The sequence below is a fragment of the Pseudoxanthomonas sp. genome (assembly GCF_002863005.1).
Taxonomy (GTDB): Bacteria; Pseudomonadota; Gammaproteobacteria; order Xanthomonadales; family Xanthomonadaceae; genus Pseudoxanthomonas_A.
In genome coordinates this window covers 1-102,517 of sequence record NZ_PKDG01000021.1, presented here as the reverse complement: position 1 = coordinate 102,517, position 102,517 = coordinate 1, and the positions used below count along the sequence as shown (strand labels likewise).

The 102,517-nt window shown below is 67.5% G+C and carries 112 protein-coding genes, 4 pseudogenes and 1 riboswitch; of the genes and pseudogenes, 58 read left to right on the top strand and 58 right to left on the bottom strand.

The genetic code is table 11. The features are described from left to right. From CYU89_RS10965 to CYU89_RS10950, 4 genes are all read left to right on the top strand, one after another. The coding region (locus CYU89_RS10965) for a serine hydrolase (protein WP_296280948.1) at positions 1-1,079 on the top strand (1,079 nt) is incomplete at its 5' end. 160 nt (positions 1,080-1,239) lie between these two features. Beyond that, a complete protein-coding gene (locus tag CYU89_RS10960; protein ID WP_296280947.1) occupies positions 1,240-2,025 on the top strand; it encodes a hypothetical protein in 786 nt (261 codons plus the stop codon). 170 nt (positions 2,026-2,195) lie between these two features. After that, entirely contained in the window at positions 2,196-2,564 is a 369-nt protein-coding gene (locus CYU89_RS10955; RefSeq protein ID WP_296280945.1) for a response regulator, read from the top strand. A gap of 43 nt (positions 2,565-2,607) precedes the next feature. Beyond that, positions 2,608-3,453: a chemotaxis protein CheX gene (locus CYU89_RS10950; protein ID WP_296280943.1), complete on the top strand. Its 846-nt coding sequence runs from the start codon at positions 2,608-2,610 to the stop codon at positions 3,451-3,453. A 9-nt stretch (positions 3,454-3,462) separates the two neighbouring features. On the opposite strand, the gene rlmKL is transcribed toward CYU89_RS10950, so the two are convergent. From rlmKL to CYU89_RS10935, 3 genes are read right to left on the bottom strand one after another with little or no spacing between them, the layout of a single operon-like run. After that, on the bottom strand, positions 3,463-5,598 hold the full coding sequence (gene rlmKL / locus CYU89_RS10945) for a bifunctional 23S rRNA (guanine(2069)-N(7))-methyltransferase RlmK/23S rRNA (guanine(2445)-N(2))-methyltransferase RlmL (RefSeq protein ID WP_296280941.1): 2,136 nt from the start codon (positions 5,596-5,598) through the stop codon (positions 3,463-3,465). Positions 5,599-5,614: 16 nt separating this feature from the next. Then, positions 5,615-6,142 carry a YqiA/YcfP family alpha/beta fold hydrolase gene (locus tag CYU89_RS10940; protein WP_296280960.1) on the bottom strand — a complete coding sequence of 176 codons (528 nt, stop codon included), beginning with the start codon at positions 6,140-6,142 and terminating at the stop codon, positions 5,615-5,617. Next, entirely contained in the window at positions 6,139-6,630 is a 492-nt protein-coding gene (locus CYU89_RS10935) for an MOSC domain-containing protein (RefSeq protein ID WP_296280940.1), read from the bottom strand. Before CYU89_RS10935 ends, CYU89_RS10940 begins: the two co-directional genes overlap by 4 nt. An 86-nt stretch (positions 6,631-6,716) precedes the next feature. Between CYU89_RS10935 and CYU89_RS10930 the strand changes: the two genes are divergently transcribed. The 5 genes from CYU89_RS10930 to CYU89_RS10910 all read left to right on the top strand — a co-directional run bounded on the left by CYU89_RS10930 (position 6,717) and on the right by CYU89_RS10910 (position 11,277). Beyond that, entirely contained in the window at positions 6,717-7,286 is a 570-nt protein-coding gene (locus tag CYU89_RS10930; protein ID WP_296280937.1) for an N-acetylmuramoyl-L-alanine amidase, read from the top strand. A 57-nt stretch (positions 7,287-7,343) separates the two neighbouring features. Then, a complete protein-coding gene (gene tesB / locus CYU89_RS10925) occupies positions 7,344-8,258 on the top strand; it encodes an acyl-CoA thioesterase II (RefSeq protein ID WP_296280935.1) in 915 nt (304 codons plus the stop codon). 10 nt (positions 8,259-8,268) lie between these two features. Further along, positions 8,269-8,772: a DUF2007 domain-containing protein gene (locus CYU89_RS10920; protein ID WP_296280933.1), complete on the top strand. Its 504-nt coding sequence runs from the start codon at positions 8,269-8,271 to the stop codon at positions 8,770-8,772. 67 nt (positions 8,773-8,839) lie between these two features. Continuing rightward, positions 8,840-10,054 (top strand): sigma-70 family RNA polymerase sigma factor, encoded by a 1,215-nt coding sequence (locus CYU89_RS10915; RefSeq protein WP_296280932.1) that lies wholly within the window; start codon positions 8,840-8,842, stop codon positions 10,052-10,054. Positions 10,055-10,131: 77 nt separating this feature from the next. Further along, positions 10,132-11,277, top strand: coding sequence for a sigma-70 family RNA polymerase sigma factor (locus CYU89_RS10910; RefSeq protein ID WP_296280930.1), 1,146 nt, complete (start codon positions 10,132-10,134; stop codon positions 11,275-11,277). A 42-nt stretch (positions 11,278-11,319) separates the two neighbouring features. On the opposite strand, the pseudogene CYU89_RS18660 reads toward CYU89_RS10910, so the two are convergent. Both CYU89_RS18660 and CYU89_RS10905 read right to left on the bottom strand, forming a co-directional pair. Then, positions 11,320-11,397: pseudogene (locus CYU89_RS18660) on the bottom strand (hypothetical protein); the annotation flags it as partial. 132 nt (positions 11,398-11,529) lie between these two features. Continuing rightward, positions 11,530-12,039 (bottom strand): annotated as a pseudogene (locus CYU89_RS10905) (calcium-binding protein); the annotation flags it as partial. Positions 12,040-12,183: 144 nt separating this feature from the next. On the opposite strand from CYU89_RS10905, the gene CYU89_RS10900 reads away from it, so the two are divergent. The 4 genes from CYU89_RS10900 to CYU89_RS10885 all read left to right on the top strand — a co-directional run bounded on the left by CYU89_RS10900 (position 12,184) and on the right by CYU89_RS10885 (position 15,322). Next, complete coding sequence (locus tag CYU89_RS10900; RefSeq protein ID WP_296280927.1) at positions 12,184-12,768, top strand: hypothetical protein; 585 nt, start codon at positions 12,184-12,186, stop codon at positions 12,766-12,768. A gap of 1 nt (position 12,769) precedes the next feature. Further along, entirely contained in the window at positions 12,770-13,492 is a 723-nt protein-coding gene (locus CYU89_RS10895) for an arginyltransferase (RefSeq protein ID WP_296280925.1), read from the top strand. 142 nt (positions 13,493-13,634) lie between these two features. Then, positions 13,635-14,027 (top strand): hypothetical protein, encoded by a 393-nt coding sequence (locus CYU89_RS10890; RefSeq protein ID WP_296280923.1) that lies wholly within the window; start codon positions 13,635-13,637, stop codon positions 14,025-14,027. 95 nt (positions 14,028-14,122) lie between these two features. Further along, the gene (locus CYU89_RS10885) at positions 14,123-15,322 is read left to right on the top strand and encodes an endonuclease/exonuclease/phosphatase family protein (protein WP_296280922.1); all 1,200 of its coding nucleotides are present in this window, start codon (positions 14,123-14,125) and stop codon (positions 15,320-15,322) included. Here the strand turns inward: CYU89_RS10885 and CYU89_RS10880 are convergent. Further along, positions 15,312-15,620 carry a hypothetical protein gene (locus CYU89_RS10880; RefSeq protein ID WP_296280921.1) on the bottom strand — a complete coding sequence of 103 codons (309 nt, stop codon included), beginning with the start codon at positions 15,618-15,620 and terminating at the stop codon, positions 15,312-15,314. The genes CYU89_RS10885 and CYU89_RS10880 overlap by 11 nt on opposite strands. 10 nt (positions 15,621-15,630) lie before the next feature. Next, positions 15,631-16,815 (bottom strand): formate-dependent phosphoribosylglycinamide formyltransferase, encoded by a 1,185-nt coding sequence (purT, locus tag CYU89_RS10875; protein ID WP_296280919.1) that lies wholly within the window; start codon positions 16,813-16,815, stop codon positions 15,631-15,633. Positions 16,816-16,941: 126 nt separating this feature from the next. Here purT and CYU89_RS10870 point away from each other — a divergent pair, with 126 nt between their 5' ends. Genes CYU89_RS10870 through CYU89_RS10830 form a run of 9 tightly spaced genes read left to right on the top strand, consistent with a single transcriptional unit; the run spans position 16,942 to position 22,213 of the window. Beyond that, positions 16,942-17,064: a hypothetical protein gene (locus tag CYU89_RS10870; protein ID WP_296280918.1), complete on the top strand. Its 123-nt coding sequence runs from the start codon at positions 16,942-16,944 to the stop codon at positions 17,062-17,064. A 21-nt stretch (positions 17,065-17,085) separates the two neighbouring features. After that, positions 17,086-17,949 carry an SPFH domain-containing protein gene (locus CYU89_RS10865; RefSeq protein WP_296280917.1) on the top strand — a complete coding sequence of 288 codons (864 nt, stop codon included), beginning with the start codon at positions 17,086-17,088 and terminating at the stop codon, positions 17,947-17,949. A gap of 15 nt (positions 17,950-17,964) precedes the next feature. Further along, entirely contained in the window at positions 17,965-18,240 is a 276-nt protein-coding gene (locus CYU89_RS10860; protein ID WP_296280915.1) for a hypothetical protein, read from the top strand. Further along, the gene (locus CYU89_RS10855) at positions 18,237-18,431 is read left to right on the top strand and encodes an Arc family DNA binding domain-containing protein (protein ID WP_296280914.1); all 195 of its coding nucleotides are present in this window, start codon (positions 18,237-18,239) and stop codon (positions 18,429-18,431) included. Before CYU89_RS10860 ends, CYU89_RS10855 begins: the two co-directional genes overlap by 4 nt. After that, a complete protein-coding gene (locus CYU89_RS10850; RefSeq protein ID WP_296280912.1) occupies positions 18,428-18,607 on the top strand; it encodes a DUF4177 domain-containing protein in 180 nt (59 codons plus the stop codon). The genes CYU89_RS10855 and CYU89_RS10850 overlap by 4 nt, the downstream gene beginning before the upstream one ends. A 10-nt stretch (positions 18,608-18,617) precedes the next feature. Further along, positions 18,618-19,412: an alpha/beta hydrolase gene (locus tag CYU89_RS10845; protein ID WP_296280910.1), complete on the top strand. Its 795-nt coding sequence runs from the start codon at positions 18,618-18,620 to the stop codon at positions 19,410-19,412. 12 nt (positions 19,413-19,424) lie between these two features. Continuing rightward, positions 19,425-19,967 (top strand): PH domain-containing protein, encoded by a 543-nt coding sequence (locus CYU89_RS10840; protein ID WP_296280909.1) that lies wholly within the window; start codon positions 19,425-19,427, stop codon positions 19,965-19,967. 9 nt (positions 19,968-19,976) lie between these two features. Then, positions 19,977-20,795, top strand: coding sequence for a M15 family metallopeptidase (locus tag CYU89_RS10835; RefSeq protein WP_296280908.1), 819 nt, complete (start codon positions 19,977-19,979; stop codon positions 20,793-20,795). A 5-nt stretch (positions 20,796-20,800) separates the two neighbouring features. After that, positions 20,801-22,213, top strand: coding sequence for an FAD-binding oxidoreductase (locus CYU89_RS10830; RefSeq protein ID WP_296280907.1), 1,413 nt, complete (start codon positions 20,801-20,803; stop codon positions 22,211-22,213). A gap of 7 nt (positions 22,214-22,220) precedes the next feature. Here CYU89_RS10830 and CYU89_RS10825 read toward each other — a convergent pair whose 3' ends face one another. The 5 genes from CYU89_RS10825 to CYU89_RS10805 form a co-directional block, all read right to left on the bottom strand. Then, on the bottom strand, positions 22,221-22,895 hold the full coding sequence (locus CYU89_RS10825) for a DNA-3-methyladenine glycosylase (RefSeq protein ID WP_296280904.1): 675 nt from the start codon (positions 22,893-22,895) through the stop codon (positions 22,221-22,223). Positions 22,896-22,899: 4 nt separating this feature from the next. Then, complete coding sequence (locus tag CYU89_RS10820; protein WP_296280902.1) at positions 22,900-23,268, bottom strand: DUF423 domain-containing protein; 369 nt, start codon at positions 23,266-23,268, stop codon at positions 22,900-22,902. Positions 23,269-23,412: 144 nt separating this feature from the next. Further along, on the bottom strand, positions 23,413-24,576 hold the full coding sequence (locus tag CYU89_RS10815) for a polyketide cyclase (RefSeq protein ID WP_296280900.1): 1,164 nt from the start codon (positions 24,574-24,576) through the stop codon (positions 23,413-23,415). Positions 24,577-24,842: 266 nt separating this feature from the next. Continuing rightward, entirely contained in the window at positions 24,843-25,484 is a 642-nt protein-coding gene (locus CYU89_RS10810) for a response regulator transcription factor (protein ID WP_296280898.1), read from the bottom strand. Continuing rightward, the gene (locus CYU89_RS10805) at positions 25,481-26,722 is read right to left on the bottom strand and encodes a sensor histidine kinase (protein WP_296280896.1); all 1,242 of its coding nucleotides are present in this window, start codon (positions 26,720-26,722) and stop codon (positions 25,481-25,483) included. The genes CYU89_RS10810 and CYU89_RS10805 overlap by 4 nt, the downstream gene beginning before the upstream one ends. A 179-nt stretch (positions 26,723-26,901) precedes the next feature. Between CYU89_RS10805 and CYU89_RS10800 the strand changes: the two genes are divergently transcribed. From CYU89_RS10800 to CYU89_RS10765, 8 genes are all read left to right on the top strand, one after another. Beyond that, on the top strand, positions 26,902-27,498 hold the full coding sequence (locus CYU89_RS10800; RefSeq protein ID WP_296280894.1) for a GNAT family N-acetyltransferase: 597 nt from the start codon (positions 26,902-26,904) through the stop codon (positions 27,496-27,498). Next, positions 27,495-28,268 (top strand): septum site-determining protein MinC, encoded by a 774-nt coding sequence (minC, locus tag CYU89_RS10795; protein WP_296280893.1) that lies wholly within the window; start codon positions 27,495-27,497, stop codon positions 28,266-28,268. Before CYU89_RS10800 ends, minC begins: the two co-directional genes overlap by 4 nt. A gap of 43 nt (positions 28,269-28,311) precedes the next feature. Further along, on the top strand, positions 28,312-29,121 hold the full coding sequence (gene minD / locus CYU89_RS10790) for a septum site-determining protein MinD (RefSeq protein WP_296280891.1): 810 nt from the start codon (positions 28,312-28,314) through the stop codon (positions 29,119-29,121). 2 nt (positions 29,122-29,123) lie between these two features. Further along, positions 29,124-29,378, top strand: a complete 255-nt coding sequence (minE, locus tag CYU89_RS10785; RefSeq protein WP_296280889.1) for a cell division topological specificity factor MinE — start codon at positions 29,124-29,126, stop codon at positions 29,376-29,378. Between the two features lie 132 nt (positions 29,379-29,510). Continuing rightward, positions 29,511-29,960, top strand: a complete 450-nt coding sequence (locus CYU89_RS10780; RefSeq protein ID WP_296280959.1) for a hypothetical protein — start codon at positions 29,511-29,513, stop codon at positions 29,958-29,960. A 202-nt stretch (positions 29,961-30,162) separates the two neighbouring features. Continuing rightward, positions 30,163-32,148 carry a M2 family metallopeptidase gene (locus tag CYU89_RS10775; RefSeq protein WP_296280888.1) on the top strand — a complete coding sequence of 662 codons (1,986 nt, stop codon included), beginning with the start codon at positions 30,163-30,165 and terminating at the stop codon, positions 32,146-32,148. A 72-nt stretch (positions 32,149-32,220) separates the two neighbouring features. After that, positions 32,221-33,771, top strand: coding sequence for a hypothetical protein (locus CYU89_RS10770; protein ID WP_296280887.1), 1,551 nt, complete (start codon positions 32,221-32,223; stop codon positions 33,769-33,771). A gap of 123 nt (positions 33,772-33,894) precedes the next feature. Then, on the top strand, positions 33,895-34,425 hold the full coding sequence (locus CYU89_RS10765) for a metal-dependent hydrolase (RefSeq protein ID WP_296280886.1): 531 nt from the start codon (positions 33,895-33,897) through the stop codon (positions 34,423-34,425). Positions 34,426-34,578: 153 nt separating this feature from the next. On the opposite strand, the gene CYU89_RS10760 is transcribed toward CYU89_RS10765, so the two are convergent. Both CYU89_RS10760 and CYU89_RS10755 read right to left on the bottom strand, forming a co-directional pair. After that, on the bottom strand, positions 34,579-34,989 hold the full coding sequence (locus CYU89_RS10760; RefSeq protein WP_296280885.1) for a hypothetical protein: 411 nt from the start codon (positions 34,987-34,989) through the stop codon (positions 34,579-34,581). An 18-nt stretch (positions 34,990-35,007) separates the two neighbouring features. Beyond that, on the bottom strand, positions 35,008-36,261 hold the full coding sequence (locus CYU89_RS10755; RefSeq protein WP_296280884.1) for a multidrug effflux MFS transporter: 1,254 nt from the start codon (positions 36,259-36,261) through the stop codon (positions 35,008-35,010). 200 nt (positions 36,262-36,461) lie between these two features. Further along, positions 36,462-36,583: riboswitch (glycine riboswitch) on the top strand. 41 nt (positions 36,584-36,624) lie between these two features. Between CYU89_RS10755 and gcvP the strand changes: the two genes are divergently transcribed. Beyond that, entirely contained in the window at positions 36,625-39,528 is a 2,904-nt protein-coding gene (gene gcvP / locus CYU89_RS10750; RefSeq protein ID WP_296280883.1) for an aminomethyl-transferring glycine dehydrogenase, read from the top strand. A 244-nt stretch (positions 39,529-39,772) separates the two neighbouring features. Here gcvP and CYU89_RS10745 read toward each other — a convergent pair whose 3' ends face one another. Continuing rightward, entirely contained in the window at positions 39,773-40,555 is a 783-nt protein-coding gene (locus CYU89_RS10745) for an autotransporter outer membrane beta-barrel domain-containing protein (protein ID WP_296280882.1), read from the bottom strand. Positions 40,556-40,785: 230 nt separating this feature from the next. Between CYU89_RS10745 and CYU89_RS10740 the strand changes: the two genes are divergently transcribed. Then, positions 40,786-41,178 carry an NAD-binding protein gene (locus tag CYU89_RS10740; RefSeq protein ID WP_296280956.1) on the top strand — a complete coding sequence of 131 codons (393 nt, stop codon included), beginning with the start codon at positions 40,786-40,788 and terminating at the stop codon, positions 41,176-41,178. Positions 41,179-41,187: 9 nt separating this feature from the next. Here the strand turns inward: CYU89_RS10740 and CYU89_RS10735 are convergent, their stop codons facing one another. Further along, positions 41,188-41,931 carry an SDR family oxidoreductase gene (locus tag CYU89_RS10735; RefSeq protein WP_296280881.1) on the bottom strand — a complete coding sequence of 248 codons (744 nt, stop codon included), beginning with the start codon at positions 41,929-41,931 and terminating at the stop codon, positions 41,188-41,190. 185 nt (positions 41,932-42,116) lie between these two features. On the opposite strand from CYU89_RS10735, the gene CYU89_RS10730 reads away from it, so the two are divergent. Together CYU89_RS10730 and CYU89_RS10725 are read left to right on the top strand one after the other, a co-directional pair. Continuing rightward, positions 42,117-42,953, top strand: a complete 837-nt coding sequence (locus tag CYU89_RS10730) for an AraC family transcriptional regulator (RefSeq protein ID WP_296280880.1) — start codon at positions 42,117-42,119, stop codon at positions 42,951-42,953. Positions 42,954-42,963: 10 nt separating this feature from the next. Beyond that, the gene (locus CYU89_RS10725; RefSeq protein WP_296280879.1) at positions 42,964-44,208 is read left to right on the top strand and encodes a cation:proton antiporter; all 1,245 of its coding nucleotides are present in this window, start codon (positions 42,964-42,966) and stop codon (positions 44,206-44,208) included. Between the two features lie 18 nt (positions 44,209-44,226). Here CYU89_RS10725 and CYU89_RS10720 read toward each other — a convergent pair whose 3' ends face one another. After that, positions 44,227-45,129 (bottom strand): LysR family transcriptional regulator, encoded by a 903-nt coding sequence (locus CYU89_RS10720; RefSeq protein ID WP_296280878.1) that lies wholly within the window; start codon positions 45,127-45,129, stop codon positions 44,227-44,229. Between the two features lie 126 nt (positions 45,130-45,255). Here CYU89_RS10720 and CYU89_RS10715 point away from each other — a divergent pair, with 126 nt between their 5' ends. After that, complete coding sequence (locus tag CYU89_RS10715; RefSeq protein ID WP_296280876.1) at positions 45,256-46,020, top strand: SDR family oxidoreductase; 765 nt, start codon at positions 45,256-45,258, stop codon at positions 46,018-46,020. 178 nt (positions 46,021-46,198) lie between these two features. On the opposite strand, the gene CYU89_RS10710 is transcribed toward CYU89_RS10715, so the two are convergent. Continuing rightward, a complete protein-coding gene (locus CYU89_RS10710; protein ID WP_296280874.1) occupies positions 46,199-46,627 on the bottom strand; it encodes a VOC family protein in 429 nt (142 codons plus the stop codon). 172 nt (positions 46,628-46,799) lie between these two features. Here CYU89_RS10710 and CYU89_RS10705 point away from each other — a divergent pair, with 172 nt between their 5' ends. The 9 genes from CYU89_RS10705 to CYU89_RS10665 all read left to right on the top strand — a co-directional run bounded on the left by CYU89_RS10705 (position 46,800) and on the right by CYU89_RS10665 (position 54,066). Then, positions 46,800-48,893, top strand: a complete 2,094-nt coding sequence (locus tag CYU89_RS10705) for a catalase (protein ID WP_296280872.1) — start codon at positions 46,800-46,802, stop codon at positions 48,891-48,893. Between the two features lie 31 nt (positions 48,894-48,924). Beyond that, positions 48,925-49,383: a hemerythrin domain-containing protein gene (locus CYU89_RS10700; RefSeq protein ID WP_296280870.1), complete on the top strand. Its 459-nt coding sequence runs from the start codon at positions 48,925-48,927 to the stop codon at positions 49,381-49,383. A gap of 43 nt (positions 49,384-49,426) precedes the next feature. Next, the gene (locus CYU89_RS10695) at positions 49,427-50,647 is read left to right on the top strand and encodes a helix-turn-helix domain-containing protein (protein WP_296280869.1); all 1,221 of its coding nucleotides are present in this window, start codon (positions 49,427-49,429) and stop codon (positions 50,645-50,647) included. Positions 50,648-50,678: 31 nt separating this feature from the next. Beyond that, positions 50,679-51,344, top strand: a complete 666-nt coding sequence (locus CYU89_RS10690; protein WP_296280866.1) for a glutamine cyclotransferase — start codon at positions 50,679-50,681, stop codon at positions 51,342-51,344. A gap of 113 nt (positions 51,345-51,457) precedes the next feature. Further along, a complete protein-coding gene (locus tag CYU89_RS10685) occupies positions 51,458-52,222 on the top strand; it encodes a thioredoxin family protein (RefSeq protein WP_296280864.1) in 765 nt (254 codons plus the stop codon). 11 nt (positions 52,223-52,233) lie between these two features. Continuing rightward, positions 52,234-52,857 (top strand): hypothetical protein, encoded by a 624-nt coding sequence (locus CYU89_RS10680; protein ID WP_296280862.1) that lies wholly within the window; start codon positions 52,234-52,236, stop codon positions 52,855-52,857. Between the two features lie 106 nt (positions 52,858-52,963). Further along, positions 52,964-53,401 (top strand): hypothetical protein, encoded by a 438-nt coding sequence (locus tag CYU89_RS10675; RefSeq protein ID WP_296280860.1) that lies wholly within the window; start codon positions 52,964-52,966, stop codon positions 53,399-53,401. Between the two features lie 13 nt (positions 53,402-53,414). Next, positions 53,415-53,855, top strand: coding sequence for a 3-dehydroquinate dehydratase (locus CYU89_RS10670; RefSeq protein ID WP_296280858.1), 441 nt, complete (start codon positions 53,415-53,417; stop codon positions 53,853-53,855). Beyond that, complete coding sequence (locus CYU89_RS10665; RefSeq protein ID WP_296280856.1) at positions 53,836-54,066, top strand: hypothetical protein; 231 nt, start codon at positions 53,836-53,838, stop codon at positions 54,064-54,066. The genes CYU89_RS10670 and CYU89_RS10665 overlap by 20 nt, the downstream gene beginning before the upstream one ends. 497 nt (positions 54,067-54,563) lie before the next feature. On the opposite strand, the gene CYU89_RS10660 is transcribed toward CYU89_RS10665, so the two are convergent. Both CYU89_RS10660 and CYU89_RS10655 read right to left on the bottom strand, forming a co-directional pair. Beyond that, entirely contained in the window at positions 54,564-54,872 is a 309-nt protein-coding gene (locus CYU89_RS10660) for a hypothetical protein (protein WP_296280854.1), read from the bottom strand. Positions 54,873-55,032: 160 nt separating this feature from the next. After that, positions 55,033-55,524 carry a pyridoxamine 5'-phosphate oxidase family protein gene (locus CYU89_RS10655; RefSeq protein WP_296280852.1) on the bottom strand — a complete coding sequence of 164 codons (492 nt, stop codon included), beginning with the start codon at positions 55,522-55,524 and terminating at the stop codon, positions 55,033-55,035. Positions 55,525-55,733: 209 nt separating this feature from the next. On the opposite strand from CYU89_RS10655, the gene CYU89_RS10650 reads away from it, so the two are divergent. Together CYU89_RS10650 and CYU89_RS10645 are read left to right on the top strand one after the other, a co-directional pair. After that, complete coding sequence (locus CYU89_RS10650) at positions 55,734-56,093, top strand: glycine zipper 2TM domain-containing protein (protein ID WP_296280850.1); 360 nt, start codon at positions 55,734-55,736, stop codon at positions 56,091-56,093. A 256-nt stretch (positions 56,094-56,349) separates the two neighbouring features. Then, positions 56,350-56,532, top strand: coding sequence for a hypothetical protein (locus CYU89_RS10645; protein WP_296280848.1), 183 nt, complete (start codon positions 56,350-56,352; stop codon positions 56,530-56,532). Between the two features lie 18 nt (positions 56,533-56,550). Here the strand turns inward: CYU89_RS10645 and CYU89_RS10640 are convergent, their stop codons facing one another. The 7 genes from CYU89_RS10640 to CYU89_RS10610 form a co-directional block, all read right to left on the bottom strand. Then, positions 56,551-56,886, bottom strand: a complete 336-nt coding sequence (locus CYU89_RS10640; protein WP_296280846.1) for a thioredoxin family protein — start codon at positions 56,884-56,886, stop codon at positions 56,551-56,553. Then, entirely contained in the window at positions 56,883-57,284 is a 402-nt protein-coding gene (locus tag CYU89_RS10635) for a host attachment family protein (protein ID WP_296280842.1), read from the bottom strand. The genes CYU89_RS10640 and CYU89_RS10635 overlap by 4 nt, the downstream gene beginning before the upstream one ends. Positions 57,285-57,367: 83 nt before the next feature. Then, positions 57,368-58,126 carry a hypothetical protein gene (locus CYU89_RS10630; RefSeq protein ID WP_296280954.1) on the bottom strand — a complete coding sequence of 253 codons (759 nt, stop codon included), beginning with the start codon at positions 58,124-58,126 and terminating at the stop codon, positions 57,368-57,370. Between the two features lie 511 nt (positions 58,127-58,637). Beyond that, entirely contained in the window at positions 58,638-59,777 is a 1,140-nt protein-coding gene (locus CYU89_RS10625) for a sensor histidine kinase (RefSeq protein WP_296280817.1), read from the bottom strand. Positions 59,778-59,866: 89 nt separating this feature from the next. Beyond that, positions 59,867-60,151, bottom strand: coding sequence for a hypothetical protein (locus CYU89_RS10620; protein ID WP_296280815.1), 285 nt, complete (start codon positions 60,149-60,151; stop codon positions 59,867-59,869). Positions 60,152-60,182: 31 nt separating this feature from the next. Next, complete coding sequence (locus tag CYU89_RS10615; RefSeq protein WP_296280813.1) at positions 60,183-60,377, bottom strand: hypothetical protein; 195 nt, start codon at positions 60,375-60,377, stop codon at positions 60,183-60,185. A 9-nt stretch (positions 60,378-60,386) separates the two neighbouring features. Then, positions 60,387-60,572 carry a hypothetical protein gene (locus CYU89_RS10610; protein WP_296280812.1) on the bottom strand — a complete coding sequence of 62 codons (186 nt, stop codon included), beginning with the start codon at positions 60,570-60,572 and terminating at the stop codon, positions 60,387-60,389. A 174-nt stretch (positions 60,573-60,746) separates the two neighbouring features. Between CYU89_RS10610 and CYU89_RS10605 the strand changes: the two genes are divergently transcribed. Next, complete coding sequence (locus tag CYU89_RS10605) at positions 60,747-60,974, top strand: hypothetical protein (RefSeq protein ID WP_296280808.1); 228 nt, start codon at positions 60,747-60,749, stop codon at positions 60,972-60,974. 53 nt (positions 60,975-61,027) lie between these two features. Here CYU89_RS10605 and CYU89_RS10600 read toward each other — a convergent pair whose 3' ends face one another. The 7 genes and pseudogenes from CYU89_RS10600 to CYU89_RS10570 all read right to left on the bottom strand — a co-directional run bounded on the left by CYU89_RS10600 (position 61,028) and on the right by CYU89_RS10570 (position 67,866). Further along, entirely contained in the window at positions 61,028-61,393 is a 366-nt protein-coding gene (locus CYU89_RS10600) for a response regulator (protein WP_296280806.1), read from the bottom strand. After that, a pseudogene (locus CYU89_RS10595) lies at positions 61,390-62,214 on the bottom strand (HWE histidine kinase domain-containing protein); the annotation flags it as partial. The pseudogene CYU89_RS10595 and the gene CYU89_RS10600, both read right to left, overlap by 4 nt. Positions 62,215-62,370: 156 nt before the next feature. Then, positions 62,371-62,766 (bottom strand): annotated as a pseudogene (locus CYU89_RS10590) (PAS domain-containing protein); the annotation flags it as partial. A 194-nt stretch (positions 62,767-62,960) separates the two neighbouring features. Further along, positions 62,961-64,805 carry a GGDEF and EAL domain-containing protein gene (locus tag CYU89_RS10585; RefSeq protein ID WP_296280805.1) on the bottom strand — a complete coding sequence of 615 codons (1,845 nt, stop codon included), beginning with the start codon at positions 64,803-64,805 and terminating at the stop codon, positions 62,961-62,963. Continuing rightward, entirely contained in the window at positions 64,802-65,293 is a 492-nt protein-coding gene (locus tag CYU89_RS10580; RefSeq protein WP_296280803.1) for a YfiR family protein, read from the bottom strand. The genes CYU89_RS10585 and CYU89_RS10580 overlap by 4 nt, the downstream gene beginning before the upstream one ends. Further along, positions 65,290-67,308, bottom strand: coding sequence for a TonB-dependent receptor (locus tag CYU89_RS10575; RefSeq protein ID WP_296280801.1), 2,019 nt, complete (start codon positions 67,306-67,308; stop codon positions 65,290-65,292). The genes CYU89_RS10580 and CYU89_RS10575 overlap by 4 nt, the downstream gene beginning before the upstream one ends. Positions 67,309-67,464: 156 nt before the next feature. Beyond that, a complete protein-coding gene (locus CYU89_RS10570; RefSeq protein WP_296280800.1) occupies positions 67,465-67,866 on the bottom strand; it encodes a hypothetical protein in 402 nt (133 codons plus the stop codon). 1,019 nt (positions 67,867-68,885) lie between these two features. On the opposite strand from CYU89_RS10570, the gene CYU89_RS10565 reads away from it, so the two are divergent. The 5 genes from CYU89_RS10565 to CYU89_RS10545 all read left to right on the top strand — a co-directional run bounded on the left by CYU89_RS10565 (position 68,886) and on the right by CYU89_RS10545 (position 75,772). Beyond that, complete coding sequence (locus CYU89_RS10565; RefSeq protein ID WP_296280799.1) at positions 68,886-70,238, top strand: metallophosphoesterase; 1,353 nt, start codon at positions 68,886-68,888, stop codon at positions 70,236-70,238. A gap of 9 nt (positions 70,239-70,247) precedes the next feature. After that, positions 70,248-71,276 carry a GTPase-associated system all-helical protein GASH gene (locus CYU89_RS10560; RefSeq protein WP_296280797.1) on the top strand — a complete coding sequence of 343 codons (1,029 nt, stop codon included), beginning with the start codon at positions 70,248-70,250 and terminating at the stop codon, positions 71,274-71,276. A gap of 251 nt (positions 71,277-71,527) precedes the next feature. Next, complete coding sequence (locus CYU89_RS10555) at positions 71,528-72,301, top strand: hypothetical protein (protein ID WP_296280795.1); 774 nt, start codon at positions 71,528-71,530, stop codon at positions 72,299-72,301. Continuing rightward, positions 72,298-73,140, top strand: a complete 843-nt coding sequence (locus CYU89_RS10550) for a hypothetical protein (protein ID WP_296280793.1) — start codon at positions 72,298-72,300, stop codon at positions 73,138-73,140. The genes CYU89_RS10555 and CYU89_RS10550 overlap by 4 nt, the downstream gene beginning before the upstream one ends. Continuing rightward, complete coding sequence (locus CYU89_RS10545; protein WP_343125251.1) at positions 73,037-75,772, top strand: hypothetical protein; 2,736 nt, start codon at positions 73,037-73,039, stop codon at positions 75,770-75,772. The genes CYU89_RS10550 and CYU89_RS10545 overlap by 104 nt, the downstream gene beginning before the upstream one ends. Before the next feature lie 337 nt (positions 75,773-76,109). Here CYU89_RS10545 and CYU89_RS10540 read toward each other — a convergent pair whose 3' ends face one another. The 3 genes from CYU89_RS10540 to CYU89_RS10530 all read right to left on the bottom strand — a co-directional run bounded on the left by CYU89_RS10540 (position 76,110) and on the right by CYU89_RS10530 (position 78,476). Further along, positions 76,110-76,415, bottom strand: a complete 306-nt coding sequence (locus CYU89_RS10540) for a hypothetical protein (protein WP_296280790.1) — start codon at positions 76,413-76,415, stop codon at positions 76,110-76,112. 231 nt (positions 76,416-76,646) lie between these two features. Then, positions 76,647-76,961, bottom strand: coding sequence for a hypothetical protein (locus CYU89_RS10535; protein WP_296280788.1), 315 nt, complete (start codon positions 76,959-76,961; stop codon positions 76,647-76,649). Between the two features lie 222 nt (positions 76,962-77,183). Then, a complete protein-coding gene (locus tag CYU89_RS10530) occupies positions 77,184-78,476 on the bottom strand; it encodes an adenylosuccinate synthase (protein ID WP_296280787.1) in 1,293 nt (430 codons plus the stop codon). A gap of 452 nt (positions 78,477-78,928) precedes the next feature. Between CYU89_RS10530 and CYU89_RS10525 the strand changes: the two genes are divergently transcribed. After that, positions 78,929-79,327 (top strand): DUF559 domain-containing protein, encoded by a 399-nt coding sequence (locus CYU89_RS10525; protein ID WP_296280783.1) that lies wholly within the window; start codon positions 78,929-78,931, stop codon positions 79,325-79,327. A 136-nt stretch (positions 79,328-79,463) separates the two neighbouring features. On the opposite strand, the gene CYU89_RS10520 is transcribed toward CYU89_RS10525, so the two are convergent. The 6 genes from CYU89_RS10520 to miaA form a co-directional block, all read right to left on the bottom strand. Further along, positions 79,464-79,649: a DUF2065 family protein gene (locus CYU89_RS10520; protein WP_296280781.1), complete on the bottom strand. Its 186-nt coding sequence runs from the start codon at positions 79,647-79,649 to the stop codon at positions 79,464-79,466. 89 nt (positions 79,650-79,738) lie between these two features. Beyond that, positions 79,739-80,602: a protease modulator HflC gene (hflC, locus tag CYU89_RS10515; RefSeq protein WP_296280779.1), complete on the bottom strand. Its 864-nt coding sequence runs from the start codon at positions 80,600-80,602 to the stop codon at positions 79,739-79,741. Beyond that, a complete protein-coding gene (hflK, locus tag CYU89_RS10510; protein ID WP_296280777.1) occupies positions 80,599-81,723 on the bottom strand; it encodes an FtsH protease activity modulator HflK in 1,125 nt (374 codons plus the stop codon). Before hflK ends, hflC begins: the two co-directional genes overlap by 4 nt. Before the next feature lie 227 nt (positions 81,724-81,950). Next, positions 81,951-83,291 (bottom strand): ribosome rescue GTPase HflX, encoded by a 1,341-nt coding sequence (gene hflX / locus CYU89_RS10505; RefSeq protein ID WP_296280775.1) that lies wholly within the window; start codon positions 83,289-83,291, stop codon positions 81,951-81,953. 34 nt (positions 83,292-83,325) lie between these two features. Then, complete coding sequence (gene hfq / locus CYU89_RS10500) at positions 83,326-83,604, bottom strand: RNA chaperone Hfq (RefSeq protein ID WP_055941633.1); 279 nt, start codon at positions 83,602-83,604, stop codon at positions 83,326-83,328. Between the two features lie 167 nt (positions 83,605-83,771). Further along, the gene (gene miaA, locus CYU89_RS10495) at positions 83,772-84,728 is read right to left on the bottom strand and encodes a tRNA (adenosine(37)-N6)-dimethylallyltransferase MiaA (RefSeq protein WP_296280774.1); all 957 of its coding nucleotides are present in this window, start codon (positions 84,726-84,728) and stop codon (positions 83,772-83,774) included. A 236-nt stretch (positions 84,729-84,964) separates the two neighbouring features. On the opposite strand from miaA, the gene CYU89_RS10490 reads away from it, so the two are divergent. After that, a complete protein-coding gene (locus CYU89_RS10490) occupies positions 84,965-87,376 on the top strand; it encodes a hypothetical protein (RefSeq protein WP_296280772.1) in 2,412 nt (803 codons plus the stop codon). A gap of 313 nt (positions 87,377-87,689) precedes the next feature. Here CYU89_RS10490 and folP read toward each other — a convergent pair whose 3' ends face one another. The 4 genes from folP to rlmE are packed head-to-tail and all read right to left on the bottom strand — an operon-like array spanning position 87,690 to position 91,839. Then, positions 87,690-88,589 (bottom strand): dihydropteroate synthase, encoded by a 900-nt coding sequence (gene folP, locus CYU89_RS10485; protein ID WP_296280771.1) that lies wholly within the window; start codon positions 88,587-88,589, stop codon positions 87,690-87,692. A 34-nt stretch (positions 88,590-88,623) separates the two neighbouring features. Further along, entirely contained in the window at positions 88,624-89,208 is a 585-nt protein-coding gene (locus CYU89_RS10480) for a hypothetical protein (protein WP_296280770.1), read from the bottom strand. Between the two features lie 20 nt (positions 89,209-89,228). Beyond that, on the bottom strand, positions 89,229-91,157 hold the full coding sequence (gene ftsH / locus CYU89_RS10475; RefSeq protein WP_296280768.1) for an ATP-dependent zinc metalloprotease FtsH: 1,929 nt from the start codon (positions 91,155-91,157) through the stop codon (positions 89,229-89,231). A gap of 49 nt (positions 91,158-91,206) precedes the next feature. After that, on the bottom strand, positions 91,207-91,839 hold the full coding sequence (gene rlmE, locus CYU89_RS10470; RefSeq protein ID WP_296280950.1) for a 23S rRNA (uridine(2552)-2'-O)-methyltransferase RlmE: 633 nt from the start codon (positions 91,837-91,839) through the stop codon (positions 91,207-91,209). A 101-nt stretch (positions 91,840-91,940) separates the two neighbouring features. Here rlmE and yhbY point away from each other — a divergent pair, with 101 nt between their 5' ends. Genes yhbY through CYU89_RS10455 form a run of 3 tightly spaced genes read left to right on the top strand, consistent with a single transcriptional unit; the run spans position 91,941 to position 93,289 of the window. Continuing rightward, complete coding sequence (gene yhbY / locus CYU89_RS10465; protein WP_296280766.1) at positions 91,941-92,246, top strand: ribosome assembly RNA-binding protein YhbY; 306 nt, start codon at positions 91,941-91,943, stop codon at positions 92,244-92,246. Positions 92,247-92,268: 22 nt separating this feature from the next. Beyond that, positions 92,269-92,646, top strand: a complete 378-nt coding sequence (locus tag CYU89_RS10460; RefSeq protein ID WP_296280764.1) for an Mth938-like domain-containing protein — start codon at positions 92,269-92,271, stop codon at positions 92,644-92,646. 10 nt (positions 92,647-92,656) lie between these two features. Then, positions 92,657-93,289 carry a D-Ala-D-Ala carboxypeptidase family metallohydrolase gene (locus tag CYU89_RS10455; protein WP_296280762.1) on the top strand — a complete coding sequence of 211 codons (633 nt, stop codon included), beginning with the start codon at positions 92,657-92,659 and terminating at the stop codon, positions 93,287-93,289. Here the strand turns inward: CYU89_RS10455 and CYU89_RS10450 are convergent. Genes CYU89_RS10450 through surE form a run of 5 tightly spaced genes read right to left on the bottom strand, consistent with a single transcriptional unit; the run spans position 93,250 to position 97,059 of the window. Then, positions 93,250-94,095, bottom strand: coding sequence for an endonuclease/exonuclease/phosphatase family protein (locus CYU89_RS10450; protein WP_296280760.1), 846 nt, complete (start codon positions 94,093-94,095; stop codon positions 93,250-93,252). The two genes, CYU89_RS10455 and CYU89_RS10450, sit on opposite strands and share 40 nt — an antisense overlap. A 20-nt stretch (positions 94,096-94,115) precedes the next feature. Continuing rightward, a complete protein-coding gene (locus tag CYU89_RS10445; RefSeq protein ID WP_296280759.1) occupies positions 94,116-94,904 on the bottom strand; it encodes a peptidoglycan DD-metalloendopeptidase family protein in 789 nt (262 codons plus the stop codon). 39 nt (positions 94,905-94,943) lie between these two features. Beyond that, a complete protein-coding gene (locus tag CYU89_RS10440) occupies positions 94,944-95,600 on the bottom strand; it encodes an exopolysaccharide biosynthesis protein (RefSeq protein WP_296280757.1) in 657 nt (218 codons plus the stop codon). Positions 95,601-95,605: 5 nt separating this feature from the next. Next, positions 95,606-96,283: a protein-L-isoaspartate(D-aspartate) O-methyltransferase gene (locus tag CYU89_RS10435; protein WP_296280755.1), complete on the bottom strand. Its 678-nt coding sequence runs from the start codon at positions 96,281-96,283 to the stop codon at positions 95,606-95,608. After that, on the bottom strand, positions 96,280-97,059 hold the full coding sequence (gene surE, locus CYU89_RS10430) for a 5'/3'-nucleotidase SurE (protein WP_296280753.1): 780 nt from the start codon (positions 97,057-97,059) through the stop codon (positions 96,280-96,282). The genes CYU89_RS10435 and surE overlap by 4 nt, the downstream gene beginning before the upstream one ends. A gap of 89 nt (positions 97,060-97,148) precedes the next feature. Between surE and CYU89_RS10425 the strand changes: the two genes are divergently transcribed. Beyond that, entirely contained in the window at positions 97,149-97,694 is a 546-nt protein-coding gene (locus CYU89_RS10425) for a Smr/MutS family protein (protein WP_296280751.1), read from the top strand. 17 nt (positions 97,695-97,711) lie between these two features. On the opposite strand, the gene CYU89_RS10420 is transcribed toward CYU89_RS10425, so the two are convergent. From CYU89_RS10420 to eno, 6 genes are all read right to left on the bottom strand, one after another. Then, positions 97,712-97,945 (bottom strand): hypothetical protein, encoded by a 234-nt coding sequence (locus tag CYU89_RS10420; protein ID WP_296280749.1) that lies wholly within the window; start codon positions 97,943-97,945, stop codon positions 97,712-97,714. A 133-nt stretch (positions 97,946-98,078) separates the two neighbouring features. Next, positions 98,079-99,104, bottom strand: coding sequence for a tRNA pseudouridine(13) synthase TruD (truD, locus tag CYU89_RS10415; protein ID WP_296280747.1), 1,026 nt, complete (start codon positions 99,102-99,104; stop codon positions 98,079-98,081). 8 nt (positions 99,105-99,112) lie between these two features. Next, positions 99,113-99,604 carry a 2-C-methyl-D-erythritol 2,4-cyclodiphosphate synthase gene (ispF, locus tag CYU89_RS10410; protein WP_296280745.1) on the bottom strand — a complete coding sequence of 164 codons (492 nt, stop codon included), beginning with the start codon at positions 99,602-99,604 and terminating at the stop codon, positions 99,113-99,115. A gap of 18 nt (positions 99,605-99,622) precedes the next feature. Further along, positions 99,623-100,318, bottom strand: a complete 696-nt coding sequence (gene ispD, locus CYU89_RS10405; protein WP_296280743.1) for a 2-C-methyl-D-erythritol 4-phosphate cytidylyltransferase — start codon at positions 100,316-100,318, stop codon at positions 99,623-99,625. Next, the gene (ftsB, locus tag CYU89_RS10400; RefSeq protein ID WP_296280742.1) at positions 100,318-100,665 is read right to left on the bottom strand and encodes a cell division protein FtsB; all 348 of its coding nucleotides are present in this window, start codon (positions 100,663-100,665) and stop codon (positions 100,318-100,320) included. The genes ispD and ftsB overlap by 1 nt, the downstream gene beginning before the upstream one ends. A 3-nt stretch (positions 100,666-100,668) precedes the next feature. Continuing rightward, positions 100,669-101,952 carry a phosphopyruvate hydratase gene (gene eno, locus CYU89_RS10395; RefSeq protein WP_296280740.1) on the bottom strand — a complete coding sequence of 428 codons (1,284 nt, stop codon included), beginning with the start codon at positions 101,950-101,952 and terminating at the stop codon, positions 100,669-100,671. Positions 101,953-102,517: the final 565 nt, after the last annotated feature.

The window sequence follows — 102,517 nt, the reverse complement described above, 5'->3', positions numbered from 1 at the left end:
ACCCCGTGCGTGTCGCCTCCATCTCCAAGCTGGTGACCACGATCGGCGTGATGCGGCTGGTAGAGGCCGGCAAGCTCGATCTCGATGCCGACGTCTCGACCTACCTGGGCTGGACGCTGCGCCACCCGCGCTTCCCCGCCACGCCGATCACGCTGCGCCTGCTGCTGTCGCACCGCTCCAGCCTGACCGATGCCGCCGGCTACTACGCCACACCGCTGGGGCAACCGCTGAAGGACATCCTCGACGACCCCAAGGCCTGGGACGACGCACACGCACCCGGCACGCACTTCCGCTATACCAACCTCAATTTCCCGCTGGTGGCGATGGCGATGGAGAACGTCACCGGCGAGCGCTTCGACCGGCTGATGCAGCGGCTGGTGCTGGAACCGCTGAAGCTGGATGCCTGCTTCAACTGGGAGAGCTGCGATGCCGCGACGGCGACGCGCGCCGTGGTGCTGTATCGCGACCGCACACCGGTGCGCGACGAGAACCGCACGGGCAAGCCGGCCTGCGCCGTGGTCGTCGAGGACGGCGCCGATTGCGACCTCGCCCGCTGGAAGGCCGGCGAGAACGGTGCGCTGTTCTCGCCGCAGGGCGGCCTGCGCATTTCGGCGAATGGACTGGCGAAGATCGGCCGCCTGTTGCTCGACGGTGGAGAAGTCGATGGCATACGCCTGCTGTCATCCGCCAGCGTCGACACGATGGTCGCTCCGCAATGGACGTTCGACGGCGGCAATGGCGTGACGCATGAAGAAGACACCGGCGGAGGGCAGAACAAGGCCTTCTTCTGCCGGTACGGCCTCGCCGTGCAGACCCTGGCGACGCCGGTGCAAGGCTGCGGCGATGATCCGTTCGGCGACCGCGTCGCGCGCGTCGGTCATTCCGGCGATGCCTATGGCCTGCGCTCGGGCTTGTGGCTCGACCATCAGGCGGGCACCGGTGTGGTCTATTTTGCCACGGACGTGGGTGCGTCGCCGGCTGGCGCACACTCTGCCTTCACGTCGATCGAGGAAGCGCTCGCACGTGGAGTGCCCACACCGCCGACACGCGTCGTTGAACCGTTGAACGCCACGCAGTGAAGGCTGCGTGAAATCACCTGCATCGCATCGGATGTCGACGCGGCGTGAACAAAAGCGCACTTACGTTGCGTGCGTCGCAACGCATCCAGTGGGGGCCCGCCTGCGTAGTGCAGGCATCCGACACGCAAGGTGTCGGCCTTTCCCCTGGAGGAGTTCCCCGATGAAGAAGTCGCTTTCCGTACTGGCCGTGTCGCTCGTGCTCTCCGCGCCCGCTTATGCCGCTGGTCCCGAACAGGGCAAGTGGTCGATGTCCGTTTTCGGTGGCATCGATACGCCCATCAGCGGCGACGTGCACGACGGCGCCATCGCGCCCGTTCCGGATCTGGGCCCGCTGAACCCCGCCCTCGCCGGCGTCAGCGCGGAACTGCGCATCCAGCCGCGTTCCCATGAGGAGATCTACGACAACGCGATGGGCTATGGCCTGGAATTCTCCTACGGCCTGAACCAGAACGCGGAGGTCTTCGGGCAGGTCCGTCGCGTCGAGACCGATCCGGGTACGGTGCAGGTCGGCGGTGCGTTCGTGCCGGCCCTGAACACCACACTGCCCGTCTACGGCACCTTCAGCGACTACAAGGCCCTGACCCTCGAAGCCGGTTACCGCCACTACTTCATGGAACCGGGTTACACCCGTCCCTTCATCGCCGGCCGTCTCGGCGCTACCCAGACCGACGACATCAGCGCCACGTTCGAGATTCCCGATGCGGGCATCACCATCGCCAATGCCCCCTTCACCGAGAAGAAGTGGGCCGCCAGCGCAGGCGTCGACGTGGGCGTGCTGATTCCGGTCAGCGAGAAGTTCAGCATCACCGCACAGGCGGGCGTGCGCTATGTCGCCGACCTCGAAGGCGACGACAGCGCCATCGGCGGGCTCGGCCTTGGCTCCATCAACGACACGGGCAAGCGCGTCTCCGTGCCGGTCTCCCTCGCCGCCCGCATCGACTTCTGATCGCGGCGCGCTGCGGACGGACCGCCTCTCCCCCGGCCGTCCGCAGCGCGATTCCGTCTCGCTCCGCCTCCCGCCTCAAGATCTCCCCGTACGGGCCGATAGTGCCTACATGTCGCCCCGCGCCGAACACGACGCGGGGCCTCCACGATCCAACAGGGGGATCCATCACCATGGCGTCACGTCCTACCGTCTTGCTTTGCGACGATTCGCGCGCACTGCGCATGCTGGCTGCCCGCCAGCTGGAAGACTGCGGCTTCGAAGTGGTCGGCGAAGCCGGCAACGGCCACGAAGCCGTCAGCCAGTACCAGGCTCTCAGACCCGATGTCGTCCTGCTGGACCTGGTGATGCCGGAATGCGATGGCAAACAGGCGCTCGGCAGGATACTGTCGCTCGACGCGCAGGCCCGCGTGGTGATCCTGAGTTCGCTCGGCGGACAGGGTGATATCGAGGAGTGCCTGAAGTTGGGCGCCAAGTCGTACCTGCAGAAGCCCATCGATCCGGAAGTGATGGATCGCGTGTTGCACGAAGCGGTCGCCTGACCGCCGCGCACGTCCTCCTTCAACTTCCGTACGAGACCAGACCATGGCAGCTAAATTCCTCGGCCAGTTCCTGCTGGAACGCGGCGCGATCACCTCGGCGCAATTGCTGGCCGCGCTGGACGCGCAGCGCGCCTCCAATCCCCTGCTCGGCGAGCTCGCCGTGCATCACCAGATGCTGGACGCGGCCCAGGCACGCCGCATCAACGACCGCCAGCGGGCCGAGGATCGCCGGTTCGGCGACATCGCGCTGGAAATGGGCCTGCTGGATGCGGGCCAGCTCGACGTGCTGCTGGCGGCGCAGAAGAAGGGCCGCAAGCTGTTCGGTCAGATCCTGGTAGAACAGGGCGCCCTGACCGCCGAACAGCTGGAAGCCGAACTGGTCGCGCACCGCCGCGATCTGGACGAAGCCAACCATGCGCTGGCCCTCGGCATCGCCGGGCATGCGCTCGCCGACGCCGCCACCAGCGCGATCCGCGTCAGCAACCGCCTGTTTCCGCGCCTGATGGGCAGCCAGTGCCAAGCCTCCGGGATCGCAGACGACAGCGCGCTCGAGGCCTGCGACGTGACCGCGCACGTGCGGATCGAAGCCGGCGCGGAATCCCTGCTGGTGGGCGTCGGCTGCTCCCGCGCCACGATGCAGGCGATGGCGTGCTCGCTGCTGTCGATCCCGCCCGCGCAGTGCGACGACGAACTGGCCGTGGATGCGCTGGGCGAACTGGTCAACGTGCTGATGGGCTACGTGGTGCGCGACACGCTGTCCGACGACGCCAGCTACCGCGCCCATCCACCGAGCACCGCGCTCACCGCCGCCGACCTGGCCTCCCGCCACAGCACACTGGCGCTGTCGATGGCCTCGCAGCGCGGCGACTTCGTCCTGATCGTCGGCTGACGCCCGGCGTTACGCCCGCGTCAACCGCCACGCGCGGTGGATGCGGGCGTTGCGTTCGAAGTCCGGCGGGATCGTGCTGGCGCTGATGTCCTCGCAGCGCGCGAATTCCGCCACCGCGTTCTCGTCCAGCTTGAACCGGCGGAAGTTGTTGCTGAAGTACAGCACCCCGCCCGGCGCCAGCCGTGCAACCGCGGCGCGCAACAGCCGCACGTGCTCCTTCTGCACGTCGAAGTCGTCGGCGCGCGCGGAGTTGGAGAACGTCGGCGGATCGCAGAAGACCAGGTCGTACTCGGCCTGCTCGGCCTCCAGCCAGCGCACGGCGTCGGCCTGCACGAGGCGATGCTTCGCGCCGCCCAGGCCGTTCTCGGCGAGGTTGTCCGCACACCACTGCAGGTAGGTCGCCGACAGGTCCACGCTGGTCGTGCTCGACGCACCCGCGACCGCAGCCTGCACGCTGGCCACGCCGGTGTAGCAGAACAGATTGAGGAACCGCTTGCCGCGCGCTTCCTGCGCCATCCGTCGCCGCAGCGGCCGATGATCGAGGAAGAGGCCGGTGTCGAGGTAGTCGAACAGGTTGGCCCGCAGCAACGCGCCCGACTCGCGCACGACGATGAATTCGTCGCGCTGCTGCATGCGTCCGTACTTCGACCCACCCTTGCCGCGCTCGCGCGCCTTCACCGCGATCTGTTCCTGCGGCACGCCGAAGACCTCGCGGGTGGCGGCCAGCAGTTCGCTGAAACGGCGACGCACATCGTGCTCGGGAATGGCGGCCGGCGCGGCGTATTCCTGCACGTGCAGGAACGTGCGAGCCTGTCCGCCCTCTTCCACGTAGACGTCGATGGCCGCCGCGTATTCGGGCAGGTCCGCATCGTAGGCGCGGTAGCAGGTGATGCCCTCGCGCGTGCGCCAGGCCTTGGACTTCTTGAGGTTCTTGCGCAGGCGGTTGGCGACCATCTGCGCACCGTCCGACAGCGGCCTGGCCTCGCGCGGTTCGCGGGCGGGCGTGGCGACCGGATCGCAGACGATCAGCGCGCACTCGATGGCGCCGTTGAACAGTTGATACTTCTTGGCCGCGCGCAAACCGGTGGCGTAACCGAGATCGGCGTTGCCGCACAGCAGGCTGGCGCGCCATTGCGGCACGGCACGCTGCAGCGCATCGCCGAGCGCGCGGTACAGGTCGGCATCGGCGGCGAGCCGTTCGTCGTAGGGGGGATTGCAGACGACAAGCCCACGTGGCTCCTCGCGCGCGGACAACTGGGCGACATCGCGTGTCTCGAACTGCAACTGGCCCGCCAGACCGGCGAGCACCGCGTTGTCACGCGCGGCGCGGATCGCGCCCAGGTCGACGTCGCTGCCGAAGAACACCGGCTTCAGCGCCTTGCGGCCTTCCGTTTCGCGCTGCACGGCGTCGGCGAACAGCGTGCGCCACGTATCCACGTTGAAGCCGAGCCAGCGCGTGGGCAGCGCCGGGCCGTGGCGCTGCAGGCCGGGCGCGACATCGGCCGCCATCAGCGCGCCTTCGATCAGCAGCGTGCCGCTGCCGCACATCGGGTCGAGCAGCGCGCCGCCCTCGTGGTACAGCGCCGGCCAGCCACCGCGCATCAGCACGGCCGCTGCGAGGTTCTCCTTCAACGGCGCCTCGTTCTGCGCCTGGCGCCAGCCGCGGCGATGCATCGGGCCGCCGCCCAGGTCGATCGATATCGTCGCGCGGTTCCTGCGCAGCGAAAGGTTGATGCGCAGGTCCGGCTGTTCCACATCTACCGACGGCCGCTCCAGGCCCTGCTGGCGCAGGCGGTCGACCACGGCATCCTTCACGCGCTGCGCGGCATAGCGCGCATGGGTGATCGCCTCGCCGGACACGTGCGCATCCACCGCCAGCGTCAGTTCGGGGCGCGTGTGCGTTTCCCACGCGATCGCCATCACGCCGTCGTACAGCGCCTGTTCGTTCAGGCATTCGAACTCATCGATCGGCCACAGCACGCGACTGGCCAGCCGCGACCACAGCACGGCACGCTGCGCGTCCACGGGCTCGCCGTCGGCATTCACGCCAGCGATGGTGGCGGTGGCCTGGCGCACGCCGAGCGCTAGCAGTTCGTCGGCGAGCAGATATTCCAGGCCCTTGGCGCAGGAGACGAAGAACTTCAAAGGAAACCTCGATACGTCAGAGAGCGGCGAGCAATTGCCCGAATGCATCCGCCGAAGCGGCGACATGGTCGGACAGGCGATGCCCGTCGTTGACCAGCAGCAGGCGCGCGCGGCGCGCATGCGCCCAGTCGGTCACGGCCTGCGCGGGGATCAGCTCGTCATCCCAGCCATGGATGACCGAGACAGGCACCGGTGCGGCGTCCAGTTGCGGCAATGGCCCCATGGTGATCGGCGGCGCCATCAGGAAAAGGCCTCGCACCGGCACCTCCAGCGAGATGCGGCCGGCGATGTAGGCGCCCAGGCTGGAACCGGCCAGCACCACCGGCCCACGCGACGCGGCGGCGTGCGCGAGGGAGCGCAGGCGTTCCAGCCGCGCGACCACGTCGCCGAGCGAACTGACATCGCGGCGTGCGTCGAGGTCGGTGTAGTCGGGGCGTTCGTGGGTCCAGCCCAGGCGTTCGGCCATGTCGGCGAGCGCGGTGACCTTGGTGGCGTCCGGACCGCTTTCGAACCCGTGCGACAGGATGCAGTGGCCGCGCATCAGAGCGCTTCCACTGGATCGCCGATGCGGAACGAACCACCTTCGACGATCCGCGCGCACAGGCCGCCATGGCCACGCATCGCGTTGTAGCCGCCGGGGCCCAGCGCGTCTTCCATCCGCGAGCACGGGTCGCAATCCTCGGTCCCTTCGAAGATCGCCGTGCCGATGCGGAACCGGCGCTGTTTCAGTGCGACCAGCGGAATGCCGGACACCACCACGTTCCGCCGCAGCAGCGACGGCTGCAAGTCCGCTCGCTGTGCCAGCGCCGCGATCACCGGCAGGTGCTCGGCCTGGATCAGGGTGATGCCGCGCTTGCCGCTGCCGCCCTTGTAGCGGTCGCCGACCAGGCCACCGCCGGTGACGGCTTCGACGGCGTCGGTGGCGACCATCACCTCGTCGCGGGCCGGGCGCAGGCCGATCCAGTCCACCTTGCCGGCGCGCGGCAGGGTGGCCATGAGCTTGGCCAACGGGGATTCGGGATTGAGCGGCATGGGAAACCCGCGACGGGAAAGGCCGCCAGTTTACCGGAGCGGCCCGTGTCCAGCCCGTTCCCCGCCTTGCCTGCTAGCATCCCAGCATGCGCACGGACCTGCCCTTCACCCCCGTCATCGACCTGTTGCCCTACGAAGCCAAGCTGGACATCCGGCCGCTGGAACAGATCGACCTGGTCGTCATCCACTGCACCGAGCTGCCGGACATGGCGATGGCGCGCGAGTACGGCGAGCGCATCCTGCATGCCTCCGGCACCGGCAACAGCGGCCACTACTACATCGATCGCGACGGCACCGTGCACGTCTACGTGCGCCCGCAACACGTCGCCCACCACGTGCGTGGCTACAACCCGCGTTCGATCGGGATCGAGCTGGTGAACACCGGCCGTTACCCCGATTGGCTCGCCGTGGGCCGCCAGTCGATGGAAGAGCCTTACGCCGAGGCGCAGATCGAGGCCCTGTCGGCGCTGCTGGCGCACCTGCGGCAGGCGCTGCCCGCGCTGCGCTACATCGCCGGCCACGAGGACCTCGACACCACGCGCGAGCCCGCCAGCGACGATCCGGGCGTCCTGGTGCCGCGGAAGATGGACCCGGGCCCGCTGTTCCCGTGGGACGCGGTGCTGCGCACGACCCCGCTGGAGCGGCTGCTGCCCTGACGGGCCGCGCACGGACGGCCGGTATAATCGCCGTTCGCCAAGACTCCAGGCCCTGCCGTGCCCGCACCTGAACCCGTCGTCTCCGAGCTGATCGAACTGCTGTCGCTGGAGCGGCTGGAAGACAACCTGTTCCGCGGCCAGAGCCGCGATATCGGCACCAAGTACGTGTTCGGCGGCCAAGTGCTCGGCCAGGCGCTGTCGGCTGCACAGGCCACGGTGGGTGGTGGCGAGGAAGAGCGCCGCGCGCATTCGCTGCACGCCTACTTCCTTCGTGCAGGCAACATCGAAGCGCCGATCGTCTACGAAGTGGACCGCACGCGCGACGGCGGCAGCTTCTCGGTGCGCCGCGTCACGGCGATCCAGCACGGCCGCGTGATCTTCTTCTGCGCGGCGTCGTTCCAGGCCGAGGAAGAAGGCGCCGAGCACCAGCTGTCGATGCCTGAAGTGCCGCGGCCGGAAGACATTCCGCCCGCGCCGCCGGTGCCTGCGGAGGTCATGGCCACGCTGCCGCCGAAGGTGCAGCGCTGGCTGTCGCGACGCGGCCCGTTCGAATTCCGCCACGTGTACCCACGCGACGAGTTGAATCCGCCCAAGCGGCCGCCGTTCCAGCAGGTGTGGTTTCGGTTGAGCGAGCCGGTCGGCGATTCGCCCGAACTGCACCGCGCCCTGCTCGCCTATGCCTCGGATTTCCAGTTGCTCGGCACGGCCACCTACCCGCACGGCATCAGCTACTACCAGCCGAACGTGCAGATGGCGTCGCTGGACCACGCGCTTTGGTTCCACCGCCCGTTCCGTGCCGACGACTGGCTGCTCTATTCGATCGACAGCCCCAGCGCGAGCGGCTCGCGCGGACTGGCGCGCGGGCAGATCTTCGATCGCCAGGGCCGCCTGGTCGCCAGCACCGCGCAGGAAGGCCTGATCCGCGTGGTGCCGGACGCCGAAGCGGCCTCGGCTGTCCCGGCGAAGGACTGAGGGCATACCCATGCGGCAAGTCTTTTCCAGCCAGCGCATCGAAACCGTCGAAGGCGTGGCCAAGCTCTTGAGCGATGCGGGCGTTCCGGTCTTCATCAGCAACGGCCGCTCGTACCACAGCAAGCGCGGCGGGCAGTTCAGCTACACCGAACCGGTGAAGGCGCAGCTGCAGCCCGCCGTGTGGGTGCGCCACGCCGAAGACCAGCCGCGCGCGCGCGAACTGCTGCGCGAGGCCGGCCTGATGGAAACCACGCGCCCTGGCTATGCGACCACGCTGACGTTCCGCAGCGACCAGGAACCCGCGGCCACGCCGCAGCGCTCCTGGGCCTGGCGCATCCGCCTGATCCTGCTGGCCCTGATTGCCCTGGCCGCCGTCGTCATGTGGATGCGGCGCCCGGCGCCGCCGCCCGCAGCGCCCGTCCCGGTCCCGCAGGAACAACCCGCGACGCCTGCCCCCGCGGACGAGGCGCCCGAGGAAGACCGCATCCGCATCCAGCCCGCCACCGGCGGCTGACCGCAGACGGTCACATCCGTCTTCCCGGCCCGTCAGGGTCATCAGCCCACCCGATGATCCTGACGCCATGAATACCCTCGCCCTGGACCTGATGCTGCAGGCCGAACTGCCCGCCGCCGCGCGCGGCAGCCAGGAGGCCTACGGCCGCATCGTCCACGCCTGCCAGAACACCGTCACCGCGATCGCGCTGGCGATCACCCGCGACGTGCAGGCCAGCGAGGATATTGCGCAGGAAGCGTTCCTGAAGGCCTGGCAGCAGCTCGACCGGTTGAAGAACAGCGCCAGCTTCCTGCCCTGGCTGCGCCAGATCACCCGCAACCTCGCCCGCGACTGGCTGCGCGCACAGCATGGCCGTCCCATGTCGGGCGAAGTGGCCGAGATCGCCATCGGCATGGCCGCCGACCCGGACCCCACTCCCGCCGAGCGCCTGCTGCAGACGGAAGAGGAAATCGTCGCCACCGACATCATCTCCTCGCTCCCGGAGGACAGCCGCGAGGCGCTGCTGCTGTTCTACCGCGAGGGGCAGAGTTCGCAGCAGGTCGCGGAACTGCTGGGCCTGAGCGATGCGGCCGTGCGCAAGCGCCTGTCGCGGGCACGCGCGCTCGTACGCGACGAGTTGCTGCAACGCTTCGGCGAGTTCGCCCGCTCCACGGCACCCGGCGCGGCCTTCACCATGATCGTGCTGGGCGGGCTGGTCGGCGCGATGCCCGCCGCGAGCGCGGCGACGGTCATCGGTTCCGGCGTGCTCGGAGGCGGCTTGGCGGGCAAGCTCGGGACCAGCGGGCTGACGACGGGCGGAGTGACCGGCGGCGTCGCCGGTGGCTCGCTGGGCGTGATCGTCGAGCAGATCACCCAGCATCCTGCGGCACTCGCCGGCGCGATGGGCGGCATGGTCGGCGGCCTGATCGGCTATGCCTTCACCTGGTGGTACCTCGCGCGGTTCTGCCAGACGGCGCAGGAACGGCTGCAGGTACGCCGCTTCATGGTGCTCAATACCACGTCCGGCTCGGCCTGGCTGTTCTGCCTGATGGTGGCGACGGTGCTGGCGACCGGCTGGGTGGCGATCGCGCTGGTCATGCTGGCCGGCATGTGCGTGATCAACTACCAGTACCTGGTCACGCTGCCCCGGATCATGGACCCGATCCTGTCGCACCCCGCGAATGCCTCGCGCCGGCGGGGCTACGACTACGTGATCGGCCGGAAAGCAGTGGCGCTCACCAGCGTGCTGGCCGTCGCTGCGGTGCTCTACGCCCTGGATGCCAGCGGTCGGCTGACGCTCTAGCGCCAAGCGCGCGTGGTTGGATCACACTTCCTGTCGCCGGTCGTCGTGCCTGCACTACCCGGCCACATGGAACCCCGATGGATGCCCTGACGATAGAACTCTCCCTGCGGGAAACCCTGCCCGCAGCCGCGCGCGGAGACCAGGCCGCCTACGGCCGCGTGGTCGCGCTGTGCCAGAACGCGGTGACCGGCATCGCCCTGGCGATCACCCGCGACGTACAGGCCAGCGAGGACATCGCGCAGGAGGCCTTCCTGAAAGGCTGGCGCCAGCTGGCGACCCTGAAGAACCCCGACAGTTTCCTGCCCTGGCTGCGCGAGATCACCCGCAACCTGGCCCGTGACCACCTGCGCGCGCAGCGACGCCGCCCGATGACCGGCGAAACCGCCGAGATTGCACTGACGCTGGCCGCCGACACCGCGCCCACGCCGGCCGAGACGCTGCTGCAGACCGAGCAGGAACAGGCCGCGCGCGAGGTCATCGCCGCCCTGCCCGAGGACAGTCGCGAAGTGCTGCTGCTCTACTACCGCGAAGGGCAGCGCTCGCACCACGTCGCGTCCTTGCTGGGCATCACCGACGCCGCCGCGCGCAAGCGCCTGTCGCGTGCACGCCAGTACGTGCGCGAAGAACTGATCACGCGCTTCGGCGAATTCGCGCGTACGTCGGCGCCATCGGCCGCGTTCGCCAGCGGAGTGCTCGGCATGCTCGCGATCTCGGCGCCGCCGTCGGCAGGCGCGGTCGTGCTGGGCACCGGCGGCGCGGTCGCCGGCAAGGGCCTGCTCAAGTTGCTGGGAGGTGGATTGGGCGCGACTGCGTTCGGCACCCTGGTGGGCATCGGTGCGGTGTGGTTCGGTATCCGCAAGTACCTGCGGGATCCGCTCGACGCACGCGAGCGCGATGATCTCCTGCGCTATGGCGCCGTCAACACCGTCGCGATCCTGGTGTTCGTCATCGGCATCACGGCCCTGGCCCGGGTGCCCGGCTGGATGCCGCACATGGCGCTGACGCTGGCGTACATGGCCGTGATCGGGTGGACCTCGGGCCGCTGGTTCCCCCGCATCCTGCAGCGCCGCCACGCGCGGGACCTGTTGCTCGATCCCGAAGGCGAACGTCGCCGCATGCAGCGCCAGCGTACTTGGCGCGTATGGGGCTGCGTGCTGGGCTTCACGCTGGCGACGGCCGGCCTGCTCGCCGGGCTGCTGATGTCGGGCCGCCTGCAGCTTTGAGGCCGCACGTGCACCCGGGCAACCGGGTGCACGTGACCGTCCTCAGCGACGGACGGGCTTGCCCGCCGCCAGTTCGTCCTTCGACAGGACACCATCCTTGTTGGTGTCGAGCGCATCGAAGCGTCCGGCCAGGCGGCTGTCCTTCACTTCGTCACGCGACAGGCGGCCGTCCTTGTTCGCATCCGACGCCGCGAAGCGTTCGTCCATGCGCGCCTGCAGGCGCTGCTGGAACTCGGCACGGCGCGCGACATCGGCCTGGTCGATCTCCGCACGGGTCAGCTTGCCATCCTTGTCCGCATCAGCCTTGGCGAACCACGCGTCGCGACGCTGCTTGCCGCGCAGTTCGCGATCGGTGCGGTCGATCACGCCGTCCTTGTTGGCATCCATGGTGTCGAAGCGTTCGGCAAAGCGCGGCTGCGCCGCGGCCTCGGCCTTGCTGATGCGGCCATCGCCATCGGTATCGAGCTTGCCGAAGCCCGCGCCGTGGCGCGGGCCACCGTGGCGCCCGTGACCCCGCATGCCCTTGTGCTGCGGGCGCTCGTCGGCACTGAGCATGCCGTCGCCGTTCTTGTCCAGCTCGGCGAAGCGGTCGGCCAGGCGCGGGCGGGCGGCCGCTTCGGCCTTGTCGATGGCGCCGTCGTTGTTCTTGTCGAGGCTGGCCCGCGCCGGCTTCTGTGCGTCTCCGGCCTGCGTGGCGGCCAGTGCGGAACCGGCACCGAGGGCGGCCAGCACGGCCACGAAAAGCAGGGTCTTGCGGTTCATCGTGTTCTCCTGAAGGCGCGGCGCCGTGTGCGCCACTGACACGGGAAACGTCCCCAGGCGGGGTCGGTTGACGCGCTGACGGACGCGTTCAGGCAGCGGATGGTCGCGATCCACGCGACGCGATGTGCGCAGTATGCTGGCCCCATGTCCCTGACCTTCGCGCGCGCGCTGTCGATCTTCGGCCACCCCATGCTGGTGCTGCCGGTGGCGGTGCTGCTGATCGTGCTGGCACGGGGCGACGCACGCACCGCCGTGGCATCGGGGATGGCGTTCGCCACGTTCGCCGCGCTGGTGATGGGTTATTCGTGGTGGCAGGTGCGGCGTGGCCGCTGGAGTCACGTGGACGCCAGTGCGACGCATGAACGTAGGGCGCTGAATCGCTTCCTGCTGGTCGCCCTGACCGCAGGCGCCTTGCTGGTCGCGTGGCGTGGCGGGCAGCCGTTGCTGGCGCTGGGCCTGGCGCTGTCCGCTGCGATGATCCTCACCGCGATGCTGACGGCACGCTGGTGCAAGCTGTCGCTGCATCTGGCCTTCATCGTGTTCGCTGCGTGCCTGCTGCGTGAACTGGGCACCGCCTGGATGTTCGTCGCGCTGTCGTTCGCCGCGGCCGTGGCGTGGTCGCGGCTTGCACTTGAGCGGCATACGCGCCGCGACCTGGTCGCAGGCGCCGTCACCGGCGCAGCGGCAGGCCTGGCGTTCTGGCCGCTGGCATCACGCTGGACGGGCTGACATGGGCGAGAACACGCAATCGATCGGCGACCTGCGCCTGTTCCATACCGGCGAACATCCATGCGGCTACTGGCCCGAGCGCGTCGCCCGCGACCTGGTCCTTGACCCGCGCGACCCCCGCCTGCCGCAGTTGTATCCGGATGCGCTGGGTTGGGGCTTCCGCCGTTCCGGCGACATCGTGTATCGCCCGCATTGCCGGCAATGCCGCGCCTGTGTCGCCGTCCGCATCCCGGTCGCCGACTTCCGGCCCGATCGCAGCCAGCGCCGCTGCGCATCGCGCAATGCCCGCGTGGAAACACGGATCGTCGCCGCCCTGCGCGACGACGAACACCTCGCGCTCTATCAGCGCTATCTCGCCGTGCGCCACCCGCTTGGCGGCATGGACGACCATGGCGCCACGGAGTTCGACCAGTTCCTGGTGGGCAGCTGGTCGCGCGGGCGCTTCGTGGAGCTGCGCGAGGATGGCCACCTGCTGGCGGTCGCGGTCACCGACGTCATTCCAGGCGCACTCTCCGCCGTCTACACCTTCTACGATCCGGCACTGGAAGCCCGCAGCCTGGGAACCCTGGCGATCCTGCGTCAGATCGAATGGGCGCGACGCGACGGGTACGCGCACCTCTATCTTGGCTACTGGATCGATGGCCATCGGAAGATGGACTACAAACGACGCTTTGCACCGCTCGAGCGCTTCGATGGACGTCACTGGGTGCGCGCGGATCTGTGAGTCGACGCACGATCGCACGCGATGAAACGTTGCAGGTAAATGTGAATAGCAACTTCGTGACCGGGTAATCAGAATGTGCCGGCCGACGCGCATGCGGATCGGCGCCGGACCACGCACATCCACTCACACGATCGGAGCTTTCATGAAGTTCAACCTGCTCGCCCTTGCGGCATTGACCACGCTGGCCCTCTCGGCCTGCAAACCGGCCGACGAAGCCACTCCGGTCGCCGACGCGCCCGCCGTCGAAGCGCCGGCCGTCGCCGACGCCCCCACCGATGCAACCGCAACCGCGACGCCGGCCGACACGGTCGACGCCGGCACCGGCGTCGCCGAATGCGACCAGTACCTCGAAAAGGTCTACGCCTGCATCAGCGACAAGGTGCCGGAAGCGCAGCGCGAGATGATGAAGCAGGGCATCGAGCAGTCGAAGGCCGGCTGGTCCGCCGTCACCGACAAGACGGCGCTGGCTGCCCAGTGCAAGACCGCGATGGACCAGGCCAAGACCGCCTACGCGGCGATGGGCTGCTCGTTCTGACGCTGCGGCGGGCCGACCTCCTCGCCGACCCGTGGCGCCCCGGTTTCCGGGGCGCTTTTTTTACGCCTGTCATGCCGGCATGACAGAATCTCCGGATGCGCACTCTCCTACTGCTGCTCACGATGACGCTTGCCGCGTGCCATTCCCCCACCAAGCCGGCCGAACCCTCCAGCCGGCAGGCGGTGCCACTGCGCGTGGCGACCTACAACACATCGCTGTTTTCGGACGATGCCGGTGGCGTGATCCGGCAACTGGAGGGCGACAGCGCGCATGCGCGCAAGATCGCCGCCGTCCTGCAGCACGTGCGGCCGGACCTGGTACTGCTGAACGAATTCGACTACGACGATGCGCATCGTGCCGCGGACCTGTTCCAGCAGCGCTATCTCGAGATCGCCCAGCCAGGGGGCGGTGAACCGCTGCGGTATCCGTATCGCTATCTCGCGCCGGTGAATACCGGCGTTCCCAGCGGGCTGGACCTGGATCGCAACGGTGCGGTCGGCACGCAGGGTCGCGAACGCGGCAACGATGCGTGGGGTTACGGCCTGCACCCCGGCCAGTACGGCATGCTGGTGCTGTCGCGTTTCCCGATCGATGCCACGCAGGTGCGCACCTTCCAGTTGCTGCGCTGGAGCACGCTGCCGGGTGCGGCCAGTCCCGTCGACCCTGCCACGCGCGCGCCGTTCTATTCGGATGCCATCTGGAAGCAACTTCGCCTGTCGTCCAAATCGCACTGGGATGTGCCGGTATCCACCCCGGGTGGCGTGGTGCATTTCCTGGTCTCCCATCCCACGCCGCCGGTGTTCGACGGACCGGAGAATCGGAATGGCATGCGCAACGCCGATGAAATCCGGTTGTGGCGCGAATACCTCACGCAGCACGATGCGCATTGGCTCTGCGACGACCAGGGCCGCTGCGGTGGCCTGGCATCCGATGCGCGTTTCGTCATCGCGGGCGATCTCAACAACGATCCTGCGGACGGCGACGGCCAGCACGACGCGATCATCGAACTGCTCGAACACTCGCGCGTGATGCGCATGGCCACGCCACGCAGCGAAGGCGGCGAACAGACCGCACTCGCCTACGCCGCCAAGGGCCTGCAGCGCCGCGGCGCACCCGCGCACGTGACCGGGGATTTCGGACGCCGCAACGGCGCCTTGCGACTGGACTATGTGCTGCCGTCCACGGGCTTCGGCGTGGTGGGCAGTGGCGTGTTCTGGCCGAAACCGGGCCAGCCCGGCGCTGCCATCGCCGATGGCAGCGACCATCACCTGGTGTGGGTGGACCTTACGCTGTAGGCGCGGATGGCGGCACCACGGCCGCGGCGCGCGGGCCGAAACCGAACAACGATTCGTTCTGTGCGGAGACGATCATCCGGATCATGCTGCCGGGCACCATCAGCTCCACCTGCATCTCGTGGCCTTCGGCATCCTTGCCGACCAGCGTCATCTCGGTGAAGGCGCCGCCGGTATCGATCTCCTTGCAGAACAGATGCGGACCCTCCGCATGGGCGGTGAGATAAGGCTTGATGGCCTCGCCCAGGGCTTCCAGCGCCTGAGGGAAGAAGAAGACGGCGTAGCCGGTGTTTCCGTTCAAGGTGTTTTCCTCAGGCCAGGTCAATGGTGATGGCAGCGGCGGCATCGCGCGCGACCGCGCGCGCGGTGTCCGTGTCGTCGCCACGCGCGAGCGTCACGCCGACACGGCGATGGCCTTCCACGCGCGGTTTGCCGAACAGGCGCAGAGCGGTGTCGGGCACGGCCAGCGCGTCCTCCACGTTGCCGAATACCGGCACGCCGTGGCCGTGCGCCAGCATCGCGCACGATGCGGACGGGCCGCTCTGGCGGATCACCGGGATCGGCAGGCCGAGGATGGCGCGCGCGTGCAGCGCGAATTCGGACAGTTCCTGCGACACCAGCGTCACCAGGCCGGTGTCGTGCGGGCGCGGCGAGACTTCGCTGAACCACACCTCGTCACCTTTCACGAAAAGCTCCACGCCGAACAGGCCCCAGCCCCCGAGATCGTCGGTTACCGCCCTGGCGATCCGCTGTGCGCGCTCCAGCGCACGTGGCGACATCGGCTGTGGCTGCCAGCTCTCGCGGTAGTCGCCATCCTTCTGCCAGTGGCCGATCGGTTCGCAGTACGAGGTACCGCCTGCATGGCGCACGGTCAGCAAGGTGATTTCGTACTCGAAGTCGATGAAGCCTTCGACAATGCAGCGGCCCGCGCCCGCGCGCCCGCCGGTTTGCGCATAGTCCCACGCAGTGTCGATGTCGGCTTCGCTGCGCAACGTGCTCTGGCCCTTTCCTGAGGAAGACATCACCGGCTTCACCACGCACGGCAGGCCGATCTCGCGCACGGCCTGGCGGTATTCGTCCTGCGTATCGACGAAGCGGTATGGCGATGTCGGCAGGCCCAGGGTTTCGGCGGCGAGCCGGCGGATGCCTTCGCGGTCCATCGTCAGCCGTGCCGCGCGTGCCGTCGGAATGACACGGGCGGCGCCTTCGGCTTCCAGCGCCACCAGCGTTTCGGTATGGATCGCCTCGATTTCCGGCACCACCAGGTGCGGCTGCTCCCGTGCGATCAGCGCGCGGATCGCGGCCGGATCGAGCATGTCGAGCACGTGCGCGCGGTGCGCGACCTGCATCGCCGGCGCATCCGCGTAACGGTCGGCCGCGATCACTTCCACGCCCAGCCGCTGCAACTCGAGGGCCACCTCCTTGCCCAGTTCGCCCGAACCCAGCAGCAGGACACGGGTGGCATGGGGAGACAGCGGCGTTCCTAGGGTGGTCATGCGTGTGCGTCCGCGACAGGGGCCGCCAGTTTAGCGGGGCGGCCGACAGACGGCGCCGTCGACCTGTTGACATCTGATATCAAATTGATATCTTTTAATCGTCGCAGGCTACTCAGGGGAAACGCCATGCTCCACGTGATCCAGCAGCTCCAGCGCCGCTGGCCGCAGCAGGCGCACCGGATCGTCCCCGCCCTGCTGCTTGCCTCCGTTGCCCTGCTCGCGCTCGGCAGCGGCCTGTCATTGCTGTGACCCTTCCTTGAGAACGAGACCATGAGAGAGAACGCCAAGTCGTCGCTGCCCGGAATCCCGACCCTGCTCGGCCTGCTGGTGCTGGGTCTCGGTGCCGCCGCCGTCTTCATCCAGGGGGCGGCGCTGAAGCAGCCCAGTCACCTGGTCGCCGCCGCGCTGCTGGGTGCCGTGGTCATCTTCCTGATGGCGGGCCTCTACAAGCTGGAACCCAACCAGTCGGCCGTGCTCAGCCTGTTCGGCAAGTACGTGGGCACGGTGAAGGACAACGGCCTGCGCTGGAACAACCCCTTCTTCAGCAAGCGCAAGATCTCGCTGCGCATCCGCAACTTCGAGAGCAGCCGGCTGAAGGTCAACGAGCTGGACGGCAGCCCGATCGAGATCGCGGCGGTAATCGTGTGGCAGGTCGTCGACTCGGCCGAGGCCGTGTTCAACGTGGACGATTACGAAAGCTTCGTGCACATCCAGTCCGAATCGGCACTGCGCGCGATGGCCTCCAGCTACCCCTACGACCAGCACGAGGAAGGCCAGATCGCGCTCCGCAGCCATCCGCAGGAGATCTCTCAGCATCTGCAGGAGCAGATCGCCGAGCGCCTCGGCAAGGCGGGCGTGGACGTGATCGAAGCGCGCATCAGCCACCTGGCGTATGCCCCCGAAATCGCGCAGGCCATGCTGCAGCGCCAGCAGGCCAATGCCGTGATCGCCGCGCGCACGCGCATCGTCGCCGGTGCCGTGGGCATGGTGGAAATGGCCCTGGCGGAACTGCAGAAGAACGATGTCGTCAAACTGGACGAAGAGCGCAAGGCGCAGATGGTCAGCAACCTGCTGGTGGTGCTGTGCGGCGAGCGTGGCACCCAGCCCATCGTCAACACCGGTTCGATCTACTGACGCGGGCGCGCCGGCATGCACGCCTTCGTTCCGCTGGTGCTCGCCGTTTCCGGCCTGCCCGCACTGCTCATCGGCGCATGGATGAGCCGGGCCGTCGACGACCGGTCGCGCGGCATGGCGCTGCACTGGGTGCTGGTGGGGCTGGTCATCCAGGCCGGCGCCGTCGGCATCTACTGGGCCGGTGGGGACGACAGGCTGGCGCAGGGCATCGTGATCGCGATGGTGGTGCTGGTGAACGCGCTGATCGTGTCGATGGTGCTGCAGCTGCGCCGCAACAGGAAGCAACCGTGAGCGAGAAGCAGGACAAGAAAGCCTACCCGCTGCGCATCAATGCCGAGGTCCTGGCGGCGGCACAGCGCTGGGCGGACGATGAACTGCGATCGCTCAACGCCCAGATCGAATACGTATTGCGCGACGCACTGCGCAAGGCCGGGCGCCTGCAAAAGGGCGACGCCCCGACAAACAAGAAGGACTCGCCATGAATCATCGCTGGAGCCACAAGGTCGTCGAAGTTCCGTTCAAGATGTTCGCCGGCAAGCTTACCGACCGCATGCAGCAGGAACTGGACAAGATGAGCGTGCAGGGCTGGGAACTGGTCAGCACGCTCTTCATCGAGCACGAAATCTCGGTCCGCCTGTTTTTCAAGAAGCCGGCCTGAGGCCCGCCCGGTGGCCGGCCTCGCGAGACGCATCAAGCGCATCTGGGTCACGTTGGGGCTCATCGCGACCGTAGTCTTCACCACGTGGTGCCTGATCGCCTACTACGCCAATGCGGAAGGCCGTCGCGCGGCACGCGGGGATGCACGCGTCGCGGTCGAGCACCGTGAGGGGCGCTGGGTGTTCATGCCACGGCAGCCGCCGCTGCACGCCACGGGGCTGCTGTTCTATGCGGGCGCACTGGTGGACCCGCGCGCGTATGCCAGGCTCGCCCATCGCACCGCGGAGGCCGGTTACCCGGCGGTGATCGCCGAGCTTCCGCGACGCGGCGCGTTCGGCGGCGCGGAGGGCTCGCCGGTGCTCGCGCGCGGCCAGGCTGCGATGGCCGCATTGCCGGGCGTGCGTTGCTGGATCGTGGGCGGCCACTCGCGCGGCGGGGAAGTGGCATCCCGCCACGCACTCGCCGACCCTCTGGGCACGGCGGCCCTGCTGCTGGTCGCGACGTCGCATCCGCGCGACGTCGACCTGTCCATGTTGACCATGCCCGCCGTCAAAGTGGTCGGCGACCGCGACGGCCTGGCGACGCCCGACCGCGTAGCCCGCAACCGCCACCTGCTGCCTGCGCACACGCGATGGGTCGACATCCCCGGCGCCAATCATTCGCAGTTCGGCGACTACGGCTTCCAGCCCGGCGATCGTATCGCCCGCATTCCGCGCGACGCCCAGCAACAGCGGCTCGCCGGAGAAGTGAACGGCCTGCTCAAGGCCGTCGCCGCCCGGACCTCCTGCCAGTCCGTCCCTCCTTGACCCGGTGATGCCATGCAACAGAAGCACGACTACGAGATCGCTCCCCTGCCCGGCCACGTCGCCCTGTGGCTGTGGCTGCCGATGCTGGGCGCCCTCGGCCTGACCGTCGCCGCCCTGCTGCTGGAATCCCCTGCGCCGCCGCTTGTCGCATGGCTGACGGTGCCGTTCGTGCTGGCGGTAGGCGCCATGCTCGCGCTTGCGATGCGTCGCAGGCGGATCGTGCTCGACCACCGCACGCTGCGGGTGGAGGCCACGTTCTACACGAAGACGCTACCGGTCGAATCCATCGACCTGGACAGGGCGCGCGTGCTGAGCCTGGAGGAACACACGGATCTGGCCCCGATGCTGAAGACCAACGGCTTCAGCCTGCCGGGCCTCAAGGCCGGCCACTTCCGCCTGCGCAACCTCGGCAAGGCGTTCTGCCTGGTGACCGATCGCACGCGCGTGCTCACCCTGCCCTTGCGCGATGGCGGTCTGGTGCTCGTGAGCCCCGCACGCCCCGGCGACCTGCTGGCGACGCTGCGCGAACTGGCGGCGCCTTCGCCGCGTCGCTAAGCTGCGGCCATGCGACGCCCCACGCGCCCCCTGAAAACGCTGCTGCTCAATACGGCGCAGATCGAACTTTGGCCTGCAGATGTGCTGCACGTGCGCGGCAACGCCGACGCGCGCTCGCTCGCGGGCGCACATACCGTATTGCGCCGGAAGCGGGATGGCCGCTACCTGGCGGCTGTATCGACACGGGCAGTGCGCCCGCTCGTTCCGCGCCTGTTCCGCGAGCCCGGCCTCGACGAGGCGTGGGATGCCCTCGACCGGCTCGAGCAGGCTACGCGCGGCATCGATGCGGACGCACAAGGCTCGCTGCCCCTGCATGCGTTGCAGCAACGGCTGCACGACGTGGGGCTGGACGACTCCTACGGCGAGCGCAGCGGCCTGCCGTTGGTCCCCGAACCGGCCGCGCTGGTGTTCGCCGGGCGCGACCGTTATCGCCGCCCCCTGTGGCTGTCGGCAGCCACGGCGCGCGCCTGGCTGGCCATGCAGCGCGCCGCCTACCATGACGGCCTGATGCTGGACGCGATCTCCGGTTACCGCAGCCACGACTACCAACTCGGCATCTTCGACCGGAAGCGGGCGCGCGGACTGACCGTCGAGCAGATCCTCACCGTCAATGCCGCGCCCGGCTACAGCGAACACCACAGTGGCCACGCACTCGACATCGGCACGCCCGGCGAACCCCCGGCCGAGTCGTCCTTCGAACGGACCGCGGCCTTCGCTTGGCTCACCCGGCATGCGGGCGATTTCGGCTTCGGCATGAGTTACCCGCGCGACAATCCGCACGGCATCGTGTACGAGCCGTGGCATTGGTGTCACCGGCCAGGGTGCTGAGCGGCATGCGTCGCCGCGACGCGTTGGGCTGTGCACTGGCCGCGGGTACGGTCGGCTGCCTGCCCGGCTGCGGCGGACCGGCCGAATCCGCGGAGTCGGCCAGCGATATCGCTGCGCTGGACACCACGCGCATCGCCGGCGTGGTGCGGCCGACGACGACCGCCGGCGTTGCGGCGGCCTTGCGTGCTTGGCGCGGCACGGTCTGCATCGCTGGCGCGCGCTTCAGCATGGGCGGCCAGACACGCGAACCCGATGCGCTGCAGGTCGACCTGGCCGGCATGGATCGCCTGCTGGCGCTGGACCCGGAAGCGCGCGTCGCGCGCGTGCAGGCCGGCATGCGCTGGCGTCGCCTGCAGGCGCTGCTCGACCCGCACGACCTGTCCGTGAAAGTCATGCAGAGCTACAGCAATTTCAGCGTGGGCGGCTCGGTCTCGGTGAACTGCCATGGACGATACATCGGCGAAAGCGCCATCGCCACCACGGTGCGTGCGCTGCAACTCGTCACCGCGGAGGGACGCACGCGCGAACTGTCCCGCGAACGCGAGCCCGACCTGTTCTCCGCCGTGCTGGGAGGCTACGGCGGCCTCGGCGTGATCACCGAAGTGGAGTTGGACCTGGCGCGCAACACCCGCATCGCACGCAGCGTCGCCGCAGTGCCGCTGGACGACTATCCGGACTGGTTCCGGGCGAACGTGCTGGGCCAGGACGATGTCGTCATGCACAACGCCGATCTGGTGCCCCCCGGCTTCGATGCACCGTTGGCCATCACCTGGTCGCGCAGCGATCTGCCGTTGACCGACACGCGCCGCCTGGTGCCCGAGGGACTGGATTACAGCCGCGAGCAGAACCTGATCTGGTCGGCCACCGAACTGCCCGGCGGGGACGCGCTGCGCGAACGCTTCATGACGCGCCGCCTGCAGAGCGAACCTCGGGTGATCATGCGCAACTGCGAGGCCAGCCTGGATGTCGCCTCGATCGAACCGCGCACGCGTCGCGTCTCCACCTACCTGCTGCAGGAGTATTTCGTCCCTGTGCAGGCATTCCACGCGTTCGTTGCGCGCATGCGCGCCATCCTCGGGGGCGCGGACGCGGAGGTCCTCAACATCTCGATCCGCCACGCGACGACGGATGCCACCTCGCTGATGCGCTGGGCGGACCGCGACATGTTCTGTTTCGTGCTGTACCACAAGCAGCGCTCGTGGCAGGACGCGCGCGCCATCGGCTGGACGCGGGCGCTGATCGACGCCGCGCTGGACCATGGCGGCCGCTATTACCTGCCCTACCGCCTGCACGCCACCCGCCGTCAGTTCGCGCGGGCGTATCCGCAGGCGGGCCGCTTCGCCGCGATCAAGCACCAGGTCGATCCGGGCAACCGGTTCCGCAATCTGCTCTGGGACCGCTATCTGCCCGGGCCGTGAGGCGGCATCAGTCCTGCGAACGTTTCGTCGGCACGTTGGTGTCGCTACCGAAATCCGCGATGCGCCACAGGTACTGCGCGGCGTAGGTCCGGTAGGGCCCCCACTTCTCGCCCCGCTCCAACAGTTTCTTGGGCGTCGGCATGGCATCCAGCCTGTCGACGAACTGCGCGCCCTTGCGCACGCCCAGGTCGTCGATCGGCAATACATCGGGGCGACCCAGGCGGAACATCAGCATCATCTCCACGGTCCAGCGCCCGATGCCGCGCACGGGCACCAATGCCGCGACGATCTCGTCCTCGTGCATCGTCGACATCTGCCGCAACGTGGGGATCTCGCCCCGCTGTTCGCGCAAGGCCAGGTCGCGCAGCGCCAGCGTCTTGTTGCCGGACACGCCGCAGGCGCGCAGTGCGGCGTCGTCGATGCTGCCCAAGGTGTCGTGGTGCAGGCGTGTGCTGCCGATGGCCGCCTCGACCCGACCCACGATCGTGGCGGCGGCCTTGCCGCTGAGCTGCTGGTACAGGATGGCGCGCGCGAGCGCATCCACCGGATCGAACGAGGTCTTCCACGTCGGCTGCGGCGCGATGTACCCGATGCGCTTCATCCAGGTTCCCAGCCGCCGGTCGCGCCGGGCCAGATGGTCCCAGGCCTGTTCCGTATCGAAACCGCGCGCGTGCCGGGGCATGGCGTCAGCGACGGACGGCGTCGACTGCCCAGATCACCCAGCCGAGCATCAGGGCAATGCCCCCCGCCGGCGCCAGACGCGTGGACACGCCACCGAGTGCGCCTGCGGCCAAGCTGCCCGCGAACAGCAGTGTGCCCAGCAACAGCAGGCAGAGCGCCGCCTTGCCCATGCGCCGTGTCGTGCTGGGGCCCAGCGCCGCCAGGGCAAGGCCGTGGCCGAATGCGAACAGTGCGGCGGTCTGTGCGTGGGACTGCGCCTGCGCAGCGGCCATCCCGTGCGACGCATAGGCCGACAAGCCCACGGCCATCGCCGCGAGCAGCCCTCCGCACAGGGCCAGGAACGAAGGTTTGCGTTGGCGGCGATCGTAGTTCATCGGCTCACGGGTCCCGGAGTCGGATGGGCATCCTGCCAGCGGAGGACGGCCAGTCGCGGAACGCCGGCCCCACAAACGCAACGCGCCGCATGAAGCGGCGCGTTGGCGTGGAACCGATCATCCGGGACGGTCGTCCGGGAAGATTTACTGCTTGACGGCCCAGTAGATGTCGAACTTGCCGGTGGCCTCGAACGAGCCGTCGACACCCGACTTCCATGCCTCGTACGGACGGTCGACGACTTCGTGACCCGAGGTGACCGCCCAGGCACGCAGTGCGTTGCGCTGGTTGTCCAGCTCCGCCATGTAACCGGTGTAGCTGGCGAAGGCCGACTTGCGGGCTTCGGTGCGGACGTATTCGACCGGGGCACCGGACGGAATGGTGACCTTCAGCTCACCCGTCGAAGCGACCGGCGCGGCGGACACCGGCGGCGCGATCGGGCCGGCGTTCTCGGCTGCATCCGGCTTCGGCGCGGCGCTGCCCTTGCGGACCGGCTGCGCGATGTCGAAGGCGTACTTCTCGGTGCCGAAATCGGTGGTGATGATGCGCAGCGGACCGGCGGCGACCAGGCCGTTGGCGTCCATCACGCGCTTGATCCACTCCTGGTTCTGCTTGATCGAGGCCTTGATGGCGTCGTTGGTGCGGTCGATGTTGCCGGCGTTGACGACCAGCAGGTCTTCGGTGGGCACGTCGACGATCTTCAGGTCGGTCAGCGGGCTGCCTTCGGTGCGGTAGTCGAAGTTCGGCACGGTGGCCAGCATGTTGGTCAGCTTGCTCAGGCCGGCCTTGACGGCGTCGCCGACGTGGCGGCTGACGTACATGCCCGCGTAGCGGCCGAGCAGGTTGAAGCCGTAGGTGACCTCATAGCTCTGGGTGACCTTCACGTTGCGGTTGTTCTTGCCGCTCGGCGTCAGCGTGAAGACGCTGCGCTTGTCGTCGCCCATGCGCTTGTCGACGATCGAGTAGGCGATCTTGCCGGGACCACCGGTCGGCGCCGGGCGCTCGCTCTCGACGATTTCCCAGCTGCCCTGGCCCCAGGCGGCATCGGCGGAGTTGAATTCCACCTTGGCGCCCACGCCCGTGTTGTTGTCGCCGCCGGAGTAGCTCAGTTCGTTGGCCGCGCTCGGGATCAGCGGGTTCCAGTCCTTCAGTCGGCGCACGTTGTTCAGCGTGTCGAACACGATGGTCATGCGACGGTTGGTCTCGACGCTTTCCTCCAGCTGGCGCTTGGAAGGCAGGATCAGGCCGATCACCAGAAACAGCGCCAGAACCAGCGCCAACGCAATCACGAACTCGATCAAACGGGTCATTCAGGAGTCTCCGGGGGCCGGTGCCTCGGCCGTGAAAAAAATGCACCGCGCATCCTAGCAGGGTTGCAGGGCTTCGCGCAGCCCATCTGACACCGGTTGGCCGCCCCGTTCCGGGCACGTACGCGGGCGCATGTCGTCCCCTCACGCGAAGCGCTGTTGCGCTGCAGCGACGGGCATTCCGGCCGTTCAATCGCTGGCAGGACCGGTCGGCCGGACCCTTCTCTTCCCGCGGAGCCGACGGGATGTCCGCAGGGCCCGGCCGGGGCTCAGACGAGCTGCAGTTCGAAGGCCTTCAGCACGGCCCGCGTCCGGTCGCGTACGCCAAGTTTGGACAGGATGTTGGACACGTGGTTCTTGATGGTGCCCTCGGCCACGCCCAGCGAGTTGGCTATTTCCTTGTTGGAGAAGCCGCTGGCCATCAGCCGCAGGATCTCGGTCTCGCGATCCGTCAGCGGATCGGGCCGATCCAGGCTGACGAACTCGTTGCGCATGTGTTCCAGCCCCGACAGCAGGCGCTGGGTGACCGCCGGTTGCACCAGCGAGCCGCCATCGGCCACGGTGCGGATGGCGCCGACCAGCTGCTCGAGCGAGACATCCTTCAGCAGGTATCCCTTGGCGCCCGCCTTCAGCCCGGCGAGGACCAGTTGGTCATCGTCGAACGTGGTCAGGATGATGGTGGGCGGCAGCTGACCCGTGCGCGCCAGCGCCTGCAGGGCTTCCAGGCCCGACATGACCGGCATGCGCATGTCCATCAGCACCACGTCGGGCTTGGCCTGCGGAACGACCTCGATGGCCTGCTTGCCATCCGCCGCCTCGGCCACGACCTCGATGCCGTCGTCCAGCGCCAGCAGGGAGCGGATGCCCTGGCGCACCAGGGTTTGATCGTCGACCAGACAGACACGGATCACGGGGTTCCTCCGGAGCTGAGCTCGGGTATGGGTTCGGGTGGGGAAGCGGAAGGGGCGTCGAGCGCCGGGGCCGCCTCGCTGGCGGGCAAGGCGATGTGCAGGCAGAAACCCCTGCCCGGCTGGGTTTCGATGCGCAACACGCCGCCGTACTGGGCCAGGCGCTCGCGCATGCCGGTCAGGCCATTGCCCGCCACCACCCGGGGACTGCCGGCGCCGTCGTCGCGGGCATCGATCAGGATGTTGGCACCCTCGCGCCGGCAGTGCAGCCACAGGTGCTGGGCGCCGGCGTGGCGGACGGCGTTGGTGATGATTTCCTGGGTACACCGCAGCAGCACGTGGGCGCGGTGCGGATCCTCCAGGGTCAGCGGTTCTTCGATATCCATGCGGATGTCGAGGGAGGGCACCTTTTCGGCCAGCGGCACCAGCGCCGCCCCGAGGTCGATCGCCCCGCTGTCGCGCAGCTGGCTGACGGCTTCGCGGACGTCCGTCAGCAACAGCCGCGCTAGGGTATGCGCCTGCTTCACGTGCTCCTGCGCGCGCCCCTCGGTCATGTGGCCGGCGACTTCCAGGTTCAGGCTGAGCGCGGTCAGGTGATGGCCCAGCAGGTCGTGGAGTTCCCGGGAGATGCGGGTGCGTTCGTTGACGCGGGCACTCTCGGCGAGCAGCACGCGGGTGGCCCGCAGTTCGGCATTGAGCCGGCGCTGGTCCTCGCGTGCCTGCGCCTGCTGGCGCGCCACGTAGGTGGTGATCAGCACGAAGGCCGAAAACCCCACGTAGAACATGGACTGGAACAACGCCTCCCAGAAATTGAAGTCGTCGCGCGCCATGAACGACGGCACCAGCAGGACATGCGCGGCCAGCAGCCATGCGACCGCGAAACGCAGCTCCAGCAGCCAAGGCAGCACCCCCGCCATGATCAGCAGCAGCACCGCGCCCAAGCCGGTCTGGGTATAGAACCCCACGCCGATCGCGGTCGCCGTCAGCACCATCGCAAGCGGCACGTTCCAGGCGACCGGCACCGCGTCGCGCTGCCCATCCAGTGCACGGGTGGCCACCCAATAGATGGCGCCGAACGTGAAGTAGCACAGGGCGGTCAACGGCAGGTTCACGCCCTGCCCGTCCGTGCCGCTGGACGGCGGCAACACCCACACATTCAGGATGATGGGAATCCCCACCAGGGCCCACGTGTAAAGCCCGGCGGCGCGCAGCAGGCGGGTATGGCTGAGTCTTCCCAACATCCGGGCATCTTAGGCGGAATCGTCCACGCCCATGTCCCAACTAAAGTCATGCCGACGTTGGAAGGAAGGTCGGCCGGGTTCATCCGCGGCTCACCCGCGCCTCGCCGGTCGCGGCGGCACCATGCGATAATCCGGCCTTGGCCTCGTGCCGCCCTGCAAGACCCGTTCGGAGTCAGGTAATGTCGATTGTCATCCGCGACGTGCGCGAGCACGAGCTGGATTCCGTCCTAGCCCTCAACAACAATGCCGGACTGGCGATCCTGCCGCTGGATGCGGCCAAGGTCCGCCGCTTCTACGAGACGGCCGAATACTTCCGCGTCGCCGAGCGCGACGGCAACCTCGCCGGTTTCCTCGTCGGCTTCGGCTCCGCCGCCGACCACGACAGCAGCAACTTCGCCTGGTTCGGCGAGCGCTATCCCCGGTTCTTCTACATCGACCGCATCGTCGTGGCCAGCCGCCGTCGCGGCGGCGGCGTCGGACGCGCGTTCTATGCCGACGTTCAGAGTTTCGCGGAGCTGCGCTACCCGCAGCTGGCCTGCGAAGTCTTCCTCGACCATGGCGCGGACCCCGCCCTGCTCTTCCACGGCAGCTTCGGCTTCCGCGAAGTGGGCCAGAACGTCATGGCCGAAGCCGAGGTGCGCGCGAGCATGCTGATGAAGGAACTCTGCAGCTACCCGTGGGTGCGCGAAACCTATGGCGACGCCCTGCCCGACGTGCCTTGGGCGCGGACCCGCCTGCTGGCCGACGCCAGCGCGCAGAGGCCGACGGGCACATGAGCGTGACGCGAGCTCCCATGGATTACGAACAGGCGGGCGAACTGAAGATCGGCCAGGTCGGCATCGCCAACCTCCGCATCCGCACCCTCGACGTCGACCAGTTGATCCGCGAGATGCGCGAACGCGTCGAACGCGCGCCCAAGCTGTTCGGGCGTGCGGCGGTGATCGTCGATTTCGGAGGCCTGACCCGGCTGCCGGACGTCGACACCGCGCGGGCCCTGATCGACGGCCTGCGCGGCGCCGGCGTGCTGCCGGTGGCGCTGGCCTACGGCACCCGCGAGACCGAGACGCTCGCCGAACACCTCGGCCTCCCCCTCCTCGCCAAGTTCCGCGCGCAATACGAGCCCGTGGGAGGCACGCAGGCGCCGACGACGCCCGCGCGCCCTGCGCCCGAGCCCGTCCCGGAGAAGGCGCCTGCGCCCGCCAAGGCCGCGGAAAGCAAACCCGGCCTGGTGCAGAAGACGCCCGTGCGTTCGGGCCAGCAGCTGTATGCCGAGAACCGCGACCTGACCGTCCTCAGCACGGTGGGCGCCGGCGCGGAAGTCATTTCCGACGGCTCCATCCATATCTATGGCGCGTTGCGCGGCCGTGCGCTCGCCGGCGCGCGCGGCAATGCCGACGCCCGCATCTTCTGCCGTGAATTCCATGCCGAACTGGTCGCCGTCGCCGGCCACTACAAGGTGATGGAGGAAGTACCCAAGGAACTGCGCGGCAAGGCCGTGCAGATCTGGCTGGACCAGGACCAACTCAAGATCGCCGCGCAGGACTGAGCGCGGCGCAAACCGAACATAAGAACGACCAAGGAGAACACCGTTGGCTGAAATCATCGTAGTCACGTCCGGCAAGGGCGGCGTCGGCAAGACCACCACCAGCGCCAGCATCGCGTGCGGGCTCGCGCGCCGCGGCAAGAAGGTCGCGGTCATCGACTTCGACGTCGGCCTGCGCAACCTCGACCTCATCATGGGCTGCGAGCGCCGCGTGGTGTACGACTTCGTCAACGTCACGCAGGGCGAGGCCACGCTGAAGCAGGCCCTCATCAAGGACAAGCGCTTCGAGACGCTGTACGTGCTGGCCGCGTCGCAGACGCGCGACAAGGATGCGCTAACCAAGGAAGGCGTGGAAAAGGTGCTGAAGGACCTGTCCGACGACGGCTTCGACTACGTCGTCTGCGACTCGCCCGCCGGCATCGAGAAGGGCGCATTCCTCGCCATGTATTTCGCCGACCAGGCCATCGTGGTCGTGAATCCGGAAGTGTCCTCGGTGCGCGACTCCGACCGCATCCTCGGCCTGCTGGACTCCAAGACCCGCCGCGCCGAAAACGGCGAGCCGCTGAAGGCCAACCTGCTGCTGACGCGCTACAACCCGGCGCGGGTGGAAGGCGGCGAGATGCTCAGCATCAAGGACGTGGAAGACGTGCTGGGCCTCAAGACCCTGGGCGTGATCCCCGAATCCGGCGACGTGCTCAACGCGTCCAACAAGGGCGAACCGGTCATCCTCGACCTGGAATCGCCGGCCGGCCAGGCCTATGACGACACCGTCGGCCGCCTGTTGGGCGAAGACCGCCCGATGCGTTTCATCACCCTGGAGAAGAAGGGTTTCTTCAGCAAGCTGTTCGGAGGTTGAGCATGGGCCTGTTCGATTTCCTCAAGGCGAAGAAGAACACCGCCGAGACCGCGAAGAACCGCCTGCAGATCATCATCGCGCAGGAACGCAATTCGCGCGGCGCTCCGGATTACCTGCCGCTGCTCCGCCGTGAACTGCTGGAAGTGATCAAGAAATACGTCAACGTCGACGTCGATGCGGTGAAGGTCGACCTGATCAAGGATGGCGACCACGATGTGCTGGATATCTCGGTCGCGTTGCCCGAAGGCAATACCTGACGAGACCGACGTGGTCGGGTGGAGCCTGCTCCGCTCGATATTGTCAGGTCAGGAACGAAAGGCAGCGGAGCAAGCTCCGCTCTACGCATGACGCCCGACGACACTGCTGCCATCGATGGGAACGCCGGGGTGATGCGGGTGCGCGAGCTGCCGCCCGGCGCTGCCGATGCGCTGCTTGCGTCCCATGGCCTGTCGCTCCATGTCGTCGACGATGGCGCACCGATCCCCGGCAGCTTCTGGGGCGAACCCGAGGCCGGCGTCATTGCCCACAACGTCTACGTGCGCGGCGATACGCCCGTGCACTCGATGCTGCACGAAGCCTGCCACCTGATCGTGCTGCCGGACGAGCGCCGCGCGCAGGTGCATACCGACGCCACCGATTCGGTGATCGAAGAAGACGCCACCTGCTGCCTGCAGATCATCCTGGCCGACGCGCTGCCCGGCGTGGGGCGCAAGCGCCTGATGGCCGACATGGATGCCTGGGGCTATACCTACCGCTTGGGGTCGACACAGGCGTGGTTCGAGCAGGATGCGGATGACGCCCGCGCCTTCCTGAAGGATCGCGGATTGCCCCACCTCTGAGCCCCTCTCTGTAGGAGCGACGTCAGTCGCGACCGTACGCCTTCCGGTCCCGGGGGACCCGATGCCTCCGCGGTTGGACACCGACGCTACGCGCTCGCGACTGACGTCGCTCCTTCGGGGGAACAGGCGCCGCACTTGCCGCCCTTCGCCCGTCTCACTACCCTTCGGGTTCCCGTGCCAGCCGAACCCCGAAGGACGCCCCGTGAAGCATCGCCACCTCCTGCTCGCCCTCGCCGTCGGCGTGAGCATCGCCACGCTCGCCGCCTGCAAGAAGGACGAGCCTGCCAGCGACAAGGCCGCCACACCCGCGGCGCCGAAGGGCGAGACCGCCGACCAGTTCATCGCGCGCGTCAACGACGAGTTCAAGAAGATGTATCCGGAGCTGACCGCCGCGCAGTGGCTGTCCAGCACCTACATCAACGATGACAGCCAGCTGCTGGCCGCCAAGGGCAACGAGCGCTACCTCACCCAGCTCAACAGCTGGATCGAGCAGGCGAAGAAGTTCGAAGGCCAGCAGATGTCGCCCGAGACGGCGCGCGCCATCCAGTTGCTCAAGCTGGCCACCGCGATGCCGGCACCCAAGGATCCGGCCAAGCTCGCCGAGCTGACCCAGATCGCCACGAAGATGGAAGGCACTTACGGCGCAGGCACCTACTGCACCGGCGAAGGCGATGCGAAGAAGTGTCGCCAGCTTGGCGAGCTGGAAGACGTATTGCGCAGCAGCCGCGACTACGACGAACAACTGGACGCGTGGCAGGGCTGGCACACCATCGCCCAGCCGATGCGCGGCGACTACACCCGCTTCGTCGAACTGGTGAACGAAGGTTCCAAGGAAATGGGCTTTGCCGACGCCGGCGAAATGTGGCGCAGCGGCTACGACATGACCCCGGCCGAAATCGCCGCCGAGACCGATCGCCTGTGGGGCCAGGTCAAGCCGCTGTACGAGCAGCTGCACTGCTATACCCGAACCAAGCTGCAGGCGACCTACGGCGTGGAGAAGGGCCAGGTCAACGGCCTGCTGCCGGCCCACCTGATGGGCAACATGTGGCAGCAGGACTGGGGCAACCTGTGGGACGTGCTGGAGCCCTACAAGGGCGCCGGCAGCCTCGACATCACCGGCGCGCTGGAGAAGCAGTACCAGGCCGATTACCAGGCCGCCCTCGCGAAGGCGGGTCCGGGCCCCGGCACCGATGCGCTGTTCAAGGCCGAGCGCGAGGCGCAGCTGCAGGTCGCCAGGCAGATGACCGAGCGCGCGCAGGACTTCTACACCAGCCTCGGCATGCCGAAGCTGCCCGAGAGTTACTGGGCGAAGACGCAGTTCATCAAGCCGATGGACCGCGACGTGGTGTGCCACGCCAGCGCATGGGACATGAACATGGCCGGCGACGTGCGCACCAAGATGTGCATCAAGCCGAACGAGGAAGACTTCACCACCATCTACCACGAGCTCGGCCACGTGTACTACTACCTGGCCTACAACAAGCTGCCGCCGCTGTTCCAGACCGGCGCGCACGACGGCTTCCATGAAGCCATCGGCGACACGATGGTGCTGGCGATGACGCCGGACTACCTGAAGTCCATCGGCATGGTCGATGCGACCGCGCAGAGCAACGAAGCACTGATCAACGCCCAGATGCGCATGGCGCTGGCAAAGGTGTCGTTCATGCCCTTCGGCCTGATGATCGACCGCTGGCGCTGGGGCGTATTCGACGGCAGCATCAAGCCGGCCGACTACAACAAGGCATGGTGGGACCTGAAGGCGAAGTACCAGGGCGTGGCGCCGGCCACCGCGCGCGGCGAGGACTTCTTCGATCCGGGCGCGAAGTACCACGTGCCGGGCAACACGCCCTACACGCGCTACTTCCTCTCGCACGTGCTGCAGTTCCAGTTCTACAAGGGCCTGTGCGATGCGGCCGGCTACAAGGGCCCGCTGTACAACTGCAGTTTCTACGGCAACAAGGCGGCGGGCCAGAAGTTCTGGGCGATGCTCGAAAAGGGCGCCAGCCAGCCGTGGCAAGGCACGCTGAAGGAACTGACCGGCACCGAGAAGATGGATGCGGGCGCGGTACTGGAATACTTCGCACCGCTGCAGGAGTGGTTGAGGCAGCAGAACGAAGGCCAGACCTGTGGCTGGCAGACGCCGGCCACGGTCGCCGCACCGGCGCCCGCGGCACCTGCGAAATCGTAAGCTCGCCACCGGGACGGGCCGCACGTGGCCCGTCCTTCTTTCCGGAAACGACATCGCAAGGATGACCGACGCATGAAATCCGCCCCGACGCTCGGCCTGCTGGCCGGCCTGTTGCTGGCCTCGCCCCTCACCGCCTTCGCAGGCATCGACCAGGTCGCCGGCGAAGCCAGCCGTACGCCGGTGCAGGCCACGCCGGTATGGAAGTGGGCGCAGTTCCCCGCCCGCAGTGCGACATCGCTGGACTACCGGGAAATGCGCCTTGAGCGCCTCGTCGAGCTGGAGCGCAAGAACGGCCGTGCGCAGGTGAAGGCCACGCAGATCGGCCTCGCACGCCACCTGTCGACCGAAGGCATCGCGCGCACGACGCCCGCACTGCGCTGGATTCCCCTGAAGAATGGGGGTGCGGTCGCACGCCTGCAGGTCGCATCACCGGATGCGCTGGGTCTTCGCGTCGGCCTGCAGGTCGGCGGGCTGCATCCGCACGCCGAGCTGAGGTTCGCAGGCTCGGACGAGCCGGGACGCGTCATCGCCAAGGTCACCGCGGCCGAAGCGCAGTCGCTCGCGGATGGAAATGGCCTGTACTGGACGCCCGCCACCGATGGCCAGACGCAGATCATCGAGATCTACCGTCCCGCGCACGTCAAGGCGACGCAGGCCCGATTGCAGGCCCCGCAGGTCTCGCACCTGGTCACCAACAGTCGCAACGACTTCAAGATCATCGAGAAGGTGGGCGAATCGGGCACCTGCAACATCAACGCCGTCTGTCGCGTCGATCAGCTGGGTCCCGCGTACGTGCAGGCCAAGAACGCGGTGGCGCACATGGTGTTCGTCGAGGCCGGCAAGAGCTACATCTGTACCGGCACGCTGCTCAATGACACGACGGCGTCCACCCAGGTCCCCTATTTCTATTCGGCCGCGCACTGCATTTCGGACCAGACCGTCGCCAACACCTTGAACACGTACTGGGGTTACGAGAACACGGGCTGCACCACCGCCAATGGCGTCAAGCAGAATCCCCTGACGGGCGGCGCGGACATGTTGTTCGTCGACAGCGCGAGCGACGCCCTGCTGCTTCGCCTCAAGAATGCGGCACCCGCAAGCGCGACATTCGTCGGCTGGGATGCCAGCCCGGTCGCGTTGAACGCGGACGTGGTCGCTATCCACCACCCCGCCGGCGATGCCAAGAAGGTCTCGCTCGGCAAGTCGATGACGGGCAGTCCCTATCCGGAACGGTTTGCCGCCGGCTGGCTGGAAGGCACGACGGAGGGCGGAAGCAGTGGCTCGGGCATCTTCACCCGCTACAGCGACAATTCCTATCGCCTCCGCGGTGGGCTGTACGGCGGCTGGGCGACGTGCGCGAACGCCGGCAACCTCAGCAACTCGCAGAACCGCGACTTCTATTCCCGCCTCGACTTGATCTTCCCGCAGATCAAGCAGTGGATCGCGGCCGATCCCGTACGCGAGAACAGTTCGCAGCCGTTGGTGCGTTCGTCGACCGCCGTCGCGCAGGGCCAGGGCGCCCGCGTCGCGCCCGTCACGCAGACGCTGACGCCGCCGGCACCGACGACGCCCGCGCGCCAGCGACCCGCGCCCGCTTTCAGGCCGATCCGGCAGGAACGCTGACCCCGCCCGTGACATCAAGAAAAGGCCGGCCATCGCCGGCCTTTTCTTTTCGCACACCTGGACTTCATCACCGGCTCACCTAGCCGCACGAGGCTGCCCTCCATCGCCTCCACGTCGCGCGCCATGCCCACCATCTTCACCCACGCCCTGCTTCCGCTGGCCGCAGGCGCCGCGCTGGGCACCGCGCGCCTGCCGCCCCGCCTGATCGCCGCCGGCATGCTGACGGCCGTGCTCCCCGATGCCGATGTGGTCGCGTTCAAGCTCGGCATCGACTACGCGCATGCCCTCGGCCACCGCGGCGCCAGCCATTCCCTCATGTTCGCGTCGCTGTGCGGCATGATCGCTGCGTGCGGTGCGCGGTGGTTCGGGGCGCCTGCACGCACGACGTTCCTGTTCATCGCACTGTCTGCCGCCTCGCATCCGTTGCTGGACATGTTCACGGACGGCGGCCTCGGCGTAGCGCTGTTCTGGCCGTGGTCGGATGTGCGTCATTTCGCGCCGTGGCGGATGATCGAGGTGTCGCCGTTCGTCAACCGGTTCTTCAGCGCGCGCGGCATCGACGTCTTGCTGTCGGAACTGCGCTGGGTGTGGTTGCCGGTGCTGACGTCCGCAGGATTGTTGATGTGGCTACGTCGCCGGCAAGCGACGCTGTAGGAGCGACGTCAGTCGCGACCGCACGAATGGACTTGTCGATGAAGGTCGAGAAACGCAGGGTGGCGGCGACCAAGCTTTCCAAGTCATCCTTGTTCTCGGCATGGACTCGCTGCGGTCGCGACTTACGTCGCTCCTACATAGAAGCGCACCGACTCAATTCACGTCCGGCGCCGCGTCCGGCTTGCTGGCCTTCATCTGCTCGGCGAGCTGCGCCTCGAACTGCTCCAGCGTCAGCCCCTGCGCGGCCGCCTCGATCACGGCGGTGTCGCGCAGTTCGTCCGAGTAGACCAGCCGCACCGGCTGGCCCTGTGCCTCGTGCAGGGCGGCGGCCTGCTTGATCATCGCCAGTACTTCGGCCGCGCTGTCGGAACTGCCGGCGATGCGGCCGTCGAGCCCCAGCACCCATACGCCGGCCTGGCGCACCACGCCGGCCAGCAGCTCGCCCTCGGGATTGCGCAGTTCCGCATGCGGCTCGATGGCCGGTGCATTCGCGCGTGCCTGGTTGTGCGCCTTGGTCGCCTTGCGCTTCTTCGCCTCGCGGCGGGCCTTGGACTGGATGGACATGGAAGTTCTCGCAGGACGTCAGAGTTGATCGGTGGGTTCCAGCGCAGCCGGGTTGCGCGGACACGCGAGTCGGCGGCGGTGGGCATGGGCTTCCCACTGCCACATCAGCCAGCCCAGCAGCACGAAGCCGGCCATCCCGAGCGCCAGGTGCAGGCCATGATGGCTCAACAGCGGTGACAGCACACCGGCGATGACGGCATTGACGATCAGGTTGCTGAAGGCCTGCAGCGACGAGGCCGCACCGCGCTGGCGCGGATACATGTCGAGGATCGCCAGCGTCAGGATCGGGAAGACCAGCGCCACCCCCAGCGCCGCCAGCATCATCGGCAGCACCGCCCACGGCACGCGGATGTGGTCGCCGGCCCAGGCGTTGTAGCCCACGTTGGCCAGCATCGCCAACGCCATGCAGGTGTAGCCGATCTTCACCAGCCGGGTGCCTTCGATGCGCCCGGCGGCACGACCCGACAGGAACGCACCCAGCACCATGCCGCCGATCGTGGGCAGGAACAGCCACGCGAACTGCTGTTCGTCCAGGTGCAGCAGGTCCATCACGAATGCAGGCGCCGAGGCGATGTACAGGAACAGTCCCCCGAAGCTCAGCGAACCCGCCGCGGCCAGCCGCAGGAAGCGCGGATTGCGCGCGATGCCCACGTAGTCGCGCAGCAGGATGCGCGGGGACACCTTGAGGCGGGCCTGCGGCGGATGCGTCTCCGGCAGCCACCCCACCACGGCCACGATCAGCAGCAGGGAGAAGCCGGCCAGAAACCAGAAGATCATCGGCCAGGCGCTCCAGCCGAGGATCCAGCCCCCCACGATCGGCGCGATCGCCGGTGCGATGCCGAAGATCATCGACACCTGGCTCATCAGGCGTTGCGCATCGTCGCCATCGCGCGCATCGCGGATGACCGCACGGCCGACGATGAAGCCGACGCCGGCCGACAGGCCCTGCACGGCCCGGAACAGCAGCAGCGTGCCCATGTCGGTGGCCAGCGCGCAGCCCACCGACGCCAGCAGGAACACGCACAGCCCGCCCAGGATCACGCGCCGGCGACCGAACGTGTCCGACAGCGGGCCGTGCACCAGGCTCATCAGCGCATAGGTCAGCAGGTAGACACTGATGGTCTGCTGCATCGCCACCTTGTCCGCGCCCAGGTGCGCGCCCATCGCCGGGAACGCGGGGAAGATGGTGTCGATGGAAAACGGGCCGAACATCGCCAGCCCGCCCAGCAGCAGGGCCAGGCGGCGGTTGGAGATGGCGTGGGGGGCACTCATTGCGGGGGAACTCCGGACAGTCACGGCACGGCTGCATGAACAGGCCGCGCCGGGCTGCACATGGTAAGCCCAAACCGCCGGTGGCCCGCCCCGACGGGCTATAATCCGCCGGCAAGACCAGGTGGGAGAAGCCCGTCGCCCGCGACGTGCTGCCGAAGGCGCAAACGCCCGTAATCGCTCAGGCCCGATACCACCGCTGCCGCAAACACTCTGGAGAGACCGGTCGCCCTCGTGGCCGCACCGGCGCCGAAGGGGCACGAAGCACGCGACCTCCTCGTCGGCGCGCTTCCAAACTCTCAGGCAAAAGGACAGAGGGGCACCCCACGTGCGGCTTCCGCACGCTGGCCCTATTCGCCCTTCCGGATGCCTGCCATGTCGAACACCCCCTCCCTGCGCGAGCTGGAACACCACGGCGCGTTCCTCGAACGCCACATCGGCCCCAACGACGCCGAGATCGCGCACATGCTTCGCGTGGTCGGCCACGATTCGCTGGACGCAATGACCGACGCCATCGTGCCGGGCAGCATCAAGTCGGCGCAGCCGCTGGCGCTGCCGGCGCCGATCAACGAGGAGGAAGCCCTGGCCAAGATCCGCGCCGTCGCCGACCGCAACCAGGTCTTCCGCAGCTTCATCGGCCAGGGCTACTACGGTACCCATACGCCGAAGGTCATCCTGCGCAACATCCTCGAGAACCCGGCCTGGTACACCGCCTACACGCCTTACCAGGCGGAGATCTCGCAGGGCCGCATGGAAGCGCTGATCAATTTCCAGACCATGGTCACCGACCTGACCGGCATGGAAATCGCCAGCGCCTCGCTGCTGGACGAGGCGACCGCCGCCGCCGAGGCGATGACGCTGGCCAAGCGCTCGGCCAAGTCGAAGTCGAACACCTTCCTGGTCGCCGGCGACACCCATCCGCAGACGCTGGAAGTGCTGGCCACGCGCGCCGAACCACTGGGCATCACCGTCGACGTGGTGCGCTCCACCGACGCCTTCCACGAGAAGCTCGCCGCCGGCGACTACTTCGGCGTGCTCGTGCAGTACCCCGCCTCGAGCGGCTGGGTCGAGGAGTGGTCGAAGGACGCCGACGCCATCCATGCGCACAACGCGCTGTTCGTCGTCGCCACCGACCTGCTGGCATTGACCCTGCTCAAGCCGCCGGGCGAGATGGGCGCCGACATCGTCATCGGCAACTCGCAGCGCTTCGGCGTGCCGTTCGGCTTCGGTGGCCCGCACGCCGCGTTCATGGCCTGCCGCGACGCCTACAAGCGCAGCATGCCGGGCCGCCTGATCGGCGTGTCGGTCGATGCCGAAGGCAAGCCGGCTTATCGCCTCACCCTGCAGACGCGCGAGCAGCACATCCGCCGCGAGAAGGCCACGTCCAACATCTGCACCGCGCAGGTGCTGCTGGCCGTGATGGCCAGCATGTACGCCGTCTACCATGGCCCGGAAGGCCTGGCGCGCATCGCCGGCCGCGTCGCCCGCCTCACCGCCATCCTCGCCGAGGGCCTGCGCACGCTGGGCTATCCCGCCGTGCATGCCAGCGCGTTCGACACGCTGTGCATCGAACCGGGCGATGCCCGCGACGCGATCCTGGCGCGTGCCAAGGCCGCCCGCCTGAATCTGCGCGTGCGCGGCAACGGTTCGCTGTGCATCTCGCTGGACGAAACCACCACCCGCGCCGACATCGACGCGCTGTGGGGCGTGTTCGCCGCTGAAGGCGCCACGCTGCCGTCGGTCGACGCGCTGGACGCCAGCGCCCCGTCGCTGATCCCGGCCGCCCTGCGCCGCACCAGCGCGTTCCTGACCCACCCGGTGTTCAACACGCACCACAGCGAACACGAACTGCTGCGCTACATGCGCGCGCTGTCCGACAAGGACCTGGCCCTGGACCGCACCATGATCCCGCTGGGCAGCTGCACCATGAAGCTCAACGCCACCGCCGAGATGATCCCGGTGACGTGGCCGGAGTTCGGCAATATCCATCCGCTGGCACCGGCCGAGCAGGCCGCGGGCTACACCCAGCTGATCGACGAGCTGGAAGCCATGCTGGTCGAATGCACGGGCTACGACGCCGTCAGCCTGCAGCCGAATTCCGGTGCGCAGGGCGAGTACGCCGGCCTGCTCGCCATCCGCGCCTACCACCGCGCGCGCGGCGAAGCGCATCGCGACATCTGCCTGATCCCCGAATCCGCGCACGGCACCAACCCGGCCAGCGCGCAGATGTGCGGCATGACCGTGGTGGTCACCAAGTGCGACGCCAACGGCAACGTCGACGTGGAAGACATCCGCCGCGCCGCCGAGAAGTACAGCGACCGCCTGGCCGCGATCATGATCACCTACCCGTCCACGCACGGCGTGTTCGAGGAAGACGTGGTCGCCATCTGCGACATCGTCCACCAGCACGGCGGCCAGGTATACACCGACGGCGCCAACATGAATGCCCTCGTCGGCGTGGCCAAGCCCGGCAAGTGGGGCTCGGACGTGTCGCACCTCAACTTGCACAAGACGTTCTGCATTCCGCACGGCGGCGGCGGCCCCGGCGTGGGTCCCTGCGCGGTGAAGGCGCACCTCGCGCCGTACCTGCCGAAGAAGCTCGGCGGCGAAGGCGACGTCGGCATGGTCAGCGCGGCCAGCTTCGGCAGCGCCAGCATCCTGCCGATCAGCTGGATGTACATCACGCTGATGGGCGCGGCCGGGCTGCGCAAGGCCACGCAGGTGGCGCTGCTCAACGCCAACTACGTCGCCAAGCGGCTGGAAGCGCACTACGAGACGCTCTACACGGGCCGCAACGGTCTGGTCGCGCACGAGTGCATCCTCGACCTGCGCCCGCTCAAGGACGCCACCGGCATCAGCGCCGAGGACGTCGCCAAGCGCCTGATCGACTTCGGCTTCCACGCGCCCACGCTGAGCTTCCCGGTCGCCGGCACGCTGATGGTCGAGCCGACCGAAAGCGAATCGCAGCACGAGCTGGACCGCTTCATCGACGCGATGATCGAGATCCGCGAGGAGATCCGCGCGATCGAGGACGGCCGCCTGGACCGCGAGGACAACCCGCTCAAGAACGCGCCGCACACCGCCACGATGGTGATGGCCAGCGAATGGACCCACGCCTATCCGCGCGAACTGGCCGCGTTCCCGCTGGCCACGCTCAAGCAGCAGAAGTACTGGCCGCCAGTCGCGCGCGTGGACAACGTCTACGGCGACAAGAACGTCATGTGCGCCTGCATCCCGGTGGATGCGTACAAGGACGAAGTAGACGCCTGAGCGAGGCGCCTTGGATGACGAAGAAGCCCCGCCAAAGCGGGGCTTCTTCTTGCGACCTTCGCTGGGTAGTCAAGGGCGAGCCGATGTCCGCGAAGCGGACATCGGCCTGATTCAACGGAGGTGACCGCCTGTTGGAACTCCATTGCGTCACCCGCTGACGACGTTGGGCTTCGGCTCCTGGCATAGCCTTCCATGGAAACAGCACTAAACCCTATAGCCTGAGCCAAGCTGCTGACGTCGAGCTTCAGAAGTCCCACCGGCCAGTGATGGAAAGCGGCACCGAGACGCGGCTGCCGGTGTCGTTGATGGATGCCAGACCGAGTCCGGCGATCGCGGAATCGTCGTCGGAAAGATCGCCGATGTAGTTCACCCCTGCGGCGAGCGTCATGCTGAAGCGTTCGGTGAACGAGATCTGCGCACCGGCTTCGAGTCCGCCGCTCAGCGCCCAGTCCTTCTTGTAGAACGGCGCGTTCGGAATCGTGATCGCAGCGTCGGGAATCTCGAAGGTGGCCCGGATGTCGTCGGTTTCAGTCGCGCCGACTCGCGCCGCGATGAACGGCCTGACCCGGCGACCGTCGCCAAAGAAGTGCCGGTAGCCCACCTCCCACGTGTACGCGTTATAGCCCGAGAACCTGCCGAAGACGTCCAGCTCGGTATCGAGCGCCGGCACATAGGCGGCACCGACGCGCACGCGACCATCATCGGCGCTGGTCTCCCTGGCCTGGAGGAATACTTCGCTGCGGTCACTCAGTCCATAGCCCGCTTCCAGACCCCAGGACATGGCGTTGCCGTAGATCTGATCGTGGCTGCGGGAGCGGATGCGCAACTCCGCGCTGACGCCTGCCAGTGCGGGATTCAACGGGCCGAGATCCGGCACTGGCGCCACAGCGCCGGTGTGGACGTCGCCGCTGACCGGCATGTCGACGCCACCGAGCACCGACATCGAGAATTTTCCCTGCTCGGGACCCGTTGCGAACGCCGGCGCTGCCGCCATCAGCAAGGCAGCGCCAAGAAGTTTGATCTGCATGTCCCTCTCCCATCAGAGCAAATGACGCCTACCGACTGTAGGCACGTGCGTTACGCATGAGTGGTCGAAGCGGATTCAACGACGCGCAGGACGTAAGCGTCCCTTCCAGAGCTCCTCACGCCGTCTCCACATTGCTGTATGCGCTTGTCGTTCGGGGGAGCCACCGCGACACCCTGCGGGCATCTCCGATACTGGTTGCGTGTGGATTCGACCTACGGGTAGACGTGTCGATGAAAGTCGTCATCAACGGAGCGGGTATCGGGGGCACCGCCCTCGCCTACTGGCTGCACAGGCTCGGCCATGATGTGACGCTGGTGGAGCGTGCGCCCCGGCTGCGCAGCGTCGGGTTCGTCATCAACCTCTGGGACATCGGCTACGACGCGCTGGAAAAGATGGGTTTGCTGCCCGCACTGCTGGAGCAACAGCACGTTGCCGACGCGTTGCGCATGGTGGATGCCGCCGGGCGTACCCGTGGCGGGTATCCGTCCAGCGTGCTGAAGACGGCCCTGGGTGTGCGCCTTCGCGACTACGCGACGCTGCTGATGCGGCTGCCCGTCTTCCCCACGCTCCTGATGGGGCGCTACTTTCACGACGAAGCGACGTTGCCGGATTACGGAATCTGAGGCACACGCTCAGCGCGCGGCCGCCAGCGCCACGGCATCCGCGCCTGCGGGGAAGCGCAGGTGCCCGCTGGCGTCATGGACCGCGGCCCAGACCGCCTGCGCGACATCGGTTTCCAGGGTGAAGGCACTGGCATCGGTGAAGCCCGCGAATACGTCCTGCGCATAACGTCCATACGCTTCGGGCACCAACCCGCGCATGCGCTCCTCGCCGTTCGCCGCGAAGCGCGTGGTGGGTGCATAGCCGGGTTCGACCAGGCGCACCGCCACGTCGAACGCGCCCAGTTCGTGCGCGAGCGAGGTGGTGAACCCTTCGATCGCCGTCTTGCTGGCGGTGTACGCCGCCACCAGCGGCATCGGCGCCAGCGTCGCACTGGAGGTGACGTTGACGATGATGCCGGCACGACGCGCGCGGAACTGCGGGATCACTGCCTGCGTCATCGCCATCGTGCCGAAGGTGTTGGTCTCGAAGATCTCGCGCACGGTCGACATCGGCGTCGCCTCGAACGCGCCGAACAGTCCCAACCCCGCGTTGTTGACCAGCACGTCCAGCGGGCCTGCCGCCTCAAGGGCGATGGCGATGCTTTCGGGCTCAGTGACATCCAGCGCCAGCACGCGCACGCGCTCGTCGCTGGGCAGCAGTTCGGGGCGCGGCGTGCGCATGGTGGCGATCACGCGCCAGCCCTGGGCATGGAAGTGGCGGGCGGTCTGCAGGCCGTAGCCGGAGGAGCAGCCGGTGATGAGGATGGTCTTCATGGGTGACGTCCCGGGTGGTTGAACAGGCCGCCACGATAGGCGAGCATCCCCGGACGCTCCATTACATTCCGTCCACCATTCTTCTCGGATCGTCCGGATGTCCGACCCCCTCTCCGACATCGTCCGCCTGCTGCGGCCCCACGCGGCATTCTCCAAGGGCATCAGCGCCGCCGGGCCGCTGGGCCGTGCGCTACGCCACCTTCGGCGAGCCCAGCTTCTGCATCGTCCAGCAGGGCCGGTGCGTGCTGGCGGTCGACGGCGAAGAGCCGATCACACTGCAAGCCGGCGATTTCGTGCTACTGCCGGCCACACCGGGCTTCCTGCTCTCCGATGGCCAAACGCAGCTGCCCGCCCATATCGATCCCACCCGCGATCCACTGCCCGACCGCGACGTCCGCCATGGCCGCCAGGACGGTCCGCCGGATGTGCGATTGCTGGGCGGCTGGTTCTGCTTCGAATCGCATGAGCCTGCGCTGCTCGCCTCGCTGCTGCCCACCCTGGTGCACGTGCGCGGCGTACCGCGGCTGTCGAACGTCGTGACCCTGTTGAGCGATGAAGCGGACCACGACTGGCCGGGGCGCGCCGTGGTGCTGTCGCGACTGGTGGATCTGCTGCTGGTCGAATCCCTGCGCGCCACGCCGGGTGCGTCCGCTCCTCCGGGCCTCCTGCGTGGCCTGGCCGATGCGCGCCTGGCACCGTCGCTGCGCGAGCTGCACGCACGTCCGGCCCATGCGTGGACCGTCGAGCAGTTGGCACAGCGTGCCGCGTTGTCGCGATCTGCCTACTTCGAACGATTCAGCCGTGCGCTGGGCGTGGCACCGATGACTTACCTGCTCGCATGGCGGATGGCGCTGGCCCGCGCGTTGCTGCGTGAGGGCCACGCCAGCGTGGCCGAGGCGGCCGAACACGTGGGCTACCGCTCGGTGAGCACCTTCAGCATGGCGTTCCATCGCCACACCGGCCTGCCACCGCGTCGTTACGCCCGCCAGTACCCGGCGACAGCGCGCGCGGAGCGCGGCTAACATCGCCGCCATGGCCGACCTTACCGCTCTCGCCCTCGACGCCCTGATCTTCATCGGCCTGGCCTGGGCTACGTGGCGGCTGCTGGCGCGCTCGATCCCGATCGCCGTCATCCCGATCATCATCGGCCTGCTGCTGGCGGCCACCGGCGTGCTGCCCGCGGACTGGGGCGTGCCGTCGAAGCTCGGCGACCAGATCGGCTTCCTCGGCGTGCTGCTGCTCGCCTTCACCGCCGGCCTGGAAACCCGCGAATCCGCGCATCTTCCCAGCGCGCCCAATGCCGCGCCGCTGCCGCGTGCGCAGGCGCTGCGCTTCATCGCCAGCGCCGGCATGGCGCTGCTGCTGCCCTTCGTCGCCGGCACGCTGGCGGCGCATTACTACTTCACCGGCTTGCCGGGCTGGCAGGCATCGAAGGGGGGCGCATGGATGGGCTCGCTCGCGATCGGCCTGTGCATCGCGGTCAGCGCACTGCCCGTGCTGATCGGCATCATCCGCGAACTCGGCCCGCTGCACCGCCCGCTCACCCAGATCGCCCTGCGCATCGCCGTGATCGACGACGCCGTGCTGTGGACCGGACTAGCCCTGCTGTTGCTCGCGGCGGAAGGCGGCTCACTGCTCGCCAGTGCATCACTGGTCACCGCACTCGCGATCGGCACGCTCGTGGTGCTCGCCTTCGCAGGCCGGCTGGCGCAGCGCGCGCAGGCGGTACCGCCGGCGTGGGCGATGTGGATGGCGCTGCCGCTGTTCCTCGTCGCCGGTGCATGGGCCAGTTCCCAGCTCGGCCTGCATGCGTTGCTCGGTGCGTATTTCGGCGGCGCGATGGTGCCGCCGGCCTGGTCGCGTCGCGTGCCGGTCGAACGCGTCGGCCAGATAGCCCTGATCGGCATCGCCCCCCTGTTCTTCGGCCACAGCGGTTTGAAGATCGATGGCAGCGTGCTGGGCTGGGCTTCGCTGCAGGCCTCGCTCGCGCTGCTGGTGGTGGCGGTGGCCGCCAAACTGGTCGCGGTGATCACCTGCCCGCCGTCTGCCACGCTGTCGCGCCGCGATGCGCTCGCGGTCGGCGCGCTGCTGCAATGCAAGGGCCTGATGGAAATCGTCGCGGCCACCATCCTGCGCGACAAGGGCCTGCTGTCCGAACACGCCTTCGCCGCGCTGGTCACCCTGGCCGTGTTGTCGACGCTGCTCACCGGCCCGTTCTTCCGTGCGCTGGTGAAACACCGCGCCACCGCCGACGCACGCGACCGCCAGACGGTGTAATCGCGCTACGCGTCGCGATCATGCATCCAGATAAGGCCGCGTCGTCTCCGTCAGCCACGCCATGAAGGCCTGCACGCGCTGCGGCAGGTGGCGGCGATGCGCATACAGCAGCGTCACCGGCATCGGCTCCGCGGCGTATTGCGGCAGCACCTCCTCCAGCAGCCCCTGTTCCACCAGCGTGCGCAGGCCCGCGACCGGCGCCTGGATCAGGCCCAGGCCGGCGATGCACGCCGCTTCGTACGCATCGGAACTGTTGACCGTCAGCGCGCCTTCCATCGGCACGCTGGCGTAGCGCGTGCCGTCCCAGTATTCCCACCCATCGGGCTTGCCGCCGAACTGGCTGGAGTAATGGATCAGCCGATGCGCATGCAGATCGTCCGGCGACTGCGGCACGCCATGGCGTTGCAGGTACGCCGGGCTCGCGCAGGTCACCACGCGCAACTGGCCCAGCGGCCGCGCGATCAGGCTGGTATCGGCCAGCGTGCCCACGCGCAGTACGCAGTCGAAGCCTTCGCGCACGACATCGACGCGGCGGTCGGTGCAGCTCAGTTCCAGCGCGAGCTGCGGATGCTCGTGCAGGAACGCCGGCAGGTGCGGCAGCACGAAGTGCCGTGCGAAGCGCGCCGGCATGTCCACCCGCAACCGGCCGCGCAGTGCCTGCGGCGAACGCGCGAACAAGTGCTGCACCTCGTCCATGTCGGCCAGCAGGTCCTGGCTGCGCTCGTAGAAGGCCTGCCCGTCCTGGGTGAGCTGCACGCGACGCGTGGTCCGGTGCAGCAGCTGCGTGCCCAGCCAGGCTTCCAGCTGCTGCACGGCGGTGGACACGCTGGCCTTCGGCAGGCCGAGGCTGTCGGCCGCACGGGTGAAGCTGGCCATCTCGGCGACCCGGACGAAGGCCTGCATGGCATCGAGGCGATTCATGGCGGCTCCGGCGATTGTTCGCCCTTGGCGAACGGTCCAATCAGTCTAAGCCGATTTATCCGCCCAATCCCGCCCAATACAGTGCCTCCACGGTGAATCCACCGCCTTCCCCACTGGAGACCTGCCATGACCCCGACCACCTCCCCCCTCACCCTCATCACCGGCGGCAGCCGCGGCCTGGGCCGCAACATGGCGCTGGCCGTCGCCCGCCAGGGCCACGACGTGCTGATCACCTACCGCAGCCAGCAGGCGGAAGCCGAAGCCGTCGTCGCCGAGATCGAAGCCCTCGGCCAACGTGCCGCGGCGCTGCCGCTGGACGTCGGCCAGAGCGATACCTTCGACGGCTTCGCCGATGCCGTGCGTGCCCGCCTCACCGCCTGGGGCCGCGAACGTGTCGACCACCTGGTCAACAACGCCGGCATGGGCGTGCACGCGGGCTTCGCCGAAACCACGCGGGCGCAGTTCGATGCGCTGGTCGACGTGCACTTCAAGGGACCGTTCTTCCTGACCCAGGCACTGCTGCCGCTGCTCGCCGATGGCGGGCGCATCATCAACATCTCGTCCGGCCTGGCGCGCTTCGCGCTGCCCGGCTACGCGGCGTATGCGGCGATGAAGGGTGCGATGGAAGTGCTGACGCGCTACCAGGCCAAGGAACTGGGTGCACGCGGCATCGCCGTGAATATCGTCGCCCCCGGCGCCATCGAAACCGACTTCGGCGGCGGCGCCGTGCGCGACAACGCACAGCTCAACGCCTTCGTCGCCTCGCAGACGGCACTCGGCCGTGTCGGCGTGCCCGACGACATCGGTGGCGTGGTCGCCTCGCTGCTGTCGCCGGCCAACCGCTGGGTCAACGCGCAGCGCATCGAGGCGTCGGGTGGGATGTTTCTGTAACCCCGCGTGTGCAAGCGCCGTTCCCCTCTCCCTGCGTCAGCGGGGAGAGGGTGCCCGAAGGGCGGGTGAGGGGCGAACTGAGCCGAGGCAATCGACGTAACGCGTTGCCTCCACGTTCAGCGCTCGCCCCTCATCCGCCTTCGGCACCTTCTCCCCGCCACGCGGGGAGAAGGATGTTTCAGAACTCCACCTTCACCGACGCCTCACTGCGCTTCGCTTCGCCGTGGTAGACCGCTTCGATGTTGTTGCCATCCGGGTCGAGCACGAACGCGCCGTAGTAGCCGGGATGGTAGTCGCGCAGGCCCGGCGCGCCGTTGTCCGTGCCGCCATGCGCCAGCGCGACCTCGTGGAAGCGCTCGACCATCGCGCGATCCTGCGCCTGGAACGCGATGTGGTGGCGCCCCGTGAGCTTGCCGTCCGCCGCCTCGCTGCCGGCGGTGGAGACGAACAGCTCATCGGCCCAGAAGTAGCTCGCGTCCTCGCCGCCCATCGGAACGCCGAGCACGTCGAACACGGCGCGGTAGAAGGTCTTGCTGGCCTCCAGGTCGCGTACGACCAGCTGGATGTGGTCGATCAGGCGGCCGCGATGCAGTTCGTTGGTTTCCATTGCGTCAACTCCCGTGGACAGGGCGACAGTGATGCCACCGGATGCGGACAGCCAGTGTCCGCGACCGCGCGTGTGCACGTCGTCAACCGCTCCTAACGCGGCCTGCACGCGGCCACGACGATGATGCGACGGGCCACCCCGAGTGGCCCCCACGTCGTCCAGGAGACCCCCGATGGCTGCGCGCAAATCCCCCGCGAAATCTTCCCCCCACCCCACGGCCGACAACGCGGCGCGCGGCGAAGGCGGCGAACTCCACTTCAGCGCGGGCGGCAAGCATCCGCCGCTGACCACCAACCAGGGCATCCCGGTCAGCGACAACCAGAACTCGCTGCGCGCGCACGACCGCGGCCCCACGCTGCTGGAAGACTTCATCCTGCGCGAGAAGATCACCCACTTCGACCACGAGCGCATCCCCGAGCGCATCGTGCATGCGCGTGGCACCGGCGCGCACGGCTACTTCGAACTGACGAAGTCGCTGAAGAAGGTCACCACCGCGCGCGTGCTCACCGAAACCGGCGTGCGCACTCCCGTCTTCTGCCGCTTCTCCACGGTGGCCGGCGGCGCGGGCTCGGTCGACACGCCGCGCGACGTGCGCGGGTTCGCGGTGAAGTTCTACACGCAGGAGGGCAACTGGGACCTGGTGGGCAACAACATCCCGGTGTTCTTCATCCAGGACGCGATGAAGTTCCCGGACCTGGTGCATTCGGTGAAGATGGAACCCGACCGCGGCTACCCGCAGGCCGGCAGCGCGCACGACACGTTCTGGGATTTCATCTCGCTGACACCGGAAGCCTTCCACATGATCATGTGGGCGATGAGCGACCGCACGATTCCGCGTTCGCTGCGGATGATCGAAGGCTTCGGCGTGCACAGCTTCCGCCTGCTGGATGCCGAGGGCAACAGCACCTTCGTCAAGTTCCACTGGCGGCCCAAGCTGGGCATCCAGTCGACCGTCTGGGACGAGGCGGTGAAGCTGCAGGCCGCCGACAACGACTTCCACCGCCGCGACCTGTTCGAGGCCATCCAGAAGGGCGACTTCCCGGAGTGGGAGCTGGCCGTGCAGCTGTTCAGCGAAGAACAGGCGGACGCCTTCCCGTTCGATCATCTCGATCCCACCAAGCTGATTCCCGAAGAGCTGGTGCCGCTGACCGTGATCGGCCGCATGGTGCTGGACCGCTGGCCCGACAACTTCTTCGCCGAGACCGAGCAGGTCGCCTACTGTCCGGCCAACATCGTGCCCGGCATCGACTTCAGCAACGATCCGCTGCTGCAGGGCCGTCTGTTCTCGTACCTCGACACGCAACTCTCGCGCCTGGGCGGGCCCAACTTCCACCAGATCCCGGTGAATGCGCCGAAGTGTCCCTTCGCCAACCTGCAGCGCGACGGCCACTTGCAGATGCAGGTGCCGAAGGGACGGGTGAACTACGAACCCAGCAGCCTGCAGCCGGATACACCGCGCGAAACGCCGACCGGGTTCCGCAGCCATGCCAGCATCGCCGACGGCCGCAAGGGACGTGTGCGGCCGGAGAGCTTCGCCGACCACTACAGCCAGGCGCGGCTGTTCTTCCGCAGCCAGACCGCGCCAGAGCAGGCGCACATGGCGGGTGCGCTGGTGTTCGAACTGTCGAAAGTGGAAACCCCGCACGTGCGCGAGGCCATCGTCGGGCACCTGCGCCATATCGATGCGGACCTGGCCAAGCGCGTCGCCGACGGCCTGGGCCTGGACGCGCTGCCGCCCGCACCGCCGACCCCCGTGAAGCCACAGGACATGCCGCCGTCGCCCGCGCTGCAGATCATCGGCAAGATGAAGCCGACCCTGCAGGGCCGCTGCGTGGGGATCCTGGTGGACGATGGCTCGGATGCGGCGGCGATCGCCGCACTGCGCAAGGCGGCGGAAGCCGATGGCGCGCAGGTCAAGATCGTTGCGCCGAAGATCGGCGGTGCGACACTCGGCAACGGCAAGCGACTGCCGGCCGACGGACAACTCGCCGGCACGCCGTCGATGGTGTTCGACGCCGTGGCCGTGGTGCTGTCGGACGCCGCAGGCAAGGCCATGGCGGCCGAGGCCGCCGCGGTCGATTGGGTCCGTGATGCGTTCGGCCACCTGAAGGCGATCGCGCACGACGACGGCGCGTCGGCCGTCATCCAGGCCGCCGGTATCGGCAAGGACGCCGGCGTGGTGAAGGCGTCGGACACGGCCGCCTTCGTCAAGGCCGCACGCACCCGCCAGTTCGCGCGCGAACCCAAGGTGCGTACCCTGCCCTGATCTTCCCCAGCCCTCCGCCAGGTCATCACCCATGCCCGAGACCATCTACGACGCCCTGCACGAAAGCCATGAAACCCAGCGCTCGCTGTGCCGCCGCCTGCTGCGCTCCAAGCCGGGCACGCGCGAGCGGCTGGACCTGTTCACCGCGCTGCGCATCGAACTGGCGGCGCACGCGGCGGCGGAGGAGCGCTTCCTCTACGTTCCGATCCTCATGGACGACCGCGGCCTGAATTCCTCGCGGCACGCGCTGCACGAGCACCACGAGATCGACGAACTGGTCGAGGACCTCCAGTCCCTGGACCCGCGCCACGCGGCCTGGTTGAAGAAGGCGCGCGAGCTGTCGGAGAAGGTGCATCACCACCTGCGCGAAGAGGAGAAGAAGTTCTTCCAGGTCTCCGGCAAGATCCTGACGGCAACGAAGAAGACGCAGCTGGCACGCCAGTACCGTCGCGACCACGCGCGCATGCACAAGGAACTGGAAGCGGAGTAATCCGGCCCGCGACGGCGACCGCACCACGCGGTAGGCTGCGGTCATGGACTCGCTGATCGCCGCCGCCGGCCGCGCCCTGACCGCCGGCGATGTGCTGGGCGCGCTCAAGCACGTGGGCTGGCGCGACGATCCGGCGGCACTGGCGTTGCGCGGCGTCGCCATGGCGCAGCTGGGCGACTATGCGCGTGCGCGCGACCTGCTGCGGCGCGCCACGCGCGGCTTCGGTCCGCGCGAGCCGCTGGCCCGCGCCCGCTGCATGGTGGCCGAAGCGGAGGTGGCGCTGGCCCTGCGCGATTTCGCCGCCGCGCCACAGCGGCTGGAAGACGCCGCGCAGGCGCTGGCCGCGCGCGGGGACCGCGCCAACGCCCTGCATGCACGACTGATCGCACTGCGCCGGCACCTGCTGCTGGGCCGGCTGGACGCGGCACGCACCACGCTGGACGCGCTCGATCTCGAGGGCGCACCCGCTGCGCACCATGCCCTGGCTGCGCTCGCCGCCGCCGAGATCGCCCTGCGCTCGCTGCGCACGCGCGACGCGCGGCTGGCGCTGCAGCGCGCAGAAGCGGCCGCAGGGCATGCGGGCATTCCCGCACTGTCCGCCGAGATCGCACAGCTCCGGGCGAGCCTGCAGCGCCCCGCCGCGCGCATCCTGCACGCCGGCCACGAACAGCCCGTGACACTGGACGAGGTCGAAGCCCTGCTTGCCTCCGGCACGCTGGTGGTCGATGCCCTGCGCCACACGGTACGCGATGCCCACGGCGCGGCATCGCTCGCGCGGCGGCCGGTACTGTTCGCGCTGTTGCATGTGCTTGCCGCCGCGTGGCCGGGCGATGTCGACCGCAACACCCTGATCGCGCGCGTGTTCCGCACGCGTCATCCCGACGAAACGCACCGCGCGCGCCTGCGGGTGGAGATCGGACGCCTGCGCCGCCTGCTCGCGCCGTTCGCCGACCTCGCCGCCAGCGCGCAGGGCTTCCAGTTGTCGCCGCATGGCGCGCGCAACGTCGTGGTGCTGGCGCCTCCTGTCGATGGCGAACAGGGGGCGCTGCACGGGCTGCTTGCCGACGGCATGGCGTGGTCCACCTCGGCGCTGGCCCTGGCCACCGGCGACAGCCAGCGTTCGGTGCAGCGCGCGCTCGCCGACATGGAAGCCGCGGGCCAGGTGCGCGCGATCGGTCGTGCGCGCGCACGGCGCTGGGTGGCGCAGCCGCTGGTCGGATTCACGACGATCTTGTTACTCCCCGCCTCGCCGTCGTCTGCGTAGATTGGCCTCGTCGCCCACCCAGGAGCCCGCCATGAACGACACACCGCGCCACGCAGTCCACGTCAGTCCTGCTGAAATCGCCCGCGAATACGGCCCCTTCGAAACGAGCCAGGGCGTGGCGGGCGTCACCTACGACGGCCACCATGTCTGGGCCGCCACCGGCGAGCGGCTGATCGCCATCGATCCGGCCGGCGGCGGGATCGCGCGCAGCCTGCCGCGTGCGGCCGATGCCGGCACCGCGTTCGACGGCACCCACCTGTACCAACTCGCCGAAGCGCGCATCGACAAGATCGATCCCGCCACCGGTGCGGTGCTGGCCTCGATTCCTGCCCCGGGCCAGGGCGGCGACTCCGGCATGGCCTGGGCCGACGGCAGCCTGTGGGTGGGCCAGTACCGCGAACGCCGCATCGTGCAGATCGACCCGGCCACCGGCGAAGTGCTGCGCACGCTCGAATCCGACCGTTTCGTCACCGGCATCAGCTGGGTCGACGGCGAGCTGTGGCATGGCACCTGGGAAGGCGACGACAGCGACCTGCGCCGCGTCGATCCGGCTGATGGACGCGTGCTCGAACGTCTGGAACTGCCGGCCGGCGTCCATGTCAGCGGCCTGGAATCCGACGGCGGCGACCTGTTCTATTGCGGCGGCGGTCGCAGCGGCCTGGTGCGCGCCGTGAAGCGGCCCGCGCGCACCGCCTGATCGCGCGCCGCACCCGCCCCCGCGCCCTCTTGTCCTTCATCCCCCCGATGCCCCGCGGCATCGGCGCGGGCAGGCATGCCCGCGCGCCCCTTCCCACCTCGATGGAGTCTTCCATGGACATGCCCGCACACCCTGCACACCCCGTCGCCACCCGAGATGCATGGCGCATCGCCCGCCTCGCCCTGCTCGCGCGCGAGAAGGAACTCACCCGCCTGCACGACGAGGTCGCGCGAGAACGCCGCGCACTGCCCTGGGTCCGTGTGGAGACCCCCTATGTGTTCGACACACCGCAAGGCACGCGCACGCTGGCCGAGCTGTTCGAGGGCCGCCGCCAGCTGATGGTGCAGCACTTCATGTTCGCGCCGGGTTGGGAACAGGGTTGCAAGAGCTGCTCCTTCATGGCCGACCACCACGCCGGTGCGCTCACGCACCTCGCCCAGCGCGACCTCACCCTGGTCGCGGTCTCGCGCGCACCGCTGGCCGATATCGACGCCTTCCGCCGGCGCATGGGATGGACATTCCCGTGGGTATCCTCGCATCGCACCTCGTTCAACCACGACTTCGGCGTGAACTTCAGCCAGGAGGACATGTCGCGCGGCGCCGTGGACTACAACTACAAGCGGCAGCCCTTCCCGCACGAGGAAGCCCCCGGCATCAGCGTGTTCGTGCGCGACGACGAAGGCCACGTCTTCCATGCCTACTCGCGCTACGGGCGCGGTGTGGAAGCGATGATGCACACCTACGCCCTGCTCGACCTGGCGCCGTTCGGCCGCGGTGAAGAGGGCGATGCCTACCCGATGGCCTGGGTGCGCCACCACGACCGCTACGACACCACGCCCGCCACCGCGTCCGGCGGATGCTGTGCCGCGAAACCCTGAGTCGACGCGCCATGCCGTTGCCCGATGCCTGGTGGCCTTGGCTCAGCATCGCCGGTCTGGGCGTGGTGCATGGCCTGAGTCCGGCGAATGGCTGGCTGTTCGTCGCGGCCATCGCCGCCGATTCCGGCGATGCGCACGACGTACGGCGCGCCCTGCTGCCCATCGCCATCGGGCACGCACTGTCGGTGGGGCTGGTCGTGGTGGTGGTGATGCAGGGCATCAGGCTGCCGCAGCAGCACCTGCTCGCCTTGGCGGGGAGCGGCCTGCTGGTCTTCGCGGCATGCAGACGCGTCGTGCGCCCACGCGCTGCCGCTCGCCATGCCGCCCCTCGATCGCACGCGGGACTTGCCGCCTGGTCCTGCCTCATGGGCACCGCGCACGGCAGCGGCCTGATGCTGGTGCCGGCGCTGATGCCACTGTGCATGACGGACGGACCTGCGCGCGCCATCAGCGCCACCGGGTCGCCTGCGTTGATGCTGACGGCCGTGGCAGTGCATCTGCTGGCGATGCTCGTGGCAACGCAGGTCGCCGCCGCTGGCCTCTGTCGCGGCCTTCGTTGCCGCGCGCGCTCGACGGACGCTGCCCGCACGCTGCTGCTCGGCCTGACGGGCGTGATGCTGATCGCGCAGCCCTGAAACGCTACGCGTTCTTTACGCGCCTGTCTCCGGAACGCATGGCGACGTTACGCACCACGGGCCTATCGTGACCACACCGCACACGCCGTGCGTCACGAACCGTTCCATGTCCATCCTGATCCTGCGCGGCCCGCATGCCGCGCTCCCCGACGTCCCCCTCCTCGGCCGCCCGCTGCTTGAACGTGCGAACGCCGTCGGCCAGTCATTGCGCTGTCGCGCCTTCGCCAGTGTCCGCCAGTTGGTTAGCGGCCTGCGACGCGCGCGCCGCGAGCGAACCGACCTGCTGCTGCTCGACGTCGGCGACCTGGCGATGCACGACGCAACCCAGAGCCGTGCCGTGCGCGACGCACTCGACGGCCTGCCTGCACCCTATATCGAAGTGCACGACGACGCCTCGCGCGTGCTGGAACCTCGCGTACAGCCCCAGCATGCACCGCTGGTGACCGTGATCCTGCGCAACGATCTCCCGCGTGCCTACGCGATGGCGCTACACATCGCACTGCGTCGCCTGCATCCCGCCCCTGCGGAGACCCTCCATGCCTGAGCCGGAGCCCCTCATGTCCATCCTCGTCATCCGCGGCCCCGAGCGCCACGACGCCCTCACGTCAGCCCCGCCGCCGTTGCCACCGTCGGTGCTCGGCGCGCTGGTGCAGCGCGCCGGCTGCGCTGGGCAGACGCTCGCCGTCCGCAGTTGCAGCTCCACCACCGAGGTCCTCACCGCCTTGCGTCTGGCCAACGAGTGGGGCGTACGCGCCACGCTGCTCGACCCCGGCGCGCTCACCGACCATCCGCTGTTGCAGCGCGCGGTGCAGGGTCTGGCCCATCCGTACGTGGAGGTCCACGACACGCTCGATGAAGGCGCCCTGCCCGCCGCCACCGGCCGCCGCCTCGCGGTCGTCGATGGCTACGGTGCGCGCAGTTACGCCTTGGCGCTGGAAATCGCGCTCGAGCAACTGGGCTGCACGGAATGCGAGTGCGATGTGCACGTCGGCACCTGACGCAGACGCTCGCGCATCCGTTCGCCGCTATTTCGCCGACTATGAGGTGTACGAAGGCGGACACTGCATCGCCTGGGGCCAGGTGGCGGCGCAGGTAGACGGCGGGGTGGCATCGGCCGACGCCATCGTGGCGACACTGCGCGAGGACGCTGCGCGCCAGCACGACGCGACGCCTGGCGCTATCCGGCTGCGTTGCGTGTGCCGGCTGTGATCGCGCACGCGAGACAGCGAATGTTCACCTGCTCATGTGACGCGTCGCCCAGTTTCCGGTGTAGTACACGCGCGCATTGACGCGGTCTTTGCGACCACGGCGCGACACTGCACACGTGGTCGATGCCGCAGCAGCGGCCTGCCGGATCCAGGTGAAACAGCCACGGCGGCCACAAGGGTACCGTTGTGCGAAGCCCTAGCTTCGCCCAGCTTGGCTGCAAGTGCGTCCCCGTCGAAGGATCGCTGGCGCGGTACCCTCTTCCCGAACGGATTCCCCACTCGCCCACGCCGTCCCCTTCTCCCCGCGAGGCGGGGAGAAGGTGGCCGAAGGCCGGATGAGGGGCGAGAGCGGTACGTCAGGCATCGTGGCCACCACCACCGCCACCACCGCCGCCATCACGCCCACGGTGCACATCGGCACGAGCGCGGGCGCACTCCCTTCGCACTGGCGTCTGGCGCGCATCACGCGCCCACGGCCCAGGTCAGGCGACACGCGCCTCATACGTTCGGCGGCAACGGGGTGGTGCGCACGCGCGGCACGACATCGACCGGCAGCGCCAGCGACTGAAGCTGGCAGAACGTCGCGTCGTAGGCCGCTACCTCCTCCTGGCACTGGCACAACGCGCGGAAAGGATTGCGTGCGGACAAGGCCTGGGCGGACGCGCGCAGGCGGTCGCCGTCGGGATGGGTCTGCACCAGCGCGGCAACCCACACGGTGAGGGCTTCCAACTGGCCGGTGGTGCGGGCGTCGCTGGCGTCCAGGCGGTCCAGCAGGGTGTGCAGGTGATGCTGCGAATACGACAACATGGGGCAGGTATCCTCGGGTGATTACCGTCGCCTGGCCCCTGTTCCAGCGTATCGGTCTCCCTACGTCACGCACGCCCTACCTGCATCCGGCCACGCGGAAACGGCCGGAGTCATGTGCCGTTGGGGGACACATGACGTCCGGCCTATGCGCGGTGTCGTATCAGCCGCGCAGATCGACGTCGGCGACCTTGTCCTGGTAATCCTCCTTGGGATCGACGCCGAACAGCAGCTTCACGCCCGCAAGCAGGCTGTGCTCGTTGAGCCAGATTTCCGCATGCTCGGCATCGAAACGCAGCAGCGCCAGTTTCGGATCATCCTTGCCGTCCTCGTACCACGCGGCGATGAAGGGATTCCACAAGCGCTCGATCACCGCACGGTCATCGTCGCGCACCAGCGAGCCCTGCAGGCTGGCGAACAGGTCATGTCCCATCGACGCGAACGCGGCCACGGCGCGCTGCGGTGATGCGGTGCGCTGCGCCAGCAGGTTGTCGGTGGAGGTGAAGATCCACAACGGACCCCGACCCTCGTGCTCCAGCAGCGCCGTCATCGGACGCGTGTGGCCATCTTCGGCCCCATCCAGGCCGATCATCATCGTGCGATCGGACTTGACCGCTTTCCACAACTTCTTCTCGAGTTCTTCAGGGGTATGCATCGCGTGGCGTCCAGGTCGGTGAAGCCCCGACGCTAGGCGCAGGGCCGTGGTGCCGGCGTCAACGCAGGCACCAGCCGTCAGCGCGGCGTCATGTTTGTCGTGCAGGCGTCACGGATGGTTCGCTGGTGCATGAACGGCACCGCGCGATTTCACCCGCCGTTCGCGACGCCCCGCGCAGCCTCACCCTGCAACCCCACAGGAGACCCGCCATGACCACCTCCCGTTACCTGCTCTCGCTCGGCCTGCTGTCGGTGATGTCCGCCGCTGCCGCGCAGAACTATGGTCCGCAGGATGAAGGCCGCCGCTTCAGCGACGGCAGCAAGGTCGAATGCCGCAATGTCGAAGTGCAGAAGAACACCCGCGATCCGAACCGCGTCGCCGGTACGGCCATCGGCGCCGTCGTCGGCGGCCTGCTCGGCAACCAGATCGGCAGCGGCAATGGCAAGAAGGTCGCCACGGTCGGCGGCGCCGTCGCCGGCGGCGCGATCGGCCGCAAGGTGCAGGGCAACAGCCAGGAGACGAAGGGCGACCGCATCGTCGAACGTCGTTGTGAGCGCGTCTATCGCTGACGGCGGTGCGCGACGCCTGAGGTGCCCGCCGGGCGCCTGCGGAGACGAGGCCGCAGGCGCCTTTTTTTGTTCGGCATTTCCGCCACCGCTCGGGCGCCGGGCTGACTAGCCGCGGAGTCCGCGCGCACGCTCGAGCGCGTTGCGTGTTGCGCGTTGTGCCGCGTCTCCCATGCGATCTGACCGAACATCACTACCTCACCCTGCCATCACCGCCGATGGCATGGAATCGATGTCCCTCCACCGCGCGAGTGATCCCATGACGCCCGGCACGCGTTCCAACCCGCACAGCGATGGCGAGAAGGCGAACACGCCCGACAAGCACCGCAACGATGATGCGACGTGGAAAGACCACGATCAGCCCGACATCCCGCACGAGGAGAAGACACCCCGCGATCCCGGACGCGATTACCCGGACGCGCGCGATACGGTGCCGCGCTGACCCCTGCCTGCCGTGCCGTCAGCGATCGGGCGGTGATGCGACCGCGAGTGCGTCGTGCAGGGCGTCCGCCGTGACCGGCCGCACGGCGCGTGCGCGCTCCTGACCCTGTTCCAGCAGCACGAGCGTGGGCCACAGGCGCACACCGAATGCGCGCCCGAGCGGACGACCCTTGCCGTCTTCCACCTTGAGATGGGTCAGGCCCGGCATGCGCGCGATCACGTCGCGGATCGCGGCCTGCGCGCCCTGGCAGTGTCCGCACCAGGACGCACCGAACTCCAGCAGCACCCTGCCCGGCATCGCCTCCACCGCGCTGCGCGTCGGCTCGGTAGGCAGGTAGTCCGCGCGGTAGGTCATGCCGCGGCGAGCGCCTGTTCGATGGCATCCAGGCGCGTGTTGGTCAGGTCCTTGCCGATCTCCGCCACGATGCGCTGCGTGGTTTCCTTGTGCAGCAACGGCCGCATGCGGCCGAGGGTGACCGGATCGGCGACCAGCACCAGGTGGTCGTACTGCTGCCGCAGCGCGCCGGAGTTCAGCCCTTTCGCGAGTTGCTTGGCGAACGTGGCTTCGTCGATCTGCCGGCTGGACGACTCGCCCGGCATGCTGCCGGCGGGGCCGTCGTCGTCCAGGTTCATCAATTCGAGCAGGTCGTACTGGTGCAGCGACACCGTGCCGTTCTCACCGCGGTTGCGGAACAGGCGCGCGCCCTCGCCGTCGGCCACGACAACCAGGGCGTCGGTGGGTAATGCCTTCATGGGATGACTCTCCTTGTGCAAATACAGGGCAGGCAGGCGCCGCGTCTCCGCGAGGAAGACGCGGCGCGATGCGGTTCGATGACTCAGTGCGGACGCTGGCGGTCGAGCGTGAACGCGTCGGCGACGGCGTGCTTGGCGCGCTCCCACGTCAGGCGCGAGCCGGCGCGGGCGCGGTCCCAACCGCGTTCCAGATCGCTGGCCAGGCTGTCGTCCCACTCGCGGTCGGCGTACTGCGCGCGGGCATAGGTGCCGTAGCGATAGGCCGAGCGGTAATCATCGAAGTCGTCGCCGTCCTGGCGGTACGGCGCGCTATCGAAACGCTGCGCGAACTGCTCATCGCTGCGCGCGTAGGCATTGTAGGTGCGGTCCGCACGCTCCCAGGCATCCTGCAGCGCCGGGCGCGCCTGCTCCCACTCCAGCCGCGATTCGCCGCGACGCTCTTCCCAGCCGGACTGCAGGCGGCGCTCGGTGTCTTCCCACGACTGCTCGGGGTACTCGCCGCGGGCCACCGCGCCGGCATGGTAGACGCCCGCGTAATCGCGCTGGAAGTCGTGTTCGTCCGAATAGTACGGACGCGTGCGCGAGGTCTCGCGCCAGTACTCGACTTCGCTGGTGGGATCCAGCCGCTCGGCCACGCCCTTGCCCGCGGCCGCGCCGATGACGGTGCCGGCGGCGGCGCCGATCAGCGTACCGATCGGTCCGAACACGGTGCCGGCCACGGCACCGGCGGCCATGCCACCGGCCACGCCGCCCACGCCCACGCCGACCGGGTGTGCGCCGGGTGCGCCGGAAAGGGGATCACGGTTTGCATCACGTTCTGAGGTATCGCGCGTCATCGTCATGTCCTTGCTGAAATAAGTGAGGGGAAAGACCGACGCAAGCAGCGTTGCGTGCGGCGTGCAGTCGATCTTCCCCATCGCGCGTGACCATCGTGTGCACTGGCTTCAGGTTGGTGCATACAGGGCGGCAACATCTGGCAATGCGCGGGCGATGCGCGTGCGCTACGGGTGCGATGTGTGCGCGCGGGTTGAGTGGGCGTGCGCTGACGGGACAGCGCCCCTCATCCGCCTTCGGCACCTTCTCCCCGTTGTCACGGGGAGAAGGAGAGCGGAGATTCGTGTGGATCGAAGGTTGCGTGGGCGTGCGCTGACGGGACAGCGCCCCTCATCCGCCTTCGGCACCTTCTCCCCGCTGTCACGGGGAGAAGGAGAGCGGAGATTCTTGTGGATCGAAGATTGAGTGGGCGTGCGCTGACGGGACAACGCCCCTCATCCGCCTTCGGCACCTTCTCCCCGTTGTCACGGGGAGAAGGGAGCGGAGATTCGTGTGTTGGTTCGACGGCTGCCCCCGGACTCACGCGGCGACGGGGGCGTCTTCCTTCTCGCGCGGCAGGCGGATGACGAAGATCGTGCGTCCGTCTTCCACGCGGGCGGTGACGTCGCCGCCGTGCGCGGAGGCGATCTCGCGCACGATGAACAGACCCAGGCCCAGGCTGGTGTGTTCACCGTGGTGGGCCTGGCGGGAGCCGCGGCGCAACGGATCGAACAGCGCGTTCAGGGCGTCGGTGGACAGTGCGTCGCCTGCGTTGCTGACGGCGATGCAGGCGCTGTCCTCGTCGCCGTCGACGGTGACGCGGATGTCGCCGCCCGCCTCGCCGTACTTTGCCGCGTTGGTGACCAGGTTGTGCACGGCCTCGCGCAGGCGGGCGTCGTCGAAGTGGCCGGACGCATCGTCGCATTCGACATGCAGGGTGAGGGTGACGTCGTGCAGCGTCGTGCGCAGCAGATCGACTTCGTCGCTGACGGCCGCCGCCAGGTCGCAGGGCGCACGATGCAGCGTCATGCCGGCGCCCAGCGTGCTCTTGCTGTAGTCGAGCAGGCCGTCGACCAGGCGGCTCAGTTGCACGCCCCCGTTGAGGATGCGTTCGGCCTGCCGGGCGTGCGGCGTGCCACGGGTGCTGTCCAGCAGGAATTCCGCCGTGCCCACCACCGCAGTGAGCGGACCCCGCAGATCGTGGCCCAGTGCACCGAGGAAGACGTTGCGCCACGACTCCACCGTGCGCGAGAACTCCACCAGCGACTCGGCCACGGCCTGGTCGATGGCTTCGTTGAAGCGGACCATGTCGTCGATGGAGGTGGCCAGCAGGGCTTCATCGGCCGCCCACCGCCGCAGCACCGAGGCGCGCAACGCGCGGTACTCGGCGATCATCTGGTTGACGCCGAACCCATCGTCCGCACGGCTGCGTCCGTGGCGGGTCGCGGCGGATTCGGGACCGGCCGGCGACGGCGCCCGCCCCTGCGACTTGGCGTGCTGCTGCGCCGAACTCTGTTCCGTCCGCAGGTCGGCCACGATCTCGCGCAGGATCAACGGAATGTCGTTGCGCAGCCGCTTGTGGTTCAGCTTCGCGCCTTCGGGGGCCTGCGTGACGGCGAACTCGACGGCATCGTCGAGGATCTGCTGCGTGTTTTCCTCTATGAAATCGGCAAGTCGCATGAACACTCCGTGGGATTCCTTGTTCGTTGTGGGCTGACAGTCGTCTACGTGATTCCCCTGTCCTGGTGCAGTGGTGCGGTGGTGCGCGGTCAGTCGGCGATGCTGCGCGGCTCGCGCGGATCGTCGATGTGGACCGGATCGTCCGGGGGTTGATCCGGGCCGACCGGGGTGTCGTCGGGATCGCCGGGGTCGCGCGGCATCGGCGGCCTGCCCGGATCCTCCGGCCGATACGGATCGCTCGGCGTGCCCGGCGGACTGGGCCTGCCGGGCTCGGACGGCGTGCCGGGTGGCGTGGGCTGGCCGGGCGGTGTCGGCTTGCCCGGCTCAGTGGGCGTCGGCGTGCCGTGCGCGGCGATGTCGATGCGAGGTGTCATGACGATGCTCCTGCGCGCCGACACGGCGCGCTTACTTGTCCGAGGTGGATGCCTGCAATGCCGCCGCGATGGCCGCGTCGCCGGAGACCAGATCGGCCCAGCGCACTTCCACGCCGTTGCGGCGCCCTTTTTCCACCAGCTTCAAGCCGGCGGGGTCGATGGTCAGCGTGTAGGCCTGCTCGCCCAGGGTCAGCTCGCGGCGAAGCGGTTTGTCGAGTGGGGTCATGGTGTGTCCTCAGATCTGCGGGGGATGTCGGCGAGGTTGCCCGTCCTTCGCGCCGGGTTCGGCGGCGGGATCGTTGCGTTCGTCGTTGGTGCGCTTGCCCGGCGATTCGCCGGGCACGACGTCGCCATCGGGGCGACGCTGTTCCTCGATCGGATTGGGCGACACGCGTGTGGTGTCCCGGGTCTTGCGATCCATGGCGGGTTCCTCGCTTGCGAGCGACCAGCCTGCGGAGGAATACGTTGACGGATCGTGAGCGTGGCGCGTGCGTTTTCAGCCTGCGGTCACGATGCATGAACAAAGCGACTGCGCGCTGAACACGCATGCACGCCGAGCACAGAATGTTGACGCGACACGCCCCACATTCATTCCATGCTCTGCCAAGAACGCATCGACGCGCGTCTGAACGACGCCGAATTCCTGGTCCGGTCCGGCGCCGACATCGGCGACCCGCATGCCTTCCTGCGTGGTTTGTGGACGCAGGTCTACGATGCAGCGCCCATGCATCTGCGCTCGGCGGCCCTGCGCCGGCTGCATGCGCTGTCGCGCCTGCTGGGCGTGCCGTACGTGCACGGCGACAACGATCCCACCCCCGCCTGACCGCGCACGCGCACATCGCGTGCGCTGCGCGTGCCGAGACGTACGGATGGTGACTAGGCCGAGCGCAGGCGCGTCAACGCGGCTTCGATGTCATGACGACGGAACGGCTTGGCCAGTACGTGCGCGTCGGCGAAGCGCTCGGGCAGCCCCTGCTGGCCGTAGCCGGTGGTGAACAGGAACGGCACCCCGCGCTCGCGCAGCGCATCGGCGATCGGGAACGACTGCGTCCCCGCCAGGTTCACGTCCACCACCGCCAGGTCGATCTGCGCATCGGCCAGGTCGGCCAGCGCCTGCTCCACCGAGCCGGCGCTGCCCACCACCTCGTAGCCCAGCGTGGGCAGCAGGTCTTCCAGCAGCATCACCAGCATCGATTCGTCTTCCACGATGAAGACACGCGGTGCCGGTTCGGTCGTCGTCATGCGGCCACTCCTAGGTCGGGCATGGGGGCGGTGATCCGGCACTTCACGCCGGCCTTGTCGAAATCGAGGGCGACGTCGCCGCCCAGGTCGTGGCGCAGTCCGCGCTCGATCAGGCGCGAGCCGAAGCCGCGGTGGTCGGGAACGACGACCGGCGGGCCGTCGTGTTCCTCCCACGACAGCACCAGGCTGTGGCGCCCCTGCACCGCTTCGGCGCGCCAGTGGATGCGCACGCGTCCGGGCTTGCGCGACAGCGCGCCGTACTTCATCGCGTTGGTGCACAGCTCGTGCAGCGCCATCGACAGCACCAGGGCGCGTTGCGGGTCCAGCTGCATGTCGGGGCCCTCGATGTCGAAGCGGTCGGAATCGTCGACCAGGCACGGGGCGATGGCGGTGCGCACGATGTCGTGCAGCGGGGCGTGGTCCCATTCCTGGCGGGTCAGCACGTCGTGCGCCTGCGCCAGCGCGTGCAGGCGCGCTTCGAAGCGGTCGCAGGCCGCGCCGATGTCGTCGGCCCCGCGCAGCGTCTGCATGGCCAGCGACTGCACGATGGCCAGGGTGTTCTTGACGCGGTGGTTGAGTTCGTTGAGCAGCAGGCGCTGGTGTTCTTCGTGCTGCCGGCGCGCGGTGATGTCGGTGGCGGCGCCGAACCATTCGGTCACCTCGCCGCCGATGGGGCGGATGGGCACCGCGCGCGAGGACACCCACGCCCAGTGCCCGTCTTCGGCGCGCAGGCGGTACTCGGCGCTGAAGGGCGTCTGGGTGATGCGGGCGCGGGTGATGGCATCGGCGACGAGGTCGCGGTCTTCCGGGTGCACCAGCACGTCCAGCCAATCGGGGGTCAGCGTGCCGTGGCGGCCGAACAGCAGGCTGCCGCCGACGATGTCCACTTCGCTCCAGTCGCGGTTGGTGCGATAGACCAGGTCGGAGGTGGCGTCGACCATCGCGGCGAGGCGCTCTTCGCTCTTGCGGCGGGCTTCTTCGTGCAGCTTGCGTTCGGTGACGTCGCGGGTGGTGCCGGCGACGGCCTCCACCTCGCCGCTGGGGCCGATGACCGGCACCAGCAGGTAGTCGTAGATGCGGCGGCCGTTGGTGCCGTTGAAGGGCACGTCGCCGCGCACGGGCTGGCGGGTGGCGATGACCTGTTCGATCTCGCGGTCGTGCATGGCGGCGTGCCAGGGTTCGTAGCCGAGCTCCAGGCAGTTCTTGCCGATGGCTTCGTCCCAGGTCTTGCCCCACATGGCCAGCAATGCGGCGTTGGCGTAGGTGAAGCGGTGCTGCAGGTCCCACATGTAGACCAGGTCGGGCGTGGTCTGCAGGAGGGTTTCGTACAGGCGGACGCGCTGCTCCGCAGAGGCGTGCGCGCCACCTGCCATCAAGGAGCTGTCCATGGAGGCGGGGGGTGTCTGATGGCGATGCGCCACCCTACCGCCCGTCGGCGTGCGCGACCCGTGAAACTTGGCAGGGTCGGGATCAGGTGAGGGGTTGCTGTTCAGGAACCGGCGCAGGATGCGGGCGCGATGCAGTACCTCACCCGCCGCGGTGCGCGCGCCGCGTCGCCTGCCCTCGCCTAGCCCGCGACGCACACCGCCCCTTGCGCCACGTCGACGGCAGCGAGCCAGCGCGCCGCGAATTCGTCGCCCGGCACCGCACGGCCGATCAGGTACCCCTGCAGTTGCTGGCAACCGGCCTGGCGGAAGAAATCGCGCTGCGCCGGCGTTTCCACGCCTTCGGCCACCACGCTCAGGCCCAGCGTGTGCGCCATCGCCAGGATCGCCGTGGCGATCGCTTCGCCATCGCCGGGCACGGCCTGGGTGAACGCCATGTCGATCTTCAGTTTGTCGATCGGCAGGCGCTTCAGGTAGGCCATCGACGAGTAACCCGTGCCGAAATCGTCGATGGCCATGTGCAGCCCGCGGGCGCGCAGCCTGGCCAGCTGGGCGACGGCCACGTCGGCGTCCTCCATCAGCACGCTTTCGGTCACTTCCAGCTCCAGGCAGTGCGCGGGCACGCCCGTGCTGCGCAAGACCTCGTCGATGAACCCGGGCAGCGCGTCCTCGCGCGTCTGCCGCACCGACAGGTTCACGGCCAGCCGCACATGGCCCCGCCCCTGCGCATGCCAGGCCGCGATCTGCCGGCAGGCCTCGCCGATCACCCAGCGGCCCAGCTCCAGGATCAGCGGGCCTTCTTCGGCGATCGGGATGAAGGTCGAGGGGGGCACCACGCCCAGCGCGGGATGGGTCCAGCGCAGCAGCGCCTCGGCACCGAGCAGCCGTCCGCTGTCCGCGCACACCTGCGGCTGGTAATGCAGCGCCAGTTGCCCCGCCGCCACGGCCTGGCCCAGTGCCTCGCGCACGCCGATGCGGGCCAGCTGCGCCTGGCGCAGGCGCGGCTCGAAGCGCACGGCGCGGTTGCGCCCTTCGCGCTTGGCGCAGTACATGGCGATGTCGGCATTGGCCGCCAGTTCCTCCAGCCGCGCGGCATCCTCGGGCCAACGGCTGATGCCCGCACTGGCGGTGATGCGCAGGCTCAGGCCGTCTACCGTGAAAGGCACGACGAACCGGTCGAGCACCGCGTCGGCCACGCCGCCCACGCGCGCGGCCGCGTCGTCGCCGGCCAGCAGGACGGCGAACTCGTCGCCGCCCAGGCGGAACAGCCGTGCGCCGGCCGGCAGGGCGTCGGCGATGCGGTGGCCCACCTGGCGCAGCAGGGCGTCGCCGCCCTGGTGGCCGAGCTTGTCGTTGACGTCCTTGAAGCGGTCCAGGTCCAGCTGCACCAGCGCCAGCCGGCGGTTGCGCGTGCGCGCGTGTTCCAGCTGCGCGTTGAAGGCGTTGCGGTTGAGCAGCCCGGTGATCGGATCGTTGTGGGCCAGGTGGTGCAGCTGCGCCTCGGCCCGGCGCACGCGCTCGCGCATGCCGCGCATCAGCGGCAGGGCCAGCGCGTAGGCCACCGCCGAGGCGATGCAGAACGCGATGGCCAGGCTGCCCAGCCGTCCGTGTGCGCGCTTCATGCTGATCTGCAGGCGCACCGTGCCGACCGGCTGGTCGCGGAACAGCACCGGCGCGCTCACCCGTGCGCAGTCGTAGCCGCACGGGCGGGCCGCGGCGTCCACGCCGTCGGGATAGCGGGCGATCACTTCGCCATCGCGGGCCACGATGTCGGCCTGGCGCACCGCCGGCACGGACACCAGCGGCGCGAGCGTCTCGCGCGCACCGGCGCTGTCGCGGAACATCACCGCCGCCGCACTGCCCGAGGCCACCACCCGTGCCTGGGCTTCGGCGTCGGCCAGGAACTCGCGTCGGATGTCGATCCACTGGATGAGCATCAGCACGCAGCCCGCCACCAGCAGCACCACCGTCGCGACGATGGCGCTGGTGCGCACGCTGGCCGAGGTGCGGAAGCCGGGCGTGCTCACAGCACCCGCCGGGCCAGGCGCAGCAGCTGGCTGCTCAGGGTGATGCCGTTGGCGCGCGCACGCGTGGCATCCACGTCGAAGCGGATCTTGTTGCCTTCGCGCACCAGCGCGACCGTGCTGACGCCGTTGGGCAACGCACAGGCGTCGCAGATCACCAGCGCGGTCAGCGCCGCGGCCACGGGCGTGTCCGCCGCGTGCACCAGCACGTCGCAGTCGGCCGCGGGGGCGCTGGCGACGCGGGCGACGGTGACGCGGCGGCCGGCCAGGTCGCGGCCGGCCAGCGTGGCGATCGCGGCCGCCAGCGCCGCATCGGTCTGGGTGCAGATGGTCAGCGTGGACGCACGCACATGCGCCGACTGGGCGAATGCGGCGATGTTGTAGACGAACGCGGCCTTCAGCGCGTGTTCGTCCACCTGCGCATGGCCGCTGCCGGCGAACGCCAGCCCCAGCAGCGCGGCCATCCCCTGCCCGGCGCGCCGCACGCTCACCAGCGCCACCGCGCTTCGAGCCAGTACTCGCGGCCGCGCCGCGGCACGGTGTCCTGCAGGAACTCCGGGCCGACCGGATCGGCATAGCGTTCGTCCAGCAGATTGCGCACGCCCAGCGACCACGCCAGCGGCCGCGAGGCCACGTCCCACACCAGGTGCGCGTTGACGGTGGTGTAGGCCGGCACGCGGCCCTCGCGCGACACGCGCTGGCCCATGTGGTGCGCGCTCATCGCCAGGTCCCAGCCGGCGGCCAGCGGCACGGACGCCTGCACGCGGGCGATGCCATGCGGCGCGTTGAGGGCCCGCGCGGTATCCGATTCGGTGACGTCGCTGTAGGCATAGCTCGCACGCAGGCGCACGCCGCCGTCGCCCTGGTAGGCGTAGGCCAGCTCGGCACCGCGCGAGGTGGCACGGCCGGCGTTGGCGAGCGTCAGCGTGCCGTCGCCGGTGGCGGCCAGGGTGATCAGGTCGCTCAGGCGGTAGTGGTACACGCTGAGTTCGGCCCGGCTGTGCGCGCCCACGCTGCGGCTGTAGAACAGCTCGGCGGTCTGCACGTGCTCGGCGTTCAGCGACGGATTCGCCAGCTGCGCGCTTTCGTCCGAATCCACCTGGTAGTAGCGCTCGTACGCATTCGGCGAGCGGTAGGCCTGGCCCACGATCAGCTTGACGACGCGGTTGTCCGCGCGCGTGCCGATCAGCGCCAGGCGCGGACTGAGGCGCACGATGCCGCGGTCGCTGCGATCGGCGCGCAGGCCCGCATTGAGCCGCCACGCCTCGGACATGCGGAACTCGTCGTCGACGAACACGCCGCCACTGCTCATGTGCTGGCGCGAATCCAGGTACGTCGCGCGCGGCGATACGTCGAAGTTGCGCTGCACCACCCCGCGGTCCCACTGCGCTTCGGCGCCGGCGACGAAGGTATGGCGCGCGCCGATGCGGGCCACCACCTGCCCGCCCGCCACCACCGACACGCCAGAGGCGATGTCGCGGTTGAGGTAGGTGAGCGCGCCGCCGTAGACGTAGTCGCCGACGTAGCGGTAGTCGATCACGTCCAGGCGTGCGCTCGCCTCGACGCGCTCGCCCAGCGGCCGGGCCAGGGTGGCGCCGAAGGCGATCCAGCGGTCCTGCACCTGCGCGCCGGGCGCGGCGAAGGTCTGTTCGTACGGGGCGACGGGATCGTCCTTGCGGCGGTCGCCGGCCACCAGCTGCAACGACAGCCCGTCGCGCGCGTGCTGCACGAACACCTGGCGCACGCGTTCGCTGTCCTGGCCGCGCACCACGCCGCCGGTGGGCGTGTCGGCGAAGGCGGGGAAGCGCAGCGTGCGGCCCTCGGTATCGAACGCGCGCACCGACAGCAGCGTGCGCCCCTGCCCGGCGCTGACCGGGACGGTCAGCTGCAGGTCGGTGGTGCCGTGGTTGCCCGCGGCGGCGCGCAGCTGCCCGTGGCCGTAGGTGTCGGGCTCGCGGGTGAGCACGTTGATGACGCCGAAGAAGGCGTTGGAGCCGTACACGGCCGAGCCGGGACCCGGGGCGTATTCGATGCGTTCCACCAGCGCCAGGTCGAGCGGGAATTCGGCGCCCACCGGGCTCTGGCTGTAGACGGGGTCGTTGATGCGGTGGCCGTTGACCAGCAGCAGGAAGCGAGTGTCGTAGTCGCCGGCGCGCAGCAGGCCGCGCGCGCCCAGGTAGGTGTACAGGCCGGTGTCGCTGACGTAGAGGCCGGGCAGGCTGTCGAGCGCCTCGGCCAGGGTGCGCCAGCCGTGCGCGCGGATGTCGTCGGCGGTGATCACCTGCACCACGGAGGGTGCGTCGGCTACGCGCTGCTGGAAGCGCGAGGCGGTGACGATGTCCACGTCCAGCAGGTCTTCCAGCGACAGGCGCGACAGGTCCGGCGCCTGGGCGTGGGCCGCGGTCGCCAGCAGGCCACCGGCGCAGGCGCACGCCAGGCGGGTCATGCGCCGCAGGCGTCGGGTGGGTGCGGGCGCTGGCGCGCCGCCGGGCAGGAACAGGGACATGGAGGCCAGCAGGGCGGAAGAACGTCTGGCGTTGTATCGGCCACGCACGCACTGTCTTGAATCGCGCAGGGGTTCATGGAGATGAAGGCGTGGCGTGCGCGCACATGAAAAAAAGGCTCCGCTTTGCGGAGCCTTTGTCGAGAGGATGCGGGGGCGTCAGCCGTTGGTGACGGTGCCCGGCACCGATGCCTGGCTGCGACGGCTGAAACGCGCGGCCAGTTCGCGGCGGGCATCGTCGACGCCCTTGTCCTTGCCGGCGACCTTGATGACGGCGTAGACCTCGAGCGCGGCGTTCATCAGGTCGCTGCCGAGGGCGAGTTCGGTATCGGCCACACGCTGCATCAGATGCGCGAGGCGATCGGCGCGGGGTCGAAGGGCGTCGAGGGCGGCGTGGTCCTGGCGGAAGGCGGCGTAGTCGAAGTCGCGCGGCATCAGGCCGGCGTGCTGTTCGGCGACGGCTAGGGCGCTGGTGCAGAAGGCGCGCGATTTGTTGCCCATCTTCACGAGGTCGGAGCGTTCTTCGACGGTGAGGGCGATGAGGAGGTTGAGGTCGGACATCGCCAGGTGCGAATCTGTTCTTATGTCGTTAGGGCTCGACTCGGGGGAGTAGGTGTTGAATAGCAATGAGCGAGAACACCGACTAAAACAGCTGCGCGCGGCTCTGCTGAGGGTTATTAAGGGCAAGCCGCGTGATCCGCGAAACCGTTCACTAAGTATTTCTTCGGTTGCGCGCGAGGCTGGCGTTAGCGCGTCTCTGTTGCACAACTGCTACCCAGAAATTCTGGAAGAGATACGAGCGAGATCTGCAAATGCGCGCGTACCGAAGAGTCCCCCGGCACAATCCTTGCGCGAAAGCGAAGTAATGGAGCTGAGAACGAGAGTTGCGCAGCTTGCATCAATAAACGAAACGCTGCTGGCAGAAGTGCGATCGCTACGTTTGCAGCTGGCAAATGGCAGCGGAACTTCTGTAGTTTCAATTACTAGAAAAAGAGGTACGTGAGCCTGCTCATCCCCGTGGCGCAAACTTGGCCCCACTATCCTCTGAACATCGTCATCTTGCTGTCGCCAACATCAACTATCGAAACGCGACCGATCTTAGGATCGGATGTCAGTAGCGCGGAGCACAACGATACCCTCATATCAAGGGCGGGAAACTCATCATCGAACAAGATAGTGAAGCCGCGACGCTTAGGTCGAGGCATCGAATCCAGAAGCTTGATCGCCTCCGGATCATAGAGCCGATCGGGTCCTACAGTCATGTCTAACCTCAAGTTTGCGGCGCGGGCGGCCATTTGACCAGAATTCGTCACCGGCCCCGCGGCGCGCTATCTGGATTCTAGTCCTCTGGCATGACTAAGTCTTGCGTGGCCATAGGTTTGCCGGCGGGTGCTGCCTAAAAGCCGGACGACAGGCGGCGACGGAGCATCGAAAGGTCGTGGCTCTGAGCCGTGACGCCGTGCCCACGAGGCAGGAGCCGCCACCCAGATGCTTGCCCGGACCTGTGGTGCCGGTGCGTAGCCTCTTGGAGGCTGAGGTATTCTGAGACAATGTTGCCAACGGGCGCGCAAGGAGGGGGTATGCCGGCAGTATTTGTCCATGTATCCGACATCCATTTCGGTCAAGAGATAGATGATCGCGTGCACATTCATGACGATGTAAAGCGCGAGTTGATTGCTGATGCCAAGGACGTGGTCGCCAGAACTAGGGCGGGGGTCGCTCACGGGATTCTAGTCACTGGCGACATTGCTCAATCTGGGGTGTGGGAGCAGTACGAAGAAGCTGGTCGTTGGCTGGACAAGCTTGCTGCCGGCATCGGCGTGGAGATGCATCAGGTTCAGATGGTGCCGGGCAATCATGACTTGGATAGATCCAAGGCATCCTACTCCGCCAAGCAGATTCTGGATCATCTTCGAGCTAGTGGCCCGGCGGAGTTTGAGGCAATCCTCAGTAATGCCATAGATCGCGCCGCATTATTTCAGCGGTTCGAGGATTACGGAAGGTTTAGCTTTGCTTACGACTGTCCGCTTAACAATGAAGGGACGTTTGCCTCGGAGATGGAAGTCACGCTGGCCCCTGGACGAGCGATAAGGTTCATACGGTTCAATTCGTCTTTGCTATGTCACGGCAAAGAGCGGCATGAGCATCCAGAGCTAATGATTGGGGCGAGACAGTTCACCATCCCAAGAGCGAACGGAGTCGAGAACATCATTCTCGTTCACCATCCACTTCATTGGTACAAGGATGAGAAGCAGGTGCGGGACTACATTCGCAGTCGCGCACGAGTTCTGATCTCAGGTCATGAGCACAATCCGAGAGTCGTTGTTGAGGAAGTAGAGCCCGGAAGTGATCTGATGATGCTTGCCGCAGGTGCGACTGTGCCGTTTGAGTCAAATGACGTCTATACGTTCACTTACAACGTCATAGAGTTCGACTGGGACGAAAGCATTGATGGCCTTAAGGTCACCATGTACCCGCGGGCCTGGAATCCACAGAGAACGTGCTTCGAGGACGATCCTTTGCGACTCGGGGGCAAAGAACCCGCGTTTAGTCTGAACTGTCCGCAGTTCAGGAAGATGGCAGATGCTCCCATGAAGGCAGGGGCGGGTGTCGACGTAGGGCATATTTCCAGCGTTGGCGCAGTCCCGACTGAGCCAATCATAGAGATGGTTCCGGTTGAGCCATCACTGCAGGAGGGTGAGTCAATGCCTGACAACATTGATGGGTATGGGAACGCGCGCTTGAGATTCTTCCGCGACTTAGTTGAAGGGGAAAGGCTCAGAATTCTAGTTGAGCTGGGCGCACTCGATGACACATCTAATGAAAGGATGAATCAAGGGCTCGAAAGGCGTCTATTGGACAGGCTTATTCGCGATGGGGGCCTGGCGCGAGTCGAGGCGATGATTGGTCAAGTAATCGGCGAACGAAAATAAGGGAATGCTATGGAAAACATCTCTACTCATATGCGAATCTCCGCGGTCGCGGTGTCCGATGACGAAGTTAATTCAAGGAAGTTTGCGACATCAAGCCTGGTCACCTCGTGGAATAAAGAGAGAGACGTTTCGACACTTATCAGGCGGGCTGCCGATGTTGCTTCTGCGCTGGGTGCTACCGGAGCGCCGTCGCAATCACTGGGCAATGAAGTACAGGCAGCCATCCAGAAGAAGTCATCGGCATTCCTCTACGAAGAGCGACCCCTAGACGTTGGGATCTGTGCTGGGATGGCGATGGTGTCTCTTCTTGACCAGCAACCAACCACAAGCGGTTGGACGAACAAAGATGTGTATGCGACAGCGTTGTGGCTAGCTCTCTCCTACCAGCCCGTGCTTGAGGATGCGCGACGGGAGAGGTTGCGCCAGGAGGTGCTGGGTGTGGCGGAGAAGTGGGCGGTTGCATCTGCCGAGAAGGCGAGACAAAGGGTAGAGGTCCGAGATGCACAGGAGCTCAAGATCACAATAGGCGACGGGAACGTTATCAATCACAACTTCAAGGTTGCAATTGGTGAGACTGTCGACGCTCTGCGCCGTAACGCCGCTTTGGATCGCGAGGAGCTTGACTTTCTCTGGTGGGTCCAGAGCGGTGCTAGCCGGGTACTTGGGCAACAGATCTCGTCCCTCGATGAGACAACGGGTGTGATCGTTGCAGCTCTTGAGGCGGCCACAGTTCTTCGCAGGCTGCCTAGCGATGTCCATCGCGAGATCGTTCTGAAGACGTTAGTGGTGAATCCGAAGATCGACATACGTGAGCTTCTGGCCACGCTCGGCGAGCATAAGCAGGCGCTTGGTGCGCCGTTCATCGGTGGATATGCGACCACGAATCCGTCCGTGTTCCCGGTCTTAGCCGCTCTTGCAGAGGACAACCTGCAAGATGGCGGCGCGCTTACAAAGCGGACCCTCGCAGAGTGGGGCTCCAGAACGCTACTGGAAGCGAGCCTTATATCCATGAGCAAGCATGGGCTGAGGAACTTATGAGTGGATCCTGTAAGTACGAAGGATGCACCGTAGATGAGACGGGAGTGTGCGCTCTTGAGCGCGTGCCCGAGACATGCGAGAACAGGTCAGGTGCGGGCGGCAGCGTATTGAATGTCCAAGCCAGTACTGAGGGTGTTTCGACTGCAGGCGCACCAGGCGATCCGGTCGGAGCCCCGGTGCTCAGTCGGCCACTGGCCAGAAGTGCATTTCCATCCAGTCGCCCCTTAGGTCTTGAAGACCTGAATCAATTGATGAGCAGTCGCTACGTCAATTTGGTTGGCATCTTGGGGGATCCAGAGTCTGGCAAGACGGCTTGTCTAGCAAGCCTCTACCTGCTTGTGGCTAACGCAATGCTAGCGGGGTGGTCGTTTGCGGATAGCAGAACACTGACCGCGTTTGAAGACATCGCACGAGGCGCGCGTGACTGGAACGATGGAATACCGCCAGATCAAATGACGGTCCACACGGAGCTGTCCGATGATAGACAGCCTGGCTTTCTACATCTGAGGCTGGTTCGTGAGTCGGACGGTAGGCCAGTCGATCTGGCGCTTCCGGATGTGCCAGGAGAGTGGACACAAGCTCTCATCAATTCCGCGGAGAGCGAGCGCTTCGGCTTCCTCAAGTCCGCCGAAGTGATCTGGATTGTTCTAGACGGCAGAGTGCTTGCGAATCGGGAAAGGCGGCAAGGACTGATTGCCCGCGTAGGTCAACTGGTGGCTCGTTTGAATACGATGCTGGAGCAAGATTTGCCAAAGTTGCTTCTGGTGGTTACGCATAGAGATCGGTACGTGATTGATGACGCTATGACTGCGCGGCTTATGGGCGAAGTTGAGCGCCGTGGCGCGACTGCCGAGATTGTGAGCATTGCGCCGTTCTCTGACGCCCCTGAGGTAACTCAGCCAGGATTCGGGATTGCTGGCCTAATCGACTCTTCGTTGAGTCGAGCGACTCAGCGTGCAGACTTCTGGAAGAGCAAACCTGCAGATGCCGGCCGGTTCTACTTGAACTTTCGGAGAGCCAAATGAGTCAGTCCGTTGTACTTCTCGGTGGTCCAGACTCCGGCAAAACAAACTACATTGGCCGGCTCTGGAGAGCCCTCGATGGCGGCAAAGGTTCGCTGCATGCAGCAGAGCAACCAGAGGACATCAAGTTTGTCCTTGAGATCGTCGACCATCTGTTCGGTGGAGACTTCGCGCCTAGGACAGAGCACAGCGACGATCGACGAGATTTCAACGTCGTGGTCGCCTCGGAGCGTGACGGGCAGAGAACCACGCTAGTTGTCCCAGATGTGTCCGGTGAGCTCTGGCAGACCGCTGTTTTGGAAAGCGAGATCGAGTCGGCTTGGATGGATGAGTTAAGTGGTGCGCTCGGGGCTCTTCTCTTCGTTCGGGTTCAGTCGGATCAGGACATTCGTCCTCTCGACTGGGTCACGTCAAGGAAGATGCTCGAGAAGCTGGGCAACGATGAAGAACCGGGCATGCCAACACAGGTAATGCTATGTGAGTTAGTTCGATTCTTGGAGCACGCTTGGGCTGCTCGCCCGCCTTCTGCTCGACCACGGCTTTCCATCATTGTCTCTGCATGGGACCTGGTGGACTCCGAAACGTTCATTCAGGGGCCAATGGAATACCTGAAGCGGGAATACCCGCTCTTCTACGGAAAACTTCAGGATCTATCGGCCATCGAAGTACGCGCTTACGGCTTAAGTGTGGCTGGTGGCGACCTGAAGAACGATAAAGAGTACAGAGCGCAGTTCCTCGATGAGGGGTGTGACAGCCACGGCTGGATTGCCACGCAGGCCGATGGAGCGTGGAAGAAAGATTCGGACATGGCGCTTCCTGTGGCTTGGGCGATGGGCCTTTAGACCCGTGAACAAGTTCCAAGTCCAGATTCATGGTTATCGAAAGGGGCACCAGCTGCTTGCGACCTCCTTGGCCCTTCCTAGAGAAGACCAGGCGACTCTTGACAGGTTGTCGGACGTAGCAGGACCTCTACGGCCGCGAGAAGAGTTTGAGCCATATCTTTCGGCCTACCCGCTACCGAGTGCGAGTCACTACGTCATAGCTAGAACGTGGCAGGATTCGACGGTGCCAAGAGCGGGTTGTGTGCGCACAATGAGTGTGCTCATTGAGATGAAAGATTGGCGTCAGAGTGCGCCAATCGGAGCTGCTCTTTGGCTTTTGTCAACTCCCGGCCTACCCTCGGTCGAGGGAGCTCATTCGACGGACGTTGAGGCCATTGGCGACATCGGGCTACCCGTTGCGCCCGAGTTCAACGCGAGTGAACTTCTAGAAGCTATCTTCTTCGAAGAGTTCATGCCCGTTGCGATGTTTGATGCGCCCTCGCCCGATGCGATAGCTAGCCGTGTACTGGCAGCACTATGGCCAGATATTCGTTCCCGCTTTGCGCTTTCCACTTTTGCTCTGTCGCCGCGAAAGATTGGAGGGCGTGACTTTGACCTAGTCTTTGCCCCCGGCAGCGCCAAGTCAAAGTTCACTGGTTGGCCAGGGCGGAGAATCGACGGTCGCATGAGACAGACAGGCAGACACAGATGGACAAATGCGGTCGTCCGCAGGGTGTTCGAAGATCCTGTCCCCAAGCTTCTGTCGGATCAAGATGTTCAACTCCTGCGAGGTGCAGATGTGCAAAGTACATCTGCACTTCGAATTGCCTTGCTCTGGAATGAGCTAGTTGCAAAAGTTGAGCGATCACCGTCGGCCGCCTTGGGTCTTCTTGATATCGCCAATTCTGGATTGGTGAATTCAGACTCTGCCGCAAGAGTGCTTGAGAGTCAGGTTGCTTCAGCAGCGCAGAGTGCGGCCGAGACTCTCTCATCGGACGATGCGTGGGACTTTGCCAGCGCAATGGCAAGGAAGATGCAGGGTAGCGACATGCCATCGAGTCAGGCGGCCGTAGAGAATCTGGTCGCGGATCTTGCAAGGCGTTCGCCCAGTGGGGCAATCGATCTCTTACTGCAGCCGGACTCGAAAGGTGCGATTGCGGCGTTGCTTCCGAGTATCGCTGCAGGTATTGGTGCAGCGGAAGCTAGTCCTGCCAAGGATGCACTTATCAGTGCTCCGCCAGAAGTGTTTGCTCGACTCTTGTCGAGCGGGCATGGTCTATCCAAGTTCGTTCTAAGTTCCGAAGAGTTGATTGAGAAGACCAGCGGTGCCCTGCTGGACCTAGAACCCGAGCTTGCGAAGACCGCCGATGCTGCTTTACTGCCTTGGTTGGTCCGGGATCAACACCTTTCGGTAGCTGAGCCGATCTTCGCGAGGCTTGATGCCCCTGCACTCATGAAAGAGGTCAAGTGGCTTGAGCTCAAGAATGGACTAGCAGCAACCGAGCTATGCAGAGCACTCCTGCAGCGTGCGCGGGAGCTCAAGGTGCTTGCTAGGTTTCGGGACGCGCTTGTGTCACTGGAGCCGAGCTTGCCCAGAGATGACTTGATCGAAGCAAGCTTGTCAGCAACCGCGGAAGACGCACGATGGGTTATTAGCGAAGGAGCGATAACCGAGAATCTAGCAGCAAAGCTGCTGTATGGCTTGCTTGAGAAGGCGAATGCCCTGGAGTTTAGGGAGCTGATGTCAGATGCAGCAATTTCCTCCTGGGTCATTGGAAATTTGGATCGCTTTAGCCCTGAGTTGCTCTTCCGGGCCGCGCTGGACGATCACATATCTCTAGATGCTTACGCCAACATCGCTTTTGTTGCGGTCCGCAAAGCAAGCGGTGTCGACAAGTTGGAGATTTCGAGGCGTGCCCTGAAACGGCTCCTGAAAGTTCGCTTTGATCTAGAGGAGGAGGTACTACCAGTTCTTCTGAATTCGATTGAAACTCAAGCTGACGCGAGGTCAGTCGCCAAAAGCGGCTTGGCACTGGAGTTGTCGGCCGACGTGGCAAGTCGGAACCTAGTCCTGTGCGAGAGGACCCATCCTCCAGTGCGTGCGCTTTTTGTTTCGACGGCCGATGAGTTTGCTCACAGGCTGAAGGATCGTGTCGACTTTGACTTGTCAGTGTCGGCATTTGATGCTTGCGCAAGGATTATGTTCGATGCACAGAAAAATTCTCTTAAGGCCTATCAACTTGCTGCGGGCTGGCTTGTAGGCGCGCTTCTCAAAGCGCGCCGTCGCCCAGTCTCGCTCTTGATCGTCGCCCTGTTTCCTGCTTACTACGTTGGGCTTGAGAGTGATGATGTCTCCGTGAGCTTCCTCGGCTTGTCCGCTATGTTTGGTAGAGATCCAAAGAAGTATGCTCGCGAGGATCTCGTGGATGCGTACCTGTACTCTTCGTGGAAGCCTGCTCACCTTGCGCTTACAGCGATTCGCTGTGGAGACACTATTCGTATATTCGACAGGCTGCTGAAGACGTACGGCGGAGAAGAATATCTTCTGCGGATCAGCAAGGAGATTAGTGAGTTTGGCCCAGAGGTGCAGGGCTTGGTAAAGTCAGCAATCGCTGAGGTTCGGCCCAAGCCGACGAGAAAGCGTAAGCCTTGACGCTTCGCCAGTATTAGTTGGCTAGTCACTTTTTATGCATTGATGGTTTATGCCAGTCCGGAGCGTTTGGCCGGGCGCCAAACGCTGGGCTTATGCGAGGCTCTTTGGCATTCACCTTACCCGCTGTACGAGGTGAATTTCGCGTTCTTGCGGGACCTAGGACAATTCCTACGGGAATTCGCGAAGTCTTCTGGCTTGAACGTGACAGCTGATTAGCGGGATGCTAGCAGTGCCCATTCGATGACGCAGGTCACCCTGCGTAAAGCCGCCTAGCAATCGAACTACTTCGACATACCGCCCGAACGCAAAGAAGTCTTTCGCTGACAGCCAACTAACCTCAATCCCTCAACACCAACGCCGGATTCTCATCAATCGTCCCGTCCTCGTTGACTACCACGTAGCGATCGCCCTCGCGGTTGAACAGCACGGGGATGGGGGTCTTGAACAGCGGGCGGCGGACGAACTTCAGGCGCCAGTGGAAGGTTTCCATGGTCTGGATGGTGGCTTGCTGCGCAGGGGTGAGGCCGGCCAGTAGCGTGGCGTCATCCATCGTCGGGGCGCCCTTGCGGCGCTCCGGGGTGCGGGGGGCGGTGCCGGGCGACTCGGGCTCGGCGGGGGTGCGGGGGCGATGCGGATCCGACATCCGGTGGGGGGCTCCTGATGGCGTGGAACGGGAACAGGTCTGCCGCCAGAGCGGCAGGGGGTCACCTTGTATCGGCCGGGAGCAAGGGAACGTGAGGGTTTTTGGGAAATGCGGGGGCGTTGGTTCAGGTGCGTTGGAGGGTCAGCGCGAAGAACTGCCACTCATCCGCCCTTCGGGCACCTTCTCCCTGCTGGGCGGGGAGAAGGAGACGCGCGGGAGACGGGAGTGGAGTCAAGCGCGCAGGACGAGCGTGGGATTCTCGTTGAGGGTGCCGTCTTCCTCGATGACCACGTAGCGCGTATCGCCGCGGTCGAACAGCACCGGGATGGGCGCCTGGAACAGCGGACGGCGCACGAAGGCCAGCCGCCAGTGGAAGATTTCCATCGCCTCCAGCGTCATCAGCTGCGCCGGCGTGAGGCCCACGCGCAGTGCGTCGGCGTCGTGCACTGCCTTGCGGCGTTCGACCGCGCGCGGCTTGGCCGCGGCGGGTGCGGGGGTTTGCCAGGGGCCGGTGATGACAGCGGCGCGGGCGGCATTGCGGTACATGGGGGCAACTCCATCGACTACGGGCGACACCTGATGCATCTAACGGCCGGGATCGGCCGCGATTTAGGGCAGCAGGGGCGTTGCAAGCCGCGTGCCGAAACGGGGCGCAGGCAAGAAAAAGCCCCGCAGATGCGGGGCTTTTCTTTGCAGTGGGAGGGATCGCGCTCGCCCCTCATCCGCCTTCGGCACCTTCTCCCCGCTTGCGGGGAGAAGGAGAGCGGATTACGCGAACGGATCCTGCAGGACCATGGTGTGGTCGCGGTCCGGGCCGGTGCTGACGATGGCCAGCGGGCAGCCGGAGAGTTCTTCCAGCGCGCGCAGGTAGGCACGGGCAGCCGGCGGCAGCTTGTCCCACTCGGTGATGCCGTGGGTGTTCTCGTCCCAGCCCGGGAACTCCAGGTACACCGGCGTGCACTCTTCCCACCCGCCCGCATCCAGCGGCGCGTATTCGGTGCGCTTGCCGCGGTATTCGTAGGCGATGCAGATCTTCAGCGTCTTCATGCCGTCGAGCACGTCGAGCTTGGTGATGCACAGGCCGGAGATGCCGTTGATGGCGACGGCGCGCTTCAGCGCGACGATGTCCATCCAGCCGCAGCGGCGCGGACGGCCGGTGGAGGCGCCGTACTCCTGGCCGCGGTCGCGGATGCCCTGGCCGATGTCGTCGTCCAGTTCGGTCGGGAACGGACCGCCGCCCACGCGCGTGGCGTAGGCCTTGCAGATGCCCAGCACGTAGTCGATCGCGTCCGCGCCCACGCCGGTGCCGGCGAACGCGCCGCCGACGGTGGTGTTGGAACTGGTGACGTACGGATACGTGCCATGGTCGATGTCGAGCAGCGCGCCCTGCGCGCCTTCGAACAGCACGCGCTTACCCTGCTTGCGCAGGTCGTGCAGGATGCCGGCCACGTCGGACTTCATCGGCTGCACGTATTCGCCGAAGGCGAGCGCTTCGTCGTAGGTCTTCTGGAAATCGACCGCGTCCACGCCCAGGTACTTGGTCAGCACGAAGTTGTGGTAGTCCAGCGCCGTGCGCAGCAGTTCTTCCAGCTGCTTGGGGTAATGCAGGTCGGCCACGCGGATGCCGCGACGCGCCACCTTGTCTTCGTACGCCGGGCCGATGCCGCGGCCGGTGGTGCCGATGGCCTTGCCGCCGGCGGCCTTCTCGCGGGCCTGATCCAGGGCGATGTGGTACGGCATGATCAGCGGCGTGGCCGGGGAGATCTTCAGGCGCGAGCGCACTTCCACGCCGGCCGATTCCAGTTCGTCGATTTCCTTGATCAACGCGGCGGGCGACAGCACCACGCCGTTGCCGATCAGGCACAGCGCGTCGGGGCGCAGGATGCCGGACGGAATCAGGTGGAGAACGGTCTTCTTGCCCCCGATGACCAGGGTGTGGCCGGCATTGTGGCCGCCCTGGAAACGGACGACGGCACCGATTTCCTCGGTGAGCAGATCGACGATCTTGCCCTTGCCTTCATCGCCCCACTGGGCGCCGAGAACGACGACTGACTGACCCATGACGGGTAACTCCTCGATTGTTGGCGGCCATCGGGGCCGCCGGAAGGGTCGTACTGGGTTTGGCGCCGTTGCCGCCGGCAGGCTCCATCGGGGAGCCGCCCGCCACGCCGGGCCCAGACACGGAAAAAGCCGGCGGTCTTCCCACGCGGGGAGCCCGTCCGGCTTTTGTGCATTATCCGGGTTTAGGGGGACGGGGGCTACCCTGGTGGGAATCGCCTCGCCGGTTCAGGCATGGCGCGAAGAGCGGCCCCTCATCCGGCCTTCGGGCCCCTTCTCCCCAGGCGGGGAGAAGGAGACGCCAGACGCCCAGCTTTTCCTTCTCCCTGCGAAGCGGGGAGAAGGTGCCCAGGGGGCGGATGAGGGGCGCTTTCCTATCCGCGTGCACGCACTTCCCCGATCCCATCGACCCCCGGGTGTCGCGGACGCTGTCTCCACACCCTCGGAGGCCACCCATGCGCAGCACGTTGGACCACGAACGCGAACGCCGCCTTCGGCACGAACAGACCGACGCCGAACACGCCCTGTGGTGGCAACTGCGGAACCGTCGCCTGCAGGGTTGGAAGTTCAGAAGGCAGCACCGGATCGGGCCCTACTTCGCCGACTTCGTCTGCCTGGAAGCGGGGCTGGTGGTCGAACTGGACGGGAGCCAGCATCTCAAACAGGAGCAGTACGACCGCACGCGTACGGCGCACCTCAAGCGTGAGGGGTTTGAGGTGCTGCGATTCTGGAACGATGACGTGCTGCGCGAGACGGAGGCAGTGCTGGTGGCGATCCTTACCGCGCTCACCCCTCATCCGCCCTCCGGGCACCTTCTCCCCGCACGCGGGGAGAAGGAAACAGCGAAGCCCTGATTGCTCCCTCCTCCTTACGAAGCGGGGGGAAGGAAAAAGCGAAGCCGTTATTGCTCCCTTCTCCCTGCGCAGCGGGGAGAAGGTGGCCGAAGGCCGGATGAGGGGCGCGCTTCCGTCAGCAAACGACTCCCACGCCTCAGCGCTTCAACACCCACAGCCACGTCAGTCCGAAGATCAGGATGAATCCGCCCACCGCGCGCACCTGGCCGTCGCTCATCTGCAACAGCTGCAGGGCGGCGCGCTTCCAGCTGGCGGGGATGGCGAACAGCACCAGGCCTTCGAGGATGGCGACGAGGCACAGGGCGGACCAGAGGTCGGACATGGACGGACTCCTGCCCCGCGCGGGCGCGGGACACGGCAAGACGGGGGGCGAAACGGGACCGGCCGCCCTGGGGCGGCCGGTGGGTGACCTCAGCGGTCGCTCTTCATGTACTGGAGGAAGGGATCGTCCTTGTCCAGTACGACCACGCCCTGCCCGTCCTTGAACGACTCACGGTAGGCCTCCAGGCTGCGCTGGAACGCATAGAAGGAGGCGTCGCGGCTGGCGGCTTCGCCGTAGATGCGGGCGGCTTCGGCGTCGCCTTCACCGCGCAGCTTCTGCGCATCGCGTTCGGCCTCGGCCAGCAGCACGGCGACATCGCGGTTGGCCTGCGCTTCGACGATCGTCGCCTGCTCGGCACCCTGCGCACGCAGTGCACTGGCCACCTGCGAGCGTTCCGCGCGCATGCGGTTGTAGACCTGGTCGATGACTTCACTGTCGGTCGGCAGGTCGATCTGCTTGAAGCGGATGTCCACGACCTGCATGCCGAGGTTCTTGGCACCGGCGTTGATGGCGGGCAGCTGCTTCTCGATCAGTTCATTGCGGTTGCCCGACACCAGCTGGGTCAGCGTGCGCGAGTTGATCTCGTTGCGCAGCGACTCCTTGATGATCGGCGCCAGGCGTTCGGTGGCCAGCTCGGCCTGGCCGCCGGTCGCACGGTAGAAGTCCGCCGCGTTGACGATGAAACCGATGGCGATGAAGTCGACGCTGACGTCCTTGCGCTCGGAAGTGAGCGAACGTTCCGGCGGGAACTCATTGGCAGTGAAGCGGCGATCGAACACGCGCGCGGTTTCCACCAGCGGCAGCTTGAAGTGCAGGCCGGGGCCGATCTCGCTGCGCACCACGCGGCCCAGGTTGAGCACCAGGCCCACCTGCCCTTCGCGCACCACGAACACCGAGCCCATCAGGCCCAGCAGCACCGCCACGACGATGCCGACGATCAGGGAATTCTTCATGGCTGCGCCTCCTCACGGCCGGCCGGGCGTGGCGTGCGCGCCGAATTGCGGGAACTGGACGGGGTGCTTTCGACCTGCGGCAGCACCTCGGTCGGGATGACACCGGCCGGCGGTTGCCTCGTCGCCGGCGCGTTGCCCATCGGCACGTAGATCAGCTGGCGGCTGTCGCCGCCGACCACCTTGCGGTTGCCGGCCAGCACCTCCTGCACGGTATCCAGCCACAGGCGCTTGCGGGTGACTTCCGGCGCGTTGCGGTACTCGTCCAGCAGCAGGCTGAAGCGGGTCGCGTCACCGGTCGCACGGGCGATGGCGGCGGTCTTGTAGCCCTCGGCCTGGGTACGGACCTGCTGCGCGTTACCGCGGGCCTCGGGCACGACCTTGGCCGCATACGCGCGGGCCTGGCTGATGACACGTTCGTTTTCCTGCTGCGCGCTGTTGACTTCGTCGAAGGCCGGCTTGACGGCTTCCGGCGGACGCGCGTCCTGCAGGCTCAGTTCGGTGACGACCAGGCCGGTGCGATAGGCCTCCAGCGAGGCCTGCAGCGCGGTGCCGGCGGTGGCCGACAGCGGGCCACGGTTGTTGAGGGCGGCGTCCAGGTCGGAACGGCCGATGACTTCGCGCACGGCGCTCTGCGCGGTCTGCTCCAGCACGCGCGTGGCGTCCGTGGTGCCGAACAGGAACAGCTGCGGGTCGCCGACGCGGTACTGGACGTTGAACGAGACGGTGATGATGTTCTCGTCGCGCGTCAGCACCGGCAGGCTGTTGCTGAAGGTGCGCACGCCGGTGGCGTTGACCTTGGTGACGCTTTCGATCGGCCAGGGGAACTTGAAGTTCGGGCCCGGCTGCATGGTGCGGTTGTACTTGCCCAGGCGCAGCACGACGCCACGGTCCTGTTCGCCGATCAGCTGGAAGCTGGAGAACAGCACCAGCAGGCCGACGCCGACCAGCACCCAGCGCAGCGGATTGCCCCCGCCGCCGACGCTACCGAACAGGCCACGCAGGCGGTCGACCACGTCGCCGATGCCACCGCCTCCCTGCGGGTTGCGCGGCTTCCAGTTGCTGTTCCGGTTGCCGTTGTTGCCAGATCCGCCACTGCCGCTGCCGGGGGTGTTCCAGGCCATGCCCACTCCGTATTGAAAGATTCGCGCGGCCGGGGCCGGCGCAGGTTTCGATTCTACTAGATAGGGACGGCGCGGCCGGGAGGCAAGGCCGGGAGGTCATGGGGCGCCGCCCTTCTGTAGGAGCGACGTCAGTCGCGACCGGGGCGTGTCATCGCCACGATCAACGACCCTGCCTGCCAAGATGTGCGGTCGCGACTGACGTCGCTCCTACAGCCATCAGGCCGCCCCTACTGCCAGTCTTCCCGCTCCCCCTGCGGCAGCAGCGCCTCCAGCGGATGCCCGCCGGCCTGCGAGGCCAGCCGCTGGGCGTCGGCCAGGGCCAGGTCGACGGTGACGCGCCAGCCGTTCTCTTCGAAATCCTCGGCCAGCACGGCACCCAGGGCATGCAGGCGCGAGCGCAGGCGGGCGGAGTTCGCGGGCAGGTGGAGTTCGCCGCGCACGCGCTGGAAGCCCAGCCGTTGCGCCAGCGCGCCGCGCAGCAGGTCGATGCCCTGCCCGTCGCGGGCGGACAGCCATACGCGCTCGCGCCCCATGCCGGCACTGGGCGCGTCGCCTTCGTCGACGCCCGGATCGGGCTGGTCGTGGCGCGGGGCGGCACCCTCGATGCGGTCGATCTTGTTGAACACCAGCATCTGCGGCAGGTCGCCGGCGCCGATCTCCTGCAGCACCTCGTCGACCTGGGCGATGCGTTCCTCGCGGTGCGGATCGGCAGCGTCGATGACGTGCAGCAGCAGGTCGGCTTCGCGCGCCTCGCTCAGGGTGGAGCGGAACGCGGCGACGAGTTCGTGCGGCAGGTCGCGCACGAAGCCCACCGTGTCGGCCAGCACCACGGCGCCGCCGGGCAGGTCGATGCGGCGCACCGTGGGATCGAGCGTGGCGAACAGCTGGTCGGCCGCGTAGGCCTCGGCGCCGGTCAGCACGTTGAACAACGTGGACTTGCCGGCGTTGGTGTAGCCCACCAGGGCCACGCGCGGCAGTTCGCTGCGCACGCGGGCGCGGCGCATCTGGGTGCGCTGCACTTCGACTTTTTCCAGCCGCTTCTGCAGTTGCTCGACGCGCTTCTGCAGCAGGCGGCGGTCGGTTTCCAGCTGGGTTTCGCCAGGGCCGCGCAGGCCGATGGAGCCGCCACGTTGGCGTTCCAGGTGGGTCCAGCCGCGCACCAGGCGGGTGGCCATGTGGCGCAGCTGCGCCAGTTCCACCTGCAGCTTGCCTTCGTGGCTGCGCGCGCGCTGGGCGAAGATGTCCAGGATCAGCCCGGTACGGTCGAGCACGCGGCGCTGCAGCAGTTTTTCCAGGTTGCGTTCCTGGCCCGGCGACAGCGGGAAATTCACCAGCACCAGGTCGGCGCCGGTGGCGTCGGCGGCCGCCTTCACTTCCTCCAGCTTGCCGCTGCCGATCAGCGTGGACGGATTGGGACGGTCGATGCGCGCGGTCAGCAGCGCGGCGACGGTCGCCCCGGCCGAGCGGGCCAGGTCGCTGAATTCCTCGGTGAGGCCGTCGTCGGGACGGCCGCCGGCATACGGCTGGATCAGCAGCGCATGCTCGCCCTTGCGGGATCTTTCAAACAATGGGGTCGTGCCTCTTCAATCGAGGCACGCATTATCACGCGGTTTCGTCGTCGCCGCCGTCCGCGTCCTCGTCACCCTGCTGCACGTAGCCGCCGCCCGGGCCCACGCGCACGTTGCGCGCCGGCACCACGGTGGAGATGGCGTGCTTGTAGACCATCTGGCTGACCGTGTTGCGCAGCAGGACCACGAACTGGTCGAAGGATTCGATGGTGCCCTGCAGCTTGATGCCGTTGACCAGGTAGACCGACACCGGGACGCGCTCGCGCCGCAGTGCATTCAGGAAAGGATCCTGCAGGGATTGCCCCTTGGACATGACGTACTCCCGCCTTGCGTTCTTATAGTTAGTTGGGTGCTGCCGTACCGGGCCGGCGAACAGCTCCCCTGCCGCCCGGAAGACCCGATGTTACACAACATCGGCCCGGCGGGGCGCCGCCAAGTGCGGCAACGGGTCCCAATTCCGGACAATGTGGCCCGGATGGCTCACGATGCCGGCAGGAACAGGCCCAGCGCCTCGTCCAGCCGGGCGCGATCGGTGGCGGGATCGAACCAGCGGACATCTCGCTCCCCGCGCAGCCAGGTCAGCTGCCGCTTGGCGAGCTGGCGGGTGGCGGCGATGGCACGCTCGCGGAAGTCGGCGGCCGTGCCCTGCCCGTCGAGGAACTCCCAGGCCTGGCGATAGCCCACCGCGCGCACTGCCGGCAGATCGAGCGGCGCGGCCACGGCCTGCATGCCGGGCAGCGCGCGCAGGCGACGCACTTCGTCCAAGAAGCCTGCGTCGAGCATCAGGTCGAAGCGTCGCGCGATGCGCGCGTGCAGCACTGCGCGGTCGGCGGGGGCCAGCACCAGCTTCAGCACGCGGAACGGCAGGCGTGCGCCGCGCGCGTCGTTCTGGAGGTCGCTGATGGGCCTGCCGGTCAGGCGATACACCTCCAGCGCGCGCTGGATGCGCTGCGGATCGGTGGCGTGGATGCGCGCCGCCGCGACAGGATCGACCTTCGCCAGCTCGGCGTGCAGGGCCGGCCAGCCGCATGACTGCGCCTGGGCCGTGATGTCGGCGCGCACGCCGGCATCGGCGGCCGGCATCGCGGCCAGCCCCTCGAGCAGCGCCTGGAAGTAGAGCCCCGTACCGCCGGCCAGGATCGGCAGTCGACCCCGTGCGGCGATGTCGTCGAGCGCGCGCCGGGCATCGTCGGCGAACTCGGCGGCCGAGTACGCCTGCCAGGGGTCGCGCACGTCCAGCAGATGGTGCGGGACGCGCGCGCGTTCTTCCGGCGTGGGTTTCGCCGCGCCGATATCCAGGCCTCGATACACGAGCGCCGAATCCACGCTGACGATCTCGCCGCCGACACGCGCCGCCACGTCGAGCGCGAACGCGGTCTTGCCCGAGGCGGTCGGGCCCATGATGGCGATGGCGAGCGGACGTGCGTCGAGCGACATGCGGAACGCGGTGCGTGGGCGGGCGCCAAGCTTAACGTGCCGCCACCCGGGCCGCCGGCGTTGTGGGATGCCGGTCATGGTTGGACGATGCGGCGGGGGCGCGCACGCGCGCGGCTCGTGTACAGTCGGGCGGCGTCCACAGGGGGATGCAAGCAGCAAGACCGATGCGTGCGAGATCCGTGCACGCCGCTTGTCTGCGCAGCGGACGGCACTCCATTTTTGCGCGAGTCGACCGGATGCCTGTTTTTCCCCTTTCCCTGCGCCAGCCGCTGCTGGTCCTGTTCGCACTGTCCGTCCTGCTCACCGGCTGCGGCCTGGAAACACCAGCTTCCGCTACCAAGGCTGCCGCCCAGGCGGCTGCGATGCCTTCGTCCTCTCCTGCAGCGCAGCCTGCGCGCGTGATGGCCGCCGCCGTCCCGACCAGCGCGGTACCCAACCCGATCCTGTTCGTGACGCAGGTGCCGATGGCGGGCGATCCGTTCGCCAGCCGCATGTCGACCTTCGCCAACCATCTGCCCAGCATGCTCGCCCTGCCGCGCGGCGGCGACCTCATGATCCGCTACCCCGACGGCACGCTGCGCAACCTGACGAAGGAAGCCGGCTTCGGCATGGAAGGCCAGCAGGGCGCCAACGCCATCGCGGTGCGCGAACCCGCCGTGCACTGGAACGGCACCAAGGCGATCTTCAGCATGGTGGTCGGCGGACCGCCGCAACGTTACGTGCACCCCACCGCGAAGTGGCAGCTGTACGAGGTCACCGGCCTGGGACAGGGCCAGACCACCACCATCACCAAGGTCGCGAACCAGCCGGCGGACTACAACAACGTGTCGCCGATCTACGACAGCCAAGACCGCATCCTGTTCACCTCGGATCGTCCGCGCGGGGGCGAAGCACACCTGTATCCGCAGCTCGATGAGTACGAGAGCACGCCGACCATCACCGGGATATGGCAACTCGATCCGTCGAATGGGCAGGTGCGCCTGCTCAACCACGCGCCGAGCGGCGCGTTCTCGCCCAGCATCGACCGCTACGGCCGGGTGATCTTCATCCGTTGGGACCACCTGCAGCGCGACCAGCAGGCCGATGCCGGCACCTACGGCGCGTACGACGTCGCCAGCGAAGCCTCGGGCGCGGCCAGCATCGGCCTGCAGCCGGAGACATTCCCCGAATCGCGATCGGGCATGAGCAGCGCGTACGGGCAGGTCAACGGCTTCACCTACAACCTGTTCACGCCGTGGCAGATGAACCAGGACGGCACCGAGGAGCTCACGCTCAACCACATCGGCCGCCAGGAACTGTCGTTCGGCTACCTGCCGAAGTCGTTCTCCACCGACAGCGCCCTGTCGGACTACTCCAACACCGCGCTGATCGCCAACAAGAAATACATCCGCATGGACGGTGGGCTGTTCCAGGTACGCGAAGACCCGACCGTGCCCGGCAGCTACTACGCCGTCTACACGCGCGAGTTCGCCACCGGCGGCACCAACCAGATCGTGCGCATCACCGGTGCGCCCACCCTCAACGCGGAGCAGATGGAAATCGTGGACGCGTCGCCGGCGGCCGACGGTAGCGGCAATCTGGCCGGTGGCCGTTTCCGCAATCCGTTGCCGATGAGCAGCGGCCACATGGTCGCCAGCTACACGAGCAGCCCGTCCTTCCAGTCGGGCGTCTCGCTGCGCTTGCACCAGCTGCAGACGAACGCCAGTGGAATGCTGGTGGCCGGCCCGGCGCTCACCCCCGGCATCAGCAAGAACCTGACGTGGTGGGATCCGGACACGCAGCGCAGCTACAACGGCGCGCTGTGGGAGATCGAGCCGGTGGAAGTGGTGGCGCGTGCGCGTCCGCCCGTCACCACCACGCCGATGGCGTCGCCGGAACAGGCGGTGTTCGCCAGCGAGCAGGTCAACGAAACTGCGTTCCGCGCCTGGCTGAAAGCGAACCAGCTTGCGCTCATCGTCACCCGCAACCAGACCGCGCGCGATCGCGACGACAAGCAGCAGCCCTACAACCTGCGCGTCCCCGGCGGCGTGCAGACCCTCGGCGGCAGCGGCAAGATCTACGAGGTCTCGCACTACCAGATCCTGCAGGCCAACATGATCCGCGCGTACAACAACGGATCCATCTACCAGCGTGGCCGCCGACCGATCGCGCAACCGATGGCGGTCGTAGCCAATCCGACGAACACCGGCGGCCCCAGCGGCAGCGTGCGCATCGCCGCGGATGGGTCGACCGCAGCGTTCGTGCCCGCCAGTCGCGCACTGACCTGGCAGAGCACCGACGCGGCTGGCGTGCCGATCGTGCGCGAGCGCGTCTGGGTCACCCTGCAGGCCGGCGAGATCCGGACGTGTACCGGCTGCCATGGCGAGAACGCGCGCAACCAGGCCGGTGCCGTGCCGTCCACGGCGTCGCCCGAAGCGCTGCGCCAACTGCTGCGCCACTGGAAGCAGCAGCATTCGACCGACCCGATCCGGGTCAACGGTTCGCAGCCGCTGATCCCGAACCGCGCCGCGTTGCCGGCAGCGACGAGCGCGGGTGCGGGCGCCGTCGCGACCGGCGATGGCGCGACGCTGACGCGACGCTGGCTGGAAGAGGCAACGCCACGACGGGACGCACGCGACGCCACGCGAAGCCATCGGCCCGCGCACTGACGGCACGGGCGATGGCGGACGCGCGCCGGCTCTGCGCGCGTCCAGGAACTGTGCGAGCGCGGTGATTTCCCGCCCGGTCGGGTACTTGTAGCGGTGCGTGGCGACCCTGCGCGGCCTTGCGCCGGTTGTCCGACCATCGCCCTTCCGGCAACGCCGCGTTGTCCACGCGTGACAGGCCACGCAGCCACGCGATGTTGTCGCGCACTTCGCGCTCGCTGAGGTGCTGGAACATCCTGGCCGGCACGCCCCACCGCACATGGCCGCACGTTCCGGGCCAACGCGCCGACCGCGCCGGATGCCGCGCGCCGGCCGGTCAGTCGTCGTCGGGCCAGCGGATCGAGGGCGTGGCCGCCGCCTTGCGCGGCGACGGGACTGCCGCGACGGCGTTCCACACCTTCAGGGCATCGACCGTGGCGGCGACGTCGTGCACGCGCACGATCAGGGCGCCACGCTGCGCGGCGATCAGGTGGGCGGCCACCGAAGCAGCCACGCGATCCGCCGGCGCGTCGCGGCCGGTCAGTTCGCCGAGGCTGCGCTTGCGCGACAGCCCCGCCAGCACCGGCACGCCGAGCTCGACGAATCGCGCCAGGTGCGCCAGCAGCTGCAGGTTATGCGCCGTGTCCTTGCCGAAGCCGAAACCAGGATCGATGACGATGTGCTTCTTCGGGATGCCCGCCATCTCGGCGGCGAAGATGCGTTCGGCCAGGAAGCGATGCACGTCGCCCACCACGTCGTCGTACTGCGGCGCGGCCTGCATCGAGCGTGGCTCGCCCTGCATGTGCATCAGCACCACCGGCACACCGAGCGCGGCGGCGGCATCGAGCGCACCCTCGCGGCGCAAGCCGTACACATCGTTGATCATCCCGGCGCCCGCCTGCACGGCGGCACGCATGACCTCGGGCTTGGAGGTGTCGATGCTGATCGGCACGGACACCTGTGCGGCCAGCCGCGCGATCACCGGCACCACGCGGCGCAGTTCTTCTTCGACCTCCACCTCGGCGGCGCCCGGGCGCGTGGATTCGCCCCCGATGTCGAGGACGTCGGCCCCCTCCTCCACCAGCTTCAACGCATGCGCGACGGCGGCGTCGGTCGTGTCATGCGCGCCACCGTCGGAGAACGAGTCCGGGGTGACATTGACGATGCCCATGACCTGCGGACGATCGAGCCTCAGGATGCGGCCGGCGCAGTCGAGTTGGGGAACGGTATCGAACATGGCGATGCCCTTGTCGTGGTACGAGTGGCTTGATTCAGCGCAGATCGCCGAGCTGGCCGCCGTCGACGGGATTGTTCAACCAGCCCGCCACGTCCTTGCCGATGGCGTTGACGGTCCGCTCCAGCACGGCGCACGAGCCCTTGAAACCGCCCGCGAAGCCTCCGCCCGAATTCCGCCGCGCGATGAACTTGGCGACCTGCTGTCCGTCGCGATAGAGCCATCCCTTCACGGTGACCGACTTGCGATGGCCCATCCAGGCATTGCCCGCGCTTTGCGCGTCATGGAATTCCATCTTCAACACTTGCCCCGACGCCGTGTCCAGCGAATCCACCAGCTCGACGCGATGCCCGCCGGCGGATGCGAACCGGACCAGGGCGTCCGTCAGCTGCGTCCCGATGGGACATTCGCGCTTGATGTTGCCGGCGACGATCGAATCCTCCGCAAACGGCACGTCCCGCGGCGCCTTGAACTCAGCCGCGTGCACCGACGTGGTCAGCAACACCCCCAGCAGGACGACGCCCATTCCCATCCCCTTCATGGCATTCCCCTTGAATGATCGAAGCGGCCCTGCGGCAACCTGCGCGCAAAGAAAAGGCCAGACGCAAGTCTGGCCTTTCATCACCGCGCTGGCAACGCGAATCAGGTCTGCTCGGCCGGCCCACCGATCGGGGGCAGCGGGCGCGACTCTGGCTTGTCGTCCTTGTCCGACTTGCCCCAACCCACGGGCGGCGGTACGTCGCGGCCTTCCATGATGGCGTCGATCTGCGGCGCATCGATGGTCTCGTACAGCATCAACGCATCGGCCATCGCATGCAGCTTGTCGATGTTCTCGGTGAGGATCTGGGTGGTGCGCGCATACGCCTTGTCGAGGATCCCGCGGACCACTTCGTCGATCTTGCGCGCGGTGTCGTCGGAGACGTTCTTGTGCTGCGACACCGAGCGGCCGAGGAACACTTCCTCCTCTTCTTCCGCATAGGTGATCGGACCAAGCTCTTCCGACAGGCCCCACTTGGTGACCATGTTGCGGGCCATCTTGGTGGCGCGCTCGATGTCGTTGGACGCGCCGGTGGTGACCTTGTCCGCACCGAAGATCAACTCCTCCGCCACGCGACCGCCGTACAGCGTGCACAGGCGGCTTTCAATGCCGGTGCGGTTGATGCTGTACTTGTCGCCCTCCGGCAGGTAGACGGTCACGCCCAGCGCGCGATCGCGCGGAATGATGGTGACCTTGTAGACCGGGTCGTGCTCGGGCACCAGCCGGCCGACGATCGCATGGCCCGACTCGTGGTACGCGGTGTTGCGCTTCTCTTCCTCGCTCATGGCCATCGAGCGACGCTCGGTACCCATGATGATCTTGTCGCGCGCGCGATCCAGGTGGTCCATGCGAACCTCCTTGGCGTTCTCGCGCGCGGCGAAGAGCGCCGCCTCGTTGCAGAGGTTGGCCAGGTCGGCACCGCTGAAGCCGGGCGTACCGCGCGCGATGACCATCGGCTCGACGTCGTCGGCCAGCGGCAGCTTGCGCATGTGCACGCGCAGGATCTGCTCGCGGCCCTTCACGTCAGGCAGGCCCACGGTCACCTGGCGATCGAAGCGGCCCGGGCGCAGCAGCGCCGGATCCAGCACGTCGGGACGGTTGGTCGCGGCGATGACGATGACGCCTTCGCCCCCTTCGAACCCGTCCATCTCGACCAGCAGCTGGTTGAGGGTCTGCTCGCGTTCGTCATGACCGCCGCCCAGGCCCGCACCGCGATGACGACCGACGGCGTCAATCTCGTCGATGAAGATGATGCACGGCGCATGCTTCTTGGCCTGCTCGAACATGTCGCGCACGCGGCTGGCGCCGACGCCGACGAACATCTCGACGAAGTCCGAACCGGAGATGCTGAAGAAAGGGACCTTGGCTTCGCCGGCGATGGCCTTGGCCAGCAGCGTCTTGCCGGTGCCGGGCTGGCCGACCATCAGCACGCCGCGCGGGATCTTGCCGCCCAGCTTCTGGAACTTGCCGGGGTCGCGCAGGAATTCGACCAGCTCGCCGACTTCCTCCTTCGCTTCGTCGCAGCCGGCGACGTCGGCGAAGGTGACCTTCACTTGGTCCTCGCCCTGCAGCTTGGCGCGCGACTTGCCGAAGGACATCGCGCCCTTCGCACCGCCACCGCCGCCCTGCATCTGGCGCATGATGAAGATCCAGAAGCCGATGATCAGCAGCACCGGCAGAAAGTTCAGCAGGATGGCCGTCAGGCTGATGCCGCTGGGCGGCTCCTTCTGCGTGATCTCGACCTTCTTGGAGCGCAGGTCGTTGATCAGGTCGCGGTCGAACGGGGCGTTGATCGTCTTGCTGTCGCCGTTGCGCAGCACGTAGGTGATCTCGCCGACGCCGCTGCGGGCATCGCCGCCGAACTCGACGCGCTGCACGTTGCCGCTGTCGACCTGGTCGAGGAAGTCGGAATACGTGGTGCCGCCCGCCATGGCAGCCGTGCTGGCGCCCTTGGGCGAGAAGCTCTGGAAGACGACCATCAGCACGACGGCGACGACTACCCACAGCAGCAGATTCTTGGTCAGGTCGTTCATCCTCATCGGCTCCGGTATTCCTCTTTGCGCTTGCGCACGTTACGTGACCTTACTTGATTTGGATCCGCTTGCCCTGTCCCAGGGCGTACACCTCGGGGGAGCGCTTGCGGGAGGCGTCCGGCTTGCGGATCGCCACCTTGTCGTAGCGGCGACGCAGCTCGCGGATGTAGTCGTCGGACCCGGCGCCCTGGAACAGCTTGATCAGGAAGGCCCCGCCCGGCTTCAGGTGGTCGTCGGCGAATGCCATCGCCAACTCCGCCAGATGCATCATCCGCGGCTGGTCCACCGCATCCACACCACTCTTATTGGGGGCCATATCGGACAGCACAAGGTCCACCCGGGCACCGTCCAGCATGGCTTCCAGCTGCGATAGGACGCTGTCTTCCCTGAAATCCCCATGAAGGAAGTCCACGCCGGCCAGCGGCGGCATGTCCAGGATGTCCATCGCGACCACACGGCCGCTGTCCCCCATCGCTTGGCGGACGAACTGCGACCAGCCGCCCGGGGCGGCGCCCAGGTCCACGACGACCATGCCCGGCTTGAGCAGGCGGTCGCGTTCCAGCAGTTCCTCCAGCTTGTACGCCGCACGCGAACGCAGGCCCTCGGCCTGGGCCTTTTTCACGTAGGGATCGGAGAAGTGTTCCTTCAGCCAGCGCTGGCTGCTCTTGCTGCGGGTGGCCATGGCGGCGAGGTCTCCGGGCACGCTGCGACGGGAGCCGCCGGAGCCGTTCGTGGGGGTGGCCATGATACCCTGATCGCCCTTTTCGACCCGTACCGTGCCGCATGCCTGTTGCCCTGACCGCTGCCCAGACCCGTTTCCTGCGCGGCCAGGCCCACGACCTGAAAGCGTTGCTGCAGATCGGCAACAAGGGCGTCACCCCGGCCTTCATCGCCGAGCTGGACGCGGTGCTGGAACAGCACGAACTGATCAAGGTGAAGGTCGCCGGCGAGGATCGCGACGCCCGCGACAGCATGATCGAGGACCTGGCCGACAAGGTCGACGCCGCCCTCGTGCAGCGCGTCGGCCACACCGCCGTCCTGTACCGTCCGAGCAAGGAACGCCGGCACATCGTGCTGCCGCGCGGCTGATCCGTCACGCAGGTCGCCTGCCATGCAGCTGAGCCACGAACTGCCCGATTACGCCTTCGCGCTGCGCGCCGCGGACGGCCGGACCGCACGCGTGAACGACCGCGTGCTGGCGACCAGCTTCATCCTCTCGCCCCAGCAGCTGCTCGAGGACTGGCCGGTGCACGACAGCGCCGCGCTGGTGCCGGACGACCTGGCCCCGCTGCTGGCGCTGCAACCGGAAGTGATCCTGCTGGGCACGGGCGAGCGCCAGGTGTTTCCGCCCGCGGCCGTCATGGCCGCCTGCCTGCGCCAGGGCGTGGGCCTGGAGGTCATGACCAATGCCGCGGCCGCCCGCACCTTCAACGTACTGGCCGGCGAATCGCGCAAGGTCGTGGCTGGTTTCCTGCTCGCATCGGCCTGATCTGGCCGCGATGCGGGGCCGGTTCCTGCTGCCTGCCCTGCTGCTCCTCGCGGCATGCGCTCGGCCGGTCCCGGCTCCGGATGCCACCCAGCGGTACGACGCCTGGCGTGCGAAGGCCGACGCGCGCGCCCTGACGGCCTATCAGCGCACATTGGCCGATGCCGGCGTGGGTCGGGTCGTGCCGATCCCCGCGCTGCTGCGCTCCAGCCGTCGCTGGCAGGCCTGCGATGCGCCGGAATTCCTGTTGCCCCCGCCCGACCGCGCCGCGGCGATCGTGCCTACCCTGCGCGTGGTCGCGCAGTTGCAGGCGATGGGAATCGTCGAGGGAAGCCGGGCGCGTTCGGGTTACCGGTCGGTGGAGGTGAACCGCTGCGCCGGCGGCAGCGCCCGCAGTCGGCATCTGCTGAACAATGCGCTCGATTTCGACCTTGCCGACGACCGTCGCGTGGCCGCGCTATGCCACTTCTGGCGCACGCAGGGGCCCGCGCTGGCGATGGGGCTTGGGTTCTACACGCCGACCAGGATCCACATCGATACGGCCGGGCACCGAACATGGGGCACCGACCATCGGCGCGGCACCTCGCTGTGCGTCACCGCCGAGGATCAGTCCGGCGAGCGCGCCAGCCGCACGCGGACGCCGTAATGGTCCGAGGGCCAGGCGCCGGTCGCGTCGGGCCGGTCGAGGATGATGTCGGCGTCGACGACACGGAACGCATCGCGCTGGGCGAACACGTGGTCGATGCGGATCGGCGCATGGCCGAGGTGCGGATTGAGCGTGGTGTGCATCGGGTCGTTCGTATCCACGCCCGCGTGCGCGTCCGAATAGGCGTCGAAGAAGCGCGTGCGCAGCGGCGCGAGTTCGGACGCATCGGCGCGCGTGTTGAAGTCGCCGCCGATGATCGACGGGGCGTCGCCCGATGTCTCGCCGATCAACGCCAGTACACCGCCGATCTGGTCTGCCCGGATCGCCCCGCCGGTCGGCGTGTGGTGCAGGTGGGTCACGTAGACATTCAATGGACGGCCCCCGACCCGCGTGCGCACCCAGCCGGCGGTCCGGTAGTCGTCCAGCGGGGACAGCTTGACCTCCCGCGACTGTTCGATCGCCCCCTTCACCAGGATCGCATTGCCGTAGCGCCGGGCCTGGCCGGCCGCGTCGGCGGAAAAGAAGCGGTACCGGTAGCCGAGTCGGGCGGCGAGCGTCTGCGCCTGGTTCGGTAGCGCGGCGTCCTGCAGCACCTCCTGCAAGACGATGATGTCGGGTGCCAGCGTCGCCAACTCGGCGACGATCATGTCCTGCCGGTGCGGCCAGTCCTGCTTGTCGTGCCAGAGATTGAGCGTGACCACGTCCACGTGCGATTGCGTGGGTAACTCGCGGGGACGCTGGCACGCGGCGAGGACCCCCGCTGCGAACACGACAACCGCCAGCACCGCCGGCGTCCACCTTGCCATCGCCCCGCCCTGGACGACGTTCACCGCGGCGGCAGGTACTGGAGCGGATCCACCGGCTTGCCGTTGTGGCGGATCTCGAAGTGGAGCATCTCGCGCGAAGCGCCACTGCTGCCCATTTCCGCGATCTGCTGGCCGGCCTTGACGCTCTGGCCTTCGTTGACCAGTCGCTTGCGGTTGTGGCCGTACGCCGACAGCCAGGCCTCACTGTGCTTGACGATGATCAGCTCGCCGTAACCCACCAGCCCTGCGCCGGAATAGACCACCACCCCATCTGCGGCGGCGCGGACGGCCTGTCCGCTGCTGCCCGCGATGTCGACACCCTGCTTCGTCGCGTCGCCGGCGACATACCGACCGATCAAGTGCCCCTCGGCAGGCCAGCGCCAGCTGAAACCGCTGCTTGCGGGCGCCGGCGCTGGGCGGGTGGCCGGCGCTGGCGGCGGTGCGGGACGCGTGGTCGTGCCGGTCGCGGGTCGGGCGGCCGTCGTGGTGGTCGTCGCGGGACGACTGCCGCCGGTGCCGGGGAACAGCTTGAGCGACTGGCCCGGATAGATCGTGTAGGGGGCAGCGAGGTTGTTCCAGCGCGCCAGGTCGTTGACGTCGATGCCGTTGCGGAACGCGATGCCGTAGAGCGTGTCGCCGCGCTGCACGCGCACCGTGGCACCGGGCTTGGCCTGGGACGCCTTGCGCGTGGTCGACGATGCGGTGGGCTCGCGCACCACCGTGGTGGAGCAGGCGCCCAGCACCGCGAGGGCGATGCCGGCAAGGAACGCGCGCGCGATGCGGTGGCGTGGACGAAGCGTCGTGGTCATGCGGTCGTTCGTTTCCTCACAGGGCGATGGCCGCCGGCCTCAGCCGGTCAGGCGCTGGAACAGTTCGCGTGCCGCCACCCCGCCCCCACCGATCAGCACGCTGAAGTAGACGATCGTACCGATGTTGGCCAGGTGGCCCATCAGGATCGCGCCGCCATCGCGCTGGATGAAGCCGATGGCGTACAGCAGCAGCGCCAAGGCTGGCAGGGTATTGCTGAATGGCACGAATCCAAAAGGCGCCATCAACAATAGGGCAGCGAGGATGAAGGCGAGGTTGTTGAAGACGCCTTGCCCTGGCCCGTCGACGAAGACACGCAGGCGGTGCGGACGGCTGATCCTTTCCATCCGGCGCACCCAGACCAGCCCACCGGTCAGGCCGGGGCGCAGGCGATCGGCCGGCAGCGCCTTGTGCTTGACGCGTTGTGGCAGCCACAGCGGGCGGTTGAACAGGCGGCTCACGCCGACCAGCAGGATCGCCGCGCCGAACACGGTGCTGACGCCCGGGATCGACACGGGGATCAGGAACACCAGGGTCAGCAGGATGGTGAGCAACAGCAGGCCTTCGTCGCTGAACACATCCAGCAGTTCGCCCAAGCTCAGCGTGTCGGGAGGCAGGCGCTCGATGATGCCGGCCAGTTGCTCTCCCAGCGATGCCGGATGGTTCGGCGATCCTTCGTCGGGACGCGGATGGGTCATGCCGGTCAGTCCAGGGTGCCGGACAACAGCGGCACGAACACGACGGGCGCCAGCGTCGTTTCCTCGATGCTGCCGTCGGCGCGCTTCACCAGTCGCACGAGCGATTGCGAGCCGCTGCCGCCGACCGGTGCGACGAGATGCCCACCGATCGCGAGTTGTTCCACCAGCACCGGCACCAGGGCCGGCGCGGCGGCGGTCACGATGATGGCGTCGTAGGGACCGTGCTCTACCCAGCCGATGCGTCCATCGTCGTGCTTGCTGCGGACGTTGAAGCCCATCTGCCGCAGCCGCTTGCGCGCCTGACGCAGCAGATCGCCGATGCGTTCAACCGTGTACACCTCCAGCCCGAGGATCGCGAGGACCGCGGCCTGGTAACCCGATCCGGTGCCGATCTCCAGTACCTTCTTCGGCGCCGCTTCCAGCAGGACCTCGGTCATGCGCGCGACCACCCACGGCTGCGAGATGGTCTGGCTGTGGCCGATCGGCAGCGCCGTGTCCTCGTAAGCGCGCGTGGCGAGCGCTTCATCGACGAACAGGTGGCGCGGCAACGTGCGGATCGCATTCAGCACGCGCTCGTCGGCGATGCCCGACTCGCGCAGCCGCTCGACCAGGCGGTCGCGCACGCGCTGCGAGGTCATGCCCATGCCCACCGCTTCCGGCTGCAGCCGCAGTCGCGGCGTCATGCCGTCCCCTCGAGCGAGGCCGTCAATCCCCCCACCCAGCCCGCGACTTTCTCGAGCGCCTGGTAGCGGGTCAGGTCGACGTGGATCGGCGTGATGGAGATATGGCCCGTACGCACCGCGTGGAAGTCCGTGCCCGGGCCCGCATCCTGCTCGCGGCCGGCGGGGCCTATCCAGTAGACGGTGTGGCCGCGCGGATCCGGCTGCGGCACGCAGGGCTCGGAACGGTGTCGGTTGCCGAGGCGCGTAACTTCGAAGCCCCGCACCTCCGACCATGCGAGATCCGGCACGTTGACGTTGAGGATGGTGTCTGCCGGCAGCGGATCCGACTTCAAACGCGCGACGATCTCCACGGCGGCACGCGCGGCGGTCTCGTAATGCCTGGCGTCGTGGTTCTTGGTGGCCAGCGACATGGCCACTGCGGGCAGGCCCAGGAAGCGCCCTTCCATCGCCGCCGAGACCGTGCCGGAGTAGATGACGTCGTCGCCCAGGTTGGCGGTGTTGTTGATGCCGGATACCACGATGTCGGGCTCGAACTCGAGCATGCCCGTCAGTGCCAGGTGCACGCAGTCGGTCGGCGTGCCGGCGATGCTGCAGGTGTAGTGGTCGATGCGCTTGAGCCGGATCGGCAGGTCGAGCGTCAGCGAGTTGCTGGCACCGGAGCGATCGCGGTCGGGCGCGACCACATACACTTCGTGGCCTGCGCTGCGCAGGCCCTCTGCCAGGATTCGGATGCCGGGGGCGTCGACGCCGTCGTCGTTGCTGACCAGTACGCGCATGGGGTTCCTCGGGGACGGCCCCATGATACCGGAACAACGCCGAGGCTTCCCGCGCTTGCGTCACGTGGCGATGCCGCTACGCTGGCGGCATGTCTCGCTCCTCGCCCCCCGACGATGACGACGCCGCGCTGTTCCGCGAGGCGATCGGCGACGTGCGACGCCTGGACACCGCCACGCCACCGCCGCGCAAGGCGCCGCCGAAACCGCGTGCTCGCATGGCCGAGCAGGATGATGTCGACGCGCTGAGCGAATTCCAGCGCGGGCTGGAATCCTTCGACCTGCACGCAGCCGGCGATGTGCTGAGCCATCGGCGCGAGGCCTTGTCGCCGCGCGCCTTCCAGCGACTGAAGCGGGGCCAGTTCTCCGTCCAGGATGAACTCGACTTGCACGGCGCCACGGCGTTGCAGGCGGAAGGCCTGTTGAGGCAATTCCTGCTGGAGGCCCACCAGCACGACTACGGATGTGTCCGCATCATCCATGGCAAGGGCACGCGATCCGAGGTCGGGGCACCCGTGATCAAGAATGCGGTCGACAGGATGCTGCGCCATCGCGCGGATGTCCTTGCGTTCCACTCGGCACCACCGGCGCAGGGCGGCACCGGCGCCGTGCTGGTACTCCTGGCCCGGCGCCGCTAGCTCGGCCTGCCTATCCGCTAGCGCGCGGAGGCGACGGAGGCCGACACTCGCTTCTTGGGTGGGTTGACCCACATCACTTCGGTACCGCGCTGTTTGGCGATGGCATTGACATAGCCCACGTAGACCGCATCCACGTCGGATCGTGGCTGCATCAATACCTTGTCGGCGGTGCTCGCGGTACGGGTGCTCGCGCAACCGGAAAGCAGCACGGCGAGGAAAAGGGCGCTGGAAAAGCGATCGAGGCGACTCATGGCGACCTCCAAGTAGCAGGACGTTGCTGCGACCGACATCTCGGCGGCGAGGCATCATCCACCGCCGTCGCTACCGCTTATACGCCCGCCATTCCACGCTGCCAGTGCTTGTGCCCGATTTCCGACGAACGGCTCAGGCCGGTCCGGACGCGTCCGCGGCGTCCCCCAACTCGTGCAGCACGGCGGTGGCATAGCTGCCGGGCGGCAGAGCGAAACCAACCTTGAGGGTCGACGCATCCAGCCACTCCCAAGCCAGCCCGTCGGGTCGCAGTCGCAGGGCACGACGCTCCTGGCGGAGGCCCTCCTGCTCGAGACCCGTCTTCAGCGCGCGCGCATCCTCGCCCTGCAGCGCCGCGTCCTCGCAGGCATGGGCGGCAGCCTGCGCGCGCGATGCCCCCGCGCCCCACAACGGCCCTGTCGGATGGATATCGAAGTCGGCCAGGCGCTGCGCGAGCGTCTCGCTCCAGGGCTCGGGCCCGAAGACGCTGCGGCTGCCGGCCAGCATCCACACTTCGCCTTCGAGGCCGCGATTCCAGCTGCCGTCGGCAAGCCGGGCCGAGAGCACGCGGTTGAAAAGTTCAGAACGTGCGGCGGACAGGAGAATGGACCGTTGCTCGCGCCGCACCCGGCGCCCACCGAACATCGCCAGTGCCGCCGCCACGTTGCCGCCATCGCGTCCGAAGCGCTGTTCACCGAACCAGTTGGGCAGGCCATGCGCGGCGATCTCGGCAAGACGTGCATCGATCGCTTGCCGATTCCCTTCCACCTGACGCAGCACCAGCGCGAACCGGTTGCCGGCCAACGCCCCGCGCGGCAGCTTGCGCGAATGCCATGACGCATCGATGACCTTGAGATCGTCCGATGCCAGCCCGCCCATGTCCGGTGCCACTTTGCGTGGCAGGTGCACGCTGAAGCGCTGCCGCGTCACCGCATGGCGGTCCTTGAGGCCGGCGTAGCCGACACCCATGTCGGCGATCGCCGCCCACGCCGCGATGCGCTTGGCGGCGAACGCGGTATTCATGCCGCGCTTCTCGACCGTCAGCAGCAGGTGTTCGCCTTCGCCCGAGGGCTCGAAACCCGGAAGCTCCTCGACGAAGAAATCCTCCGGTGCCGTACGGATACGCGCCGACAGCACCGACGCGCCGAACGCGCGCGGCATTGCCCCGCTCATGCGCGCACCAGCAGCACCACCGCCTGCGCCGCGATGCCTTCGCCGCGCCCGGTGAAGCCCAGCTTCTCCGTCGTGGTCGCCTTGATGCTGACCGCATCCGCGTCAATCCCGAGATCCGTGGCCACGCAAGCCCGCATCGCATCGGCATGGGGACCGACCTTGGGACGCTCGCAGATGACGGTGACGTCGGCATTGCCGACGCGCCAGCCGCGTTCACGCAGCAAGGCATCGCAGTGGCGCAGGAACGCACGGCTGTCCGCGCCCTTCCAGCGATCATCCGAAGGCGGGAAATGCCGGCCGATGTCGCCGAGCGCCACCGCGCCGAGCATGGCATCGCACACGGCATGCAGCACCACGTCGCCGTCGCTGTGCGCCAGCACGCCGCGATCATGCGGCACGCGCACACCACCCAGCATGAGGTGGTCGCCGTCGCCGAAGGCGTGCACATCGAAGCCCTGGCCGATGCGGATGTTCAAGGAATCGGGCATGTCGTTTCCGTCAGGAGGTCAGCGGTGACGCTGCGCCAGTTCGTAGGCGAACCGGGCCAGGTCCGCCGGCGTGGTGATCTTGAAGTTGCTCTCGGAGCCTTCCACCAGCAGCGGGCGCAAGCCCTGGCGCTCCATCGCCATCGCCTCGTCGGTGACCTCGACGCCATCGGTCGTGGCGGACTCGAGCGCGCGGGTCAGCTGCAGGCGACGGAAAAGTTGCGGCGTGAACGCACGCCACAGGCGCTCTCGGGGTTCAGTGGCGTCGATCCCGCCGTCGTCGCCGGCCCGTTTCAACGTGTCCCGCACCGGCGCGGCGAGGATCGCACCGACCGGATCATTGCGACCACGTTCCAGCAGTTGCGTCAGGTCGGCCAGGGACAGGTTCGGGCGCGCCGCATCGTGCACCAGTACGAAATCATCCGGGCGCACGTCGTCAGGCAGTGCGTGCAGGCCGGCCAGCACGGACGCCGCACGGCTGGCGCCACCGACGCAGGCAAGCACCGGCTTGCCCGCGAGTTCCGTCCAGCGCGGCCAGTCCGCGTCGTTCTCCGACACCGGCACCACGGCGCCCTCCACCGCATCGTGCGCGAACAGGGCCGCGAGCGTGTGCGCGATCAGGGGCGCACCCTCCACCGGGAGATACTGCTTGGGGAGTTCGCCGCCGAAGCGGGTGCCGCGTCCTGCGGCGGGCACGACAGCCCAGAGACGGGCCATCAGGGAAGCGGGTCCGCGGTGGCGGCGTTGCCGGCCGCATCGCCTTCCGCGGCCGGCGCCGGCGCAGCGGGTTCAACCACGCGGTAGAACTTCTCGCCCGGCTTGATCATGCCCAGTTCGCTGCGTGCACGCTCCTCCACCGCCGATTCGCCCGATTTGAGGTCCTCGACTTCGGCGGCCAACGCATCGTTGCGCTCCTGCAGGCCGGCATTCTCGCGCTTCTGCGACTCGACCTGCTGCTCCAGCGCGACGACCTGCCCTGAACTTCCCACACCGAACCAGAACTTGTACTGCAGCCATCCCAGCAGCAGCACGAGGACCAGCAGGAGCCAGGGCGCCTTGCGCATGGATTACTTCTTCAGCGACACGAAGGCGTTGCGGCCGGCGTAGCGCGCCTTGCTGCCCAGCGCCTCTTCGATGCGCAGCAGCTGGTTGTACTTGGCCACGCGATCGCTGCGGCACAGCGAGCCGGTCTTGATCTGCGTGGCCGTCGTGGCTACCGCGATGTCGGCGATGGTGGTGTCTTCGGTTTCGCCCGAGCGATGCGACACGACGGCGGCGTAGTTCGCGTGGTGCGCCATCGCGATGGCCTCCAGGGTCTCGGTCAGCGTGCCGATCTGGTTGACCTTGATCAGGATCGCGTTGGCCGTGCCGGACTCGATGCCTTCCTTGAAGATCTTCGGATTGGTCACGAACAGGTCGTCGCCGACCAGCTGCACCTTCTTGCCGATCCGGTCGGTCAGCAGCTTCCAGCCCGCCCAGTCGTCCTCGGCCAGGCCGTCTTCGATGGTGATGATGGGGTACTGCGCGGCCCAGTCGGCCAGGAAGTCGACGAACTGCTCGCTGGTCAGGCGCTTGTTCTCGCCCACCAGATGGTACTTGCCGTTATCGAAGAACTCGCTGGACGCCACGTCCAGGCCCAGCAGCACGTCTTCGCCGGCGGTGTAGCCGGCCTTGCCGATGGCTTCCAGGATGGTGTCCAGCGCTTCTACGTTGCTGCGGAAATCGGGGGCGAAGCCGCCCTCGTCGCCGACCGCCGTGCTCAGGCCGTGGCCCTTCAGCACCGACTTCAGCGAGTGGAAGATCTCGGTGCCCGCGCGCAGCGATTCGGCGAACGAATCGAATCCGACCGGCAACACCATGAATTCCTGGAAGTCCACGTTGTTGTCGGCGTGCGCGCCGCCGTTGATGATGTTCATCATCGGCACGGGCAAGGTCACCTCGCCATTGGACAGGTGCTGCCACAGCGGGACCTTCTTCGACGCGGCCACCGCATGGGCGTTCGCCATCGAGACACCGAGCAATGCGTTGGCGCCCAGACGACCCTTGTTCTCGGTGCCGTCCAGGTCGATCAGGCGACGGTCCAGACCCTCCTGGTCGGCGGCGTCGAAGCCATGCAGCGCATTCGCGATGGGACCGTTGACGTTCTCCACCGCCTTGCGCACGCCCTTGCCCAGGTAGCGGGTCTTGTCGCCGTCGCGCAGTTCCACGGCTTCCTTGGTGCCGGTCGAGGCGCCAGACGGCACCATGGCGCGACCGAAGGAACCGTCTTTCAGCGTGACCTCGGCTTCGAGGGTGGGATTGCCGCGGGAATCGAGGATTTCGCGGGCGTGGATCTTGGCGATGGTGGTCATGGTGTCGATCGGGGGTCCGTGGAGGTGAGTTGTCGTACGAACGTCAAGGTAGCTTGGGTATGGGCGAGGTCGTGCTGGGAAAACCGCACCGAAAACGGATGAACGTCGCGCAGACCTTGTGGCTGACCTGCGCGACCGTAAGAAGGGACAAAGATTAACGCTGTTTTCCCTTCGATATCGGGCGAAGTTACCCAGGGTCCACATGAAGGCGGAGGCGGCGGGGGCGGAATCGGCATGTCGGGGACCGCACGCCACACCACGCCACCCGACAACGTCCCGCGCATTGGTGGGTGGCCCTTCAGGACCTCGACCACTTCGAAGTCGGCGGTCGCAAGGAGCAAGGGACTCCGTGCTTCCTGCGCGCGCTCAGCGTAGTTGTCGAGCCTTGCGACGAAGACCTCATGGCTTTCGCTGAATGCCTTAGCCAAGTCTTGCCGCGGGTCGCCCGAACCCATCTGACAGGCGCCCGCCCGTGGCACCGCCGCCGTTACGGCCACCAGCACAACCAGCATCCCGCCAGTCGCTCGATTCATGGCTTAGACCGTCGACTCCAGGAACCCGTTCT

Excerpts from the sequence above, each read along its gene's own strand:
- CYU89_RS10960 (WP_296280947.1), top strand. The coding sequence starts at position 1,240 with ATGAAGAAGTCGCTTTCCGTACTGGCCGTGTCGCTCGTGCTCTCCGCG.
- CYU89_RS10955 (WP_296280945.1), top strand. The coding sequence starts at position 2,196 with ATGGCGTCACGTCCTACCGTCTTGCTTTGCGACGATTCGCGCGCACTG.
- CYU89_RS10950 (WP_296280943.1), top strand. The coding sequence starts at position 2,608 with ATGGCAGCTAAATTCCTCGGCCAGTTCCTGCTGGAACGCGGCGCGATC.
- CYU89_RS10935 (WP_296280940.1), bottom strand. The coding sequence starts at position 6,630 with ATGCCGCTCAATCCCGAATCCCCGTTGGCCAAGCTCATGGCCACCCTG.
- CYU89_RS10930 (WP_296280937.1), top strand. The coding sequence starts at position 6,717 with ATGCGCACGGACCTGCCCTTCACCCCCGTCATCGACCTGTTGCCCTAC.
- CYU89_RS10920 (WP_296280933.1), top strand. The coding sequence starts at position 8,269 with ATGCGGCAAGTCTTTTCCAGCCAGCGCATCGAAACCGTCGAAGGCGTG.
- CYU89_RS10915 (WP_296280932.1), top strand. The coding sequence starts at position 8,840 with ATGAATACCCTCGCCCTGGACCTGATGCTGCAGGCCGAACTGCCCGCC.
- CYU89_RS10910 (WP_296280930.1), top strand. The coding sequence starts at position 10,132 with ATGGATGCCCTGACGATAGAACTCTCCCTGCGGGAAACCCTGCCCGCA.
- CYU89_RS10900 (WP_296280927.1), top strand. The coding sequence starts at position 12,184 with ATGTCCCTGACCTTCGCGCGCGCGCTGTCGATCTTCGGCCACCCCATG.
- CYU89_RS10895 (WP_296280925.1), top strand. The coding sequence starts at position 12,770 with ATGGGCGAGAACACGCAATCGATCGGCGACCTGCGCCTGTTCCATACC.
- CYU89_RS10890 (WP_296280923.1), top strand. The coding sequence starts at position 13,635 with ATGAAGTTCAACCTGCTCGCCCTTGCGGCATTGACCACGCTGGCCCTC.
- CYU89_RS10885 (WP_296280922.1), top strand. The coding sequence starts at position 14,123 with ATGCGCACTCTCCTACTGCTGCTCACGATGACGCTTGCCGCGTGCCAT.
- purT (WP_296280919.1), bottom strand. The coding sequence starts at position 16,815 with ATGACCACCCTAGGAACGCCGCTGTCTCCCCATGCCACCCGTGTCCTG.
- CYU89_RS10870 (WP_296280918.1), top strand. The coding sequence starts at position 16,942 with ATGCTCCACGTGATCCAGCAGCTCCAGCGCCGCTGGCCGCAGCAGGCG.
- CYU89_RS10865 (WP_296280917.1), top strand. The coding sequence starts at position 17,086 with ATGAGAGAGAACGCCAAGTCGTCGCTGCCCGGAATCCCGACCCTGCTC.
- CYU89_RS10860 (WP_296280915.1), top strand. The coding sequence starts at position 17,965 with ATGCACGCCTTCGTTCCGCTGGTGCTCGCCGTTTCCGGCCTGCCCGCA.
- CYU89_RS10850 (WP_296280912.1), top strand. The coding sequence starts at position 18,428 with ATGAATCATCGCTGGAGCCACAAGGTCGTCGAAGTTCCGTTCAAGATG.
- CYU89_RS10840 (WP_296280909.1), top strand. The coding sequence starts at position 19,425 with ATGCAACAGAAGCACGACTACGAGATCGCTCCCCTGCCCGGCCACGTC.
- CYU89_RS10835 (WP_296280908.1), top strand. The coding sequence starts at position 19,977 with ATGCGACGCCCCACGCGCCCCCTGAAAACGCTGCTGCTCAATACGGCG.
- CYU89_RS10830 (WP_296280907.1), top strand. The coding sequence starts at position 20,801 with ATGCGTCGCCGCGACGCGTTGGGCTGTGCACTGGCCGCGGGTACGGTC.
- CYU89_RS10825 (WP_296280904.1), bottom strand. The coding sequence starts at position 22,895 with ATGCCCCGGCACGCGCGCGGTTTCGATACGGAACAGGCCTGGGACCAT.
- CYU89_RS10820 (WP_296280902.1), bottom strand. The coding sequence starts at position 23,268 with ATGAACTACGATCGCCGCCAACGCAAACCTTCGTTCCTGGCCCTGTGC.
- CYU89_RS10815 (WP_296280900.1), bottom strand. The coding sequence starts at position 24,576 with ATGACCCGTTTGATCGAGTTCGTGATTGCGTTGGCGCTGGTTCTGGCG.
- CYU89_RS10805 (WP_296280896.1), bottom strand. The coding sequence starts at position 26,722 with ATGTTGGGAAGACTCAGCCATACCCGCCTGCTGCGCGCCGCCGGGCTT.
- CYU89_RS10800 (WP_296280894.1), top strand. The coding sequence starts at position 26,902 with ATGTCGATTGTCATCCGCGACGTGCGCGAGCACGAGCTGGATTCCGTC.
- minC (WP_296280893.1), top strand. The coding sequence starts at position 27,495 with ATGAGCGTGACGCGAGCTCCCATGGATTACGAACAGGCGGGCGAACTG.
- minE (WP_296280889.1), top strand. The coding sequence starts at position 29,124 with ATGGGCCTGTTCGATTTCCTCAAGGCGAAGAAGAACACCGCCGAGACC.
- CYU89_RS10780 (WP_296280959.1), top strand. The coding sequence starts at position 29,511 with ATGCGGGTGCGCGAGCTGCCGCCCGGCGCTGCCGATGCGCTGCTTGCG.
- CYU89_RS10770 (WP_296280887.1), top strand. The coding sequence starts at position 32,221 with ATGAAATCCGCCCCGACGCTCGGCCTGCTGGCCGGCCTGTTGCTGGCC.
- CYU89_RS10765 (WP_296280886.1), top strand. The coding sequence starts at position 33,895 with ATGCCCACCATCTTCACCCACGCCCTGCTTCCGCTGGCCGCAGGCGCC.
- CYU89_RS10760 (WP_296280885.1), bottom strand. The coding sequence starts at position 34,989 with ATGTCCATCCAGTCCAAGGCCCGCCGCGAGGCGAAGAAGCGCAAGGCG.
- CYU89_RS10755 (WP_296280884.1), bottom strand. The coding sequence starts at position 36,261 with ATGAGTGCCCCCCACGCCATCTCCAACCGCCGCCTGGCCCTGCTGCTG.
- gcvP (WP_296280883.1), top strand. The coding sequence starts at position 36,625 with ATGCCTGCCATGTCGAACACCCCCTCCCTGCGCGAGCTGGAACACCAC.
- CYU89_RS10745 (WP_296280882.1), bottom strand. The coding sequence starts at position 40,555 with ATGCAGATCAAACTTCTTGGCGCTGCCTTGCTGATGGCGGCAGCGCCG.
- CYU89_RS10740 (WP_296280956.1), top strand. The coding sequence starts at position 40,786 with ATGAAAGTCGTCATCAACGGAGCGGGTATCGGGGGCACCGCCCTCGCC.
- CYU89_RS10735 (WP_296280881.1), bottom strand. The coding sequence starts at position 41,931 with ATGAAGACCATCCTCATCACCGGCTGCTCCTCCGGCTACGGCCTGCAG.
- CYU89_RS10725 (WP_296280879.1), top strand. The coding sequence starts at position 42,964 with ATGGCCGACCTTACCGCTCTCGCCCTCGACGCCCTGATCTTCATCGGC.
- CYU89_RS10720 (WP_296280878.1), bottom strand. The coding sequence starts at position 45,129 with ATGAATCGCCTCGATGCCATGCAGGCCTTCGTCCGGGTCGCCGAGATG.
- CYU89_RS10715 (WP_296280876.1), top strand. The coding sequence starts at position 45,256 with ATGACCCCGACCACCTCCCCCCTCACCCTCATCACCGGCGGCAGCCGC.
- CYU89_RS10710 (WP_296280874.1), bottom strand. The coding sequence starts at position 46,627 with ATGGAAACCAACGAACTGCATCGCGGCCGCCTGATCGACCACATCCAG.
- CYU89_RS10705 (WP_296280872.1), top strand. The coding sequence starts at position 46,800 with ATGGCTGCGCGCAAATCCCCCGCGAAATCTTCCCCCCACCCCACGGCC.
- CYU89_RS10700 (WP_296280870.1), top strand. The coding sequence starts at position 48,925 with ATGCCCGAGACCATCTACGACGCCCTGCACGAAAGCCATGAAACCCAG.
- CYU89_RS10695 (WP_296280869.1), top strand. The coding sequence starts at position 49,427 with ATGGACTCGCTGATCGCCGCCGCCGGCCGCGCCCTGACCGCCGGCGAT.
- CYU89_RS10690 (WP_296280866.1), top strand. The coding sequence starts at position 50,679 with ATGAACGACACACCGCGCCACGCAGTCCACGTCAGTCCTGCTGAAATC.
- CYU89_RS10685 (WP_296280864.1), top strand. The coding sequence starts at position 51,458 with ATGGACATGCCCGCACACCCTGCACACCCCGTCGCCACCCGAGATGCA.
- CYU89_RS10680 (WP_296280862.1), top strand. The coding sequence starts at position 52,234 with ATGCCGTTGCCCGATGCCTGGTGGCCTTGGCTCAGCATCGCCGGTCTG.
- CYU89_RS10675 (WP_296280860.1), top strand. The coding sequence starts at position 52,964 with ATGTCCATCCTGATCCTGCGCGGCCCGCATGCCGCGCTCCCCGACGTC.
- CYU89_RS10670 (WP_296280858.1), top strand. The coding sequence starts at position 53,415 with ATGTCCATCCTCGTCATCCGCGGCCCCGAGCGCCACGACGCCCTCACG.
- CYU89_RS10665 (WP_296280856.1), top strand. The coding sequence starts at position 53,836 with ATGTGCACGTCGGCACCTGACGCAGACGCTCGCGCATCCGTTCGCCGC.
- CYU89_RS10660 (WP_296280854.1), bottom strand. The coding sequence starts at position 54,872 with ATGTTGTCGTATTCGCAGCATCACCTGCACACCCTGCTGGACCGCCTG.
- CYU89_RS10655 (WP_296280852.1), bottom strand. The coding sequence starts at position 55,524 with ATGCATACCCCTGAAGAACTCGAGAAGAAGTTGTGGAAAGCGGTCAAG.
- CYU89_RS10650 (WP_296280850.1), top strand. The coding sequence starts at position 55,734 with ATGACCACCTCCCGTTACCTGCTCTCGCTCGGCCTGCTGTCGGTGATG.
- CYU89_RS10645 (WP_296280848.1), top strand. The coding sequence starts at position 56,350 with ATGACGCCCGGCACGCGTTCCAACCCGCACAGCGATGGCGAGAAGGCG.
- CYU89_RS10640 (WP_296280846.1), bottom strand. The coding sequence starts at position 56,886 with ATGACCTACCGCGCGGACTACCTGCCTACCGAGCCGACGCGCAGCGCG.
- CYU89_RS10635 (WP_296280842.1), bottom strand. The coding sequence starts at position 57,284 with ATGAAGGCATTACCCACCGACGCCCTGGTTGTCGTGGCCGACGGCGAG.
- CYU89_RS10630 (WP_296280954.1), bottom strand. The coding sequence starts at position 58,126 with ATGACGATGACGCGCGATACCTCAGAACGTGATGCAAACCGTGATCCC.
- CYU89_RS10625 (WP_296280817.1), bottom strand. The coding sequence starts at position 59,777 with ATGCGACTTGCCGATTTCATAGAGGAAAACACGCAGCAGATCCTCGAC.
- CYU89_RS10620 (WP_296280815.1), bottom strand. The coding sequence starts at position 60,151 with ATGACACCTCGCATCGACATCGCCGCGCACGGCACGCCGACGCCCACT.
- CYU89_RS10615 (WP_296280813.1), bottom strand. The coding sequence starts at position 60,377 with ATGACCCCACTCGACAAACCGCTTCGCCGCGAGCTGACCCTGGGCGAG.
- CYU89_RS10610 (WP_296280812.1), bottom strand. The coding sequence starts at position 60,572 with ATGGATCGCAAGACCCGGGACACCACACGCGTGTCGCCCAATCCGATC.
- CYU89_RS10605 (WP_296280808.1), top strand. The coding sequence starts at position 60,747 with ATGCTCTGCCAAGAACGCATCGACGCGCGTCTGAACGACGCCGAATTC.
- CYU89_RS10600 (WP_296280806.1), bottom strand. The coding sequence starts at position 61,393 with ATGACGACGACCGAACCGGCACCGCGTGTCTTCATCGTGGAAGACGAA.
- CYU89_RS10575 (WP_296280801.1), bottom strand. The coding sequence starts at position 67,308 with ATGTCCCTGTTCCTGCCCGGCGGCGCGCCAGCGCCCGCACCCACCCGA.
- CYU89_RS10570 (WP_296280800.1), bottom strand. The coding sequence starts at position 67,866 with ATGTCCGACCTCAACCTCCTCATCGCCCTCACCGTCGAAGAACGCTCC.
- CYU89_RS10565 (WP_296280799.1), top strand. The coding sequence starts at position 68,886 with ATGCCGGCAGTATTTGTCCATGTATCCGACATCCATTTCGGTCAAGAG.
- CYU89_RS10560 (WP_296280797.1), top strand. The coding sequence starts at position 70,248 with ATGGAAAACATCTCTACTCATATGCGAATCTCCGCGGTCGCGGTGTCC.
- CYU89_RS10555 (WP_296280795.1), top strand. The coding sequence starts at position 71,528 with ATGAGCAGTCGCTACGTCAATTTGGTTGGCATCTTGGGGGATCCAGAG.
- CYU89_RS10550 (WP_296280793.1), top strand. The coding sequence starts at position 72,298 with ATGAGTCAGTCCGTTGTACTTCTCGGTGGTCCAGACTCCGGCAAAACA.
- CYU89_RS10545 (WP_343125251.1), top strand. The coding sequence starts at position 73,037 with ATGAGGGGTGTGACAGCCACGGCTGGATTGCCACGCAGGCCGATGGAG.
- CYU89_RS10540 (WP_296280790.1), bottom strand. The coding sequence starts at position 76,415 with ATGTCGGATCCGCATCGCCCCCGCACCCCCGCCGAGCCCGAGTCGCCC.
- CYU89_RS10535 (WP_296280788.1), bottom strand. The coding sequence starts at position 76,961 with ATGTACCGCAATGCCGCCCGCGCCGCTGTCATCACCGGCCCCTGGCAA.
- CYU89_RS10530 (WP_296280787.1), bottom strand. The coding sequence starts at position 78,476 with ATGGGTCAGTCAGTCGTCGTTCTCGGCGCCCAGTGGGGCGATGAAGGC.
- CYU89_RS10525 (WP_296280783.1), top strand. The coding sequence starts at position 78,929 with ATGCGCAGCACGTTGGACCACGAACGCGAACGCCGCCTTCGGCACGAA.
- CYU89_RS10520 (WP_296280781.1), bottom strand. The coding sequence starts at position 79,649 with ATGTCCGACCTCTGGTCCGCCCTGTGCCTCGTCGCCATCCTCGAAGGC.
- hflC (WP_296280779.1), bottom strand. The coding sequence starts at position 80,602 with ATGAAGAATTCCCTGATCGTCGGCATCGTCGTGGCGGTGCTGCTGGGC.
- hflK (WP_296280777.1), bottom strand. The coding sequence starts at position 81,723 with ATGGCCTGGAACACCCCCGGCAGCGGCAGTGGCGGATCTGGCAACAAC.
- hfq (WP_055941633.1), bottom strand. The coding sequence starts at position 83,604 with ATGTCCAAGGGGCAATCCCTGCAGGATCCTTTCCTGAATGCACTGCGG.
- miaA (WP_296280774.1), bottom strand. The coding sequence starts at position 84,728 with ATGTCGCTCGACGCACGTCCGCTCGCCATCGCCATCATGGGCCCGACC.
- CYU89_RS10490 (WP_296280772.1), top strand. The coding sequence starts at position 84,965 with ATGCCTGTTTTTCCCCTTTCCCTGCGCCAGCCGCTGCTGGTCCTGTTC.
- folP (WP_296280771.1), bottom strand. The coding sequence starts at position 88,589 with ATGTTCGATACCGTTCCCCAACTCGACTGCGCCGGCCGCATCCTGAGG.
- CYU89_RS10480 (WP_296280770.1), bottom strand. The coding sequence starts at position 89,208 with ATGAAAGGCCAGACTTGCGTCTGGCCTTTTCTTTGCGCGCAGGTTGCC.
- ftsH (WP_296280768.1), bottom strand. The coding sequence starts at position 91,157 with ATGAACGACCTGACCAAGAATCTGCTGCTGTGGGTAGTCGTCGCCGTC.
- rlmE (WP_296280950.1), bottom strand. The coding sequence starts at position 91,839 with ATGGCCACCCGCAGCAAGAGCAGCCAGCGCTGGCTGAAGGAACACTTC.
- yhbY (WP_296280766.1), top strand. The coding sequence starts at position 91,941 with ATGCCTGTTGCCCTGACCGCTGCCCAGACCCGTTTCCTGCGCGGCCAG.
- CYU89_RS10460 (WP_296280764.1), top strand. The coding sequence starts at position 92,269 with ATGCAGCTGAGCCACGAACTGCCCGATTACGCCTTCGCGCTGCGCGCC.
- CYU89_RS10455 (WP_296280762.1), top strand. The coding sequence starts at position 92,657 with ATGCGGGGCCGGTTCCTGCTGCCTGCCCTGCTGCTCCTCGCGGCATGC.
- CYU89_RS10450 (WP_296280760.1), bottom strand. The coding sequence starts at position 94,095 with ATGGCAAGGTGGACGCCGGCGGTGCTGGCGGTTGTCGTGTTCGCAGCG.
- CYU89_RS10445 (WP_296280759.1), bottom strand. The coding sequence starts at position 94,904 with ATGACCACGACGCTTCGTCCACGCCACCGCATCGCGCGCGCGTTCCTT.
- CYU89_RS10440 (WP_296280757.1), bottom strand. The coding sequence starts at position 95,600 with ATGACCCATCCGCGTCCCGACGAAGGATCGCCGAACCATCCGGCATCG.
- CYU89_RS10435 (WP_296280755.1), bottom strand. The coding sequence starts at position 96,283 with ATGACGCCGCGACTGCGGCTGCAGCCGGAAGCGGTGGGCATGGGCATG.
- surE (WP_296280753.1), bottom strand. The coding sequence starts at position 97,059 with ATGCGCGTACTGGTCAGCAACGACGACGGCGTCGACGCCCCCGGCATC.
- CYU89_RS10425 (WP_296280751.1), top strand. The coding sequence starts at position 97,149 with ATGTCTCGCTCCTCGCCCCCCGACGATGACGACGCCGCGCTGTTCCGC.
- CYU89_RS10420 (WP_296280749.1), bottom strand. The coding sequence starts at position 97,945 with ATGAGTCGCCTCGATCGCTTTTCCAGCGCCCTTTTCCTCGCCGTGCTG.
- truD (WP_296280747.1), bottom strand. The coding sequence starts at position 99,104 with ATGCCGCGCGCGTTCGGCGCGTCGGTGCTGTCGGCGCGTATCCGTACG.
- ispF (WP_296280745.1), bottom strand. The coding sequence starts at position 99,604 with ATGCCCGATTCCTTGAACATCCGCATCGGCCAGGGCTTCGATGTGCAC.
- ispD (WP_296280743.1), bottom strand. The coding sequence starts at position 100,318 with ATGGCCCGTCTCTGGGCTGTCGTGCCCGCCGCAGGACGCGGCACCCGC.
- ftsB (WP_296280742.1), bottom strand. The coding sequence starts at position 100,665 with ATGCGCAAGGCGCCCTGGCTCCTGCTGGTCCTCGTGCTGCTGCTGGGA.
- eno (WP_296280740.1), bottom strand. The coding sequence starts at position 101,952 with ATGACCACCATCGCCAAGATCCACGCCCGCGAAATCCTCGATTCCCGC.